The 115,343-nt window shown below is 42.9% G+C and carries 91 protein-coding genes, 1 tRNA gene and 3 rRNA genes (2 of these 95 cut by a window edge); 37 read left to right on the top strand and 58 right to left on the bottom strand.

The features are described 5' to 3' along the window. The 4 genes from QSH61_RS19590 to QSH61_RS19575 form a co-directional block, all read right to left on the bottom strand. Window positions 1–1,465: the 5' portion of an efflux RND transporter periplasmic adaptor subunit gene (locus QSH61_RS19590; RefSeq protein WP_206471892.1), read on the bottom strand. Its footprint begins 263 nt before the window's first position; only the first 1,465 of its 1,728 coding nucleotides appear in the window; it begins with the start codon at window positions 1,463–1,465; its stop codon lies off the left edge, out of view. Then, window positions 1,458–2,780: a TolC family protein gene (locus tag QSH61_RS19585; protein WP_206471891.1), complete on the bottom strand. Its 1,323-nt coding sequence runs from the start codon at window positions 2,778–2,780 to the stop codon at window positions 1,458–1,460. Before QSH61_RS19585 ends, QSH61_RS19590 begins: the two co-directional genes overlap by 8 nt. Further along, window positions 2,780–3,253, bottom strand: a complete 474-nt coding sequence (locus QSH61_RS19580) for a DUF411 domain-containing protein (protein WP_174169360.1) — start codon at window positions 3,251–3,253, stop codon at window positions 2,780–2,782. Before QSH61_RS19580 ends, QSH61_RS19585 begins: the two co-directional genes overlap by 1 nt. A 124-nt stretch (window positions 3,254–3,377) precedes the next feature. After that, on the bottom strand, window positions 3,378–3,761 hold the full coding sequence (locus tag QSH61_RS19575) for a hypothetical protein (RefSeq protein ID WP_248298686.1): 384 nt from the start codon (window positions 3,759–3,761) through the stop codon (window positions 3,378–3,380). A 152-nt stretch (window positions 3,762–3,913) separates the two neighbouring features. On the opposite strand from QSH61_RS19575, the gene QSH61_RS19570 reads away from it, so the two are divergent. Beyond that, the gene (locus tag QSH61_RS19570) at window positions 3,914–4,522 is read left to right on the top strand and encodes a putative outer membrane beta-barrel protein (RefSeq protein ID WP_174169362.1); all 609 of its coding nucleotides are present in this window, start codon (window positions 3,914–3,916) and stop codon (window positions 4,520–4,522) included. Window positions 4,523–4,555: 33 nt separating this feature from the next. Here QSH61_RS19570 and QSH61_RS19565 read toward each other — a convergent pair whose 3' ends face one another. Beyond that, window positions 4,556–5,473, bottom strand: coding sequence for a LysR family transcriptional regulator (locus QSH61_RS19565; protein WP_174169363.1), 918 nt, complete (start codon window positions 5,471–5,473; stop codon window positions 4,556–4,558). A gap of 116 nt (window positions 5,474–5,589) precedes the next feature. Between QSH61_RS19565 and QSH61_RS19560 the strand changes: the two genes are divergently transcribed. Further along, window positions 5,590–6,219, top strand: coding sequence for a LysE family translocator (locus QSH61_RS19560; RefSeq protein WP_010605233.1), 630 nt, complete (start codon window positions 5,590–5,592; stop codon window positions 6,217–6,219). A 68-nt stretch (window positions 6,220–6,287) separates the two neighbouring features. Here the strand turns inward: QSH61_RS19560 and QSH61_RS19555 are convergent, their stop codons facing one another. After that, window positions 6,288–7,322, bottom strand: coding sequence for an MBL fold metallo-hydrolase (locus tag QSH61_RS19555; RefSeq protein WP_206471889.1), 1,035 nt, complete (start codon window positions 7,320–7,322; stop codon window positions 6,288–6,290). Window positions 7,323–7,519: 197 nt separating this feature from the next. On the opposite strand from QSH61_RS19555, the gene QSH61_RS19550 reads away from it, so the two are divergent. Both QSH61_RS19550 and QSH61_RS19545 read left to right on the top strand, forming a co-directional pair. Beyond that, complete coding sequence (locus QSH61_RS19550; protein ID WP_010377743.1) at window positions 7,520–8,131, top strand: TetR/AcrR family transcriptional regulator; 612 nt, start codon at window positions 7,520–7,522, stop codon at window positions 8,129–8,131. Between the two features lie 120 nt (window positions 8,132–8,251). Then, window positions 8,252–8,962, top strand: a complete 711-nt coding sequence (locus tag QSH61_RS19545; protein WP_206471888.1) for a DUF4336 domain-containing protein — start codon at window positions 8,252–8,254, stop codon at window positions 8,960–8,962. A gap of 73 nt (window positions 8,963–9,035) precedes the next feature. Here the strand turns inward: QSH61_RS19545 and QSH61_RS19540 are convergent, their stop codons facing one another. Further along, window positions 9,036–10,592 (bottom strand): AbgT family transporter, encoded by a 1,557-nt coding sequence (locus QSH61_RS19540; protein WP_010605229.1) that lies wholly within the window; start codon window positions 10,590–10,592, stop codon window positions 9,036–9,038. 186 nt (window positions 10,593–10,778) lie between these two features. On the opposite strand from QSH61_RS19540, the gene QSH61_RS19535 reads away from it, so the two are divergent. Next, entirely contained in the window at window positions 10,779–11,642 is an 864-nt protein-coding gene (locus tag QSH61_RS19535) for an HDOD domain-containing protein (RefSeq protein ID WP_206471887.1), read from the top strand. 115 nt (window positions 11,643–11,757) lie between these two features. Next, on the top strand, window positions 11,758–12,990 hold the full coding sequence (locus tag QSH61_RS19530) for an NRAMP family divalent metal transporter (protein WP_010605227.1): 1,233 nt from the start codon (window positions 11,758–11,760) through the stop codon (window positions 12,988–12,990). 384 nt (window positions 12,991–13,374) lie between these two features. On the opposite strand, the gene QSH61_RS19525 is transcribed toward QSH61_RS19530, so the two are convergent. The 6 genes from QSH61_RS19525 to fadI all read right to left on the bottom strand — a co-directional run bounded on the left by QSH61_RS19525 (window position 13,375) and on the right by fadI (window position 20,567). Then, a complete protein-coding gene (locus QSH61_RS19525) occupies window positions 13,375–13,650 on the bottom strand; it encodes a YfcL family protein (protein WP_010377735.1) in 276 nt (91 codons plus the stop codon). Between the two features lie 13 nt (window positions 13,651–13,663). Further along, window positions 13,664–14,785 carry an ATP-NAD kinase family protein gene (locus QSH61_RS19520; protein ID WP_174169369.1) on the bottom strand — a complete coding sequence of 374 codons (1,122 nt, stop codon included), beginning with the start codon at window positions 14,783–14,785 and terminating at the stop codon, window positions 13,664–13,666. Continuing rightward, the gene (locus tag QSH61_RS19515; protein ID WP_045990526.1) at window positions 14,775–15,341 is read right to left on the bottom strand and encodes an elongation factor P hydroxylase; all 567 of its coding nucleotides are present in this window, start codon (window positions 15,339–15,341) and stop codon (window positions 14,775–14,777) included. Before QSH61_RS19515 ends, QSH61_RS19520 begins: the two co-directional genes overlap by 11 nt. Window positions 15,342–15,417: 76 nt before the next feature. Then, window positions 15,418–16,950: a sensor domain-containing diguanylate cyclase gene (locus QSH61_RS19510; protein WP_010605224.1), complete on the bottom strand. Its 1,533-nt coding sequence runs from the start codon at window positions 16,948–16,950 to the stop codon at window positions 15,418–15,420. 204 nt (window positions 16,951–17,154) lie between these two features. Then, complete coding sequence (gene fadJ, locus QSH61_RS19505) at window positions 17,155–19,257, bottom strand: fatty acid oxidation complex subunit alpha FadJ (protein WP_206471886.1); 2,103 nt, start codon at window positions 19,255–19,257, stop codon at window positions 17,155–17,157. Then, entirely contained in the window at window positions 19,257–20,567 is a 1,311-nt protein-coding gene (gene fadI, locus QSH61_RS19500) for an acetyl-CoA C-acyltransferase FadI (protein ID WP_010605222.1), read from the bottom strand. The genes fadJ and fadI overlap by 1 nt, the downstream gene beginning before the upstream one ends. Before the next feature lie 268 nt (window positions 20,568–20,835). On the opposite strand from fadI, the gene QSH61_RS19495 reads away from it, so the two are divergent. From QSH61_RS19495 to QSH61_RS19455, 9 genes are all read left to right on the top strand, one after another. Beyond that, on the top strand, window positions 20,836–21,792 hold the full coding sequence (locus QSH61_RS19495) for an AAA family ATPase (RefSeq protein WP_010377722.1): 957 nt from the start codon (window positions 20,836–20,838) through the stop codon (window positions 21,790–21,792). A gap of 4 nt (window positions 21,793–21,796) precedes the next feature. Beyond that, window positions 21,797–22,750, top strand: a complete 954-nt coding sequence (locus QSH61_RS19490; protein WP_010605221.1) for a DUF58 domain-containing protein — start codon at window positions 21,797–21,799, stop codon at window positions 22,748–22,750. Beyond that, window positions 22,751–23,182, top strand: a complete 432-nt coding sequence (locus QSH61_RS19485) for a DUF4381 domain-containing protein (RefSeq protein ID WP_174169372.1) — start codon at window positions 22,751–22,753, stop codon at window positions 23,180–23,182. Continuing rightward, the gene (locus QSH61_RS19480) at window positions 23,175–24,158 is read left to right on the top strand and encodes a vWA domain-containing protein (RefSeq protein WP_102057908.1); all 984 of its coding nucleotides are present in this window, start codon (window positions 23,175–23,177) and stop codon (window positions 24,156–24,158) included. The genes QSH61_RS19485 and QSH61_RS19480 overlap by 8 nt, the downstream gene beginning before the upstream one ends. A 4-nt stretch (window positions 24,159–24,162) precedes the next feature. After that, window positions 24,163–26,136, top strand: a complete 1,974-nt coding sequence (locus QSH61_RS19475; protein WP_286124202.1) for a vWA domain-containing protein — start codon at window positions 24,163–24,165, stop codon at window positions 26,134–26,136. After that, the gene (locus QSH61_RS19470) at window positions 26,130–27,761 is read left to right on the top strand and encodes a BatD family protein (RefSeq protein ID WP_206471884.1); all 1,632 of its coding nucleotides are present in this window, start codon (window positions 26,130–26,132) and stop codon (window positions 27,759–27,761) included. The genes QSH61_RS19475 and QSH61_RS19470 overlap by 7 nt, the downstream gene beginning before the upstream one ends. A 156-nt stretch (window positions 27,762–27,917) precedes the next feature. Continuing rightward, the gene (locus QSH61_RS19465; RefSeq protein WP_010605216.1) at window positions 27,918–28,433 is read left to right on the top strand and encodes a sigma-70 family RNA polymerase sigma factor; all 516 of its coding nucleotides are present in this window, start codon (window positions 27,918–27,920) and stop codon (window positions 28,431–28,433) included. Further along, on the top strand, window positions 28,433–29,152 hold the full coding sequence (locus QSH61_RS19460; RefSeq protein ID WP_010605215.1) for a DUF3379 family protein: 720 nt from the start codon (window positions 28,433–28,435) through the stop codon (window positions 29,150–29,152). The genes QSH61_RS19465 and QSH61_RS19460 overlap by 1 nt, the downstream gene beginning before the upstream one ends. Before the next feature lie 144 nt (window positions 29,153–29,296). After that, window positions 29,297–30,142 carry a Tim44 domain-containing protein gene (locus QSH61_RS19455; RefSeq protein ID WP_206471883.1) on the top strand — a complete coding sequence of 282 codons (846 nt, stop codon included), beginning with the start codon at window positions 29,297–29,299 and terminating at the stop codon, window positions 30,140–30,142. 26 nt (window positions 30,143–30,168) lie between these two features. Here QSH61_RS19455 and QSH61_RS19450 read toward each other — a convergent pair whose 3' ends face one another. Then, window positions 30,169–30,948 carry a kinase gene (locus QSH61_RS19450; RefSeq protein WP_206471882.1) on the bottom strand — a complete coding sequence of 260 codons (780 nt, stop codon included), beginning with the start codon at window positions 30,946–30,948 and terminating at the stop codon, window positions 30,169–30,171. 172 nt (window positions 30,949–31,120) lie between these two features. Here QSH61_RS19450 and QSH61_RS19445 point away from each other — a divergent pair, with 172 nt between their 5' ends. Then, the gene (locus QSH61_RS19445) at window positions 31,121–31,759 is read left to right on the top strand and encodes a hypothetical protein (RefSeq protein WP_174169377.1); all 639 of its coding nucleotides are present in this window, start codon (window positions 31,121–31,123) and stop codon (window positions 31,757–31,759) included. A 46-nt stretch (window positions 31,760–31,805) separates the two neighbouring features. On the opposite strand, the gene QSH61_RS19440 is transcribed toward QSH61_RS19445, so the two are convergent. The 6 genes from QSH61_RS19440 to QSH61_RS19415 all read right to left on the bottom strand — a co-directional run bounded on the left by QSH61_RS19440 (window position 31,806) and on the right by QSH61_RS19415 (window position 36,847). Next, a complete protein-coding gene (locus QSH61_RS19440) occupies window positions 31,806–33,821 on the bottom strand; it encodes a TonB-dependent receptor plug domain-containing protein (RefSeq protein WP_174169378.1) in 2,016 nt (671 codons plus the stop codon). Window positions 33,822–33,957: 136 nt separating this feature from the next. Next, window positions 33,958–34,218: a CBU_0592 family membrane protein gene (locus tag QSH61_RS19435; RefSeq protein WP_010379248.1), complete on the bottom strand. Its 261-nt coding sequence runs from the start codon at window positions 34,216–34,218 to the stop codon at window positions 33,958–33,960. 171 nt (window positions 34,219–34,389) lie between these two features. Continuing rightward, entirely contained in the window at window positions 34,390–34,641 is a 252-nt protein-coding gene (locus tag QSH61_RS19430; RefSeq protein ID WP_206471881.1) for a hypothetical protein, read from the bottom strand. A 6-nt stretch (window positions 34,642–34,647) separates the two neighbouring features. Then, window positions 34,648–35,058 carry a DUF1761 domain-containing protein gene (locus QSH61_RS19425; protein WP_010605209.1) on the bottom strand — a complete coding sequence of 137 codons (411 nt, stop codon included), beginning with the start codon at window positions 35,056–35,058 and terminating at the stop codon, window positions 34,648–34,650. Window positions 35,059–35,109: 51 nt separating this feature from the next. Beyond that, window positions 35,110–35,625 (bottom strand): response regulator transcription factor, encoded by a 516-nt coding sequence (locus QSH61_RS19420; RefSeq protein WP_010605208.1) that lies wholly within the window; start codon window positions 35,623–35,625, stop codon window positions 35,110–35,112. After that, window positions 35,606–36,847, bottom strand: coding sequence for an ATP-binding protein (locus tag QSH61_RS19415; protein ID WP_174169379.1), 1,242 nt, complete (start codon window positions 36,845–36,847; stop codon window positions 35,606–35,608). The genes QSH61_RS19420 and QSH61_RS19415 overlap by 20 nt, the downstream gene beginning before the upstream one ends. Window positions 36,848–37,027: 180 nt before the next feature. On the opposite strand from QSH61_RS19415, the gene QSH61_RS19410 reads away from it, so the two are divergent. Together QSH61_RS19410 and QSH61_RS19405 are read left to right on the top strand one after the other, a co-directional pair. After that, on the top strand, window positions 37,028–38,098 hold the full coding sequence (locus tag QSH61_RS19410) for a ketoacyl-ACP synthase III (protein WP_010605206.1): 1,071 nt from the start codon (window positions 37,028–37,030) through the stop codon (window positions 38,096–38,098). A 97-nt stretch (window positions 38,099–38,195) separates the two neighbouring features. After that, the gene (locus tag QSH61_RS19405; RefSeq protein ID WP_206471880.1) at window positions 38,196–39,668 is read left to right on the top strand and encodes an aminoacyl-histidine dipeptidase; all 1,473 of its coding nucleotides are present in this window, start codon (window positions 38,196–38,198) and stop codon (window positions 39,666–39,668) included. A gap of 101 nt (window positions 39,669–39,769) precedes the next feature. Here the strand turns inward: QSH61_RS19405 and QSH61_RS19400 are convergent, their stop codons facing one another. Continuing rightward, on the bottom strand, window positions 39,770–41,131 hold the full coding sequence (locus tag QSH61_RS19400) for a leucyl aminopeptidase family protein (RefSeq protein WP_206471879.1): 1,362 nt from the start codon (window positions 41,129–41,131) through the stop codon (window positions 39,770–39,772). A gap of 55 nt (window positions 41,132–41,186) precedes the next feature. Then, complete coding sequence (locus tag QSH61_RS19395; protein WP_102057897.1) at window positions 41,187–41,561, bottom strand: hypothetical protein; 375 nt, start codon at window positions 41,559–41,561, stop codon at window positions 41,187–41,189. Window positions 41,562–42,093: 532 nt separating this feature from the next. On the opposite strand from QSH61_RS19395, the gene QSH61_RS19390 reads away from it, so the two are divergent. Continuing rightward, window positions 42,094–44,685 carry a TonB-dependent receptor plug domain-containing protein gene (locus QSH61_RS19390; protein ID WP_029215790.1) on the top strand — a complete coding sequence of 864 codons (2,592 nt, stop codon included), beginning with the start codon at window positions 42,094–42,096 and terminating at the stop codon, window positions 44,683–44,685. 98 nt (window positions 44,686–44,783) lie between these two features. Next, window positions 44,784–46,250, top strand: a complete 1,467-nt coding sequence (locus QSH61_RS19385) for a tetratricopeptide repeat-containing sulfotransferase family protein (protein ID WP_206471878.1) — start codon at window positions 44,784–44,786, stop codon at window positions 46,248–46,250. Here QSH61_RS19385 and QSH61_RS19380 read toward each other — a convergent pair. Further along, the gene (locus QSH61_RS19380; protein ID WP_174169382.1) at window positions 46,192–47,112 is read right to left on the bottom strand and encodes an alpha/beta fold hydrolase; all 921 of its coding nucleotides are present in this window, start codon (window positions 47,110–47,112) and stop codon (window positions 46,192–46,194) included. The genes QSH61_RS19385 and QSH61_RS19380 overlap by 59 nt on opposite strands. A 176-nt stretch (window positions 47,113–47,288) precedes the next feature. On the opposite strand from QSH61_RS19380, the gene rlmF reads away from it, so the two are divergent. Beyond that, window positions 47,289–48,146 carry a 23S rRNA (adenine(1618)-N(6))-methyltransferase RlmF gene (rlmF, locus tag QSH61_RS19375; protein WP_206471877.1) on the top strand — a complete coding sequence of 286 codons (858 nt, stop codon included), beginning with the start codon at window positions 47,289–47,291 and terminating at the stop codon, window positions 48,144–48,146. A 564-nt stretch (window positions 48,147–48,710) separates the two neighbouring features. Here the strand turns inward: rlmF and rrf are convergent. The 3 genes from rrf to QSH61_RS19360 form a co-directional block, all read right to left on the bottom strand. After that, window positions 48,711–48,824, bottom strand: a 5S ribosomal RNA gene (gene rrf, locus QSH61_RS19370). A 117-nt stretch (window positions 48,825–48,941) separates the two neighbouring features. Further along, window positions 48,942–51,826: ribosomal RNA gene (locus QSH61_RS19365) — 23S ribosomal RNA — on the bottom strand. A 265-nt stretch (window positions 51,827–52,091) separates the two neighbouring features. Further along, window positions 52,092–53,624 (bottom strand): 16S ribosomal RNA (locus QSH61_RS19360). Together the 16S, 23S and 5S rRNA genes form the textbook arrangement of a ribosomal RNA operon. A gap of 599 nt (window positions 53,625–54,223) precedes the next feature. Here QSH61_RS19360 and QSH61_RS19355 point away from each other — a divergent pair. The 3 genes from QSH61_RS19355 (at window position 54,224) to QSH61_RS19345 (ending at window position 57,334) form a co-directional block, all read left to right on the top strand. After that, entirely contained in the window at window positions 54,224–55,642 is a 1,419-nt protein-coding gene (locus QSH61_RS19355) for an alanine/glycine:cation symporter family protein (RefSeq protein ID WP_010607547.1), read from the top strand. Between the two features lie 163 nt (window positions 55,643–55,805). Then, a tRNA-Pro gene (locus QSH61_RS19350) sits at window positions 55,806–55,882 on the top strand. A gap of 684 nt (window positions 55,883–56,566) precedes the next feature. Beyond that, complete coding sequence (locus QSH61_RS19345; protein WP_010607546.1) at window positions 56,567–57,334, top strand: DNA/RNA non-specific endonuclease; 768 nt, start codon at window positions 56,567–56,569, stop codon at window positions 57,332–57,334. 55 nt (window positions 57,335–57,389) lie between these two features. On the opposite strand, the gene QSH61_RS19340 is transcribed toward QSH61_RS19345, so the two are convergent. Continuing rightward, a complete protein-coding gene (locus QSH61_RS19340; RefSeq protein WP_174170738.1) occupies window positions 57,390–58,100 on the bottom strand; it encodes a MauE/DoxX family redox-associated membrane protein in 711 nt (236 codons plus the stop codon). A gap of 358 nt (window positions 58,101–58,458) precedes the next feature. Between QSH61_RS19340 and QSH61_RS19335 the strand changes: the two genes are divergently transcribed. Continuing rightward, the gene (locus QSH61_RS19335; protein ID WP_227387838.1) at window positions 58,459–60,003 is read left to right on the top strand and encodes a methyl-accepting chemotaxis protein; all 1,545 of its coding nucleotides are present in this window, start codon (window positions 58,459–58,461) and stop codon (window positions 60,001–60,003) included. Window positions 60,004–60,133: 130 nt separating this feature from the next. Here the strand turns inward: QSH61_RS19335 and QSH61_RS19330 are convergent, their stop codons facing one another. After that, window positions 60,134–60,526 carry a tellurite resistance TerB family protein gene (locus tag QSH61_RS19330; protein ID WP_010607543.1) on the bottom strand — a complete coding sequence of 131 codons (393 nt, stop codon included), beginning with the start codon at window positions 60,524–60,526 and terminating at the stop codon, window positions 60,134–60,136. Between the two features lie 426 nt (window positions 60,527–60,952). On the opposite strand from QSH61_RS19330, the gene QSH61_RS19325 reads away from it, so the two are divergent. Then, the gene (locus tag QSH61_RS19325) at window positions 60,953–61,360 is read left to right on the top strand and encodes a hypothetical protein (RefSeq protein ID WP_010607541.1); all 408 of its coding nucleotides are present in this window, start codon (window positions 60,953–60,955) and stop codon (window positions 61,358–61,360) included. Window positions 61,361–61,451: 91 nt separating this feature from the next. Beyond that, complete coding sequence (locus QSH61_RS19320) at window positions 61,452–62,369, top strand: M14 family metallopeptidase (RefSeq protein WP_206471095.1); 918 nt, start codon at window positions 61,452–61,454, stop codon at window positions 62,367–62,369. 130 nt (window positions 62,370–62,499) lie between these two features. Here the strand turns inward: QSH61_RS19320 and QSH61_RS19315 are convergent, their stop codons facing one another. After that, complete coding sequence (locus tag QSH61_RS19315) at window positions 62,500–63,087, bottom strand: CBS domain-containing protein (protein ID WP_010607539.1); 588 nt, start codon at window positions 63,085–63,087, stop codon at window positions 62,500–62,502. Between the two features lie 591 nt (window positions 63,088–63,678). Between QSH61_RS19315 and QSH61_RS19310 the strand changes: the two genes are divergently transcribed. Beyond that, window positions 63,679–64,635 (top strand): FHA domain-containing protein, encoded by a 957-nt coding sequence (locus QSH61_RS19310; protein ID WP_010374789.1) that lies wholly within the window; start codon window positions 63,679–63,681, stop codon window positions 64,633–64,635. Between the two features lie 48 nt (window positions 64,636–64,683). Here the strand turns inward: QSH61_RS19310 and QSH61_RS19305 are convergent, their stop codons facing one another. The 8 genes from QSH61_RS19305 to norR form a co-directional block, all read right to left on the bottom strand. After that, a complete protein-coding gene (locus QSH61_RS19305; protein ID WP_206471096.1) occupies window positions 64,684–65,196 on the bottom strand; it encodes an Mpo1 family 2-hydroxy fatty acid dioxygenase in 513 nt (170 codons plus the stop codon). Between the two features lie 90 nt (window positions 65,197–65,286). Continuing rightward, complete coding sequence (locus QSH61_RS19300; RefSeq protein WP_206471097.1) at window positions 65,287–65,655, bottom strand: DUF1294 domain-containing protein; 369 nt, start codon at window positions 65,653–65,655, stop codon at window positions 65,287–65,289. Between the two features lies 1 nt (window position 65,656). After that, entirely contained in the window at window positions 65,657–67,810 is a 2,154-nt protein-coding gene (locus tag QSH61_RS19295) for an exonuclease domain-containing protein (protein WP_206471098.1), read from the bottom strand. Window positions 67,811–67,888: 78 nt separating this feature from the next. Next, complete coding sequence (locus tag QSH61_RS19290) at window positions 67,889–71,200, bottom strand: response regulator (RefSeq protein WP_174170721.1); 3,312 nt, start codon at window positions 71,198–71,200, stop codon at window positions 67,889–67,891. Next, window positions 71,197–72,426 carry an ABC transporter substrate-binding protein gene (locus QSH61_RS19285; RefSeq protein WP_206471099.1) on the bottom strand — a complete coding sequence of 410 codons (1,230 nt, stop codon included), beginning with the start codon at window positions 72,424–72,426 and terminating at the stop codon, window positions 71,197–71,199. Before QSH61_RS19285 ends, QSH61_RS19290 begins: the two co-directional genes overlap by 4 nt. A gap of 152 nt (window positions 72,427–72,578) precedes the next feature. Beyond that, the gene (gene bfr / locus QSH61_RS19280; RefSeq protein ID WP_174170719.1) at window positions 72,579–73,061 is read right to left on the bottom strand and encodes a bacterioferritin; all 483 of its coding nucleotides are present in this window, start codon (window positions 73,059–73,061) and stop codon (window positions 72,579–72,581) included. A 3-nt stretch (window positions 73,062–73,064) separates the two neighbouring features. After that, window positions 73,065–73,535, bottom strand: coding sequence for a bacterioferritin (gene bfr / locus QSH61_RS19275; protein ID WP_010374801.1), 471 nt, complete (start codon window positions 73,533–73,535; stop codon window positions 73,065–73,067). 241 nt (window positions 73,536–73,776) lie between these two features. Further along, window positions 73,777–75,339, bottom strand: coding sequence for a nitric oxide reductase transcriptional regulator NorR (gene norR, locus QSH61_RS19270; RefSeq protein ID WP_206471100.1), 1,563 nt, complete (start codon window positions 75,337–75,339; stop codon window positions 73,777–73,779). A 386-nt stretch (window positions 75,340–75,725) separates the two neighbouring features. Between norR and QSH61_RS19265 the strand changes: the two genes are divergently transcribed. The 4 genes from QSH61_RS19265 to QSH61_RS19250 all read left to right on the top strand — a co-directional run bounded on the left by QSH61_RS19265 (window position 75,726) and on the right by QSH61_RS19250 (window position 79,513). Continuing rightward, window positions 75,726–76,943, top strand: a complete 1,218-nt coding sequence (locus QSH61_RS19265) for an NnrS family protein (RefSeq protein WP_206471101.1) — start codon at window positions 75,726–75,728, stop codon at window positions 76,941–76,943. 25 nt (window positions 76,944–76,968) lie between these two features. Next, complete coding sequence (gene hmpA, locus QSH61_RS19260; protein WP_206471102.1) at window positions 76,969–78,138, top strand: NO-inducible flavohemoprotein; 1,170 nt, start codon at window positions 76,969–76,971, stop codon at window positions 78,136–78,138. A 193-nt stretch (window positions 78,139–78,331) separates the two neighbouring features. Then, complete coding sequence (locus QSH61_RS19255) at window positions 78,332–78,805, top strand: low molecular weight protein-tyrosine-phosphatase (RefSeq protein WP_206471103.1); 474 nt, start codon at window positions 78,332–78,334, stop codon at window positions 78,803–78,805. Between the two features lie 63 nt (window positions 78,806–78,868). Then, the gene (locus tag QSH61_RS19250; RefSeq protein WP_010374811.1) at window positions 78,869–79,513 is read left to right on the top strand and encodes a 2OG-Fe(II) oxygenase; all 645 of its coding nucleotides are present in this window, start codon (window positions 78,869–78,871) and stop codon (window positions 79,511–79,513) included. A gap of 40 nt (window positions 79,514–79,553) precedes the next feature. Here QSH61_RS19250 and QSH61_RS19245 read toward each other — a convergent pair whose 3' ends face one another. From QSH61_RS19245 to QSH61_RS19220, 6 genes are all read right to left on the bottom strand, one after another. After that, a complete protein-coding gene (locus tag QSH61_RS19245; RefSeq protein ID WP_206471104.1) occupies window positions 79,554–80,843 on the bottom strand; it encodes a sensor histidine kinase in 1,290 nt (429 codons plus the stop codon). Window positions 80,844–80,851: 8 nt separating this feature from the next. After that, entirely contained in the window at window positions 80,852–82,192 is a 1,341-nt protein-coding gene (locus QSH61_RS19240) for a sigma-54-dependent transcriptional regulator (protein WP_102058594.1), read from the bottom strand. 114 nt (window positions 82,193–82,306) lie between these two features. Then, complete coding sequence (locus QSH61_RS19235; RefSeq protein WP_206471105.1) at window positions 82,307–83,512, bottom strand: ABC transporter permease; 1,206 nt, start codon at window positions 83,510–83,512, stop codon at window positions 82,307–82,309. A gap of 10 nt (window positions 83,513–83,522) precedes the next feature. Then, the gene (locus QSH61_RS19230; protein ID WP_102058592.1) at window positions 83,523–84,836 is read right to left on the bottom strand and encodes an ABC transporter permease; all 1,314 of its coding nucleotides are present in this window, start codon (window positions 84,834–84,836) and stop codon (window positions 83,523–83,525) included. 3 nt (window positions 84,837–84,839) lie between these two features. Further along, a complete protein-coding gene (locus QSH61_RS19225) occupies window positions 84,840–85,562 on the bottom strand; it encodes an ABC transporter ATP-binding protein (protein ID WP_010607521.1) in 723 nt (240 codons plus the stop codon). 14 nt (window positions 85,563–85,576) lie between these two features. Continuing rightward, window positions 85,577–86,833, bottom strand: a complete 1,257-nt coding sequence (locus QSH61_RS19220) for an efflux RND transporter periplasmic adaptor subunit (RefSeq protein WP_088532372.1) — start codon at window positions 86,831–86,833, stop codon at window positions 85,577–85,579. Between the two features lie 343 nt (window positions 86,834–87,176). Between QSH61_RS19220 and QSH61_RS19215 the strand changes: the two genes are divergently transcribed. Further along, complete coding sequence (locus QSH61_RS19215; RefSeq protein ID WP_206471106.1) at window positions 87,177–90,041, top strand: M16 family metallopeptidase; 2,865 nt, start codon at window positions 87,177–87,179, stop codon at window positions 90,039–90,041. 115 nt (window positions 90,042–90,156) lie between these two features. Here QSH61_RS19215 and QSH61_RS19210 read toward each other — a convergent pair whose 3' ends face one another. The 11 genes from QSH61_RS19210 to QSH61_RS19160 all read right to left on the bottom strand — a co-directional run bounded on the left by QSH61_RS19210 (window position 90,157) and on the right by QSH61_RS19160 (window position 102,507). Beyond that, window positions 90,157–91,554, bottom strand: coding sequence for an ATP-binding protein (locus QSH61_RS19210; protein ID WP_206471107.1), 1,398 nt, complete (start codon window positions 91,552–91,554; stop codon window positions 90,157–90,159). 181 nt (window positions 91,555–91,735) lie between these two features. Next, a complete protein-coding gene (locus QSH61_RS19205; RefSeq protein WP_010607517.1) occupies window positions 91,736–92,314 on the bottom strand; it encodes a thymidine kinase in 579 nt (192 codons plus the stop codon). Window positions 92,315–92,370: 56 nt separating this feature from the next. Next, entirely contained in the window at window positions 92,371–93,096 is a 726-nt protein-coding gene (locus QSH61_RS19200; protein ID WP_227387831.1) for a transporter substrate-binding domain-containing protein, read from the bottom strand. Window positions 93,097–93,200: 104 nt separating this feature from the next. Continuing rightward, complete coding sequence (locus QSH61_RS19195; protein WP_206471109.1) at window positions 93,201–93,662, bottom strand: methylated-DNA--[protein]-cysteine S-methyltransferase; 462 nt, start codon at window positions 93,660–93,662, stop codon at window positions 93,201–93,203. Further along, the gene (locus tag QSH61_RS19190; protein WP_206471180.1) at window positions 93,659–95,017 is read right to left on the bottom strand and encodes an AlkA N-terminal domain-containing protein; all 1,359 of its coding nucleotides are present in this window, start codon (window positions 95,015–95,017) and stop codon (window positions 93,659–93,661) included. The genes QSH61_RS19195 and QSH61_RS19190 overlap by 4 nt, the downstream gene beginning before the upstream one ends. Before the next feature lie 334 nt (window positions 95,018–95,351). Beyond that, on the bottom strand, window positions 95,352–95,963 hold the full coding sequence (locus tag QSH61_RS19185; RefSeq protein ID WP_206471110.1) for a superoxide dismutase: 612 nt from the start codon (window positions 95,961–95,963) through the stop codon (window positions 95,352–95,354). A gap of 14 nt (window positions 95,964–95,977) precedes the next feature. Continuing rightward, complete coding sequence (locus QSH61_RS19180) at window positions 95,978–96,496, bottom strand: DUF2753 family protein (RefSeq protein WP_206471111.1); 519 nt, start codon at window positions 96,494–96,496, stop codon at window positions 95,978–95,980. 107 nt (window positions 96,497–96,603) lie between these two features. Next, a complete protein-coding gene (locus QSH61_RS19175; RefSeq protein ID WP_206471112.1) occupies window positions 96,604–97,488 on the bottom strand; it encodes a cation diffusion facilitator family transporter in 885 nt (294 codons plus the stop codon). 57 nt (window positions 97,489–97,545) lie between these two features. Next, window positions 97,546–100,674: an efflux RND transporter permease subunit gene (locus QSH61_RS19170; RefSeq protein ID WP_206471113.1), complete on the bottom strand. Its 3,129-nt coding sequence runs from the start codon at window positions 100,672–100,674 to the stop codon at window positions 97,546–97,548. A gap of 13 nt (window positions 100,675–100,687) precedes the next feature. After that, window positions 100,688–101,797 carry an efflux RND transporter periplasmic adaptor subunit gene (locus tag QSH61_RS19165; protein WP_206471114.1) on the bottom strand — a complete coding sequence of 370 codons (1,110 nt, stop codon included), beginning with the start codon at window positions 101,795–101,797 and terminating at the stop codon, window positions 100,688–100,690. 383 nt (window positions 101,798–102,180) lie between these two features. Then, window positions 102,181–102,507 (bottom strand): DUF2946 family protein, encoded by a 327-nt coding sequence (locus tag QSH61_RS19160; RefSeq protein ID WP_174170702.1) that lies wholly within the window; start codon window positions 102,505–102,507, stop codon window positions 102,181–102,183. Between the two features lie 272 nt (window positions 102,508–102,779). Between QSH61_RS19160 and bfr (QSH61_RS19155) the strand changes: the two genes are divergently transcribed. Next, window positions 102,780–103,247, top strand: a complete 468-nt coding sequence (bfr, locus tag QSH61_RS19155; protein ID WP_010607507.1) for a bacterioferritin — start codon at window positions 102,780–102,782, stop codon at window positions 103,245–103,247. A 17-nt stretch (window positions 103,248–103,264) separates the two neighbouring features. Next, window positions 103,265–103,729: a bacterioferritin gene (gene bfr, locus QSH61_RS19150; protein WP_010375235.1), complete on the top strand. Its 465-nt coding sequence runs from the start codon at window positions 103,265–103,267 to the stop codon at window positions 103,727–103,729. Window positions 103,730–103,761: 32 nt separating this feature from the next. Here bfr (QSH61_RS19150) and QSH61_RS19145 read toward each other — a convergent pair whose 3' ends face one another. Then, window positions 103,762–103,956 carry a (2Fe-2S)-binding protein gene (locus QSH61_RS19145; RefSeq protein ID WP_010607506.1) on the bottom strand — a complete coding sequence of 65 codons (195 nt, stop codon included), beginning with the start codon at window positions 103,954–103,956 and terminating at the stop codon, window positions 103,762–103,764. 481 nt (window positions 103,957–104,437) lie between these two features. Between QSH61_RS19145 and QSH61_RS19140 the strand changes: the two genes are divergently transcribed. Beyond that, window positions 104,438–108,925, top strand: a complete 4,488-nt coding sequence (locus QSH61_RS19140) for an EAL domain-containing protein (protein WP_206471115.1) — start codon at window positions 104,438–104,440, stop codon at window positions 108,923–108,925. Window positions 108,926–108,953: 28 nt separating this feature from the next. Here the strand turns inward: QSH61_RS19140 and QSH61_RS19135 are convergent, their stop codons facing one another. The 3 genes from QSH61_RS19135 to QSH61_RS19125 all read right to left on the bottom strand — a co-directional run bounded on the left by QSH61_RS19135 (window position 108,954) and on the right by QSH61_RS19125 (window position 113,737). Next, on the bottom strand, window positions 108,954–111,737 hold the full coding sequence (locus tag QSH61_RS19135; protein ID WP_206471116.1) for a hybrid sensor histidine kinase/response regulator: 2,784 nt from the start codon (window positions 111,735–111,737) through the stop codon (window positions 108,954–108,956). A 117-nt stretch (window positions 111,738–111,854) separates the two neighbouring features. Next, a complete protein-coding gene (locus QSH61_RS19130; RefSeq protein ID WP_010375246.1) occupies window positions 111,855–112,745 on the bottom strand; it encodes a cation diffusion facilitator family transporter in 891 nt (296 codons plus the stop codon). 506 nt (window positions 112,746–113,251) lie between these two features. Further along, on the bottom strand, window positions 113,252–113,737 hold the full coding sequence (locus QSH61_RS19125) for a GAF domain-containing protein (protein ID WP_206471117.1): 486 nt from the start codon (window positions 113,735–113,737) through the stop codon (window positions 113,252–113,254). Between the two features lie 74 nt (window positions 113,738–113,811). Between QSH61_RS19125 and QSH61_RS19120 the strand changes: the two genes are divergently transcribed. Next, window positions 113,812–115,343, top strand: the start of a protein-coding gene (locus QSH61_RS19120) for an ATP-binding protein (protein WP_206471118.1). Its footprint extends 3,163 nt past the window's final position; the window shows 1,532 of its 4,695 coding nt (coding positions 1–1,532); it begins with the start codon at window positions 113,812–113,814; its stop codon lies beyond the right edge, outside the window.

Here is a 115,343-nt window from a genome sequence, read left to right as displayed (position 1 = left end):
TTTCGGTCGTACTTCCTTCGGACATAATGTGAATGCCTGTCAGTAATACGCTACCGTCATCCTGTTTCGTGGCTTCAAAATGCAAAGTCTGTCCAGCGTTTAATTCGTCAACATCGACACTTTCAGCCACGGTAAAATCCATCACCATTTCAGGCCATTCCCACTCGGGTACGGGTTGATGATCGATATTCACTACTCGACTTTGGTAGTTCACGCTTTGAATTTCTCCTTCAATCCAAACTGACTTAGCCTCAGCAACTGGCGCCATACGCATAAAATCAGAAGTAATGCTCGATTGAGAATCAATCAGGAATTGGGCTGACGTAACAATCTTGTCTCCTTCGTTAAGGCCTTTGAGGATTTCAATGTTTTCATCACCAATTTGACCCAGTTCAACGGCAACCGATTTAAAGCTACCGGGTGCAACTTCAACGACAACACGATTTTGTTTGGCAGTGCGGATCACAGCTTCACTCGGCACTTGCAATACATCGTCACGAGAATCGGCATGAATGTTCACTTGCGCAAACATATTTGGCTTTAATAGCGCATCACTGTTGTCAAACCTGAGCCTTACTCTAAGTGTCCGTGTTTTTTCATTGAGTGAGGGGTAGACGTAATCGACTTGCCCTCGCCACGTTCTGCCGGGTAAAAAGTCTAACCTCATGGAAACCGCTTGCCCCTGAGCGACCAACATAGCATCACGTTCAAATACATCAGCTTCGACCCAAATTTCGTCAAGTTTGGCGATACTCATGAGCGTTGTGCCTGGTTTTACGTAAAACCCTTCTCGGATCTGGAGTCCATCCAACACCCCAGATTGACGCGCATAAAAGGTAATGCTTTGATGCACTTCACCCGTTTTTTTAAGCGTATTGATAAAGTCATCACTCAGGTGCAATGCCTTGAGCCTTTCATGCGCGGCGTTTATCAGCGCCTGATTATTACGCTTTCTAGCAATAAGGTATTCTTCTTGCGCATTAACCAGTTGCGGCGAGTACAAGGTATACAGTGGTTCACCTTGCTTCACCGGATCTCCTGCTGCTTTCACGTAGAGCTTTTCAACCCAGCCCTCAACTCGAGGATGAATGTGAACTAAGCTATCTTCGTTGTACTGAACATACCCAACCGTACGGATTTGGTGAGACATCGCTTGACGCATGGCCACCGCAGTACGAACGCCCAAGTTGTTTTCAACGTGAGGCGCTATCTCCACAACCCCCTCACCAAATTTTGCATTCGCAGACTCTTCTTCGTGCACAGGTACGAGATCCATTCCCATCGGAGACTTACCTGGCTTATCACGACGATAGTTCGGATCCATAGGTGCAACCCAATAAAGTGGCGCTTTCTCAGCGTTTTGCGCTACCGCAGACTCGTTACTTGAAGAGAGATTTATCCCAACTAGCACGCCTGCCGTTAATGTCGTGACGGCAACCAGCGTCATTTTTAAGTTGTTATTCATGGCTTGCATCCTCTTCAATTTGAGCCAAATAGTAGTTACTGCGTACCACCGCTTTTAACAATGCAATATCAATGGAAAGTGCTGATAACTGCGCATTCAGTTTCGCGATACGCGCCCTCACTACCTCGGAAAAGTCGCCATCATCATTGGTATAAGCGGTCAATGCAGCTTCGGCCTGTTCAGCGCTTTGTGCCACAATTGATTTTGCGTATAGCGATTGCCTTTCTTGCAATCGTTGGATAGTTTGAATTTCTCCATTTAAGTTTGAAAACAGCTGCTTTAGCACCAGCAAGCGGTCGGTTTTACTCGCCTCAACTTGTGCGGTCGCTGCCGCTTTTTGCTGGTCTTGTTTTCCATCTGTGAATAACGGAACGTCGAAAGACACACCAACGCTGAAAAAGTCAGTGCGAGACATCTGATCCGGTGCATCATCCCGATATGCGTAACTCGCATTGACGGAAAACTGTGGTTTATATGCCTGCTCAGCTAACTTTACCCCTTGATTGGCGCGGTATGTATCAACATCGGCGGCAACAACCAACGGGTGATGAGTCAAATGTTGTACTACAGTTTGACTATCAACTGGACGTTGCTGCATCAACTTTGGCGCAATTGAGCGGATCAACGGCAGTGTCACTTCGTTTTGGTCAAGGACACTCAGCGCATTTGAATTAGTGAATGCATCATTTAACAGCCATTGCGAAAGCTTTGCCTTAGCAGTGTTAAGCTGCTGATAAGCCGCGGAACGCTTGTCATCTAATTGCATCACCTCAAGCTGAGCACGGATCACATCTTGCTGGCGTGTAGCACCAAGCGCATTGGAGTAGCTAGCATTGGCAATTTCTACCATTTGGTCAAACAACACACTATCGCGTTCAATCAATTCTAACGTCTTTTTGGCTTGTACAATATCAAGCCACACCTGAGAAACATCGCGGCGCACTTGCGCTTTTCTATCCGCTTGTAAAATCGGTTGCTTTTTAGCGTCAAGTGCCAATTGTTGGCTCTTAATTTCGAGGCTATCTCCTCGCGGCAACATCTGCATCACACCAACTTTAAGCTGGGTCATCCCCTCTTGATTAAACTCCCAACTATCAACAGGCAGATTCATCATACCGATGGACACCTGAGGATCAGGGTAGCTTAGCGCTTCGCGGCTCATAGATTGCATCGCAGAACGCTTGTATTGGCTAGATTTAAGCCAAGGATCGTTGCTGATGGCGGCATCTATCGCTTGCTCTAACGTTGCAATATTGGCCTGTGCTATCTGAGGTAGTATCAGTGTTGCGATAAACAGGGAAACTTTGATTGTCATTAGAATTGTTCCTCATAACTGTCAATTTCAGCAAAAACCTCATAGCTCCCATCTTTTTTGAGTAGCAATACTTGATAAGGCATAAAACGCTCGCCAACTTCCATACCAGGCGATCCAAGTGGCATAGCCGGCACACTCAAGCCGATATTTTGTATGTCTTGAGTTAACGTTTCGTTTTGCAAAAACTGTTTAATGAACTTGGCAGGAACATGCCCTTCAAAAATAAAACCATTTTTAGAAACCCCGGTGTGACAAGATTGAAAATTTTGCTTAATACCAAACTTACTCTTAAGTGAGCCAAGATAATTTAAATCGGTGGCTTTGTGCGCGATACCTTGCGCAGTTAAATGGTTTAACCACAGCTCACAACAGCCGCAGGTTGGGGATTTAAAGACTTCCAATTCTATATTGGATTTACCGTATGCCACGGCACTCATTAGCCATAGCGTCATCACTAAATAAAACTTTTTCATGCTAACCTCGCATGCAATACCAATTACGTTAGTGCAACAGGTATCAATCAATTCGTTGAAAATTACGTCAAAAAAGACGATTAATCGTACAAAACTTTGAAATTAAGGCAGATCAGCCCTGAGGCTAGGCAAGTATTGGGGGTTTATAAAGAGAGCGAGGGTAGTCGCTGAGTTGACCACTTGTGAAACTTAATTTATCGTTTTTCAGTAAAATAGGCGCTATCCACTCTCTTGGCGAAAACGCTGCAAGATTTGTGGAGCACATATGTGTGGGGCAAGTACAGTCGCTGCATTGTGCTGTGTTCTGAGGGTCACAACAATCCATCTCAACCATCGTTTCATGATGATGAGGCTCTGCCGATTGCACGTTACTTTGAAGCATTTGATGACTTGTATTATGACTGGTAGCGCCATGCATTTCACATGCTGCCATAGAGGCAGCCGCGTTTTGACCACTAAGTGTAGCCACCACGAACAATGTGATAAGTAAACGTAAGAATACTTGCAAGGTACTTTTCCAAATCAAATAAGCAAAGTAATAATAAAAATCTAACCAAAGAAATGCAAGTAAATAGACCAACCTCGTTATTATTTTCTTTCATCATTGATATACTTAGGCTCAAATCTAAAAAATTATTCCAACTCAAGGAAATGAACTTTATGAAAGTAGCTTCATTAGTGACTATTTTGGCGTTAGTTGTTTCAAGCAACGTCAGTGCCGCAGATTACGGAGATTTTGGTGTTTCAATATATGGTGGCAAAACGTACAGCAGTGACATCGAAACTTCTCGCCACCAAACATACGAATTAGAAGACGACTCGCATTTTGGGGTGAGCTTAGACAAGTATTTATCAGAAGGCCGTTACGGATTTTACTATGGTAAAACTGAGACCCAACTTACTGCTTACCCACTAAACAAAGTGGAAATGGAATACCTACTATTTCAAAGCGCAGTAGTACATCCTCTCACAGACAACATAGATGTTTATCTGGGTGCACAGCTTGGTGCGACTTTCATTAACCCCAATTTTATCGACTCAGATACTTTCTTCGCGACCGGTTTATACACAGGCCTTGAATATAATATCGGCGCGGGCTTCCACCTAGGTGCCGAAGTGCGTTGGATTGTGAGCCTTCTAAACAATGATTCAGAAGTTACTTGTGATATTGACCCTGCAACTCAAAATACCTGCAGCTGGCACTTTGATGATGAACAGTTGAAACAAGTTCAAGCAAGTGCAACGTTAAGCTATCGCTTTTCACTGTAATTATTACGAGCGGGTTTTAATATACAGTAAAACTCAACAACCCCTGGTAAGTCGCTGTACAATAAAGTCAGCAAAAACACTCACCTTCGCGGGAATATGGCGAGTAGCAGGATATAACATCCAAAGCTCGCCCGAATAATTAGTCTCGAAATCCCATTCAGGTAATACCTGTATCAACTTTCCCGACGCTAACGCATCTTTAGCTACAAACATAGGTAAGCTTGTGATCCCAAGCCCTTGCAGCGCAGCATCTAACCTCACTCGAGTATGATTTGCTTTATAGCGCCCGCTAACGGAGGTTGTGTGTTTTTGTGTGCCTTTTCTGAATCGCCACTTAGCATCGGCATCCGTTTCCCCCAAAGCAATGCAGCTGTGTTGTATTAGTTCTTTAGGGTGAGTAGGAATTGAGTGCGTTGCAAGATATTTTGGTGATGCCGCTACTATATGTTCTATCGTCATTACGCTTCTGCCTATTAAACCCTGCGGTGGTTCGTTAGTAATTTTAAATAGAATGTCTATTTCATCTCGGATCAGGTCCAGTGCGTTGTCGTCCAACACCAAATGAACATCAATGTTTGGAAGTTCGCCTAGAAACGCCATTACACTTGGATGAATTAGTGTATGTGCGACCGCTTTTGGCGCTGCAATTTTAACTGTTCCTTGTGCCGTTTGATGATGGCTTTCACAAAGCGAGATGACGTCTTTGGCGGCTTGTTCCAACTGAGTACAGCGCTCATACACAGCTCGTCCTGTTTCGCTCAATCTTAAGCTGCGGGTGGTACGCTGAAGTAAACACACCCCCAATTGCTGCTCAAGTTGTTTTATGGCACGACTCACTGATGACGGCGAGACACCTAATTGCCGAGCGCTTTCAGAAAAACTTCCAGTGTTGACAACAGAGACAAAAATCGACATTTCTTGCAGTAGCTCAATATGTTTACTGGTCGCCATAGCTCTCCCATTTGTGCGCTCTATGCAAAAGTTATTTCTATTTTTAGATTATTATCTTCTCAGGAGAATGAAAATACAATGTTCTCAATTATTCAATATTATATTGGGAGCTTATTATGGTGCAGTATTGGCCAGAGTTTTTGTCATTAGCCATCATTCATTTTGTTGCAGTGATCTTGCCGGGCCCCGACTTTGTTATTACAGTCAGACAGAGCTTAAAATACGGCAGACTACATGGCGCAATGACAGCCTTGGGGATTGGCGCTGGACTTAGTGTTCATATCTTATATACCTTACTTGGTGTCGGCGCACTGATGCAGGCCTCACCTTGGGTTTTACAAGTAGCTAAATTAATCGGCGCTACGTATCTTATCTACATCGCTATTCATCTGCTCAAAAGTGCAGGAACGATTCAACTGGATACAGAAAATGCCCAAGCTGATGTAAGCTCACAGTCGCTCAAAAAAGCCTTTAGTCTTGGTTTTTTAACTAATGCAACCAACCCAAAAGCAACCCTGTTTTTCTTAGCCGTGGTAACCAATGTCGTCAGCCAAGGAACTCCGTTACATATTCAACTTTTTTACGGCGCTTGGATGTGCAGTGTTAACGCTTTATGGTTTATCTGTGTCAGCTTATTATTCTCAGCTCCATCTTCTCGCGCTTGGTTCTTGAACAAGATGAACTTGGTTGAAAAGGCACTTGCTGTGTTGCTTATGGCCTTTTCATTAAGGCTGTTGATTGCTTAACACAAGAATGCTGAATAAGGGTTTCAGCCTCATGCGTTAGCCCTCATTCAATCACTAAGATATGGATATTAGGGCATCAACGCTTCCCACCAGCTGCTACTTGATAGCGTTTCTGAAAGCGTCAATACTTCACCCACAACAGGTGTTACCAGTGCTACTTGATTTTGCTCAGCTGCGATTTTCACTCTTGCGAGCGGATCAAACCAAGAGTGAAAGGCCAAGTCAAAAGTACCATTATGAATGGGGATCATATGCGTTCCTCGCAAATCTATATGAGCCTGTACGCTTTGCTCTGGCGTCATGTGAATATCAGACCAATCTTTATCATAGGCGCCGGTCTCTACTAAGGTTAGGTCAAACGGACCAAGCCGTTCACCTATTTCCTTAAATCCAGCAAAATAACCAGAGTCTCCACTAAAAAAGATATTTTTGTCTGCTGTGCGAATAGCCCACGCTCCCCAAAGGGTTTTATTTGCATCTCCAAGTCCACGTCCAGAAAAATGCTGAGTAGGTGTAAAGGTGAGTGTTAACTCAGCGGTCTCTTCAAACTGCCACCAGTCAAACTGCTTTATTTTCTCGGCGGGAACTCCCCACTTTTGCAAATCACCTTCTACACCCAAAGGTACATAAAATACCCCCACTCTATCTGCTAATCGCTTTACGCTTTCTTTGTCTAGGTGGTCGTAATGGTTATGTGAAATCAGCACCTTATCAATTTGAGGCAATGATTCAATAGTAATAGGTGGTTGATGAAAACGCTTTGGACCAATAAATGAAAATGGTGATGCTCGTTCAGCAAAAACGGGATCAATCAGAAGATACTGCCCTTGCGCTTTAATAAGTACTGATGAATGTCCCAGTTTGATAACGTGAGTGTGCGTATCAGAAAGTGCCTTTAAATTCTCCTCAGTGAGCACTTTTACTGGCATATCAACCTTCGGCACCGCATTGACTTTTTGCTCGGTAAAAAAGCGCCAAAAAATTTCCAGCGTCTTACCTAGGCTCGTTTTATTCGTTTCATGAGTATTATGAAATTTACCATCACTATATTGAGTTGATGAATACCCACTTTGATTTACCGCAGCATTTAAATTAGAAGCCATAACTCCTCCTACTCCTATCAGCAAGACCACAATCAATCCAAACCATGTTCGCTTTTTCATATAACCACCAAAAGTAAACTACACAGTGTAGTTTACACATCAAGAATAGAAAGTAAACTAAGCAGTGTAATTTATTTTAGTTTTGCTAGAATGTGGAGTATCCATTTGTTGATATTCCCTTGCCTGTAATAGATAAAATGAAACAATCAGAAAGAAAGCGACTGCAAATTCTAGAAGCTGCCCAGCAATTATTTGCTCAGCATGGTGCTCAAAATACCAGTATGGATCTCATCGCAAAGCACGCTGAAGTGTCTAAACGAACGATCTATAATCACTTTGAGACCAAAGAGCTACTACTGTATAACGTACTTGAACACATGATGCTTCAGGTTGACCAAGGTGATATTTATCAATATCGACCCGATGTCTCGATTGCAAAACAACTTCAAGAAATCGCTTTACGAGAAGTCAATCTGCTCACCTCTGAATCATTTATCAAAGTGGCTCGCGTGGCATTTATCGAGTTGTTGCAAGACTCTACATTGGCTGCGCATTTCAATAACAGTAAAGTAGGTTGTATGCGTTATTTAGAAACGTTTTTAGCCGATGCTGTCGCTAACAATGCACTGTATATCGAACATCAGGCATTCGCAGCACAACAGTTTTTATATCAACTCAAGTCTTTTATCTTTTACCCACGGCTTTATGGATTTGATCTCACAAATACGGAGGAAACGGACTTTATTGTAGAGCAAAGCGTTGCGCTTTTTATGGCGAGATATGGGACTGAACAACGCGCCCAAGATTAATGATAAGGTATGCAAATACAAGGATTTAGATAAATTTCATACAATCTTGCATAAGGCTATATTTCAAACAAAAAGCTTCCCTGATATAGTTATCCACGCTAGCAAGAGTAAGGAAATCAGATGAGCGAATTAATTGCAATTGGTAAAAACATTTGGATCCACAACGGCCCCGCGGTACCATTCTTTGGCATGCCGTACACTACCCGAAGCACTATAGTAAAGCTTTCCTCTGGCGCATTATGGGTGCACTCTCCTGGAAAATTAACGGCAGGATTACTCCGTGAATTGACGCAACTTGGGCAAGTCAAATATCTAATTTCTCCAAATAAACTACACCACCTATTTATGGGAGATTGGCAGGAAAAGTTCCCACATGCGATTATGTTTGCTTCTCCAGGTGTCGACAAAAAACGGCCTGATCTTACTTTTCAGCGCCAACTAGGCGACATGGCAGAACCCGAGTGGCAAGGAGATATTGAGCAACTCATTTTTAAAGGCAGCGCGGTGATGGAAGAAGTCGTATTCTTCCACAAAGAGAGCAGTACATTAATTTTGACAGATCTTATCGAGAACTTTCACCCTAATCACTTCTCCGGTTTTAAAAAAGTATTAGCGAAAATCACCGGGATTATTAGCCCTAACGGTAAAACCCCCATAGACTGGCGAACTTCGTTTATGTTTGGGAAGCAGCAAGCCCGAGCCTGTTTTTCAAAAATGGCCGCATGGCAACCCCAATATATTGTTATTGCCCATGGTGAATGCATTACAACAGGCGCTGGGGCATTTTTACATCGCTCATTTTCTTGGCTGGGTATCAATAAAGCCGCGTAAGGCGCAGAACAAATAGCAGTATATAAAAAGCGCTGTCACTTTACTGAACAGCGCTTTTTTACTTAACCTAAAATTACATACCAGCAGGGTATGTATAACTTGCTTGTAGACCTAGCGGAATACCAAGCATCCAATAGATCAATAAGAAGATGCTCCAACCAATCAAAAAGGCAATTGAGTAAGGCAACATCATCGCTATCAAAGTACCTATCCCGGTCGACTTAACGTATTTCTGGCAGTAAACCACAACCAACGGGAAGTAAGGCATAAGCGGCGTGATTATATTTGAGCCGGAATCACCAACACGATAAGCCGCTTGTGTTAAATCTGGTGAAATACCCAATTGCATTAACATCGGAACAAAAATCGGCCCCAACAACGCCCACTTCGCAGAGCTTGACCCTACAAATAGGTTTACAAATGCGGTGAGGAAGATAATACCAACCACGGTAACATAGCTTGGCAGCGCCAATGCCTTTAATATTTGGGCCCCTTCAATAGCAAGCAGTGCGCCCAAATTTGAATGGCTGAAGGCACTGATAAAAAGTGCACAGAAAAACGCCATAACAATATAGTAAGACATGCTATTCATGGCTTTAGTCATGGCATCAATCATGTCTTTTGAAGTTTTGAACGTACCAACAACGAAACCGTATACCGCACCTGGGATCCAAAACAGTAGGAAAATAAGTGGCACAATTGATTGCATTAACGGTGCACTAAAATCAGTTAAAGCACCCGACGGACTGCGTAGTGCTGAATCTTCACCGCTTGATGCATAAACCAATAACGCGATACCTGCTAACATCACCATAGACGCCACCACAAAGCCCTTCTTTTCTTTGCTTGTGATCTCATCAAACGAAGGCAAACTATCAGTATCGCCGTCAATTTCTGTCGCTTTTAGTCTTGGCTCTATGATTTTATCGGTGATATACCAACCTAATAAAATAATGAATAAACTCGATGCTGAAGTGAAAAACCAGTTATTTAGCGGGTTAATCGCGATTTCTGGATCGATGATCTGCGCTGCACTTTGGGTAAAGCTTTGTAGCAACGGATCGATACCAGAAGGAATAAAGTTCGCGCTAAATCCGCCGCTTACACCAGCAAATGCCGCAGCAATACCCGCAAGAGGATGTCTTCCCATCGCATAGAAAATAACACCAGCAAGCGGAATAACTAACACGTATCCAGCGTCTGTCGCCGTGTGGCTTACAATTGCGATAAGAATAATAGAAGGAGTTAGTAGTGCTTGAGGCGTGCGTTTAAGCATGATTTTAAGGCCAGTATTAATATAGCCAGAATGTTCAGCGACACCCACACCTAGCATAGCAACTAGCACCACGCCTAATGGCGCAAATCCCGTGAAGGTTTTTACCATCGTTGCCATAAATCCGGCAAGCGCATTTGGGTCTAATAAATTGTGAACGACAATCGCCTGATTGGTTCTTGGATCAATAGCGCTAAATTCTACGCCTGAAAATAACCAAGATAGCAGCCAAATCAGCAACATTGCTGATAAGAAAATGATTGCAGGATCAGGGAGTTTATTCCCCACCCGCTCAATCCCGTTTAAAAAACGGGTGATCGCAGAGTTTTGCGAGTTCGCTTGTTGTGTTTCGTGCATACCATTGCCCTAAGAAAAAAATTGCTTAACCATAACTTAATATTTACATGTTAAGCAAGAAAACGTGCCTATTGACGAGACACTTTGCCGAATTAGTAGCCGACTTGGTATTTTTTTGTCTCAAGTCAGTGTTCAATAAAGAATTTACGCTATGCTTTTTATATGTCTGAAATTAAGGATTTTTAGATGATAGATCTAGACGACAAAGTGTTAGCTGACGTCAAACATGGTTTCAATTTACCACCTAAACCTGCGCTGATAAGCGAATTGCAAGCAGCACTTGCTACAGCAGATCCAGATCTGAACGACATCGCTTCTATTATCGCTCATGATGTCAGCACCTCAGCCGCGGTGCTAAAAATCATCAACTCGCCCCTATACGGCTTGGCAAGAACGGTCACTGATGTAAAACAGGCTGTCGTCTTTCTAGGTCTAGACTCTATTAGTAAGCTGGTGACCGGCTTTTTGCTCAAACAAACCTTTGACCAACGTAAATGTTGTATCAGTTTGGAGCGGTTTTGGGATAACGCTTCAGACATCGCGGATAGCATCATGGTGATTGGTAATAAACTTAAATCGCGTGTTCCTATCGAAAACTTGCACTTACTAGGCTTATTTCACGACGCAGGGATTGCCGCTATGGCAGTAAATTACCCCGATTATATGGAAACGCTCATTGCCGCTAACAAAGATTATGACAAGCTGTTAGTCGAACACGAAGAAGAAAAGTACGAGACCAATCACGCTATTATCGGCTACTTCCTCGCGGCTTCCTGGAACTTGCCACAAAGTATTTGTCAGATGATTTTATGCCATCATGACCCCGAGTTTTTGGGGAACTGTAAAGATGAAGAACAGAAATTAGCTTTCTCTGCTCTAAAAATGGCGGAAAATTTTGCACATATCAATAAACGTTTTGTTGCAGCGCCTGATTGGCACTTAATGAAAGCGGATGTATTGAAGGTTTTAAATTTAGATGAAGATGATTATCAGGACATCAAAGAAGACCTAGATGAATACTTCTTAGAGCAGGATGGGGTAAGCAACTAGTTATCTCACACTCAACACCGCCTGTGAAATGCGACTCAACGACACTGTTGCGGCAATTCTTAAAACTTCGTAGACTGGCAGCAAAATTAAAATAAAAAAACTTAAGGAATTTACATTGCCAGCGCTGCTATCTCTTAAAGGCAAATTTGCCATCTTTGGGCCTGGAATATTAATGGCAACTGCTGCTATCGGTGGTTCACATCTCGTTTCATCAACTCAGGCTGGAGCACTATTTGGTAGTCAATTGATCTGGTTAATAGTTGTTGTTAATTTGCTCAAATATCCCTTTTTTAAATATGCAGTCGAGTACACAAGCCACTCTAAGCATAGTGTCGTCGAAGGTTATCACGCACATTACCGCTTCGGATTTAAGGTTTTTGTGCTACTCAATATTTTCGCAGCCATTGTAAATACCGCGGGTGTGCTATTACTTACCGCAAGTCTCTTGAGCTACTCGCTGCCATTTCCAATAAATATTGAATTGTTAAGCTTTATACTTTTGGCTAGTTGCTTGGCAATCTTACTGGTTGGGCACTACAAAATACTCGATGTAACAAGCAAATGGGTGATGATAATTTTGACCATTTCCACGGTTATGGCGCTTGCCATTGCGGCTAATAATGGACCGGCCCATCCAGCCCCCATTGATCCGATATCCCCGTACGACATCGCGTTACTGGGCTTTTTAGTTGCCTTAATGGGTTGGATGCCTGCACCAATCGAGATTTCAGCCATTAATTCCTCTTGGCTAAAGACGAAGATGGCTAAACAATCACTAACAAGTGGCCAGATCCTACTGGATTTCAAGGTGGGATATTTTGTTACGCTGGGTCTTGCGGTCGTGTTTTGTTTACTCGGTATGCTAATGCAATACGGTCAAGATAAGCCTGTGGAACTCGCTGGTGTTGCGTTCTCACAGCAGCTCATTGATATGTATGCCAATACAATCGGCGAATGGGCCAGATGGCTAATTGCTGGCGTCGCATTTTTGTGTATGTTTGGAACAACGATCACAGTGTTAGATGGCTACTCCCGAGTGCTTAGTGAATCACTTCAGCTGTTACGACCGAACACAACGAAAAAGAGTTACACGCTCATTCTATTGCTACAAGCAACGCTTGGTATGGCCGTAGTGCTGTTTTTTAAAGCCGACTTAAAGAGCATGCTAATGTTTGCCATGAGCTCAGCGTTTGTCACTACTCCTATCTTTGCTTGGATGAATTTAGGATTAGTGAAAGGTGAGATCTATCGCAGTCAACCAATGTACACCAAGATTTTGACGGGACTGGGGCTGATTTATTTAGTGGGCTTTGCACTGTTATTCATCTATTGGCGATTTTTGATGTAAAGCCAAGCGAGGCGGAGTAGCAGATGCAAATTACACTTCTAGGGCCTGTTTATCTTTCAAGTTTGTTTTTGCAGCAGCTTGATTGGTGTTTATACAAGGCAGAGCCTGCGTAGCATAGATGCTCTATGTAAGTCTGGCGATAAAGACTTTGTGCTCCTGCAAAGTCACCTTACCCCACATCCTTGTGGGGCAACACAGAAGAAATGCCAATCAAGCGCTGCCCTTTGGGTTCACCTGAGTGCGCTCTGTTCATTGTTGCTCAACTTTTGCCTAGATTACTAGGCGGCAAGTCGAGCGTCGCGATCAAAACACACTCAGAAGAACAAAAATCAAACAGCAAAGGTCAACAGGCCCTAGCATCTGCTACTCTCAGGTGAGGTGCATTTATTTTAGATTTTGCACCTGCTCCCAAATAGAAACCACGTGCGCTTTATCATCGTCATTTAGCTCTCCATTTCGGTATGCTTTTACCAAGCTGCTTTCAACTTTGGCATTTAGCTCATCAATCGAAAGATCTGCTTCCTCTACTTGTGCATAGCCTACCGCTAAGTCAAAGTGACCGCGTAAATAGCCACCAGCAAATAATTCATCATCGCTCGCTCTATCAACAAGCTCATCAAAAAACTGCTGCGCTTTCTCTACATATTCTACTAAAGACATAGTTATTCCTAAATTATTCTTGATGGCCTATGGCGTACATTACATGGTCATTGAAGCCAGTGATCACTTTAATAAATCCAGCTAAGGACTCATCAAGTTGTTCGTCACCGGTATCAGCAATTAAAGGACGACCATTTAAGGCCTTTAATTTCGATTTTGTGGCGATAAGGATAATATTATCTTTGCCGATTTTTTTGATGAGGTTAGGACTTAGCTGCTGATTACCGCGGCCAAAAATATGTCCTTGCCCACCAATTAATGTGATCACTAGCTTTGTTTTGTTATCAGCAAGCGACAACAATTGCTGCGCAGTTTGATCTTGGGCGATCAGCGCTTGGTCCCTTACAACATCAACACCTAGAAGTGTATTATCAAGTCCCATCTCTTCCATCACTGCTGCAACGGTAGAACCAGACCCCATAATGTAGGTTTCATCTTCTTCCATTTCGGCAACCACGTAGGCAGCGATATCGGCTAACACTAATTCATCGCTTTCTTTACCACCGTTTTTCACCGCTTGTACATATCTCAGCTCGGTCGGCACTTGCATTTCACCAAATCGCTTAGCGCGCACAGTCCCTTCACGAAATGCTGCTTCATCAATGTCCATCACATCGGCTTCGCCAATGGAGACAAGCTCTCCGGTAACCAAAAGTTCAACGACTCTACCAGCTGCTTTTGGCGTTATCGCGTATACGCCGCTATGAATTTTGCACCCAGCAGGGATCCCAAGTACAGGACATGAATCACCCACCGCGTGGCAAATGTTGCGGGCAGTACCATCGCCCCCAGCAAACAAAATCAAATCGACACCGTGCTGTTGCATCATTTGCGCTGCGGTCTCGGTATCTTCAGGACGAGTTGCCGTACTTTGAGTTTGATAAATCACTTGGGTGTTAAAACCCAGCTCTTTTGCCGTACGCTCCCCCATCTCACCATTAACAGTGTATATTTCGATATTTTGTTGATGTGAAAGCAGTTGTGTTAAAGCCGTTTTTGCTCGCTGATTAGCGCGAGGCTCTGCACCTAACGCCAAAGCTTGTTGAGCTGTTTCTGCGCCATCGCTACCTTTTAGTGCAACGCTCCCACCAAGCCCAGCTAAAGGATTGATGATAAGTCCAAGCTTAAATTGCATCGTCAAACTCCATGCTTAGCTCTGTCGGGATATCCCAGTTAAATTGCTGCTGGCGTAAAGGCCAAGGTGTATTATAAAAATTGCTTAATGCGTTGAGTAGTTGAGTTGTTCTGGTATTAAATCCGCTTTCTAATAAAGCTAGCACTTGCTGATGCACCCGTTGTTGAAAGCTGAAACGGCAAGTTTGTTCACCGTTGAGGTTATCAACGGAAACATTAAATGAAAAACCAGCTGCGACGCTTAACGCCCACTCAATCGCTTGTGGTTTCACTTCCACTTTTTCAAATTCGAGCTGCTGCGCTTTATCTCGTCCATCGGGACAATACCAATAGCCGTAATCTTCGAGTTGCCGACGCGCTTCACCCGCAACGAGCCAATGTGCAACTTCATGCAAAGCACTGGCATAAAAGCCATGAGCAAAAATAATGCGGTGATGAGGGTATGATTCATTTGCAGGTAGATAGATGGGCTCGTCGTCGCCCACTACCAGCTCCGTGTTGAGCGTGTGCAGGAATAACCCATTAAAAACAGCAATGAGGTCTTCTATTTTATGCATCAACATCCGCCACAAGTCTAAACTGGGCGCAAATTGTAAAGTTTTTAGCGGCTAAAGTAAAAGATCTCGTTTTAGACTATGCCTTTTTGTCCAACGAGCTGCGTGGCGCGATATAAAGCGAAGCACGATCTCGACCTGACTTTTTCGACTCATAGAGGGCTAAATCAGCTTCTTCAAAACATCGTTTGTGATTAAAGCTTTCGCCAATAAGCTCGTATCCCGCGACGCCAATGCTAAATGTCAGTCCAAAACTGGTGAAACGAGTAAATTCATGCACCAGTCGTTGTGCAAAATTAAGCGCGGCATCCGGCCGAGTTTCAGGGCAGATAATCACAAATTCATCACCGCCCCATCGTCCAATATGGTCGCTTGGGCGTGCTTGCTCTCTTAGAAACTGCCCAACTTCCTTCAATGCATTATCACCATCTTGGTGTCCTGCGGTATCATTTAATTGTTTAAAATGATCAACGTCGATTACCAGTAGCGATAGCGCTCGATGATAACGTATGGCCCGCTGCACTTCTTCTTTCAGCAGCGCTTCAATCTTTCTGCGATTCATAACCTGAGTTAAGAAATCCAGTTCAGCTCGGTTCTTCAATTCTTGTTCTTGACGTAAATCTCGGATCACCGCAATAAAAACATCATTTTTAGAGACGGACACCGTGGATAACGCGATATCCACCGGGATTTCCACACCTGATTGATGTCGCCCTACAATTTTAAGGCCATCATGCGTCACTCTGCGCATCGTAGAGGTACCTTGGAACTTTTCTCTGTCCGCGACGTGTTTACCGGTATACCGTTCTGGGATGAGGTCTTCAACCTTCATACCTAGTAGTTCTTGAGGTTGATAACCAAACAAGTCAGTACACGCCTTATTGACTTCTTTAAGCCTACCGTCTTTGTCACAATATAAAATGGCATCAGGAGTAGAATTGAATAACTTTCGTTTCTCGTTGATAAGTTTAACCACAAAAATGAGCGTAAAGATGTTCAAGCAAGCAAACAACAAGACTATTGGTAGTAACAACAATACACCGGTGTTACTCAACTCTTGGGTTTGAGCGAGCTTTACAGATTGATTTTGCTTTGCAAGCTCAAATTTCTCTCCAATTGACTTACGCAAATAATTAAATGCAGCTTCTGCGTCCGTGTCATCTACTCTCACTAAGCGGTCCACCACTTCAGAGCTCAACCTACCTGATGTAAATTTTGACTTAGCAAGCGCAAGCATTTGTGTATATTCATCAAAGGTGTGTTGAATAACGGCTAATGCCTTTGTCTCTTGACTGCTTAGCGCCGTACTTTGCAATTTTAAGATGGTCGCTTTGGTGGCTTCAACATCAGCTAAAGCCTGTTCGTAATAAATCTCGTCTTGACGTAGTACATAATTTTTGAAGTGATGAATAAAGCCGTTATAACCAAAACTACGCTCTAGCTCAGCTAGCAGCTCGGCACGTTTAATTGCAACTTCAGTTTCTGATTGCCATGACTGATGAAATGAGGAAATGGAGTGGTTTAACAAAGTGGACCAATAAAATAGACCACCACTCACCAAAATAGTAAATATAACTAAGCCACTGATCTGCAAAAAAATACGTTTATTCATATACTCTGCTGTCCAAATTCAGCAAATCCTAGAGTGCAGTAAGCAAAAGAAGAAATTAGAGGCCGTCTAGGTGCTGTAGAATCCATGTCGATGGTACAAAAGTTACATACCATTACAGCTACTAAGTCTAGACCAGAGAACGAAAAAAGCCGCATTACAGCGGCTTACAGATAGGATATTTTCAATTAAGATAAATTGGTATCGTTACTCGTAATAAGCTTTGCCTTCTTCAGCCATTGCAAGTAGCGGCTCCGCAGGTGTAAATGCAGGGTTATCAGCAGCGTATGTTGATAACTCTGAGCACACCTTATTGGCACCTTTTTTGTCCATATAACTAAATGGGCCGCCCAAGAATGGTGGGAAACCAATGCCAAAAATAGCACCGATATCACCATCTCTTGCATTACGAATAATACCTTCATCAAGACAGCGAGCAGCCTCATTGAGCATCTGTGCAACGCAGCGGTTCGCAATTTCTTGTTTATTCAATTTAGGAGAAGGCGTGACCCCGAGTAACTCATAAACTGACTCGTCCACTTGCTTGCCTTTTTTACCTTCATAGGTGTAGAAACCACGACCAGATTTGCGACCAAGACGTTTGCTATCTATCATACGTGCAAAAGCATCCGGCGCCTTAAAGCGAGCACCTAATTCTTTTTCTAGGATTGGCGCAATCTTAGAGCCAATGTCTACACCTACTTCATCAAGAAGCGCAAGAGGACCAACGGGGAAACCAAACTCAACCAAGGCTTGATCGATTTTCTCTATCGGCTCACCAGCAAGCAAAAGATTTGCCGCTTCGTTGACATAAGGAGCCAGAATACGGTTTACGTAAAAACCAGCTTTGTCTTTTACTACGATTGGGGTTTTCCCCTGCTTGCGAGCAAACGCCACAGTGCGCGCAATAACCTCATCACTGGTGGTATCGTGCGGAATGATCTCCACCAGCGGCATTTTTTCTACTGGCGAGAAATAATGCAAACCAATTACGTTTTCAGGACGCGTTGCTTTTGCCGCGATTTGGCCGATTGGTAATGATGACGTATTACTTGCAAATATCGTACTCTCACTGCATTCGCGTTCAATATCCGCTACCATCGACTGTTTCAGGTCTAAGTCTTCAAATACAGCTTCAATCACCATGTCTGTGTGTTTAAAACCAGAGTAATCTGTTGTCCCCGTGATCATATTCAAAGTTGACTGCATCTCTGCCTTTGAAATAATACGGCGCTTTTGGCGTTGCGTTAGGATCTTATAGCTGTAATTTAATGCGTTGCTAATGCCCTGATGCGCAACATCTTTAATACGTACTGGAGTGCCTGCTTTAACCGCACTAACATGGGTAATACCTGCGCCCATTAAGCCACCACCTAGCACTGCAACACGCTTCACAGGAGCAAGATCTTCACCTTGGAAATCCTTTTTCATTTCCGTTGTGGCAAAGAAAATCCCACGTAGCGAGCGCGATACTTCAGACATCACTAAATCAGCAAAACCCTCGGCTTCGGTTTTATAACCTTTAAGCTTGTCCAGCTCTACAGATGCACGTACCGCTTTGATGATAGCGAGCGGCGCTGGATAGTGACCACCCGTTTTCTTCTCAACATTTTCTTGTGCTTTTTTGAAAATGATATTGCGTCCGAACGGGTTAGACTCTAGCAATTGGCTAATTTTGTCTAAATTCGGTTTGCGAGGCTTAGGCTTACCTTTTCTGGCAAGCTTCACCGCTACATCGAGTAAAATACTGTGCGGCACGGAATCGTCAACTAAGCCCGCTTTTTTCGCTTGCTTAGGTCGAACTTGTTTACCAGTTAGCATCCATTCAAGTGCTTTTTGAATACCAACTAATTTCGGTAGACGCTGTGTACCGCCACCACCTGGCAATAGACCAAGCTGTACTTCTGGAAGACCCAGTTTAGTCTTGCTGTCTTCAGTACATACACGGTAATCACAAGCCAGCGCAAACTCCAAGCCGCCACCCAGTGCTACACCGTGGATCGCAGCAACGGTCGAGAATGGTAAATCAGCCAATTTAAAGAAGGTTTTATGACACATTTCCGAAATCGCGAGCGCATCATCACGGGTTTTAGCGCTGTCTAGCATTTTAATGTCTGCACCCGCTATAAAGTTATCGTCTTTACCACTGATAAAAACCATACCCGTTACGTCGTCTTGCTTACTCTTTGCAATGATCTCTAATAATTCATCAGCAAATGTATCACGTAGGGTGTTCATTTTTTCGCCCGGTACGTCGATTGTAACGATGGCGACTTTATGGTCGTTTAATTCATAAGAAAATACTGACATTATGCGCTCTCCAATACGAATGCGGCTCCAAGACCACCTGCAGCACAGGCAGTTGTCAATGCAAGACCACCGCCGCGGCGTTTAAGCTCATGTAAGCTTTGCGTGATCAAGCGTGCACCGGTTGCTGCGAATGGGTGACCATATGCAAGTGAACCACCAAGCACGTTAAACTTATCCATGTCGATTTCGCCAATTGCTTTACTGCGACCAAGTTTTTCTTGCGCGAATTTGTCTGAGCCAAACATTTTCATATTGGACAGCGCTTGCGCTGCGAAAGCTTCATGCATTTCTATCAGGTCAAGATCAGCAAGGGTAATACCCGCTCGGTCAAGTGCTACAGGCGTTGAATGTGCAGGACCCATCAACATATCTTCGTGTACGCCGATTGCAGAGAAGGCGAAACTACGCACATAACCTAAGATATCGTAGCCAAGCGCTTTTGCTTTACTTTCGCTCATCATTAATACTGCCGCTGCACCATCGGTCAGTGGCGTTGCATTTGCTGCAGTTACTGAGCCGTGCTGTCTGTCAAATACAGGCTTTAACTTGGCGTAGCTTTCCAATGAGGAGTTTTCACGGATGTTATTATCTTTATCAATAAAGCTTTTGTATGGCTCAACATGGGCAGCCATCACTTCATTGTTTAATAGGCCTTCCGACCATGCTTTTGCAGCTAAGGTATGTGAACGGTGCGCCATCGCATCTTGATCTGCACGGCTGATCCCGTGAGTCTTAGCCATTTGCTCAGCGGTTTGCCCCATTGATAAGCCAGTTGAATATTCCGCAACTGCCGGTGGCACTGGCAGTAAGTCTTTGAGTCTTAGCTTTGAGAAAATCTGTAAACGCTGCTTAAGCGTACGTGCTTTGTTCAAGTCAACAAGGCTACCTGCAAGCTTTTTGCTCACGCCAATCGGTAACACTGATGAAGAATCCGCACCACCAGCAACACCGACACTCACTTGGCCTGAAATAATGCTCTCTGCAACGTTAGCAATCGCCTGGAAACTGGTTGCGCATGCACGTGATACAGAGTAAGCATCAACAGAAACTGGCATGCCAGTGCCAAGCACAATTTCACGCGCAATGTTTGGTGCTTCCGGCATTTGTACAACTTGGCCGAATACCAGTTGGTCGATTTCTTTACGATCGAAGTTCAAACGCTCAAGCATTTCGTTGACGACGATTTTACCTAAATCTAGGGCTGGAACGTGGTGAAAAGCGGTAGCTTGCTTTGCGAATGGCGTACGCAGGCCGCTCACGATAGCGATTCGGTCGCCTTTTGATGTTTTTAGTATGTTTTGTTCAGACATGAATTTTGCTCTCCCGCTGACAGGTCTGACCTGTTAATTTCCTCCGATTCTAAACAACCAAATCGAAGTTGCCAATAGCAAAGCACGAAATGGCTGCTTTTTAAACCGTGAAAACCAACTTTAGATGCTTTTTCAAGCAATCTCAAAGTATTTGAAATTGTTATTTAAAATTTATGAACTTTTCTAAAATTATGGGTCTAATCAACTTGATTATTCATTCAGCGTCCATATAACTATTTTTATTTTTGTCGGCTTAAAAGGCAGTCTCATGGCAGTAAACGAGTTTTCTCAACTAAAAGAATATTTAGACACCCAAATTTTAGGACAAAGTGCACTGACCGAATCCTTGCTTATCGCGCTTTTAGCAGATGGTCATTTATTGGTTGAAGGCCCCCCAGGTCTAGCTAAGACCCGTGCCGTAAATGCGCTGGCTAAAGGCATTGAAGGGAGCTTTCAACGCGTCCAATTTACCCCTGATTTATTGCCTTCTGATGTAACTGGTACAGATATCTATCGCCAACAAACCAATGAATTTGTATTTGAGAAAGGCCCGCTTTTTCATCATTTGATTTTGGCTGACGAAATCAACCGAGCGCCAGCCAAAGTGCAATCAGCGCTACTAGAAGCAATGGCCGAACGCCAAATAACCGTTGGCAAAACAACGTATCCGTTACCTGAGCTATTTATGGTAATGGCAACGCAAAACCCGCTTGAACAAGAAGGTACATACCCGCTACCGGAAGCGCAGCTTGACCGCTTTTTACTCCATCTGAATATCGATTATCCGGATGCAGAAACCGAGGTAGATATTTTGCGCCTCACTCGTGGCGAGGCGTTGGAGGAGTACCAAGCGACCTTCACACCTATTAGTCAAGCAACCCTATTTGAGGCCCGTAAAACCGTACTAAGCATGCACCTTGCTGAGCCTCTGGAGCAATATCTTGTACAATTAATTATTGCGACCAGACAGCCACAACGCTTTGATGCAACGCTTGCAAGCTGGATTGATTATGGTGCGAGCCCTCGAGCTACAATTGCGCTTGATAAATGTTCTCGTGCTCATGCTTGGCTACAAGGCAGAGACTTTGTCACACCAGAAGATATTCAAGCTGTGGTGCATAACGTGCTACGCCACCGTATCGTGCTGAGTTATGAAGCACAGGCCGATGGGATCACCAAAGATCAGGTGATCAGTAAGATTTTAGAATTGGTTGCTGTTCCATAATACTATGAACGACATCAAGCAGTTTAACTCGGCCAGCTGGTTTAATGAAAGCCACAGTAATGGTGTCGAACTCAGCCTGAAAGAGCTACTTTTTTATAAGTCCAAAGCGCATTTACTTTCGCTTAAACCGAGAGGAAAAGTGAAAAGTGCTCAATCAGGTCAATACCTTGCACCGCATAAAGGTCGAGGTATGGAGTTCGCTGAAGTCAGACAATACCAATATGGTGATGATATTCGTGCGATTGACTGGCGAGTTACCGCGCGTACCGGTGAAGCACACACGAAACTCTTTCAAGAAGAGAAAGAGCGCCCCGTTTTTGTATTTTGTGACTTTTCCTCAAGCATGCTATTTGGTTCAAAGCTGTTACTTAAGTCGGTGCTTGCGGCGCACTTAGGCATTTTGGTGTCTTGGGCTGCATGCCAACGCGGCGACCGTGTTGGTGGTGTGGTATTTAATGACAGCAATCACCACGAGCTAAAACCGATTGCTCGCGACCGTGGAGTGCTTGCGCTAGCTCATCAGTTTTGTGCCCTACACGAACAAGCATTAATTCAAAAAGAGACTCACCCCTCGGGGGATCGTTTCAATGAGAATTTAAAACGACTTGTGCATCTAGCCAAACCTGGCAGCCTGATTTATCTCATTTCGGACTTTACGGAGTTGAATGATGAAAGCTTTAAATTGCTAGAGCGAGCCACTCGCCATAACGAAGTCATTGGTTGTATGGTAAGCGATCCTTTTGAGCATCATCTGCCTGAATACAGTCAAGCAATTGAGGTCTCTGCTGGTGAACAAAACTGGACATTGCCCTTGATGGACAAGCAATTTAGAGACAAATTCTCGCAAAATGCGTCTGACTTTTTCAATCGAAGATTAGCGCTACTTAAGCGCTCTGGTATGTCGTTACAAAAGTACGACGCGTCATTACCAATCGAATTACAAATCATGAGGGGTTAAATGCAAGTCAATCCACTCGACCAGCTTAATGATGTGGTCATCCCTCAAAGCGTAAGCTGGTGGCCACTTTCTTATCCAATGTGGGGAGCCATTTGTGTTCTACTCACAATATTTGCGGCTACGTGTTGGCTATTATATCGTCGCCAGCAATTTTTAAAGGCAAAAAAGGAAGCCATAAAACTGAGTCATTCGCAGGATAATGCCCAAGCATTACACACCATACTCAAACGTTTAGTAAAACATTATTACGGTGATACCGCTGCGAGTAGATCGGGCCAAGCATGGTTAACGCTGCAAGCAAGACTTACGCGCGTTGAACTCACTCAGCAAGAGCTCGACTCGTTATATGCTCCGACTCAAGACCCCGCACTCAGCGATAAACTATGTCGTGCGATTAATACCTTCAAAGTGAAGGAGCGTCTCGATGTTTGAGTTTAGTTGGCCCCTTGCCTTTTTATTGTTACCTCTGCCTTGGCTAATTGCGAAGTTTAAACCGAGTATCGCGCAGACCAACATTAATATTCGTATGCCAAGTGCCGCAAAGTTACAACTCGCGAGCACAAATCAACTCAATAAGCGCGCAAAAGTAAGCCTAGTGGAAACACTCGTCTGGCTACTACTGGTAACCGCAGCGGCAAACCCGACTTGGCTTGACGACCCAATCGTTGTGCCAAACGAGGGACGCGATATTATGCTTGCCGTTGACTTATCGGCTTCAATGACAGAGCAAGATATGGAATACCAAGGTCGCTTAGTGGACAGATTGTCTGTCGTCAAAGCCGTTGTTAGCGACTTTATCGAAGCGCGCCAAGGAGATCGTCTGGGACTTATTCTTTTTGGTGACACCGCATTTTTGCAAACACCACTCACCCGAGATTTAGCGACGGTTAGTCAAATGCTTAGTGAGGCACAAATTGGTTTAGTTGGACGCGCCACAGCAATTGGCGATGCTATTGGTTTGTCGGTAAAACGTTTTGGCGAACGTGAACAAAGTAACAAAATCTTGATTTTGCTGACCGATGGTCAAAACACCGCGGGCAACCTTCAACCAGAAGAAGCACTGATCTTAGCCCGAGAAGAAGGCATAAAGATTTATACTGTTGGCGTTGGCTCTGATGGCAGACGCGGTTTTGGTTTATTTGGTTTTAACTCTATGGCTGGTAGTAGTATCGACGAGAAAACGTTGCAACATATCGCCAAAGAAACTGGTGGGCAATATTTTCGTGCAAAAGACGTGGAAGGCCTACAACAGATCTACGCTATGCTCGATGAGCTAGAGCCAATAAGTGATGAAACACAGACTTTCCGTCCTAAGATTTCACTGTTTTATATTCCTCTCCTCGCGATACTCGGCTTGCTTTTTGTGGCTCAGCTAAGTCTCGTATTAAGAACAAAATTAAGAGGGTAAATATATGGAATTTGAATTTATTCGCCCACATCTGCTTTGGTTACTTGTTCCTTGGGTGATATACAGTGCACTGCAATGGTCTAAAAAGTCCAATCAAAAATCAGCGCAACTTATCGCACCGCACCTGATGAAGGTGGTGATGGGATCCAGTGGTCAAAAACACCAAAAACAAAGTAACTCTTGGCTTAGTATTGTGTTCTTTTTGTTGGCCATTATTGCGGTTGCGGGACCAAGTATTGAAAAACAAGAAGTACCAGTATTTAAAACTCAAGCACCTAGAGTGTTAGTGCTCGATATGTCTTATTCTATGTACTCAACCGATCTCGCGCCAAACCGCTTAACACAAGCGAGATTTAAAACTTTAGACATGCTCAAACTCTTTAAAGAGGGCGAAACGGGTTTAGTTGCTTATGCAGGTGATGCTTTTACTGTGTCGCCACTCACAACGGACGTCACCACTCTTGAGAACTTGATCCCGAGCCTTCGTCCAGAGATCATGCCCTCAAAAGGCTCTAACGTATATGCAGGTATCGAAGAAGCCGTTAGCTTGTTAACAGGTGCAAGTGCAACCTATGGTGACATTATTTTGGTAACCGATGGACTTGAACAAGAAGACGCAGAAGATGTACAAAAGCTTCTTTCTGACAGCCCATTTAAGTTAAGTATCTATGCCTTAGGTACGGCGCAAGGCGCACCAATCAAATTACCTGAAGGCGGCTTTTTAAAAGACCAATATGGTCAGATAGTCGTACCAAAGTTATTCCCGACTCGACTTGAAAAACTCGCTAGAGTTAAGGGTGGAAAATTTGCCAGCTATACTGCTGACAGCAGTGACATAGAGACATTTAAGCCAAATTTGGGTGCAAATACATCGGTGCTTAAACGCGACCAAGAAAGTGCTAAGTGGCGAGTAGATGCGGGAATATATCTGTTGATTGTACTTATTCCACTCGCACTGCTATTGGTTCGAAATCACGCAGTTATGCTCAGTGCTTTGGTTGTTTTTGCGATGTTGCCGCAGCAAAAAGCGCTGGCGAATGAATGGACACAGTGGTTTAAAAATAGCGACCAAAACGCGCTGCAGGCCTACCAAAATGAAGCGTTTGATGAGGCCGCGCTTGCCGATAATCCGGTACTAAAAGGCGCAGCCCTTTATAAAGCCGGAGATTACGAAGGAGCAGTAAAAACACTCGAGCAAACAAGCTCAGCAGAAGGCCAATACAATTTGGGCAATGCGCTAGCACGGCTTGGTAAGTTAGACGACGCGATTTCTGCTTACGAAAAAGCCTTATCCTTAGATCCTGAGTTTACGCAAGCGAAGGATAATAAAGCGCTAGTCGAAGCGTTAAAGGACCAGCAAGAGCAGCAAAATCAGCAGGACCAACAAAGTCAGCAAGACCAACAAAGTCAGCAAGACCAACAAAGTCAGCAAGACCAACAAAGTCAGCAAGACCAACAAAGTCAGCAAGACCAACAAAGTCAGCAAGACCAACAAAGTCAGCAAGACCAACAAAGTCAGCAAGACCAACAAGGTCAGCAGGACCAACAAGGTCAGCAGGACCAACAAGGTCAGCAAGACCAACAAGGTCAGCAAGACCAACAAGGTCAGCAAGACCAACAGAATTCACAAGCAGGAAGTGAGTCAGAACAAAACAACAACGAGCCAGAGCTAGATGCTGCCCGCCAAGACCAGCAAGCAGCCGAGGAACAAACTCAAGAGCAAAAACAACAGCAAGCGCAAGCCGCACCTACGCCCGATCCCGAGCAACCACCGCAGGATGAAGAAAAGGCACAGGCTGCAATGATGCAAGATAGTCGGCCACTTACCCCTGAAGAAATAGAGAAAGCGCAACAGCTTAATCAACTGCTTAGAAAAGTACCCGATGATCCGGCCATATTATTGAGAAATAAAATGCAACTAGAAGCACAACAACGCAAACAAAGACGTCTACCAAGAGGAGCTGAAAAATCATGGTAAAACGCATTCTATTTTTTCTGTCTTTGTTGATATTAAGCCACGCCTCGTTGGCATTGGAAAATCTCACAGCCAGCGTAGACAAAAACCCAGTGCTCGCAGGTGAATATTTCACGTTGTCGATTATCGCTGAGGGCAAAGTCAAAGGCACTATTCCTGATGTTTCTGTGCTTAGTAACGACTTTATCACCAGCCCGGTGAATACCAGCTCTAGAACCAGTATCATTAATGGTAGTGTTTCAAGCTCCACTACCTGGCAAATGCAGCTCGTTGCTCGCACTCCGGGTACTTACACCATTCCTTCGTTAGAGGTAGATGGTGAAACGACCCAGCCGATCGAAATCAAAGTTGTTGCTCGTGATGATGAGCAGCAAAGTGAAGATATATTCGTAAAAACCGAACTCAAGACAAAAAATCTCTATGTTCAACAGGCTGCGCTTTATACCGTTAAGCTCTATGTAGGAAAGGAACTACTAGATGGCCAACTGAGTGCCCCAATCTCAGATGGTGCTAACTTCACACAATTGGGCAAAGCTAATGAAGAATACGAAGTTATTGACGGCCGACGCTACATGGTGCTCACCCGAGAATACATGATCCAACCGCAAAAGAGTGGCAATTTCACTATTGAACCACCTATCTTCAACGGCCAGATCAGAGATGGCTATCGTAGAATGGCGACTTCTGCGGTTGGCAATACCATTGACTTTTCAGTATCTCCAATTCCAGCTAACGCTGCTGATAACTGGCTGCCCAGTGAGTATTTGAATTTTTCTGAAGAATGGCAGCCCAAAGATACCGAGTTTATGGTTGGGACGCCCATCACGCGAACACTAACACTCACAGCAGTAGGTGTTACTAAAGAGCAGCTCCCTGACATTCAGCTTGAAGACGTTAATGGGTTTAGAATTTATCCAGACGCGTCAGAGCGTAAGCAAATTACCCGAGATGGAAAAGTCATCTCACAGTTAACCATTTCTTTTGCTTACCTACCGCAACTCGCCGGTGATTTTACTCTGCCCGAAGTAAAACTACCTTGGTTTAACACCATCACTAAACGTGAAGAGTTTGCGACATTACCAAGTAAGTCTGTCAGCGTGATTCTCGATCCAAACCAGCCTACTTTACCACAGACAGCTCCAATCCAGCAGCCGCTTTCAAGCCCAAGCGTAAACCCATCACCAGCTACGCAAACCAACGTGGTCACAGAACAAATTATCCCGCTGTGGATGTGGGGACTCGCCGCTTTCGGATACGCATTATGGCTAATAACATTACTAATATGGCGTCTAAGAACAAAACCGACCACAAGCCCCATAGTAAATACGGTCACTGATGAAAATTCAGCACCTTTTATTTCGTTTGAAAAAGCGGTTAAGCAAGATAACCCAGCGGGCTTTTATCAAGCGCTACTGCGCTACACCAAACAACAAAATATCACCATGGCACAATGGCTAGCACTTCAACCCAGCTCATTGCGAGCACAAGTACAAACGCTGCAAAGCTCGTTGTATGGAGGCAATAGAGAAAAAGTAGACTTGTCTCAACTATATGGTGAAATTAAAACCAGTGTTAAAAGCACTGTTCACACAAATAAAAGCCAAAGTTTAGGTAATCTATACCAATAAGCGCCTCAGGGCGCTTTTTTATTGCAAGACGAGTTAGATTTGTTAGTAAATAATTAACAGATCAATTATGCTTGGTGTGAGATACACTCCCAGAATCAACTAAAATAAAATGAGTTTTTGTTGAAATAAACCTGCAAAAAGATAGGTCTCATAGATATGGCCAGTAAACAACATCACTACGAGTCGCTGGTTCGGATGTACCACAAAGAGCTATATAAGTTCGCTTATTGGTTGTCTGGCGATCCGACAATAGCAGAAGACTTAGTACAAGAAACTTTTTTGCGGGCTTGGCGCGCACTCGATTCATTACAAGATGAGAATGCAGCAAAGCCTTGGTTATTAACTATTTTAAGACGAGAGAATGCACGTCGTTTTGAGCGTAAGCAATTTGACTATGCGGAGGTTGAACAAGATACGCTGGTCGACGATACCAGTTCGGCTTTAGATGATGCAATGGAGCAAACCGTTGTGCAACGACAAATAGCCAACTTAGCACCAGAATATCGTGAACCACTGCTTCTGCAAGTGGTGATGGGATGTTCTGGGGATGAAATCGCCGATATACTTGAGCTGAATAAAAACACGGTGATGACAAGATTATACCGTGCTCGAAACCAGCTGAAAGACGCTTTAACGACTGAATATGAACCAATAAAGGGGGCATCAAACTAATGGATGAACTCGAATTTCGACGCCGCCTCGTTGCTGATCCTCATGATGAAGAGGTCAAAAAACAGGCCGAACAGCAACCTGAGTTGCAAGTGCTGGTTGAAGAAATGCAAGCTTTCGACGATTTCTTGGGTAAATCACTCGATATTGATGTGCCAGAGGGGTTGGCTGACAAGATAATTGCAAAACAAAAGGAGCTTGAAACGGAAGAACAAAAAGTGGTGAAAGCGTCTTGGTTTAGACGCGCTACCGCACCATTTGCGATTGCCGCCAGTGTATTTTTTGCCGCCGTGGTCTTTTACTTTGGCGGTTTTGGACACCCTGTCGATACCGGTGAACATGCGCTTGCTCATGTGTATTACGAAGAAAATGCACTGCAGAAGCAAGAAACAGTGTCACTGCAAACCGTGAATGAGAAACTCGCGATGTTTGGGGGTAAGTTCGACAACTTGCCGGGTAAAGTGGTTTACGCGACATTTTGTAATTTTAAAGGTCAAAAAAGCCTTCACTTGGTTATGCAATCCGAATTTGGTCCACTCACGGTTTTTGTCGTGCCAGCAGGTCAACAAAGTACGATTGACGGCAAAGATAGTTTTGGTGATAGCCGCTTTGAGGGCTTAATTGCCCATGATGGTAAAGCCAACACTATACTGGTGGCAAACCGAGGTGCGCCAATTGAAACCTTCCAATCAGAAGTGACAAGCTCACTACGCTGGTTATAATGCTACCGCCCCACTCTTTGGGGCGGTGTCTCAATATCCTTACTAAACCTCTCAAAATACAAATTTAATTGAGGTACATACCTATTTAAATAGCCATGTTAGTTCTTTACAATGGCGACAGTTATTTTGGTATATAGGAACTTTATGAAACATTTCATTGTGTTACTTTCCCTTGTTTCTTTTTTATTTACAGCCAGTTTTAATGCTGAAGCGAGAAAGAAGTTTGGTAGTAAGAGCTCAGGCAAAACCCAGCAAACGCAAACGACTCAGCAAAAGCAACAAACTGATACACAAGCATTAAATGCAAAATCTACAGCAAAGCCTAAATCGAGTAAAAAAGGCATTATGGCTGGTGTACTCGGCGGATTACTAGCCGGTGGTCTAATTGCCGCGATGCTTGGCGATGATTTTGAAGGATTCCAATTCCTTGAGATGATTCTGCTTGCCGCTGCTGCCTTTTTAATTTTCAAATTGGTTAAGGGCATGCTTGCAAGAAAACAGCAGCCAACTTATGCCGGCGCGCCACCTATGGATGGCTACAACAATACTCCACCACAGCAATTTCAAAGCCAAGGACCAATTGGCGGTGGTTTTGGCGCAAGTAACGTGCCTATGAATTTGCCGAGAGATTTTGACATCAATGGCTTTTTACAAGGCGCAAGACAGCATTATCAAACCATCCAAACCGCTTGGAATAACAACGACTTTTCGACGGTTTCTGAATACTTGAGCCCAGAGTTGGTTGAAGAGTTCAAGCGTGAACGAGAGCAACAAGGTGACGTTAACACTGAGGTGATGTTTGTTGACGCTGAGTTAGTTCGTGCTGATACACGTCCTGACGTTTGGGAAGTAAGCATTAAGTTTACTGGAAAATATCGTGATCTCGGCGACATGCAAGAGGAACCTATCCACGAAATATGGCACTTAGAGCGTAAAACGACGGGAGATGCACCTTGGCTAATCGTTGGTGTTGAAGAGCTAGCAGCATAACTCATCAACTTTAACAAAAATTACACTCAGCTTGTGTATTCGCCAAGCTGAGTGTTTATTTGCAGCACTTCTCTATTCTCACCCAAACACACTTCAATATCCGCTATTCTTGGCAAGCTTCGCATTCCCCATGCCGATAGGCGTTGAAATGGCTGAATAAATTGTCTAACTTGCTCATCACTCATCCCTTTTCCGTTCGATGCTTTGAGCACATGCTCTTGTTGCAGCCGCCACTGATATACTCTGTCGAAGCTCATTCCATTTAAATAAATGAGACTATCTAATTGTGAAAAAATAGCTTGATACTCTTCACATAAAATTTGATTCACTTTTAAGCGAAACGAACCGTCTTTATCAAACTCTTGCTCAAATTGATTAACGGGAGATGCTAACTCATCGCTAGGCTGCTCCTCCAATCCCATACACCATCCCTCGATAATAAGTACCTGTAAACCCGCATCAACTTTTCGCCATGTTGATTTTGGCAACTTCCTATCTATTGATTTATCGAATACTGGTAAAATTAATGCTGCGCCGCGTTTAAACCTGCTTATAACATCTTGTAATAGTTGCAGATCGTGTGTACCAGGCAAGCCTCTTTGTTGAAACAGCGGATGAAACTTTGAAGCAAGCACTGCCCGCTCTTCTGGGTCTAAATAAAAATCATCAAGAGACACACACTTACAGGTAATGCCAACTCCCCTAAGTTGTTTACAAAGAGAATAGCTGAGTGTTGATTTACCAGAGCCCTGAACGCCAGAAATTCCTACTAGTAGAGGGTATGAGAAGCCTCCAGTTGAAAACATCTTGCCTATTCTATTCTTTAACTTATAAGCCAAAGCCATTTCGATCACCACTTTATAAAACCAAAAAATCAAGATACCAAATATTTACCATTAAGAAATAAAAAGATATCTTTTGTATGTAATATAAAAACAATAAGGAAAACGTATAAAAGCAATAATCTATTCAATTTTAATGTGTGTTTCATGCCTCTCAAATGCCATAGAGTATGAACCGGTTAACTGCAGAAGTGAGCAAACAGGTACTAAAAACTTTTATGAAGGTGAAGCTTCGTGCGTAGGTGAATATGCCTATAGCACATGTCCCTCTGGAATTGGAAGTTGTCATGTTGTGGATGATAACTTTGTTACAATTCGCAAGTATATACCATTACAAACTTCAAATAGCGCTCAGCTACAAGAATTAGTAGAACAGTGGGTTACCGGAGTTACTGGGGCACGCTTACGAGAAACTCACTTAGTATCTTGTACAGCACATAATGTTCCTTTTTCTCATTCGGAAGCAGTTTATGAAACTGTGTGTGACTATAAACCGTCGGTCGAAATTTGGCATAGTGCAATAGCTGGTAGTGCTAATAAACATGTGTATATCGTTGCCAGAGATAAAGATGGTTCGATTGGTTCTCAGGAGCTTTGGGTTAATGGCGTAAAACAGAGTGGTTCATCCACTGAGCTTGTTGGACAAGATGGAGACTCTTTCGTTGTAATGGCTAAAGTTCGTGATAACGATGGTTATTCATCCTCAACATCGCGAAATATCATCCTCAGATGGAATGGCTACCCTTGTAAAGGAAAATGTCCTGATCCTTTCTAAAAAAACAATTAAACCACCATTAGTTCATAAATGGTGGTTTTAATTATCATCTAAATCCAAAGCGATATTCAAACAGAATCATGATATTTCTGCCCTGTTGTGGCACATGACCATCAATCAATCTTGGATCAAATACAGTGTATTTTTTATCAAAAAGATTTTCAGCTTTCAGTTGAATTTTAGTATTGTTATCCAAATTAAAAGAAACGGTACCGCCAATGAGGTAGTAACTTGACTGCTTGAAATCATCTACAGTTGACTCTGGGGGTGCAAGTATCAATGTTGTGTCTCGCCAAATTGCATTTAAAGTAACTTCTACCGCCTCTCTTTTATGAGTAAAGGCAAGTGCAGCAAACTTTTTAAAACTGCCGTTTAATGGCTCGTCAAATAAATGGGTGTATGCACCTTGTATCCATGTTGAGTCACTCAAATTAAAATTAGCATTAACTTCAATACCCTGCATACTCGTCTCAAAGACATTATCAAATGTAAACTCAGCTTGCTCATCATCAATGGATACAAGATTAATAAAATCTTCTAGTTCATTGTTAAACAGTACCGCGTCAAATTGTTTGGACTCGTCTTGATAATGCCAGACCAGCTCTGTCGTTTTTACATATTCTGAAGTTAAGTTCGAATTACCTGATGTAACGTCATCGTTTGAGTTAAGCTCATTACTGACTGGTGTACGAAAAGACTCTCCATATTGTAGCTTAAAAGTGTTTGCTTCATCGTAGCCGTAAACGAATGCAAGCCTTGGCGATAAATTATCGTCTATGTCTTTCACTTCGTCATATCGTGCTCCTGCAAACATACTAAGTTGCTCGCTAAATCGATACTTAGCTTGAACATAACCCGCATAAGAATCAAAATCCTGACGTAGCGAATAAAATGGCGCGTAGTCAGATATTGTCTGCACTCCACCCAAATAGGTATGGTTATAAATAATGATGTCACCAGCAGTTTGGTCATAGTAAGTAGTTCTTACACCTGCTTTACTTTGCTCTTCCTTTGACAACTCAATGCCGAAATTCCATTGTAAATGGTCATTTTGTTTATAACCACCATCTAGGTTATAAGTTAAGTCTCTAGATTGCCAAGCTGGGCCAACTAAAAAGTCACCTCCTTGCGTGATACCTATTTCTGCTGCTGTAACGATGAGCCCTGCACTTTCAATGTTATGCTCAATAAAGCTCAGTTTATGGGTTAACTCGAGTAACTCAGTAATTTGCCACTGATACTCAAATGTTGCCGCATAGTTCTCGCTTTTGTGTTCGTTTTCAGGGGAATAACGGGAAAGATTTAAAAACTCGTCAAGTTGAGTGCGGTTAAACCTTACTTGCCATGTTAACGCTTGATGATTGCCGCCAAACACAGCAAAAAGTGATTCTAACGGGTCTTTTACGGCACCTCCAAAATAGCTATCACCAGTGCGTTTATTAAATGCAATATTAGCGTAGACCTGTGTTTCGTTAGACACTTGCTTTGAAATATTGATCGCCGCTTGAGCGCTGCCATGCTCACCATAGCCAACAGAAAGCTGATTACTATGTTTTTTGGTAATAATATTCATTACACCAAGAAAGGCATTGCTACCATAAAGTGCGGAGCCTGGGCCTCGAATAAATTCAACTTTATTGATAATTTCAATGGGAATGTACGGGGTGTAGACCGACGCTTTACCGAATGAAGACTCATTCAGCCTTTGCCCGTCAATCATCACTAACACATGTCCAGTATCCAGATACACACCACGGGTATGCTCTTTTGGCACGGCTCCAACCCAATCGCCTCGAGTAGATTGAAAGCCAGGTACAAAATTCATTAAATCATAAACATTGTCGACACCTAGGCTATTGATTTGTTCTGAATTAAAGACAGTAATACTAGAGGGAACCGATGCTCTAGTCTCATCGGTTTTGGTTGCGATAGAGACGTTTACATTCAACAGCTCTTCAAACGACAGCTGATAAAGGTCGGCGTCCATAGCTTCTGGTTCAGCGACTACCGCAAAAGGAATTAATAATGGAGTGACTTTAATTAACGCGCTTAAGTTTTTCATATTATACGAGCTCTATGTTCCCACACTTCACTCGTAGTGTTAGATTACTCTAACCTACGTAGCAGCATATGATTAACTTAATAATACTTGCTCCTAGCCACTACGCAAGTTTTTGATTAGCCTTTTCTTTTAGACCCTAAGCAGATGCCAACTTTCTCGCTTTGAAATATTTAAATAAACCAATTAAAGACGCTGCGATCCAAAATAACTCTATCACAAAGCTTGCAAGGTTAAAGTTATAACAAAGGCTAATCAGTAGTAGGATCGCACCACTTAAATTCATCAAGTTATACGTTAAACTATCGGGAGATGCCTTTTCCAGTTGTAGCATAAAGAATGCACCAACGACCAAGAAAGTGCCTGTCATACCGATGATATCGAACATTAAATCGATCATGTTTTTTCCATTTAGCAAGACCCAATAGGCTGGCCCAGTTCCATGGGAAGGGTCATTTTCATTCATTGAAACAGCAAAGCCAAACGGCGAAATAGTAACAAACTGGGAAATTCAAGACAGGACATTTGTCTGATAACAAAAAAAGGTGAGCAATAAGAATTGGAGTAATAACTACTTGAAGGTGACCTTGCCACCAATTATTTTCAGTGCTGGCGCACCTCTCACTAGTGTATCCCGGGCAAACTCTTGCTCACAATTGGGGCAGTTTACTTGGTTGGTGGTAAAGTCCTGGGTGATCCGTTCTTTAAAACATTTAACGAGGCTGCCCTTGCCTCCCTTACGATACTTAAATAGCTGCTGGCGGCATCCAGAACAATAAATATCGACGGTTCTAACAGGGCCTTTTTTATTGGGTTTTGCCATACCGAGTTAGCTCATGATCCTAAGTACAAATGCAATGAGCGTAAACTGTAACACATGATAGCCACCGTTGACTAAAAACAGTTTCATCGGGCGCTGCTCAAATATATAGCTTATTCCTAATGAACAGGCGACGAAAAAAACCCCCACACCAAGCCCAACTCCGGTAGCCGCTAACAAAGAGAGCGATAGATCAAGCATCACAGCCATAAACACAGCGGACAACAAAGATAACAGAAATGCGACGCCAAAAGTCATCTTGGGATCGCTCGTTTGTAAGTCAAGCTCTGTTAACCCACACCCCTCCATCCATGTTTTTTGGAACAGCATAGGCGAATACCAAATACCACCTAACATAAAGGAAGACAAAGCGGCGAGAATAATTGCCCAAAGGTTCAATGCTTCAAATGAGAATATCATCGACTAACTCAGCATATTTCATTTTATTTAATAATGAGTATAAGTGAAAACCTACTTATAAACAGGTTTCTTTTGTAATTTCCTCTGCAGCGTTCTTCGGTGCATATTAAGTTGCCGTGCAGTTTCAGAAATATTACCTTCGTTTGCCTTTAGAACTTGCTGAATATGTTCCCACTCAAGTCGCTCTGGAGACATGACTTCTTCTACGATTTCTTGAGTTTTCTCTCCCAATAGCGTTTGTACTATCAAACTGGTACTTGCTGGCTTAGTTAGGTAGTCATCAGCACCCAATTTTATCGCCTCAACTGCAGTTGCAATGCTAGCATAACCCGTTAATAATACAATGCGAGCGCTTGGATTGAGCTGCTTGATTTGTGTTATGAAGTTTATTGAGTTGGCCTCACCCAGCTTCATATCCAACAATATGTAGTCGAAAGCTTCTCGTTTACAAGCCACCTGCATATCTTCAATTAAAGTGACGTGTTCAACACCAAAGTCTTGTTTTTCCAAGCGCCTCATCAATGTTTGTGCGTAAGGCACGTCATCTTCAACAAGCAGTAACTTCATCACTCACCCTTGGTAGTTTAATCGTACATTTTGTCCCATCGGTAACGTCGCTTTCAATAAGCAGATGTCCACCAAGCCGTTCAATTGTCGCATGACTAAGCAGTACCGCCATGCCAAGCCCAGATTCACTATTCACTACATTGTGCCCCAGCTGCGCTAGCCTTTCTTCTGCTATTCCCTCACCTTTATCAAGAATGGTGATCACATGCTCAGTCGGCTCGGAGGTAAATATCACCTCTATGTCCGTCTGTTTTGCTTGTTCATTTGCTCGCACACCGTTACTAATAAGGTTCAAAATCGAAGGCATCAACATAGGATCATCGCACAGCCCCCCCTGAACATTAGTAATATCGAATCGAAAATGCTGCCGTGGAAATTGTAAATTCGTTAATTCTTTTAACTGCTCTGCAAGATGCTCTGCAGTTATCATTTGTTTAGACGCTGACTTTAAATACTCAGTGAATTCTCTAAAGACATTAAGCTGCTCCTTACATTTCCCAAGAGGTTCCGACATTTCTTGAACACATGGATCTTTTGGATACGACTCCTCCAGCTCTTCGTGTAATAGCGCCAAATGTGCGATTGGCGTGGCGAGTTGATGGGTTGCTTGTGCGGCCGCACTACCTAATGCGATTAATTGCTCTTGCTGTAGCTGCTGCTCTCGTAACATGGCAATTGCCCGCTCTTTTTTTCGATTTTGCTTTACCAATATGCTCACCACGGTAACAACGACTATAATAGTGAAAGTAAAGTTAACTAACATCCCGAGCAAGTGAGTGCTCATGTCCATATGGTGGACATGTTCATGAGACATTTTTATATAAAGATAAAGATAAGCCCCAATCGCCCCAGCCGACACCATCAACATGTTGATAGTTGGAATAGTTACTGCTGCAATAACCGTTGGCAATACCAGCAAGGACACAAACGCATTGGTCGCTCCACCCGTCAGGTCCAACAAAATAGTAAGAAACAAAATGTCCGCCAACAATTGCATTGTCATACCAATAGACGCGGCTTCTTTTGTGTTACGGTAGGCGTAAATACTTAATAGCTGAAATACCGACTCCGCTGCCACCACTCCAACCACTGCAACAAAATCAAATTGTTTACCAAAAACTAGAGCTGCGATAGCGAGCATCACTATTTGAATGATGATTGCCACAGATCGCAACAACAACAGTTGACCCAATGCAGAGCTGGGAGAAAACGCAATTTTCATGAAAATATAAGAAGCTAAGCTAAGATAAAAGAATTATACCTAATCTAGCGAAAATAGGTGTGATCGAACTCAGTTATATCGCCGTTTTACAAGCCACAGCTTCGCTTTTATGGCAATACTGTGAAGGATTTGGTATAAATAAAAAATTGGCCAACTGGTCGGATTAGAATAAGAGACACTATGGTTTATGCAAAAATCACGGGCTGGGGTAAGTGCATTCCACCAGCGAGCATCAGTAATGATGAAATTAGCACCATCGTTGATACCAATGATGAATGGATAAGTACAAGAACAGGTATAAAATCCAGACGCGTTAGTCATGTTAGCACTGCCGAACTTGCAACGGTTGCAAGCCAACACGCTTTGGCATGTGCAGGACTTGAAGGTAAAGACATCGATCTTGTTCTACTTGCAACCTGCACCCCGTCAACTATGGTGGCAAATACAGCTTCTTTAGTACAAAAGAATATTGGAGCCGTGGGTGCTGCAGCATGTGATACCAATGCGGCCTGTTCGGGCTTTTTGTATGCATTACAAAATGCCACCGCACAGATCCAAGCCGGTATGATTAAAAGAGCAGTCATTGTTGCAGCTGAGCGTATGACTTGGTATGTAAACTGGGCAAAGCGCGACAGCGCGGTATTATTTGGCGACGGTGCTGGTGCAGTCGTGCTTGAAGCAAGTGAGGAACCAACCGGCCTATTAGGCACCAAAACTGGCTGTGATAGCACTGACAGAAGTATATTACACATTCCAAACTATGGTACCGATATGGACCGCTGTGCAGGCACCGGACCTTCTGACCTCTCTTTTGAGGGACGTGAAATCTTCAAGCGTGCTGTAAAAGGTATGAGTGAAGCATGTGATGATGTACTCAACCAAGCACAGCTATCACTAGAAGACATTGATGTACTTATCCCGCACCAGGCAAATCTTCGTATCATTCAAGCGATCCAAAATCGTTTGGAAATTTCAGATGATAAAGTCATGGTCAATATCGACAAGTACGGTAATACCTCAGCTGCAACAATTGCAATTGCACTTTGTGAAGCTGTCGAAAGTGGTCTTATTAAGCCACACGCTAATATTATGTCGGCGGCATTTGGCGCTGGATTAACCTGGGCTGCGAGCTATTTAAAATGGGGAGAAAGAACGACCCCAATTGCGATGTCGGATGCACGTTTACCTGATTGCGATAAAACAGGTCTTGAGTTGATTGCACCAGCAGTGGCCGCGAGTCAAGCTCAATAACTAACCTACTCTCCCGAATTAAGGTTAATTGCTCGATCTTGCCCTTGGGTGGGTGGTAATATTGCAATATTATTATCGCTCATCCAAGGAGTTTATTGTGCTCAAAGCGCATACCGAGATCAGTCAATTAGAACCACAAGCAATTTGGAAGTTTTTTGACCAAATTTGTGCCATTCCCCACCCTTCAAAACACGAAGAAGCGCTAGCAAGCTTTATTGTTGACTGGGCTAAAAGCAAAAATTTAGACGTACGTCGTGATAACACTGGTAATGTGTTCATCAAAAAAGCTGCAACAAGTGGCATGGAAAATCGTAAGCCTGTTGTACTACAAGCACACATTGATATGGTGCCACAAAAGAATGACGATACAGCACACGACTTCGTTACCGATCCAATCAAACCATATGTTGATAATGATTGGGTAACTGCAACTGGCACTACATTAGGTGCAGACAATGGTATCGGCATGGCATCATGTTTGGCCGTATTAGACGCTGACGATATCAAACACGGTCCACTTGAGGTGTTACTCACCGTTGATGAAGAAGCAGGCATGAGCGGCGCGTTTGGTTTGCAACCTGGCTGGTTAGAAGGAGAAATTCTGCTCAACACCGATTCAGAGCAAGAAGGCGAAATCTATATGGGTTGCGCAGGTGGTGTAGATGCATCCTTAACTCTACAACTCGTGCGAGAAGCGTTACCTAAACACCATCAAATCTTTGAGCTGTCTCTAAAAGGCTTACGCGGCGGACACTCTGGCGTCGACATTCACACTGGTCGTGCAAACGCTAATAAATTGCTCGCAAGATTCTTAAAACACCATATTGCAGACTTTGATCTAAGACTTATCGAGATCAGAGGCGGCTCCCTACGCAATGCAATTCCGCGCGAAGCATACGCTGTCATTAGTTTTGATGAAACGCAAATAAGCGAGTTCCAGGCGCTGATTGAAGCTTATGAAACCATCATTAAGCAAGAATTATGTGCCATAGAAACCGGGATCACATTTGCGCTCAGCACCTCAAAAAGTACCACGTTGCCAATGAGCCAAGCTTCTGAAAGCAAAGTATTAGCGCTTCTCAATGCTTGCCCTAATGGTGTTGTACGCATGAGCGACGACATTCCAGGTGTTGTTGAAACCTCACTTAATATGGGTGTAATTTCTACTACAGATAACAGTTTAGAAGTCCTATGTTTGATCCGTTCATTAATTGATTCTGGTCGCAGTGATGTCGAGGGTATGTTGCGTTCACTGGCTGAGCTGACACAAGCAGACATTGAATTTAGTGGTGCTTACCCAGGCTGGAAACCTGATCCAAGCTCAGAAGTATTAGCTATTTTCCGTGATATGTATGAATCAATCTACGGTGAAAAGCCACATATTATGGTTATTCATGCTGGTCTTGAATGTGGTTTGTTCAAAGAACCTTACCCGAACATGGATATGATTTCTTTTGGTCCAACCATCAAATTTCCACACTCTCCCGAGGAAAAAGTAGAAATTTCAAGCGTTGGCCTATATTGGCAGCAAATGAAAGGGATCTTAGAAAACATTCCTGAAAAGCAGTAAAACTAATCTAAAATTAATTATACCAATTCGGTTATTAGACAAACAAAAAGCCCAGCTTACGTAGCTGGGTTTTTCATAGATTTCAGGCTCTGTGATTGTGATTAGCTGAACTTTTTCTCAAGATAACTAAACATGGTTCTAAGACCCAATGCTTCACCACCAACAGGTCTACCCGGTAACGCTCTCACGTTCCAAGCCATCACATCAAAATGTAGCCAAGGTGTCGTGGCTGGCTCAACAAATTCTTTTAGATACAGTGCAGCTGTTATTGAACCACCAAACGGCGTCGAACCACAGTTAGCAATATCGGCGATATCGCTCTTGAACAGCGCCTTATACTGATCAAACAAAGGCAGTTGCCAAATAGGATCCGAATTACCCAGACCAATTTCCATTAGCTCAGAAGCAATCGCTTGATCTGTAGAATAAAAACCAGGCAGTTCAGTGCCAAGTGCAACGCGACACGCACCAGTCAAGGTTGCAAAATCTATCAATAGCTCAGGCGCTTCTGTTTGCGCTTCTGCCAATGCGTCACATAAAACCAAGCGTCCTTCGGCATCGGTATTGTCAATTTCAACCGTAATACCTTTACGTGTTTTGATCACATCACCCGGCCTAAAGGCATTGCGAGAAACCGCATTTTCTACCGCTGGGATAAGTACGCGTAATCTTACAGGCAGTTTTGCCGCCATAATCATATTGGCCAACGCGATAACATGAGCCGCTCCGCCCATGTCTTTTTTCATATTACGCATTCCAGACGCAGGTTTTAAGTCCAGACCACCAGAGTCAAAACATACGCCTTTACCAACTAACGTAAGTTTTGCGTGGTTTTCATTACCCCAACGTAAGTCAAGCAAACGCGGAGCATTGTCACTCGCACGGCCCACCATGTGGATTGTTGGGTAGTTTTGCTCTAATAACTCATCACCAATGATTTGTTCAAATGATGCGCCATATTGCTCGGCAAGTTCTTCCATTACTTCAGCCATGTGCTGAGGCATCATATCGGCAGCCGGTGTGTTTACTAGATCTCTTGCAAGATTAATAGACTCGACAGCCGCTTTTACTTTGGCATATATATCAGCATCTTCGATAGCAAGCTTTGCGACAATCGCTGGCAATTCTTTATAAGCAGAAAATTGATACGCCCCCAGTAAAAACGCAATAGCGTGGCTCTCAACTTGCTCAGAAGCGATATCAATAAAATAAGTACCTTTTGGTAACTGCTTTGCAAGATCGCCCAATAGCCAAAAATCATCGTCTTCAGCAATAACAATAACTCGCTCTACTTCTCCAGAATCAGCATTCGGAATAAGAATATTTTTTTGCGATTGAAGTTGTGCGGTTTTTACGAAAAGCTGTGTCGTACTTGACTGCTGCGCTTGCCATGACGCTAATTCTGCAGCAGAGAAGATAGAAATGGGTGTACCCTTCGCAGAGTGAACGAGTAGGTTGTTCATGTAGGCCTCAAATTTATTATGTTCGTACTTAGATTACCAAGGCTAAAAAGAAAATTCACTGTTCCTCGGTTTTTGTTGGCTTTTTTTTCAAGTTGAATGAGCTAGGCAAAACATCCACGCCCACTAATTGACCGACCTTTACGATTATCGGAATGGTAATGGGGGCAAAAGGTAAAACGGCAAACACACCCAATCCTAATCCTTTGAGAATATCCACAAGTTGGGCGTTTGCTGTTTTTAGCTCAGCCTTATGCGCTCGCCCCAAAGTATATCGCTTGTATATCTCAAGCATTTCTTTCGTTTCTTGTTTCTCTTGTTCTAGTGCGCATTTGAGCGCAATCATTGCTCTGCGCAATCTTATTTGCTGTCTGCGTTTACTGATCCGAGCAACGCGCATCGGTGCTTTATGGACAACTTTGATCAGTTTCATTAATAAACTCAAAGATAGTGTTGTCCAGAGTCTATCAAAATTTTTAGCACTTTAGCTATTAGCCATTGGTACAAATTAGCTATTCTAACGAGTAAAGTTATACGTAAAGTGTGCAAAACAACGAACTAGAACAAAATCAACCTCAATTACCACACAAAACTGTACAATAATCACTCACACAAAGACTAGCACCTAGCATTGCTCAATTAATCTACAAAAACTGAATAATGAAATTTCCGTAATCTCGCTAAACTTTGTAACAACAAATTATAAGCAACTGGGTGTTTCTCTTCAAAACTAGTTAAACCGTCCAAAAGTTCATCTTCAACAATAACTTATCATTCAACCTTTGCAATTCTTCTTAGCCTAAACAAAAAGTTATTAAGAAAGTTGCAGTTTCAGAAATCACTGCTAATTTTAAAAAAGCGCTTGCCAACACATAGCAAATTAAATTATATGTGTATTAAAGGTAAAAATATTATAAATGGCCTTTTTTATTGGTATGACAACAACAATCAACTGGGGAAACAGGATGAAACTAAAAAGTAACACGGTGCGCCGTGCAATTCGCTTCGCGCTCGCTTCAGCAGCAACAACCTCACTTCTTACTACCACCGCAATGGCTGAAGAAGCCAACCAAGCAAAAGCAGATGAAAAAATTGAAAAAATCGCGGTAGTTGGCTCCCGGGCTGCTCCTCGCTCTGTAGGCGAGTCACCAGTACCAATTGACATCATCGGTGCTGAAGATATGTCGAAAGCTGCGGGCTCTGACATGCTGGAATTACTGAAAGGATCTGTACCATCTTTGAACGTACATGCAAACCCAATCAGTGATGCAGCGACTCTAGTAAGGCCAGCTAACTTACGCGGATTGCCTGCGGACAGTACGCTGATTTTGTTAAATGGTAAGCGTCGCCACCGTTCATCGGTTATTGCTTTTTTAGGTGGCGGTATTAACGACGGTGCTCAAGGTCCTGATATTTCAGTGATCCCTAGTATCGCGCTCAAACAGGTGGAGGTACTTCGCGACGGTGCTGCCGCGCAGTACGGTTCAGATGCAATCGCGGGTGTAATGAACTTTGTACTTAAAGACGCTAGCGAAGGGGGCTCGTTCTCTATTCGTCAAGGTGAATACTACGAAGGTGACGGCGACACGACGGTTATCGAAGGTAACGTAGGTTTGCCATTTACAGATGATGGTTTTGCTAACTTAAGCTTTCAGTACAAAGAAGCGGATGCGACTAGCCGCAGTGTTCAGCGTCCTGATGCAGCAGCTTACATTGGTGCCGGAGTTGAAGGAGTTGGTGACCCAGCGCAGATCTGGGGTGCGCCAGAAATTAAAGATGATATAAGTATCTTCGGTAATGTTGGCGTAGATGTCACTGACAATGCTCGATTCTATATGTTTGGCAACTACTCCGAGCGAGACGTTAAAGGCGGATTCTATTATCGAAATCCACAAACCCGTCCTGGTGTATACTCTAACGACGGTGGTGAAACGCTGTTAGTGGGAGACTTAGATGGTGTAGGTGTGGGTATCGAATGTCCGGTAGTTAACTTGACGGATAAAAATGTAGCGAACATCCCAGCGTATCAATTAATTGCTGCTGATACCGAGTTAGGTAGAAACTGTTTTGCCTTTAATGAAATTTTACCTGGAGGTTTCACGCCGAACTTTGGTGGTAACATCACTGATACCTCTCTAACTATCGGCGTTGAAGGTGAGTTTAAAGACGGCTTTTTGGAGGGGGGTTACTGGGACTTAAGTGGCTCGGTTGGTCGTAACGAATCACGTTACTTCATCACTAACACGGTAAACGCTTCACTTGGCGCAGATACGCCTATGGACTTCAGCCCAGGTAAATACATCCAACTGGAAAAGAATTTTAACTTTGACGTGTCAAAAGGCTATGACTTTGACCTAGCTTACGATGTAAACGTTGCAGCAGGTCTTGAGTGGCATGAAGAAACATTTGAAGTACTTTCAGGTGATGAAGCATCATTTATTGCAGGGCCACTGACTGAGCAAGGCTTTGGGATAGGTTCAAATGGTTTCCCAGGCTTCAAACCTTCTGCAGCAGGGGAATACACTCGTCGTAACTATGCTGCTTATGTGGATATCGAGACCCCATTTACTGAAGAGTTTATGATGGGATGGGCGCTTCGTTACGAAGATTACGATTCATTTGGTTCGACTACAAACTTTAAGATCACAGGTCAATATCATGTTACCGAAGACTTCTCGGTTCGTGGTTCAATCAGTACCGGTTTCCGCGCGCCAACGGTAGGTCAAGCTAACGTGTCTAACGTGCAGACAAACTTAAGCAGTGGTGTATTGGTAGATTCAGCACTATTACCACCAACAAACCCTGTTTCAGAGCAGCTTGGTGGTACTGAATTGACTCCTGAAGAGTCAGAAAGTTACACACTAGGTGCGGTATATCGCTCTGGCGACTTATTTATTACGTTAGATTACTACAACATTGAAGTAACTGACCGTCTAAGCCAGTCTGAAAAAATCGTTTTAAGTGATGCTGACAAAGCAGCCCTTAAAGCGGCGGGTGTTCCTAACGTTGATAACTTAGCGCAGGTGAGCTTCTTCACTAACGACTTCGATACCACGACTCAAGGTATCGACTTAGTTGGTAACTATTCTATGGATATGCTGGGTGGTTATGCAACATTCAGTGCCGCATACAACTGGAATGAAACCGAAGTAGACCGCTTCTCTGCTATCACAGGTGACTTCAAGGTATCTCGTTTAGAAAACGACTTACCGAAGCACAGAGGCACATTAACTTGGGCTCAGCAATGGGATAACTTCTCAGGTTTTGTTCGTATGAACTACTTTGGCGAATACCAAGGCGTTCACGTCGATTATGATGCAACAGCAAAAACAGCGGACGCGACAATCACATTTGATGCAGAGCTTACCTACTTTGCAACAGATTCGATCAGTCTATCTGTTGGTGCAAATAATATCTTTGACCAAGATGCTGAAGAACTAGACTTCTTTGACGCTACAGGTATCCCAAATAACAACTGGGGTGGCAAATACTATGAAACTTCACCATACGGTATTAATGGTGGTTTCTACTATGTGAAAGCAACCTATACGTTCTAACTTTTACTGTAACCCAGAAACAAAGGCGAACTAGCATTAGCTATTTCGCCTTTTTATTTTTATCCTATATAACAAAGCAGTTAATTTTGAATACAAACATGTTGTTATTAAAGCGAGCCAACGAATTATTAGCCGAAAACAAGCTTAGAGAAGCTGAGTTTATGTACAAGTCTGTACTAAAACAGTCACCTAACAACGGTCCAGCTCTATTTGGTCTAGGCCGCATTTGCATGCGTTTAGAGCAGTATGATAACGCAATCTACTATTTAAAAAGAGCCTGCGAACATTTACCAAAAATGCTTGAGCCGCTCTTCGCATTGGCCGATGCATTTTTAGCCGTAGGTTCACCGGTTGACGCAAAAACCGTACTTGAATACACCTTAAGCGTGGCAAAACATAATGCCCAAGCCCATTACCAACTCGGTCAATTTTATCTGGACTATGGCTTTATTGAACAAGCCAAAAATGTCTTTAAAGCGGGGTTAGATTGTCCTCATAGTACAGTGACTGCCTTTATGCTGTACGAACTGGTACAAATGTCCTCAGCCAAAGAATTACCTACATATTTAGCGATTTTAGAAAAATTGGAAAATGAGTTTGAAGCACCGAGACTAAAAACCGTGGTCCACTATGCTCTTGCTAAGTGTCATGAACAATTAGGTAACTTTAATGCAGCCCAAGATAACTATGCTTTAGCGAATGATACACAGCTGCTGATGAGCGAGTTTCGTACTGTAGACATGCTGCCATTTTTTGAATCAATCAAAAAGTATTGTGGCAAAGCGTTTTTTGATAAACCTAGTGATAAGGTTAAGACAACATTTACCCCTGTTTTTATTGTTGGTTTGCCAAGAACTGGCTCGACTCTCCTAGAACAAATGCTAGTGCAACATTCACATGTTGGTACACTAGGCGAGAATACCGTGATCAGCGATAAAATTGTCCCTTACCTCAGTAAACGCAACAATTCAGAGTTCCCAGGTTGTTTAGACCAACTAAGTAACTCTATGTTAGATCATTGCCGCATACTCTATGTCGACGAGATAAAGCGACATCGAGTGCCGGAAGAAGTGGTGATCAATAAACTTCCAGCTAATTTTCAAAATCTGGGCTTAATCCACAAGCTCTTCCCTGAGGCGCGAATTATTCATTTAACTCGCAACCTCAATGCAACAGCCTGGTCGGTCTACAGTAATCATTTCGCCGAAAGCGAGCCCTACTTTTGCTCTTTAAGTGAATTTGCCTTGTATGCGCAAGCGCAAAGCGACTTGATGTCACATTTTAACCAATTTATGAAAAGAGATATTTTTACGCTCAGTTACGAACAACTTATTGCAGAGCCTGAAAAGTCCCTCAAACAATGCTTGAGCTTTTTATATCAAAAATACGAACCTGAATGCTTGGAGTTTCACAAATCTAAAAAGCCGGTGCATACCCTAAGTAAGGCGCAGGTCAGAAAGCCAATCAGTACGCAGCCACTGGAAAAGTGGCAGCGCTATGAAGCATTTATTGAGAAGATGATTGCTCAACCACAAAGCGATCAAACCACGCCAGCAAATCTTTAAACTGATCATCACGTGCATGTTTATGGGTTAACATGTCTATGTGCCCATAATTGTGCCGATGGCCGTGCTTTTTTCCATAAATTCTGAGTTCTTGTATCCCCTTTCCAGATTCACGAATAAACGCTTGAATATCGACAGGTTGTGCCAGTGCTTTATCTTTAACGCCAGCAATGTGCAAGATTGGAGGCAACGTCATGTCTTGTAATACCGCGGCATAATTAAAACCGTCATCGGAGTCAACCCATGGGTGCTTCTGTGCCCAGTCAGCGCTTTGTGCATGTGACTTTAAAGACTCATCATCACTTCCCCAACCAAGTCTCTTCGCAGGTAAGTACCCATGCTTTTTCGAATAATAGTGCGCAACGTTAAACCATATCAGGTTTGCTTTAAGTAATTTGCTCGGGTGATTGTTATGTAAACTACGCTTAGAGCCAAAATAAACACATGCTTTAACATGCGGAATTTCTTCAGGAAAGCGTGCAAAAACACTATTCATCAATACTCCTCCCCAAGAATGCGCAATCCAATATTGTGCTCTAGATCCGGTATATCGTTCGATAAAATTCAGCATTTCAGGGATTTCGTGCAAGATTGATTCAGTTTGACCATAATCCGCTTCAGCGTCGATTTTAGGTATGCTCTCTCCTCGCCCACGAAGATCACCAACAAAACAGCGATAGCCGTGTTCAGCTAAAAAAGGCGCTAGCCCTTTATTACTTTCAGTATAAAAAATTTTGCCATTTTCAACTGCACCATGCATAAAAAACACAGCGGGGCCGCTACTATCCGGTTTTGCTATATATCTGAGGTGGAGTTTATGTCCATCTGCTATATCTACTAATAGTGATTTTTGCTCTATCATTTCTTTGTTTTTATTCTTTTAACACTAACCTCATCGTACCAGTTGACTGATTGATAAGTAAACTCTTAAACGAAGCAAATAAAAGGGTTGATATGCCTCTAAGATAAAGCCAGTATTCAAGACTTAAGCGTTCGATTAAAAGTGTTATAATCCTTTTTATTTATTCGAAGAATCCTGTGCACCCAAGAAACAAGCATAATTCAGGCTATGATCTAGACAAGCTTATAGCGATTGAACCCGCTTTAAAGAATTTTACTTACAACCGAGCTGATGGCATAAAAAGCATCGACTTCACTAATCCAGATGCCGTAAAACTGTTAAATAAAGCATTGCTTAAATCAGACTACGATATACAAGTTTGGGATATCCCCGCACAATTTTTATGCCCGCCGGTTCCAGGCAGAGCAGACTATATCCATGCGTTGAAAGATCTGTTAGATGAAAGTAACTTGCCAGATAAGGTGCAAGGCGTAGATATTGGCACTGGTGCCAATTTGATCTATCCCATCTTGGGATCAAGAGAATATAACTGGCGCTTTGTGGCCTCTGACATCAATCCTCTTGCTGTGAAGTGTGCCAAAACCATCGCAGAACTAAATAAGTTGCCGGTAAAAGTGATGCAACAAAAGCAGCCTAATCACTTTTTTAAAACAATAATAAAAGCAAACCAGTTTTATCATTTTTCAATGTGTAACCCGCCCTTCCATTCCAGTGAAGCAGATGCAAACAAGGGCACGCAAAGAAAGTGGAAAAACCTTAACCGAGCACCACAAGCCTCGCTAAATTTTGGCGGCCAAGCTCAAGAGTTATGGTGTGAAGGTGGAGAAAAGCGTTTTATACTGGATATGATCTCTGAGAGTGTCACTTTCAAAGAGCAAGTTTATTGGTTTACTTCCCTTATCTCTAATAAAGACAACGTCAAACCACTTAAACAGCAACTTAAACAGTTCGCTGCAGAGCAAGTAAAAGTGATCGAGATGGAGCAAGGTAATAAGACAAGCCGTTTTATCGCCTGGAGTTTTTTCACACGCTAGCAATGTATATGGTGGGCTCGAGCTCACCTCGCGTGACTCTCTATACCCCACCGTTGCATTACTGCAACGGGTTTTGAGGTACATTTTTTGCTGGAACTTCATTGCAAGCCATCGGTGGGTGAACCGCCTCTTAGCATGTTGCACTGTGCTGATATTGTGGTGGGAGCGAGTTTACCTCGCGAGATTTTCTATACCCCAAACAGCAAAAAACCCGTCGCATCTCTGCAACGGGTTTTGATGTACATGGATGTTCGAATGTCGATGAAGTTCATGGATGAACGCTTTTCATCAACCTCTTATTTGGCCCTGGCTCGCTACGAAGTAGGATGTTCTCATTTTTTAAATAGAGAGTCACATGGGTAATCCACACTATCATTGACCGGGGCCGACCCTTCGGCTGTTTTGTTTCACTTCTGAGTTTGGGTGACGAGAAACCGAAGCACCGCTTCGCAGTTCGAGGAAGTGAGCGCAAGGACGCGCGAAGGGGAGATGCTACATGGAAGTACTTTACCCCAAATAGCAAAAAAACCCGTCGCATTGCTGCAACGGGTTTCTCTTATTTGGCCCTGGCGATGTTCTACTTTCACATGGGTAATCCACACTATCATCGACGCTGTTTTGTTTCACTTCTGAGTTCGGCATGGGGTCAGGTGGGTCCAAAACGCTATAGTCACCAGGAAATTCTGTTCATCAATGAAGTCTCCTTCATCAATGTAAATCTGGAAAAAGCTATTAAATTCTTTTGTCTACTTTAGTCTATTAACTTCTGTCGCTTATAAACCACTTTGGCGTTGTATGGTTAAGCCTCACGGGTAATTAGTACGAGTTAGCTTAATGCCTCACAGCACTTCCACATCTCGCCTATCAACGTTGTAGTCTTCAACGGCCCTTCAGTTGACTCTAAGTCAAAGTGAGAACTCATCTCGAGGCCTGCTTCCCGCTTAGATGCTTTCAGCGGTTATCAGTTCCGAACGTAGCTACCGGGCAATGCAATTGGCATCACAACCCGAACACCAGCGGTTCGTCCACTCCGGTCCTCTCGTACTAGGAGCAGCCCCTCTCAATTCTCAAACGCCCACGGCAGATAGGGACCGAACTGTCTCACGACGTTCTAAACCCAGCTCGCGTACCACTTTAAATGGCGAACAGCCATACCCTTGGGACCGACTTCAGCCCCAGGATGTGATGAGCCGACATCGAGGTGCCAAACACCGCCGTCGATATGAACTCTTGGGCGGTATCAGCCTGTTATCCCCGGAGTACCTTTTATCCGTTGAGCGATGGCCCTTCCATTCAGAACCACCGGATCACTATGACCTACTTTCGTACCTGCTCGACGTGTCTGTCTCGCAGTTAAGCTTGCTTCTACCATTACACTAACCGTACGATGTCCGACCGTACTTAGCAAACCTTCGTGCTCCTCCGTTACTCTTTGGGAGGAGACCGCCCCAGTCAAACTACCCACCAGGCACTGTCCTCAACCCCGATTCAGGGGCCTAAGTTAGAACATCAACACTACAAGGGTGGTATTTCAAGGTCGGCTCCACAGAAACTAGCGTTCCTGCTTCAAAGCCTCCCACCTATCCTACACATGTAGGGTCAATGTTCAGTGCCAAGCTGTAGTAAAGGTTCACGGGGTCTTTCCGTCTAGCCGCGGGTACACAGCATCTTCACTGCGATTTCAATTTCACTGAGTCTCGGGTGGAGACAGCGTGGCCATGGTTACACCATTCGTGCAGGTCGGAACTTACCCGACAAGGAATTTCGCTACCTTAGGACCGTTATAGTTACGGCCGCCGTTTACCGGGGCTTCGATCAAGAGCTTCGCCTAAGCTAACCCCATCAATTAACCTTCCGGCACCGGGCAGGTGTCACACCGTATACGTCATCTTACGATTTTGCACAGTGCTGTGTTTTTAATAAACAGTCCCAGCCACCTGGTCACTGCGGCTCTCGTTTGCTTACAGAGCAAGTCCTTCACAAACAAGAGCGTACCTTCTCCCGAAGTTACGGTACAATTTTGCCTAGTTCCTTCACCCGAGTTCTCTCAAGCGCCTTAGTATTCTCTACCTGACCACCTGTGTCGGTTTAGGGTACGATTCAGTATGAACTGAAGCTTAGAGGCTTTTCCTGGAAGTAGGGCATCAACAACTTCACCACCTTAGTGGCTCGTCTCGACTCTCAGCCTTAGCAACCCGGATTTTCCTAAGTCACCAGCCTACAGCCTTTCACATGGACAACCAACGCCATGCTTGCCTAGCCTGCTCCGTCCCCCCATCGCATTCATACCGAGTACGGGAATATTAACCCGTTTCCCATCGACTACGCTCTTCAGCCTCGCCTTAGGGGTCGACTCACCCTACCCTGATTAACATGGGATAGGAACCCTTGGTCTTCCGGCGGAGGAGTTTTTCACTCCTCTTGTCGTTACTCATGTCAGCATTCGCACTTCTGATATGTCCAGCATGCCTCCCGGCACACCTTCAGCCACTTACAGAACGCTCCCCTACCCCGCATACTTACGTACGCAGCCGTAGCTTCGGTGGTATGTTTAGCCCCGTTACATCTTCCGCGCAGGCCGACTCGACTAGTGAGCTATTACGCTTTCTTTAAAGGGTGGCTGCTTCTAAGCCAACCTCCTAGCTGTTTTAGCCTTCCCACATCGTTTCCCACTTAACATACACTTTGGGACCTTAGCTGACGGTCTGGGTTGTTTCCCTCTCCACGACGGACGTTAGCACCCGCCGTGTGTCTCCCGGATATTACTTTACGGTATTCGGAGTTTGCAAAGGGTTGGTAAGTCGGGATGACCCCCTAGCCTTAACAGTGCTCTACCCCCGTAAGTATTCGTCCGAGGCTCTACCTAAATAGATTTCGGGGAGAACCAGCTATCTCCCGGTTTGATTAGCCTTTCACTCCTAGCCACAGGTCATCCCCTAACTTTTCAACGTTAGTGGGTTCGGTCCTCCAGTTGATGTTACTCAACCTTCAACCTGCCCATGGCTAGATCACCGGGTTTCGGGTCTATACCCTGCAACTTAAGCGCCCAGTTAAGACTCGCTTTCGCTACGGCTCCCCTAAATGGTTAACCTCGCTACAGAATATAAGTCGCTGACCCATTATACAAAAGGTACGCAGTCACCCAACAAGTAGGCTCCTACTGCTTGTACGTACACGGTTTCAGGTTCTATTTCACTCCCCTCACAGGGGTTCTTTTCGCCTTTCCCTCACGGTACTGGTTCACTATCGGTCAGTTGGGAGTATTTAGCCTTGGAGGATGGTCCCCCCATGTTCAGTCAAAGTTTCACGTGCTCCGACCTACTCGATTTCACTTTAGATAAGTTTTTGTGTACGGGACTATCACCCTGTTTCGTCATGCTTTCCAGCATCTTCCACTAACTACACTAAAGCTTAAGGGCTACTCCGATTTCGCTCGCCGCTACTTTCGGAATCTCGGTTGATTTCTTTTCCTACGGGTACTTAGATGTTTCAGTTCTCCGCGTTCGCCTCGTTAACCTATGTATTCAGTTAACGATACCTGCAAGCAGGTGGGTTTCCCCATTCGGAAATCCTAGTCTCAAGCGCCTCTTACTGGCTTGACTAGGCTTATCGCAAGTTAGTACGTCCTTCATCGCCTCCAACTGCCAAGGCATCCACCGTGTACGCTTAGTCACTTAACCATACAACCCAAAATAGTTTTAAGTTGTACTGCTAAAGACAGTTTAACTTCGCCAGAAGTTAATATTGAATACTAAAGTAGACGCTAATTAATCATCAAATGATTAATCGGCATTTTCTTTCGAAAACTCGATAAATAACTTTCGTTATCTATCAGAATTTAATTTTTCAGCTTTTCCAAATTTTTAAAGAGCAATATCACTTAGCCATCAGGCCAAGCAACAATCATCTGTGTGGACACTTCGAACAAATAAGTTCTAAATCGTATAAGGAGGTGATCCAGCCCCAGGTTCCCCTAGGGCTACCTTGTTACGACTTCACCCCAGTCATGAATCACTCCGTGGTGAACGTCCCCCCTAAGGTTAGACTATCCACTTCTGGAGCAACCCACTCCCATGGTGTGACGGGCGGTGTGTACAAGGCCCGGGAACGTATTCACCGCAACATTCTGATTTGCGATTACTAGCGATTCCGACTTCATGGAGTCGAGTTGCAGACTCCAATCCGGACTACGACAGGCTTTAAGGGATTCGCTCACTATCGCTAGCTCGCTGCTCTCTGTACCTGCCATTGTAGCACGTGTGTAGCCCTACACGTAAGGGCCATGATGACTTGACGTCGTCCCCACCTTCCTCCGGTTTATCACCGGCAGTCTCCTTAGAGTTCCCGACCGAATCGCTGGCAACTAAGGATAGGGGTTGCGCTCGTTGCGGGACTTAACCCAACATCTCACAACACGAGCTGACGACAGCCATGCAGCACCTGTATCAGAGTTCCCGAAGGCACCAAACCATCTCTGGTAAGTTCTCTGTATGTCAAGTGTAGGTAAGGTTCTTCGCGTTGCATCGAATTAAACCACATGCTCCACCGCTTGTGCGGGCCCCCGTCAATTCATTTGAGTTTTAACCTTGCGGCCGTACTCCCCAGGCGGTCTACTTAATGCGTTAGCTTTGGAAAAGTTGTCCGAAGACCCCAGCTCCTAGTAGACATCGTTTACGGCGTGGACTACCAGGGTATCTAATCCTGTTTGCTCCCCACGCTTTCGTACATGAGCGTCAGTGTTGACCCAGGTGGCTGCCTTCGCCATCGGTATTCCTTCAGATCTCTACGCATTTCACCGCTACACCTGAAATTCTACCACCCTCTATCACACTCTAGTTTGCCAGTTCGAAATGCAGTTCCCAGGTTAAGCCCGGGGCTTTCACATCTCGCTTAACAAACCGCCTGCGTACGCTTTACGCCCAGTAATTCCGATTAACGCTCGCACCCTCCGTATTACCGCGGCTGCTGGCACGGAGTTAGCCGGTGCTTCTTCTGTCAGTAACGTCACAGCTAGCAGGTATTAACTACTAACCTTTCCTCCTGACTGAAAGTGCTTTACAACCCGAAGGCCTTCTTCACACACGCGGCATGGCTGCATCAGGCTTGCGCCCATTGTGCAATATTCCCCACTGCTGCCTCCCGTAGGAGTCTGGACCGTGTCTCAGTTCCAGTGTGGCTGATCATCCTCTCAAACCAGCTAGGGATCGTCGCCTTGGTGAGCCTTTACCTCACCAACTAGCTAATCCCACTTGGGCCAATCTAAAGGCGAGAGCCGAAGCCCTCTTTGGTCCGTAGACATCATGCGGTATTAGCCATCGTTTCCAATGGTTGTCCCCCACCTCAAGGCATGTTCCCAAGCATTACTCACCCGTCCGCCGCTCGTCATCTTCTAGCAAGCTAGAAATGTTACCGCTCGACTTGCATGTGTTAGGCCTGCCGCCAGCGTTCAATCTGAGCCATGATCAAACTCTTCAATTAAAAGTTTTTTTGAAGCCTAAGCTTCGTGCTCATTGAATTCTGATTGTTTGTTTCTACTTTTCAAAAAAGTAAAATCAAAACGAATTGACTATATAGTCACTCAGTTACAATTGAGACTCTAAATTTGTTTGCGTCATCTAGCGAACTAGAATCTGCTGTTAGAACTCAATCTGTACGAGTGCCCACACAGATGATTGCTTCATATTTTTAAAGAACGTTTCGAAACATTTCGTTGTTTCGAGGGATGTGCATTCTAAGCACTCCCAATTTTTTGTCAACACTTAATCACTTCGATTATCGATTTAAGTTTCTTTTCGAATCCTCAAAACCTAAGTTTTACTTGACTCCCAACTCGTTAGCCTGTTGCTTTTCAGCGTAGCGCCCCGTGTCAGTGGGGTCGCATTATAGGGCGATCCGATTTTAGTGCAACCCTTTTTTTCGGTTTTTTCTATTTATTTTTCAAATGCTTTTTAGCCCACCGAATCCTAACAACTTATCCACATTTTCTGTGGATAACCCATAGGAATTTCGGCTTTTGCTTTTCTTTGTGGTAGATTACCGCCCCATTATTTACTCGTTCTTAGAAAAAGGCTAAATACATGGCTGATATCTTAAACTCGATAAGTGGTCTTTTATGGGGCCATCTACTTATCTACCTCTTAATAGCTGCAGGTGTATTCTTCACAATTAGGCTTGGCTTTATTCAATTCACTCAATTCCCATATATGGTGAAGGTAATGATGCAAAGCCGCGAAGGTGCTGAAGATGGTATCTCCTCTTTTCAAGCATTCTGTACTTCACTCGCCGCACGGGTTGGTACCGGTAATATGGCAGGTGTTGGTGTCGCGCTCTATTTGGGCGGTCCTGGTGCTATATTATGGATGTGGCTCATTGCCTTGATTGGTATGGCGACCAGTTTTGCTGAAAGTTGCTTAGCGCAGCTATATAAGACAAAAGATGATGACGGAAACTTCCGTGGTGGCCCAGCTTATTATATGGAGCTAGGTTTAAAACGTAAGTGGATGGGGGTGTTATTCTCACTTTGCCTTATCCTTGCATTTGGTTTCGTCTTTAATGCGGTGCAAGCCAACTCTATTGCTGCAGCATTTAACGTTGCCTTTGATGTACCTAAATATGTGATGGGTATTGCGTTAGTAGCAGCTTCAGGGATTATCATCTTCGGTGGTTTAAAAACTATTGCACGCTTTGCCGAACTCGTCGTGCCTTTTATGGCCGTTGCTTATCTTATACTTGCACTTTACGTCTGTGCTGTGAACTTTGCGCAGCTTCCAGACATATTTATGTTAATAGTAAAAAGTGCAATGGGTATTGAACAAGCGGGTGCTGGTGCTATTGGCTACGCCGTAATGCAAGCGATGCTTCAAGGGATCAAGCGTGGCTTATTTTCAAATGAAGCGGGTATGGGTAGCGCTGCAAACGCTGCAGCAAGTGCAACACCAAATCCAAACCATCCAGCATCACAGGGTTATGTACAAATGCTAGGTGTATTTGTAGATACCATAGTGATCTGTACCGCGACCGCTTCGCTTATTCTTTTATCCGGTCAACTTGAGCCAAACTCAGGTTTAACTGGCATTGAATTAACACAATCTGCATTGGTTCATCATGTAGGAGAATGGGGCGCAATTTTCGTTGCAGTGGCTATTCTATTTTTTGCTTTTACTTCCATTGTTGCCAACTATAGTTATGCAGAAACCAACCTACTGTTTTTAGATCACCATTCAAAGAAAGGCATGATGGTATTTAGAGCTTGTGTATTAGGCATGGTAATGTTTGGTGCGGTAAGCGAACTTGGACTGGTTTGGACACTCGCTGATATTTCAATGGGCTTAATGGCTGTAGTAAACGTGGTTGCACTCTTTATGCTTCGCAAAGTCGTGCTATGGCTTGCCAACGATTATAAAAAGCAGCTTAAAGCTGGCGTAACCCCAGAGTTTGATCCTAGTACCAACCCTGAAGTAGAAAAAACACTACCAAAAGGCATTTGGACTAAATAGACCAATACAGCGCACTAGAGCTTATTTTTAGTGCGCTTTCTTCTTATAAAACTCAGGATTAATGACGAAGAACACAAAAATACGCCCTTGAGTTCATTTAATGTCCAAACAAACCAACCACTTATTGCCTTTCAAAAAAAAATCCGTATAGTAAAGCACAAGTCGGCATATAGCGCAGCTTGGTAGCGCACTGTCATGGGGTGTCAGGGGTCGCAGGTTCAAATCCTGCTATGCCGACCAGTTTTTCTACACTCTATTCAATAAGTTAACTTCATTCATTTCCGTTCGTAAAATACGCTGTATTAGTATCTTAGTAATATAACTTTTCCAATTTTCGTTCGCTATTCCTGTTCAGACTTATGAACTTTGTTTTCTTTGACGTACTAGAAACTCACCTCAATGAGCATCGCTAGCGACTCCTTTCAATGTCAACGCCTTAAAACAATGTAAGAAAAATTCCTCGTCAGAGGCAAAGCCCTCAAAAACGAATGACTCTGATGACTAATTCAGCTTGAATAGATTGATTTGCCGAAATAAGAACACCAAAACATATCGCTGATGTCGGCTATTAAATGCTTTCTCCCGACACAACCTCTCACTTTAAACTTCAAACAGTGTAGTTTCTACTTCCAGTACTCTACGTGACAAGACCAAAAGGCATGCATTACTCAGGCTTGGATTATTTGTGCCTATTCCATTATGTCGGCTCTGCTCCTAGCCTCTATTTTCCAGTTAATTAGTAAAATGAAAATGAGGGATTCTTAACATAATTTATAGCTATAACGCCTTATAAATCGGTTCTTTCACAGTAGTTTTCAACTAACAGCAGTAATCACAAAACACAATATATTTACATTAAGGTAATAATACTGACAAATAACCAACCTAGTATTGCGTGACTTTCAATTAAGCACGGAGATTAAAATGAAATTCGCAATACTCATGCTTGCAGTCAGTGCGACTGCAAATGCAAACACCAACATATGTAGCAACTACGGTTGCCCAACTGGCACACCATCAAGTAATGATATCGTTGAGCGACCTATATATGTGCTTAGCAATAATCGCGCAACAAAGTTTGCGGACTGGGTAGCATACAAAGTCACACCAAGCACAATTGACGGACCAAGCCGTTCTAGAACTTGGAAATCAGACCCTAAAATTGCAAGTAGATACACGCTAGAGCCAAGTGACTACAGCGATGCGTGGGCAACTATCCATACAGATAGAGGTCATCAAGTGCCTTTGGCGTCGTTTTCCAATACATCCAATTGGAGCGATACTAACTATCTCTCGAACATTACCCCACAATCATCAAACCTTAATCAGGGTCCATGGGTTAAATTAGAGAATGCAGTGAGAAGTTTAGTGCGAACGGGCGAAAATGCCTATGTGTTCACGGGTCCCTTGTATGAATATTACTTTGCTACCTTGCCTGGTGCTGATGAATCTCACACTATTCCGTCAGGCTATTTTAAGGTCGTCGTCACAATAGCTGGCTCAAATGTGAAGGCTTCTGCTTTTATCATGGAGCAAACTTCTGGAAGATACCTTGATTACTGCAAAACAGAAGTAACCATTGACGAAGTAGAACAAAGAGCAGGCCTGAATATCCTACCTAGCCTGCCAAGCTATAAAGCCACCGACATTGAGGGTCGAGTCGGCGGTCTTAGCGCACCACTAGGTTGCTAGTTGTGACGGCTACCAGTTGGTAGCCCTTTAGTGCCTAGCAGGTCTTATTCGAACTTTAGGTTAGCTTAAAATAGCTGAGCAACATAAGCCACCCTGCACCAAACATAACCACATTTTCGGTTAATGATATAAAACCTAAAGGCACATCAGTGTCACCACCAACACATGCACATTTGAGCACTCTTTTATCAATATATACGGCCTTAAACACTGAGATTGCGCCTATAAACCCTATGAATATTGCCACTGGTGCATAATAAATGGCTGGCAAAGTTGTTAGCATGCAAACGCCGGCATATAACTCTAAGTAGGGGTAAGCATACGCGTATTTTAGGTGACGCATCGCTAACAAATCGTAAGTGATAAAGGAGTTTGTAAAGCTATGAACATCGCGTATCTTTTGTACCGCGAGTAACAGCATGGAAAACCCAATAAAGGGCATTACCCATTCCACAAGATTATTGACAGGAAATTGTATCGCGAATGTGACCAGCAGAGCGACTAAAAATATCGAAAGTACTGGCCAGTATACGCTTTTCTTTTCCTTATGTGACGGCTTACCTAGATATCGACGCAGCGCCTCATAGCCACCAATACGTTCATCGTTAATAAATATTTGTGGTGTAGTGTCAACGTTATGAGTGGCTTTAAATTCATCCGTCTGTTCCCTTGACTTGAGCACTCTGTCGTCTACATAAAAACCCTCTCGTGAAAGCAAATCCTTAGCTCTGAGACCAAAAGGGCAAATGTGCGATGAGGTATGCATTCGGTAAAGTGTCGCATTTTTCACTGGTGGCTCCCCCTATTTTATTACAAACATAAGTAGAAATTACCGACCGAGTAAATCAGCTAAGAAAAATCTGCCGACATTAGCGCAATTTCAGCTTAATGATTGTAACTAAAGCGAATTCCATACCACCTTTAATTACACTCAATAACATGAAAGCTGGTTGAATTTATTGATGCATCACAATCAAATTAACCTCGAATGAGGTAACCAAAGATAAACCTGATCTTGGTCAGAAAACACGTTATTAAAGCGCAATTCGGGTAAAAAAACCTTCTGACTATAAAGTCTTAGATTTATATTTCGCCTTGTCTTTAGCTACCGAGATAAAAAACAAATGTCAAAAATAATGGGTAGGGAAATAAAGTTAGGCAAGCACAGTGTATTGCTTTCAACAACGGATCTGGACAGTCGAATTACATACGCAAATCAATCTTTTTGTGACATATCAGGCTTTAGCATTGAAGAAATGCTTGGTCAGCCCCACAACTTAGTTCGTAATCAGGATATGCCAAAAGCGGCTTTTAGAAATATGTGGTCTACCATTCAAAATGGCCAATCTTGGATGGGACCTGTTAAAAACTCAACAAAAAATGGGGATTACTATTGGGTAAACGCTTTTGTCACTCCCATTAAAGACGAGCGAGGCAACATAGTTGAATACCAATCTGTAAGAACTTGTCCTTCTCCCGAGGTAATTAAACGCGCAGAAAATGCTTATCGCACTCTTGATAGCCAACAAAAAACGAGTCGCTATGACAGCACTCGCCTCTCATTTATGTTATTGCTTTTCATCGCGATAACTTTGCCTCTAGCATCGCTATTAAACAACCATTGGTTTACGCTGCTACCTTTGACTCTACTATTCATCACAATTGCGTTAACCGCACGTTTTCGCTCTAAATATAAAGCTTTGCTCACACAAGCCAAAACGATTTTTGATAATGATTTAATGTCTGTGGTATACGGTCAATCTCGCGATCGGGTTGCTGATATTACACTAGCATTTGAAATGCAGAAGGCAAAAATTTCTGCGGTGGTGGGCAGAGTAAACGACGTGTCCGTTCGAGTAAGTGAAAATGCAAAACTTACTACACAAAGCGGCCAATTTGTTGCTGAACTACTAAAGCAGCAAACAAGCGAGGCAAAAGAAATGGTCGTTTGCATGGACGAATTTTCACAAACGATTGACGAGCTCTCAGAAAACGTAAACCACGCTGCTGATGCGGCTAATAACTCAGAACAACAGGCTGGGCGTGGTAAAGCCGCAGTAAAGGATGTCATCGACTCGATTCACTACCTTGATGAGCATTTAATGGAAGTGAACAATGCCGTGAACCGCTTAGTCTCCGGTAATGATCGAATTCAAAATATCCTTAGTGTTATCAACTCTATTGCCGATCAAACCAACTTGCTTGCGTTAAATGCCGCAATCGAAGCCGCCCGAGCGGGCGAACATGGGCGAGGATTCTCAGTTGTAGCAGATGAAGTTCGCACACTTGCACAACGCACACAAACTTCCACAGAAGAAATCACGCAATTACTTAAAGAGCTAAATGATATTTCCAGCTCCGCTGTAGAGTCAGTGCAAAAAAGTAATAGCTTATCAAATCAAAGTGTTGATCTTGCAAAAAATAACGGTTCAAGCCTTGATACCATTCAAAACCATGTGATGCATCTAGCCGACTTAAATCGCAGTGTTGCCGCCGCCATTGAACAACAAAGTTGTGTGGTAAAACAGATAAGCATAAACGTTGACAGCGTGACTACGCTCGCAGAGAAAGGCACGGAGCACGGCGAGAAATCTTTTATTTTAAGTCAAGAATTGCTGACTCAAATCGAGCAGCAAACGCGCCTAATACAGCAATTTTCTCAAACATGAGAAATCAAAGTGAAACAGGACTTAATGTATGCGTACATTAAAGCCTAATCAGTAACTACTCTTAAATATCAGTGGACCTAAGCATTTTACTAGACAAATTAGGTCCACTTAGTTCGCAAATAAAACAATGTTATAGTTCCGCCTCAAGAATGGCGAGTGCCTCCTTTTCTGCCTGTTTCACATTGCCATCAGCTTCAATAACACGCACGGCTAGATCTTTCGCAAGTTTACGCATCGGTTCATCAATAATGTTATTCATGCGGTGTTGCACATAAGCTTCAATATCATTATTTTTTATCGCAACAACAGACTTTGACAGGCTGTCTTCAATATAATCGTCTAATGCGATTGCAGAGTTCCAATGTAGGCTTTTTGCCCACTTTCGCACAACATGCTTTTCACTTTCGCTGATGACACCGTCAACACCAATAAACAATAGTGCGATATCAATTAGAGCTTCTTTTTGCATCTGATCGACGCAAACACCAGTATCAAAGTGGTTTAATAGCTGTTCAAATTTCATAATTCTTCCTTAACCCTTTTCTGCAAATTAAGATCACAGATATTTCAAGACGGAACAAAAAACGCTAATGTTTAAACATATGCTAACTTTTTCCATTTGTCATATTAAAAAAGTGCAAGTTCATTTACACCTCATTCCAAAGCTTGTTAAAGGTCAAAAGGACTATCGGGTCCAACTTATTACATTTTATTTTTCACAATATAAGAAGCATCCAAACTCCTTCAACATTACGGTCTGTATCGCTAAAATGGGTTACGTATGCTGGTCACAAGCACCAACACATACGAATAAAGAACCAGCCTCCCCAAAAAGCATCAATCTTAAAGTTTGAATTAGTAAGAAAAGTTCTAGACCTCCACAATTGATTCATTTTGTTGAAATAATTTGCACACTCTCAAAATCAATCAAAGAAAAATAGGAACAACAATGAAAGAGTTAAAATTAGGAATGAACTTATCATTTTTCATTTCCCTTTCTATTATCGCGCTTAGCTTGCTTATCTTAGATACTTTAATAGTGTCTGAAAGAATTAGCATGATTTCGTTTGTCCAATTAACGCTATCTGCGGCAATCATGTTTTATATTGCTACAGGGCTATGGGCAATATTCAGTGGTCAAAGCCGAGTAATCATCTGCAATCAAGGTGTGGTTTATCACAGCTTGTTAGGTCAAAAGCACTATATTCCAGCAGAAGAAGTGGAAAAAATTTCCGTAGAAGGATTACTATGGTTTAGTTACACCAAACTTTATCTTACAACCGGAGAACTAAGGATCTGGTCTTTCAAACCCAATCTTGCGCAACAACATAGCCTTAAACTACTCGGGTACATTTAATTCTATCCTTATTCGCGTGTAGTAAGTCTCATAAAGTTGCTTTCAAAACGAGGCATTGAGTAAGATAACCTAAACTTATAACGAGGTTATTATGCAAAGACAATATGCTATAGGTACGCTCGGCGTACCTTGGACTTCAAAAGAAAAAACATTGTGGTTAGAAAACCAATCGATAAAACGCTCATATTCTGAAGAAGTCGTAACTCAAATAGAAGCGCTCAAGCACACTTTTGACGTCACCGAGTATGGTCAGCTTGACTACCCCAACCAAACTTATTCTCTATATGCATTAACAACAAAAAACTGGCAGCAAAACAAACCGACCATACTGGTTACCGGTGGCGTGCATGGCTACGAAACAAGCGGTGTACATGGTGCTCTTGCTTTTGCCAAATCAGAAGCACAACAATATGAACAGGCTTATAATTTCATTATCTTGCCTTGCTTGAGTCCTTGGGGCTATGAAACGATAAACCGCTGGAACCCAGAAGCCGTTGACCCTAATCGCTCTTTTTATGCGGATAGTCCAGCGCCTGAGTCTCGATCAGCAATAGACTTTGTCAATAAGAAAGCAGCGGATATTCTGTGTCATGTTGATTTACACGAAACCACAGATTCCGACAACTCAGAATTCCGCCCAGCATTGGCAGCAAGAGATGGTAAAGAGAATCATAATTGGAACATTCCTGACGGTTTCTATTTAGTCGGACATACACAAAAACCGGAAGCTAAATTTCAAAAACGTATTATCGAAGAAGTAGCTGCGGTAACACAGATTGCTGATGCAGATGACCATGGGCAGTTAATCGGTGTTGATTTAGAACAGCACGGTGTGATTAATTATGACGGTACTGCGCTAGGTTTATGTATGGGTATGACAAATGCCGCTTTTGTAACAACAACAGAAGTTTACCCTGATGGTCAAAACGCAACACCAGAAAACTGTATCGCGGGTCAAGTGGCAGCAATTAGAGGGGCCATTAAATACCTACAAAACGAAAGCCTATAAGGTTTCAGAAGGTGTGGTTTGTTAAAAACCACACCTAGGAGCTAGGAGAATGAACAGGATCTACCAAGTTGTCATATTGTTAAGCGCTAAACTTTTCCGGTGAAAACAACACGACCTGTTATAATAAAACCTAATTCGCTAAGTCTTCCTTACCGCTAACAACCCCAAAGATTTCTTTGAATGAAGTCGGTTTTTGCAAAATACTCACTGGAATATGCAATGCTCTTGCGATGTCACTAGCTGAGATCATACCTCTGAGCCCTTCCGAACCAACCAATAAAACGTGCTGCAATCCTAAACTTTGTAAGGTTTCAAGCACATCTCCTATTGTACTTTTAGCAACCATTTCATAGGGAACAGCGTAGAGCTCTTCTTTACTCACCATCACATCTTCAACGCACACATCTTCTCTCGACACCTGCTTTCGCTGGGCAACACTTAAGACCTTTCTACCCGTAAGGTCGCGACAGTTTACCACTCCCAAGAAATTATCATCTTCGTCGACAACGAGCTTTGAGCGCACATGGCCATTTTTCATCATGTATAAAGCATGATCAATATCGACGTCTTTTGCTATCACCTGAGGCTGCCTGCGAGTAAAGTCAGTCACCACCTTAATCGCACTACTGTCCATATTTAAAGGTTCTGAATCGAAGTGATCACAAAGCTGAAATACCCCTTCCAACTTAACGGTTTTTAACGCTTTGTATTGGCCCATTTTATACTCCTGCTTCTATAAAGCTCTTCGAAAGTCTGGTTTTTATGTTGCTGTGAACAATCCACAACTAAAAATAAAAAGAACAACCAGTGCAAAGGCAGTAAAAAATTATTTTAGGTAACTGGAAAAGTAAGAGAGATTACGAAAACTCGAGCACATGAGAGCTAACCTCACTCCTCTCTAATTAAAATATGGTTTATACAGTGAATATATTCAAGTCAATGAAGTCTAAAACTCCTGTAATCTCAGTGTAATGCCGTGTAATAGCTAAATTTAAGCAAACGAATTAGACTGAAGATGTTTGCTAGGATTTATCACCCTAATATCAAACAATTGGTTTAGGCATTGGAGTTCCGCGTCAAACTAGAAAAACTGTAATTCCAAATTAGACCAAGCCGGTACGATAAGTACTGGTGAATTCTTCCCTCAACGAGACCCACCTCGTGGGTCTTTATCATTGAGTAGAAGGAAATAAAATTGTATGCTTCACGGCACTTATACATTGATATAGATGAAATTTACGCCTTGCTGAATTGTGATATCTATTTTGTATAAGCATGTAATTTTCATCAAAGTTATACGGAACTAACTATGGCTTATTTAATCGACGAACAGAAACTCGAACGAGTCTATCTTAAAAGCTATCATACGGTAGGCCGCTATAAATATAGTGTAGATACCTTGATAGACAAGCCGGGAGTATCGCGACATCACGCCATTATCGAACTCAATGAAAACAAATGGTTTATCAGAGATGTGAGTACAAACGGCATCTGGATAAACGATAAAAAGCTCGACAAGAACCTGCCGTATCAGCTATTCGAAAATGATAAGATTGATTTTGCAGCACCTGGTCAAAACTCGTTTGTGGCGGCGAACTTGCAAACCGAGTGTCAATATCTAGTTTCTCAGTCAAACAACCAAAAAGTAGTAGAAGTAACGAATCAACTTCTACTTCCTAGTGAAGATGACCCTAAACACATTATTTACTATGATAAATTGCTCAACTATTGGTTTTTAGAAGATCTCAATACTTCAGATCGACAAGCCTTAATAGATGGCAGTATTGTATCGCTGATGAACGACCAATGGATGTTTTTTTCTGCCACGACAATCGCGGTAACTAAGCACCTTGAATGCCAAAAAGCTGCCAAGCCAATGGCGCTAGAGTTCAATGTAAGTCAAGACGAAGAAGATACCCAATTAACACTAAGTGTTGACGATAAACACCTAGATTTAGGCGTCAGAAGTCATCACTACTTACTGTTGCTGCTTGCCAGAACTCGGATCCAAGATAAAGATGCAGGCCTTGAATCGGATGTTCAAGGTTGGGTTTACCGCGATGACTTAGCAAAAGCACTCGGTGTACAAACAAACCATATGAACATTATGGTTCACCGCGCACGCAAGCAATTTGTCGATTCAGGTGGTGAAGATTACCCAGAAGCGACCTTTTTATTAGAAACTCGCTGTGGCCGAGTAAGGTTGAATTGCCAAGATATCACGATAATAAAAGGCTCTAAATTAGAAACTCGCATGACAACTTAAGCGATATTGTTAGTTGGGCAGAAATAGCATTTCGGCCCAACTATTTTCCTATGCTTTATACTCTCCAGCATTATTCACTATTTTGTTTTCGAGCTCTTTACATAGCCCCAATACGAATAAAAGCTCCACAAGTACAAACAGTGGTCCAATTGCTAAACCAATCAAATCATCGACAAACGCAGGCTTTTTTCCCTCAAAATAATGCCCTATAAACTGTAACACCCAACCTACAAAGAAAACACCAGCCCAAAACAATACCGTCATTATTCCTGCATTAACGATGAGCGGATTCAACGCTTGAACAAGAAAATAAAAAGCCAGTATGATGGCGCTCATCATGAGCCCAAAAATGGGGGATAGCATCAGGTAATAGCCACATAAAACTACCCCTATCAGCGCGGCCAGGGTGATGGTCACTCCTGATACACTGAATAGCGGGATAAAAGTCATACCCACAACAGCAATGACAATTAACGGGATCCCAAAAAAGTGAGTCAGAATGTTTCTTTTGCTGCGATGATACATGGCATACTGACTTAATAACGTCTCTAGTTTGTTCATTATTGTTCTCTCATTGATACCAATTATCCTACTGATAATTAGTCAATAAAGAAAATTTATCAATAAAAAATTCTACTAACGTATTAGGGCCTATATAAATAACCAAATAAACAGCATACCGAATACAATGGTCTGCATTATGAGCACCATCAACAGCTTAAAATTAAAGCTAGGTTTGATGGTTTTATGCCTGAGCATATACATTGCCACTGGTGTGACAATATTGAGCCCAAGTAACCCACACAGTAGTAAATTACGTTCAGGAATGCGCGATTGAGCAAGTGTTGAAGCGCGCTTATCCCACCAAAAAAGTGCAAATATAAATAAATTAATAACCAACAACACCGCTGCAGAAATAACCGCTTGCCAAGGTAGCTTAGATACGCAAAGCGCCCCTAACCACACGCCTGCGCCCCAAAATAGGCCCATCTGCTGATGCATTAAACGAACCGCTGACATGCTACTTTTCCTGTCTTATGGTGTTGATTTCAATGAAAATTTCAGCTGTAGCATAAGCATCATCCATCGCCCGGTGATGATTAACCAAAGGTACATTCATCGCTTGGCAAAATGCCCCTAGCGCATATGAGCGCAGGCCCGGCACAAACTTTCGGCCTAACTGCACAGTACATAACTTCGCACGAGTAAACTCTCGGCCGACTCGAGCAAACTCCTGCCGAATAAAGCCATAATCAAAGTTCACATTATGCGCGACAAAAATAGCACCTTGGCTAAACAGCTCAACTTGCTCCAAAATTTCAAAAAAACTTGGAGCATCACTCACCATTGCCTGAGTGATCCCTGTCAGTTCAGTGATTTTTTGTGGGATACGACGCATCGGATTAACAAGTGATTGCCATTTAGCAACGACCTCGCCGTTAACGACTTTTACCATGGCTACCTCGGTAATGCGATCAAACTCTTTGTTGCCACCGGTGGTTTCAATATCGACAACGACATAAGGTTGCTCTTTGCAAATATGCCATTCAACGGTTTGCAGTCGCGTGGGAATATTACATTGCAAGAGTTTAGAAATGTTAACTAGCTGACTTCGGCTAAGACTATCACCTGGAGCCTTGATTTCTTCAAACCTTAAGCCTGCTTTTTCGTCGACTATCATCAGATCGGGAAAACCAGATTTCATCAGATGAAAATCACTACACATTAGCCTTAAAACAGATTTGACATCCTCAATTGCCAAGTAAGACAATAATATTTTTATTGAGTCGAGCATCTTATCATGCCAATTAAACAACCGATTGGCTTCTCCGTAATGTTCGCTCATCTGGCGTAGAAGCCAGTTCACCCATGCAGAAGTATCTGTAAAACTCGCTAAGCGACATTCAATCTCCTCCTCAAATTCGTTGTAAAAGCGATTTTCTTTTAACGCCAGCGGAGTTCTAGAAAACCCATTAGCAACGATACTTTTTGGGTGATAAAACAGTTCTTGCCAAAAGGTCAATCCAAATAAGGCCAGCCAAATTTCATTTTCAACATGATAGGCCTCAATGTCATGACGTTTATAATAAGCAATGACGCCAGCCTCTGTTTGTCCCTTAAAAGCCTCATCAATTTGAATTGCAGGTTGACTTTTTCTTAGCATATCCGTAAGTACAGAAGTGCGTTTTTGGTTAAATTTACGCTGATAAAAGTCTTCCGCAAAGATCATCAATGTTTCATCGCTTTCCCCCTGCAAAATGCGCTCTAATTGCTCTCGCACCAGCTCAACTTCACCTTGCTTATAATTATGTCGTATCAACATCTCACAAGCTTGAGGGTGCTCAGTCATACCTAGTAAGGTTTTAAAATGGGAAAATTCAGGACCTAACTTTCTGGCAAGCGTTAACAGGTACTTTGCATGTACAGTCACTGCATATTGCCCATCAACCTTAGGCAATTGTTGCGCTGCGGCCTGTTTAGCACGCCACACTAATTCATCTTCAGGGGCATTTTTGAGCTCACTGAGTGCATTTGCATAATAAAACGCGCTCACGGCTTCTGCTTTTTGCTCAAAATGTGCATGGTAAGCGGCGTCAGCGCTCCTGGTATTCATTACACCAAGATCTCGCATCGAAAATTGCGCTAAGCTAAAGCCTATCTTGCCAAAGTACAAAAATAGAAAGTAGTCGATATCGGCTTGAAATGAGAGCGTGAGATACTGGGATAGGTATTCTTGTGTATTTAGATGTTCAACGCAGACAGATTGATTGATATACGCTACCCAGAGCGATTTTTTTGCCGATTTATTTGGCAGTGTAGTTAAATTCTCTCGCTCGGCAAGTTCAATTAAACATGGTTTAGTTAAGCAATGCAGCAGCGCTTGAAAGTCGTCTTGTTGTACCTGACGAAGTAATCCCTTTGCTTTTAATGAAAACGCGACTTCACAAATATTATTGATCTCTTCGTAGCGCAGTGAATTGATATCCAGAAAAGGAGTTTTGCGGGAAATAAACCGCACTAACAAACACAATTCATCTTCAGGCAAGCGGTGTAGCTCAGCCAGCAGCTCACGCTGAGCACTACTTAATAGCGGTTGACATACTTTAAGTAAATAATCGCTAAGCTCACTAAAGTGGCTTAAGTAATATTTGGCGGGTAATTCTTTTCTCAACACAAATTCAGATAACTGTTTTTATATACAGTAAAGATTATCATAGATAGGAAATATTGCCAATTTGCTTCAGTTACCCCCTTAAGTCGTTTCTTCTGTATCGTCTGTGGAAGCATATTCGCTTTTGTATAGCCAATATTGTAGTTTCTCGCTCAATGGCTCTTCCGAAATGGGCTTCGTGAGGTAATCGTTCATGCCTGCATTTAAACACTTCTCTCTATCACCGGACATTGCATTGGCTGTCATGGCTAATATTTTTACTCCCTGATAACTCTCACCTGCGGCTCCGTCTCGGATTAACTCGGTCGTCCGATAGCCATCCATTTCAGGCATCTGACAATCCATTAAGATTAGCTCAAATTGACATTCATCTTGATGTGACTTGAGCAGTTCAATGGCAAGCAGTCCGTTTTCGGCAACTTCAATATGGGTTATCCCCAATTTTTTGAGCATACTTAATGCGACAACTTGGTTCACCTTATTATCCTCAACCAGTAGAATACGACAAGGTTTTGGCCACGTAAATTCGGTTTCGTTCGCCTTTCTTACCAGTTTCAGATAGTGACTCGTAACCAGTGGTTTCGCATTCGCCAGCGCCTTGCCATCTTCAGCTAAAATGGTTAACGCATCAAAAAGGTCTTTGGTTGTCACGGGCTTTGGAAAATAGCCTGAATAGCCACGCTCCGCGTAAAACTGGCCATCCCCCTTAGTACCCATTTGCGTCATCATGATAAGTTTTATCGCTTTGAATCGCTTATCATTTTTTAGTGCAGCGCCGAGCTGCTCACCCGACATGCCTCTAAGCGTCATATCCAGTAAGGCGATATCAAACACATTTTTATCACGTTGGTATTCAGCTTCACACAGCGAGAGTGCTTGTATTCCAGAGCTGGCTTTATACACATCCGCCCCCCAGTGCCTCAATTGAGATTCCAAACTCGTCAAGGCTGAGAGGTTATCGTCAACTAGGAGTATTTTTATCCCTTGTAAATCAATTTTTGCAGCTTCGAATTGAGTATTATCGCCATGGATCAAAGTCACGAAAAATTCAAATTGGCTACCATGTCCAAACCGACTACTAACGGCGATATCGCCATCCATTAATTCACAGAGTTGTCTGACAATGGCAAGCCCCAGTCCAGTCCCTCCATACTTTCTAGTCGTAGAGGCATCAACTTGAGAGAATTTAGCAAAAAGCCTATCTGCTTTGTCCTCTGGTATCCCTATGCCGGTATCTTCAACTGAGCAATGAAATCTCAGTTTATTGCCTACCTCACTGAACCAAGCTCGGATGATGATCTCGCCTTGCTCGGTAAACTTGATTGCATTACTAATTAGGTTGGTGATTATTTGTCGAATACGGCTCGGGTCCCCCTGCACCAATGGCTTTTCAAGTTGGGTTACATCTAGAATAAGTTCAAGTCCCTTTTTCTGTGCTTGCAACGCAACGGATTCAATCAATTCGCCAAGTAATGCCCTAACATCGAAATCTAGTGACTCAAGTTCAAGCTTACCCGCCTCAATTTTAGAAAAATCTAAAATATCGTTGATGAGATTTAATAACGACTTGGCACTCCCCATTGCTAGACTCACTTTATGTAGTTGAGTTTGAGTAAGGTGCTCATCTTCTAGCAGACTTAACATGCCTATTACACCATTCATTGGCGTGCGGATCTCATGGCTCATTGACGCCAAAAACTCGCTTTTAGCTTGCGCGCCCTGCTCCGCCGCTTGCTTCGCTTGTTCTAGCTCTTTTTTCGCTTCAACCGCAGCGGTAATATCCTGTTGGATGCCAACGAATGCCGTTAATTGATTTTGTTCGTTGAACACCGGAGAGATCTGTAAACTATTCCAAAATGCCTTTCCAGATTTGGTGTAATTGATCAATTCAACTTTGACGAATTCGTGAGCTATTATTGCTTCCCTGATTTCCTCTAACGCTTGCTGCTGGGTATGTTCACCTTGCAAAAAGCGACAATTTTTACCCAGTACTTCATCACCATATTCGGTGATTTGTTGAAATGTTTTATTCGCAAATACGATTGGCAATTCAGGCTTAGTCGCGTCAACAATCGTTATGCCGACATTTGCGCACTCTATTGCTTGAGCGAGTAAATCATTTTGTTCCTTGGCCTTTTTCAGCGCTTCTTGATGAAGCTTTTGATCGGTAATATCCGAAAGTGAGCCAACTATCCGCTTCGCTTGTCCATCTTTAAGTGCCGCAGCACCTTTTAGCCAAAAATAGCGATAGCTGTTTTGCCTCGTTTTTATTCTACACTCGACACCAAAAGGCTCTTCTTCCGTCATATGAAACTTAATTGAGTTTTCTAAATTGGGGAGATCTGCAGGGTGGACTCGGTCAAATAAACTAGAAATATGCGCAGAGAATAAAGCTTGTGTCTCTTGCGAAAAGCCTAGTAAAGATTTAAATCTATCTGAATAAAACACCGCATTCCGCTCAAGATCCCAGTCCCAAAGGCCATCATCGCTACCAAATATTGCAAGTTTAAATCGCTCTTCACTGCGTTTGAGTGTTGTCCTCGATTCTTCTAGTTTTTTGAATGGATTTAACAGAAGTTGCTTACCAAACAAATAGAGCAAGCCAAATGATAGGAATAGCCCAAAGGCAATAGCACCAATAAGATCCCACACAAATATTTTCACTTCGTCAGTGACCTGACTTTTCTCTACACGATAGTCTAATACTAAATCGGTGGAGCCAACATCGAGACTGCTTACACTAAAGTAAGTTTCAACTTTTTGGGTGTTAGAAAAATTAATCCACCTGCCTTTTAAACCAATGCTATGAAAAGATGTGGATGATGAGGAGCTAAGCAGACTCTCTAAACTCGTCGAAAATTCGCCAATAAGTGCTCCCTCAGCAAAGCCGTTATAGTAAATCGGTACTGCTATTGTGAAATAGTGCAGATTGCCAACCTGAGTGAGATCTATCGCACTGACCAACTCTGCATTGATCACTTTATCGAGCCACTTTGGTTTTTGGTCTAACACTTCATGAGAATCAAAGTTTGCGTAAACAACATCGCCCAATACATTGATCACCATTAACTTTTCTTCTCTACCTATAATTTGAAAACTGCGCATAAAGTCTCGTAACTTAGCAGCGGAGAGCCCTGTACCCATCGCACCATTTACGATAATAGGATGTAGAGAAAGATCAGAGAGGATCTGCTTACGGCTCTCAAGATACTGAGTTAAGTTGTTAACTGCGAGTTGAGCTTGGGTTTCATTCGTTTCTCTCACTAAGTCTTCGACAATGACATTTGATCTCAGCCCAACAAAAAGTGCACTGAGCAGAAGTGAAACAATAGCCGTTAACCCTAAAAAGGTGTAAAAAGCGCGATTACTCGTTAAGGTGAATTTAGTTTTCAATGCGACCCCGGGTAACTATAAACTAGTTTAATACTGCCATTAGACTGGTATTGCCCCATACACAAGTCTTGCACGGTTAGCGCTTCATGGGCTGAATCATTTTTATCACTCCAGACACTAAAAGGCCGTTGATACGTTTTTATGAGGCCGCTGATCGGCGATTGCAAATCCTCAAATGCGCTTTTTAATAAGACTCTGTTGGTCGCGACTGAATCTGTCAGTTTTATCTGCTCCGCTGCTGCAATAAGAAGCTTGGCAATGTCATAGCCATGGATAAATCCGGGAGCTGCTTGAACAAATCCATGCGTTGCAAACCGGGTTGGGAAAAGCTGTTTTGCACGATTAAATACTCGTACCGAAAACATACTTAATGGTTTATTCTCAAAAGAAAAACAGCTTTGTAGGACCGCCAATGAGACGTCAGCAGATAACTTATCCCCAACCACTTTAAAAAAGTTACCCGCAGTTACCCCCCAATGACTAATAATGGGCAGGCGCTGCGCCTCGTCAATACTCGCCATGGCTTTTACGAACTCTGCGCCCTCAATCGCATTGCCAACAAAAATGATACATTGCGGCTCACTTTCAATAATATTATGGATCATGATCCGAGCCTCATTTTCTTGTGTCGCCCAGTTAAACCAAGATACAGGCAGCGCGTTGTTAGGCTTGGCTGTTTTATATTCCGCTAGCAATGTGTCGTAATTAGAGCGCCCCCATGCGGTATCCTCAAGGAGTAAATGAGGTGCAACACAACCTTGTTGCTTTGCATAATTGATGAGTACTTTACCCGCTTTGGTGTCATCCACAGAAAGCCTAAAAATCCAATTATCCTTACTCGGGTATCTTGTAATTGGCCCACCAGCGGCCCAAGGAACCAACAGCAGCGCTTCACTCTCATTGATAAATTTACGAAATTTAATATAAGGAGGAGAATGAACACCACCAAGCACGAGTAAGGCATTCGGGTCTTTTAAAAATTGCTTAAAGTGAAGCAAACTACGATTACTATTACCACGATGGTCTTTGGCCACCAATTCAACCTTATAACCTTGGATTTGATTATCTACTTCATCTAATGCGGTTAGAAATCCCATTTTTATCGCTTCGGCTGACTCATTTAAATTAGAATAATCAGCGTCATGATAAATACGAAACACTTGCTTGGAGTTTGCGGCGAGACAAACCGAGCTCAGGAGGCAGAAAAACAGTAATAATATTCTCATCGTATTACTAATCACCCAACACATAACTAAACTTTAGTTCAAATCATTGTGATTGCTTAATTTTATAGCGAATACCTTGCTCGTTATAAATCACCAAGACAATGCATGGCAGACAAAGAAACCGCACCCAAAGGTAGGTGCGGTGGTTGGGATCATTCAGGGCCATTAGCAAGTTGGCTCTGAATGTAGTTTGGTAAACCAATTAGTTTGATTAAATTGATATGCTGTTCAAGCCAATAAATGTGATCCATTTCGGTGTCATCTAACAGGGTTTCGAGCATTTCACGAGTAACATAATCTTGCGCTTGCTCACACACTGCTATCACCTTTTTCAAATGATCTTTTACCAGAATTTCCGCAGCCAAATCATTTTCTAGCATTTCTTTCACGTCAGTACCGACGTGGATCGGCGCACGAGAAGCGGTATCTGGCGTGCCTTCCAAAAACAAAATGCGCTCCGTGATCCGCTTAGCGTGATCGAGCTCTTCTTCGTATTCGTGAGATAACTTATGGTGTAGCTTCTCCAGTCCCCAATCTTCATACATTTTGGCATGCGCCAAATATTGATCCATCGAAGAAAGCTCAAGCGTAAGTTGCTTATTGAGTAAGTCGATAACGGTAGAATTGCCTTGCATAACTTACCCCTCAATCTGCGATTGCAGATAGTTTTCAATGCCGGTATTTTTGATTAAGAAATGCTGCGTTTCGAGCCAATCCACATAGCCCTCTTCATATTCAAGAATATCTTCTAGTAGCTCTCGACTAACATAATCCTGTTCGTGTTCACACAGCGCAATTGCATCGCGCAATGTCGGAAGCTGATCGAGTTGAAATGCTAAGTCGCACGCCATCATTTCTTCGGTGTGCTCACCTATTCGTAGCTTTTCTAAATGCTGGAGGTTTGGTAACCCTTCAAGGAATAATATGCGCTCGATAAGATCATCAGCTTGCTTCATATCCTTGATAGATTTTTTATACGCTTTCTCGTTTAGCTCTTCAAGCCCCCAATTTTTGTACATTCTTGCGTGTAGAAAGAACTGGTTTATTGATGTTAACTCTAGTGTAAGCACTTGATTTAGCGCTGTTATGACTTGCTTATTACCCTGCATAGGGCCCCCTAATAATGTCTAGTGACGCCCTATAACCCTAGTTCAATATTTATTCTTCGCAAGATTAAATAAAAATAACAGTTTTCTTAATATACCCTTTTAAAATAAACAACTTATAAGAGTATTAATAACAATTTTCATTACATTTAGGGTTTCATTTTTTGAACGGCTTGTATTTAATCAGAACTCAGAATAAAAAACTTGCTAAGTTATTGAGATTTATAAAAGCAGCTCCGGCTGCTTAACTCATCTGCTTTTTAACATCTAACCCTAAACGCTTTGCTAGTCGAACCAAATTTGCTCTATCCATTTCCAGCTCTCTCGCAGCTGCCGACCAATTAAACCCATGACGTTCCATCGCGTTAACGATCATGTCTTTTTGTAGTAGCTCGACGGCGAATTTCATGGCGACAGGAGGTGTTTTCTCTTGCGTGGTAATGCACTCAGCCTGCTGAATTTGTTGATGGTGTTTTGGCGCGATGTCTATGTCATGGATCTCAATGATATTAGCCTGCCACTGTTGATGCTTAGCTTTTAACGCTGCACGACTGACACAATGTTCAAGCTCTCTGACATTACCCGGCCAATCGTAATGCATTAACCGACTGAGTGCTTGCCTATCCATCACCACTTGTTTTGCGTTGAGCGTGCCTCTTAGCTGCTCTAAAAAGAACCCAACCAGCAGCGGGATGTCATCTAGCCTTTCGATCAGTGGAGGAACAAATAAAGGATACACACTCAAGCGATGATAAAGATCAGCCCTAAATTTTCCGCGTCTCACCTCTTCTTTTAAATCACGATTAGTGGCAGCAACCACTCTAACATCAACAATATGAATGTGGTCAGCACCTACCGCTTGCACCTCACCGCTTTGCAGCACACGTAATAGTTTGCTCTGTAAAGTCAAACTCAGTTCGCCAACTTCATCCAAAAACAGCGTGCCGCCGTCCGCGGCTGCAAACTTGCCTAACCGGTCTTTATCGGCCCCTGTAAACGCCCCTTTTTTGTGACCAAAGAGTTCACTTTCTGCTATCGAGTCAGGAAGCGCCGCACAGTTAATTTGTATAAACGGTTTGTCATTTCGTTGGGAATTAAAATGTACGTGTTTTGCTACCAACTCTTTACCCGTTCCCGTATCACCTTGAATAAGCACATTAAATTCAGAACCAGCAACCAGTTCAATTTCTGATTTAAGCGAATGCATCACCGCACTCTCTCCTACTAAAATTTGCTTTTTAACGGACTTTTGAGATTGGGTAAGTGTAGATGCACGTGCTTGCTCATAGAGGCGCTCAGCCTCAAACATACGTAATGCACTACTTGAGACAATTGCTTGTAGGGTTTTCATATAAACCTCAGACAAGTGCTCAAAGCTATCCGGTTTAAGACAATCAAACGTCACCAATAAGATGCTACTTTGCAGCGCGACCTTAAATCCCATGCAGGCATGCACTGGTAAGCGACTTTCTTCGGCGAGCAACAGACCATCGTAAGGGTCAGGTAAGTCGCTATTGGCAGGAAAACTAACTAGTTCGTCAGACTCGAAAATGGACATCAATCTAGGTTGCTCTGTAAGCAAAAATTGCCGCCCAACAGCGTCCGCACTCAACCCATTGCAGGCTAGGATAGTTAATGCATGCTGATCGCCATAAAGAATGGCGATGGCATCAGCGGTAACAGATTGACTCAATGCTGAAAGCAAGGACTTAGCGTATTGCTTAACCTCGCGACCCTCTTGCGCCAACGAAAGTCGTGATAACGACATACTAAGCTCAAGCAATTTGGAGAGCGCTAACGAATTCATGTCAAAAAGACTCAATTTATTCAAATAAACACTAATTAAGATAGGTCAATTTGACTCAAACATCAATAATAGAATACTAATACAATGATTTATATAGCATTTTAAAGTTGGCGTGACACCTGCAATGTGCAGTCTATATATCAACATTCGCAGAGTTAACGATGAGCCGTGCATACCAACTTTTAAGATATAGCAACATCGCCATTTTCACTTCACTCGCAGCGTTTATGCTGTCACTGCAAGTGAGTTTTTTTAGCGTTGAAAGCTTCAGCCTCTTCTCACAAATTGCAGCACATATTAGTACTATAGTATTGGCCGCCTTGATTAAGCTTGCCTACGTCATCCGCCTTGTCTGTCTATACCACCTAGGTTTGGAGGTTAAGTAAATGAGCTTAATCCAGCTAGAAGAGCCCAGTTCAAAAACAGTGTGTTGGTATTTACCATCTACTTGGCCCGTGTTGATGCTCGGCTTTAGAGCGCTATTTTTACTCGCGGGCTTATTCGCTGTCGTGAGTATTTCTGTGTGGGCTTTATTGCTCAATGGCAATGTTGTTTGGCGTAATGATTACCCAGCGACCTATTGGCACGCCCACGAGATGCTATTTGGCTTTGGCGGTGCTGTCGTCGCCGGATTTTTGCTAACCGCTGCAAAAAATTGGACACAAAGACAGACATTACATGGTGGCGCACTGCTGTCACTCTGTATTATTTGGTGTGCCGCTAGGCTGAGCTTTTTTGTGGCAAATTCATCAATCATCATCACCTTGCTACTACAACTGAGTTTTTGGCTCATTGTACTAATCAATTTAACGACCGTAATTGTTGATGCAAAATCCAGAAACAATCGTGTTTTTATTTTTGCTGTAAGTATGTTGTGTGGCTGCAACATCGTATTTTTGATTTTACTTCACAACCAACACTTCTTATTGCTAAGCGCTACAAGCCAAGCAACGCTAATTGCTTACATGTTATTGATTGGTGTAGTGGGTGGCCGCGTTATTCCGTTTTTTATTGCCCGCGGATTGCAGCAAGCACAAAAGCCACATACTCCAAGGTTAGACAGGGCGATCTTTTACCTCGCCATCATCTGCGTTTTCACCTATATCCTGCAGTTTACGATGCAAAATACTCACTATTTAAGTGCTGCACTTCTGCTCCTTGGGCTACTGCATTCGATAAGAGCAATTTATTGGTTTAACGGTAAATTATTTAACGTACCACTGCTTTGGTCACTGTACCTGTCATATTGTGCAATCGCAGTGGGTTTAATACTTAGCGCATACAACAACACCTTTGCACCAGAGCATTTGCGCAGCCATCTTCACTTAGTGGCAATTAATGGCATGGGATTAATGATCTTAGCCATGATGACTCGCGTTACCTTGGGCCACACAGGCCGGCTATTACAGGTAGGCACGACAACTGCACTGGCATTTATCTGTATCGCGGTATCAGGTCTTATCCGCGCATTCCTTATTCATTTTATAAACCCGCACAATGCATGGCTGTTAAGTGCCGTGGCTTGGGTTTTTGGTTTTATGCTTTTTTCCATTACCTTCGCGCCCATGCTGATACAAAAACGCGTCGATGGGCGAATAGGTTAACTCTACTCTCAAACAGGAGATATTAATGCTTACCCAAAATACGATTGAGTTGGTAAAACAAAGTGCACCGCTATTGGCTCAGGTCGGTCCCGAGATCACCGCCAAGTTTTATCATAGCATGTTCAATCAACACCCAGAGTTAAAAGGGGTATTCAACCAATCCCATCAGGCTTCGGGAAAACAGCCGTTGGCACTATTTGCAGCATTAGCGGCCTATGCCAATTACATTGATCAACCAGAAGTGCTCAGTGACGCCATTTTACGTATCAACCATAAGCACGTTAGCCTTGGGATTTTACCTGAGCAATACGCTATTGTTGGCCGGCATTTAATTGCAACGCTCAAAGCCGAGTTCAGCGAGCAATTCACAGACGAAATAGAGCAAGCTTGGCTTAATGCCTACCAGTTTTTAGCCGATTTATTTATCACCGCAGAGCATGGCCTGTACCAAACCGCGCTTGAGCAGCAAGGTGGGTGGCAAGGAACGCGTGAATTTACAATTGAAAAGGTGATAAGCAATACTGAAAATATTAAAAGCTTTTATCTCAAGCCTGTCGACGGTAAAGCCTTGCCTCATTACCAAGCTGGACAATTTGTTTCTGTCTTTGTACCAAAAGAAGTGGTAGGGTTTCAGCAGATCCGCCAATACTCTTTGTCTGCTGCGCCCAATGGTTCGTACCTTAGGATCTCTACTAAACACGACGGTGCCGTATCGCAATATCTTCATACACTTAAGGCGGGCGACACCCTCAAGCTCACTCCACCAGCTGGAGACTTTGTCAGACAACACACAGCCAGTCCAAAGGTATACATTAGCGCTGGGGTTGGAATAACCCCTATGCTTTGCATGCTTGGCGTTCATAGCCAACATTCACCTGAAGTCGAAGCACATTTTTTACACGCGAATAAAACTCACAGTGACTTAGGTTTCAACCAAGAAATCAATGAGCTTGGTAGCAATATCCGAAATTTTAATGTGGTTACTTGGTTGGAGTCAGAAGCCGACGATACGCATTCCGGACTGATGGATATCAACGCAATCAAAGATACTTTGCCGCTAACAGACGGAGAGTTCTACCTATGCGGCCCGGTTGCCTTTATGCGCTTTATCAAAACCCAACTGATGAATGCCGGTGTACAAACCGAGCAAATATTCTATGAGGTATTTGGTCCTCACGAAAACCTTCCAAACTAACGAGTTAAATTTGGCGTCCTAAGAAAGTTGGTATTAGCTGACGCCTTATATTTTGCTCTAAAAAAATCGCTAGACTGGGTGAATGAATACTACTGGTATTAGCCGGAATCTTATATTTTGCTCTGAATTAAAAAATCGGTAGACTTGGAGAATAAATACTATTGGTATAAAAGCGTACTTGAAGGACAACAATATGAGCGCAATTTCTAGTATCTTAGTCGTCTGCATGGGTAATATCTGCCGCTCTCCAACTATGGAGGCGGTATTAAAGCACAAACTCGCAGCAACAGAGTTAACAATCTGTATCGATTCCGCTGGCACCATTGGCTATCATCAAGGTAACCCTCCAGATCCACGCAGTGTCGCAGCAGGCAGCGCAAGAGGGTATGACTTTTCAGACATATCAGCGCAGCAAGTAAAACCCAGCGATTTTGAAGATTACGACTTACTTTTGTGCGCAGACAACGCTAATTACCGCGATCTACTCTCTAATTGTCCTACCGGCTTGGCGCATAAAGTTCAGCTGTTTTTAGCGTTTGGTGACATGAGTGAGCATGAAGTGCCTGATCCTTATTATGGTGGTGAACAAGGTTTTGAACATGTGCTTGATTTAATCGAAGCCGCCAGCGAAAACATCATTAACAAAATTCGCTTATCGACAAGGTAAAATTAACTCGCTGGATCGGTACCAAACAAAGGGGTAAAAAGACCTTTTTTAGAGGCACCGCTATTGTTAGATTTAGACTTAGAATTTCCGTTCGAGAAATTAGCTCAGGACTTACAAACCACAGGCATTAGTATTTTGCCAAATTTCGTCAGTCCCGACATTTTATCCAAGTTGGAATTGAGAATAGCAGAGCTCAGCAGTGATGATTTTAAGCAAGCTGGAATTGGTCGTTTAGCCTCTCACGAGCAAAATAAGAAAATTCGCAGAGATAAAATTCACTGGCTAGATAGCAGCAATGAGTTGGAATCTGTTTGGCTCAACTACATGGGCGAGCTAAAAGCCTATTTAAACAGACGGCTGTTTATGGGACTCTTTAGTTATGAAAGCCACTTTGCCATTTATCCTCCAGGGGCGTTTTACAAAAAGCATTTGGACGCCTTTAAGGGAAAGACCAACCGAATTTTGACCACGGTATTGTACTTAAATCAGTCTTGGGCACCAGACAATGGCGGCGAACTAGTTGTTTACAATCCCGATAATCACGACGAGATACTCACAACGGTGCTGCCAAGTTATGGCACGCTAGTTACCTTTTTAAGTGATGAATTCCCTCATGAAGTACTGGTTGCCAACGAAAAGCGCTATTCAATTGCAGGGTGGTTTAGGGTTAACGCCAGCATTAATCATTCGATTGATCCACCAAAATAATTGATGAGCTCAGCCTTAATATTATTATCCTGAGTTAAACTCAGGGTAATTTGTTCGGTAACCTAATTTCGACGCACAAACCTTTACCTTCGCGATTATAGAGGCTGATTTTACCGTTGTGTGCTTCAACAATTTCTCTGCACAGCGCTAAACCAAGCCCAGTTCCTGACGCTTTGGTAGAATAAAATGGAATTAAGGCGTTGGCCATCACAGTGTCACTCATGCCTTCGCCTCTATCGAGCACCCATATATAAACCTCGTCGTTACGCTGCTCAGATTGAACGCGGATTTCCTCTATCTTTGAGCCAGACTCGGTCGCATTCTTTATCAAATTAATGAGTAACTGTTCTAACTGTGTCGTGTCTGCCTGTAATTGCATTTGATTAAGCTGATATTGGAATGACCAATGGCTTTGCAGTCGCGCACACAAAACCTGCAAATTCACAGGTTCAATGTTTGGCAGAGGAAGTTTGGCGAACTTACCATAACCCTGAACAAACTCGCTAAGGTGCACAATGCGCTCTTCTATCGTCGCAAATACTCGACTTAGCCTAGGTTCATCCACGCGTTCAGCCAAGATCTGTCCGCTGTGCAGCATAGATGAAATAGGCCCTAACGAGTTGTTTAACTCATGACTAATGATGCGGATCACTTTCTTCCAAACTTGCACTTCTTGGCGGCTCAACTCTCGAGTGAATTGCTTAAAAATATATAATTTGTGAAAGTGGTTGTTGAGTAATAACTCACCGTTGGCGAGATGCCACATTTGCGACTCTCCAATGCTACTTTGTATTGAGAACAAGCCATCAAGTTGGTTGCTTGCTGCTTGCTGAAGTTCATCGGGGACTTCGGATAACAATTTACTAAAACGCTCACCCTCAAGGCGGTGCTCACAGTTAAAAAACGTTTTTGCACTATTGTTAGCAAATACCACCACATCTTGTGAGTCGACAAGGACAAGTACCTGAGGTGACGACTCAAGCACTTTATCTAGCATCAACTCACGCTGATAAATCCATTGTTTTTCATCTCTTAACTGTTTTGCCGTTTCATTGAATAATTGACACAACCTACCGAGCTCATTGTTAGCGCTATAGGTGATTGACGTAGAAAATTCGCCATCCTTAAAGTTCATCAGGCCGACTTCTAACGCCTCCCACCCCGCTTTGTTTTCACGCATTAATAGTCTATGTAGCACTAGTGCTACACTGACGGAGCCCAGTACTATTACAATGAAACCGCTGTGGTCATCGAGAAAGAACCATAAAGGAATCAGGCCAATAATAATACTGATGGCAATGATCAATGCATGTTGCTGCGAGGTCGTCATTATTGTCCTTAATATTCAATGCCAAACTTTTGCAAGCGACGATAAAGCGCTTGTCTACTCATGTTAAAATGTCGCGCCACTTTCGCAATCACACCAAGATGAGTCTTGAGCGCCTGCTCCAATTCTTCTTTACTGGGTTCTCGTATGGTATGCGAGGCGCTAACTTGTGCTGTATTTGCCTGCACATCAAGACCAAAATCCTTGGCACTGAGCTCACCATCTGGATTCAATACTGCCGCCCGTTTACAGGCATTTTCAAGCTCTCGTACGTTTCCAGGCCAAGGGTGTTCACATAATGCTTGCTGGGCATCCGAAGTAAGCCCCCTTGCAGGTAAAAAATGCGCGACCAAAGGTATAATATCATCCACTCGCTGTGACAACGCGGGTAAGTTTAGCTCAATGACATTTAAGCGATAATATAGATCCTCACGGAATTTCCCCCCTCGAATATCCGCTAGCAGATCCGCGTTCGTTGCTGAGATGACACGAACCGAGACTTTTTTTGTCTCGACTGAACCCAACCTCTCAAACTCGCCACTTTGCAAAACACGTAGCAATTTTGTTTGCCCTGGAAGAGGTAAATTACCAATCTCATCCAAAAATAACGTGCCTTTATCAGCAGCTTCAAAGCGACCAATACGCTGCTTATTCGCACCGGTATAAGCACCACTCTCAGCACCAAATAACTCAGCTTCGATTAAGTCACTTGGGAGCGCGCCTGCATTCACTTTGACAAACGGTTGATTTTTTAGTGGTGAGTTCGCTTGAATGATCTCCGCGATTTTTTCTTTACCGCTACCATTTGGACCGGTTATTAACACTGATACATCAGATTTGGCGACTTGCAGCGCCATATCTATGACTCGCTGCATGGCCACCGATTTATACACAAACCCGCATAAATCCGCGCCTTGATTAAACTGTTGGCGTTCTTGTTCAGCCCGTTCAAAGTTTGCAACTTGCTTATGTGCCTCACCAAGCGCGACGAGATTTGCAATTGTGGTGAGTAACTTTTGGTCGTCCCACGGCTTGGCTAGATAGTCTGCCGCTCCAGCTTTTACCAACTCAACCGCCATGGTGAGCTCAGTCCAAGCCGTTAATAAGATAATAGGGAGTTTTGCATTTAGTGCTTTTAATTGGTGAAAAAGCGCAGCCCCCTCCTCTCCTGAGGTGGTGTCTGCACTAAAGTTCATATCTTGGATAACTAGTGCAATTTGCTGAAACGATACCACTTTAATTGCTTCTAACGGTGAGCACGCGGTAACCACTTGATAATCATGCAGCTCTAGTAACAATGACAGTGCATCAAGCACCGCAGGGTTATCATCCACAATTAAGATTTTATCCATATGATTTTATTCTTGTTATTACATATTGCCACTTACCTATACTAGCACAACTAATACAAGGTAAGTTAAAGTAATACCAACTAGGTTGCTCACACAACCTAGTTGGTATAAGGGTTATACACTTCTTGTTGCGATACTCGGTGAAATGTTCGCCGCCTTTTTAGCAGGAAAAATAACTGACGCGATACAGAGCACGATAAGCCCCAGCGCCGTTATCAAAATATAGCTTACTTCTAGCGGCGGCACTGAATACAAAGACATTAGCTTTTGTCCTAGGAAAACCGTAGCCACAGTGCCAAGTACTAAGCCAATTGCACAAACAATGAGGTTTTCTACCACAAAGTAACGAACAATTGCAGACTTACGCGCCCCCAAAGCTCTGCGAGTACCAATCTGTTTAGTGCGTTTACTAATATTAAACTGAGTAAGACCAAATATTCCCAGCGCCGTCACGACGACTAATGCTGTGATTAGCACTAGCAACATTCTTAGCATCAATATGTCTTTAGAGTTGTACCTTTCCTTTACTTCATCAAGTCCTTTCATATTGGTGATCACTCTATTTGGATTTTCTTGAAGCAGCACCGACTCTATTTTTTTCATTACTTCGCCACGCAAACTCGGATCTGTGCGAACTAAGAAATCTTGAAATCCATTCGCATTTACCATGGGAAAAATAATTAAGCGATCAGCATTTCTAAAACGCGGCCAAGCATTAGTCATACGCTCAACAATCCCCACGACTTTTAACGGGCCGCCACCATAATAAATCGTTTCGCCCAATCCTCTACCCTCACCAAATATCTCGTCCGTAAACGCCTTACTGGCAATAACAACATCTGGTTGCTTAGCGTATTCACTTGAGATCAGGACATCACCAGATGTGAAATCACGGCCTTCTATCAATTTTACGCCCAAGGTGCGGATCACTTGTTCATTGGCGTATAAATGCCCCGAGTTTGTATGTTTACCATCGTCTTCTGAGGTTAAGCTGAATCCCGAATTGCTACCTCCTCCTGAAAGCGGAACCGAACTCACTCCCACGGCTTCTATAACACCTGGGATACTTTTTAGTATTCTCTCATCAACGATAAGCTGTTGGTTTGCATCATCTACCTTGTCGTCAAACGACATGACACTGAAGGTGATTATCGACTCTTCTGGGTAGCCAGTTGGCTTGTTGAGATAGCTGACGCGCTCACTAATAATGGACAGCGAATTGCTGACAATTGCCAACGTCAAGGCAAGTTGTAGGATGGCAAGTACGGCACCAACTTTAGAGCGCAATAACGCATTGATAATTGGTTTTAATTCCAACATGGGACTCTCCTTATTGCACTTTTAGATAAGTAGCAGGTGATGTTTTACACACTATCCAAGCTGGGTAAAGCCCTGCAAGAATACAAGTCACAATAGCGATGCTCGGCGCTGCTAACAGCATAGAGACATCCATCGTTGCAAGACTTTCGTATACATGGCTAGTTCTGCGGATCCCCCATAAGCCAAGCTGAGCAAAAACTATCCCTATCACTCCCCCCATAAAACCAAGCAACGCCACTTCGACCAAGTGTTGGTAAAACACTTGCGTTTTACTTGCACCAAGCGCTCTTCTTACGCCAACATCAGGGGCACGTTTAAGAAATTTCGCTAGTAACAATCCGAGAATATTGGCTAAGCAAACGGCAAGGAACATAAAACTTAAACCAATCATGACTTTGTTATCTTCACTAACCACATTATTGTACTCAAGCCATTCAGTGACATTTCGAAGTGAAAACTCTCGTGTTTTACGGTTAAATCTTCCCAAATCTTGTTGGGTTTGGATGTAATTATCCAGTTGTGTTGCTAACGCTTGTTGTTCTTTTTCGTTCTCTAATTCAACCCAAAACTGAGTCCAAAGCATTTCTGAATTCATTTTGTCCGTGAAGTTGTTAATCTCTTCCCTCTTCCAGCCATTCGTATTACCCCAAGTGTCAATCTCATAAGCTGCAGCATGACTGAAGGGAATGAAGATGCGCTCGGCATCAGCAAACGCGCCATTGTTTAAGTCATACATTTTGACGTTTGGCTGCCACTCCTTAGTTACCCCTACTACTTGATATCTTCGCTGCGCCAAATAAATACTTTCTCCAACCACATCACTGCGGCCAAATAACTTTTGTGCGATAGTTTCATCAATTACAACCACTGGTGCAGCATTGTCGGCTTGGCTTTGGCTCCACACTCCACCATACAAAAAACTCAACTCAAACATGGCAAAAAACTCTCGGGTGATTAGCCGTGTCGTTTGCAGCATGGGCCTCACTTCGGGGTTGCTTACATGAACCGCAAAACCGGATTTAAACATCGCGACTTTTTTGTCGACGTTTAGCGTTTGATACAGGTTTTTCGCATCTAAAAATGTCAACTGAAAGGGAATATCATCAGCTGAATGATAGGTTTGCCCCTCATCCATCACTTGTAGCTGTACAGCATAGAGTTTGCCACTTTTGCTTGGAATTGGATCGGCGGACATCATGTGATACACGGATAAACTCACCATAGTGACGCCAATACCAATGGCGATAGCCAGCGTCATTAGACTAGTCGCAAGCGGCGTGGCTTTTAGGCTACGCCAAGCTAAATCAAGGTAATGCGCAAACATAACTTAAGCTCCCACCTGAGATTTCAACGCTTGTGAAGCCGCACCTTTACCTTGATACAAAGTAAAATCCGCAACCTGTCCATCTACAATTTGGATGTTTCTTGGTGTACGCCTTGCGAGCTCCGGGTCGTGGGTAACCATTACTATCGTTGCGCCGTCACGGTTAATTTGTTCTAGTAACTCCATCACCTGACGCGCCATTAAACTATCTAAATTCCCCGTTGGTTCATCGGCGAGTAAAAAGCGTGGCTCACCAGCAAGCGCTCTTGCAATCGCCACACGCTGCTGCTGTCCACCGGACAACTGTTGTGGCAAATGTTTTGCACGGCCAGCAAGGCCAACTTGCTCTAGACAGTTTTCAATTCTGCGCTTGCGCTCAGCCGCCTTGATACCACGATAACGTAGTGGCACTTCAACATTTTCGTACAAGTTTAAATCTGGGATAAGGTTAAAACCTTGAAAAATAAAGCCGATTTTTTGGTTTCGCAGATCAGCTCTTTGGTTGTCATTAAGCTTACCAACATCAATTCCATCTAGCATATATTGACCACTAGAGTACCCTTCTAGCATCCCAGCAATATTTAAGAAGGTTGTTTTACCTGAGCCTGAAGGGCCTGTTACCGCGATAAACTCTCCTTCATTTACTTGCAGGTTAAAATCTCTGAGTGCGTGTGTTTGCACCATATCAGTTTGGTATACTTTGCCGATATTATTCATAATTAACATTATTATTTTCCTTCTTATCTTAATAAGATGCTGGGCGCACGTTCGAATGCGTCGTAACTACTGATGATGATTTGATCGCCTTGCTTTAAGCCATTAAGCACTTCAACTTCACTGATGCTTGAGGTACCGGTAGTGATCTCAATTCGCTCAGCGATATCACCACTTAGTTTGTAAGCGATGTGCCCACCTTCACTCATAAAAGCACCACGTTTAACCATTAAGGTGTTTTCTTTGTGTTCTAGTAAAATTCGAGCAGACAAACGTTGATTTTGTCTAATGCCATCAATGTTTTCGTCCGAAAAACGTACTCGAGTGGTGACTTCACGGTTATTTACTTCTGGAGAAATCGCAGATAACACGCCAGAAATATTTTGGTTGCCAATCCTGAGCTCGACGGCCATCCCGAGCCCAAGCTCTGCCGCATAACTTTCAGGTACTTGAAGCTCGGCTTCATAAGCACTTAAGTCAACGAGTTTCATCAACCCCTGATTGGCATTAACCAGCGCATTTTGATCGACTAATAAATTACCGACTATGCCTGAAACCGGCGCAATCACATCTAAGCTTGCAACTTGACGTTTTAATTCTTCAACGATTAAACGTTGCCGCTCAAGCTGATTCTCAACAGATTTAAGTTCAAAGGCCAAGGTATCTTTGCCTAGCGCAACTTCTTGCTCTGCATGATTGAAGTTTAATTTTGCCCGCGCTAGGTCGTCTTGCGCTTCTTCTAAATCAATTTGGCTGATGAGGTTCTTTTGGATAGACAACTGAGCACGTCGGTCTTCTCTATCTGCCGCTAATAGTTCGACGCGAGCGAGATCTAAGGAGCGATTTAACGCCAAGTTTTGACGTCTAACATCTAATTTTTTCCCTTCAAGCTCACCACTCAGTCTTTGCAGCTCCGCTTCTTCTTGTTGGAGCTGGTTGGTTAAAGTTGGACTTTTAACCGTGGCTAGTACTTCACCTTGAGTCACGCTATCACCCGCTTTGACCTGTAAAGAGACATAACCCTGCTCCGGACTATAAATTTGTGGTGCATTTGCAGCAACGACAAAACCTGTGGCGGCAATATCGCGGGTAAACTCACCGAAAGTCACGGCTGCAATTTGCACTCTATCTTTGGCCACGGAGCTACTAGCATTTGGCCCACCAAACACGACCTGTGCGGTAAGTGCTGCAATAATTACAACACCCGCTATTACAAGACCAAGCTTCTTTTTGGATTTACTAGTTTGGAGCACTTCATCTTGTCCGCTTGTGTCTTTAATCATAATGATTCTCCTCGAATTAACGAGTCAAATACCGCCACGACCGTTGCTACAGCCAACATCATCAAGGGTGAAATTAAAAAAGCAGTACTTAACCACATAACGTATCTTCTTTATTAGTTTGTATGCCGTAAAAGAGGCTAACTTTGTGCCAAAACTTAAGTTGTTGATTATATTTATTTATTTCATTTTAGAAGAGGATGGAATGTGTCCGCGGACGGAAAAAGTGTCCGCAGCGGACACAATCAGAAATCTGAAACCGTTACGAGGGAATATTCCCTTATTTATGGACAATAGTTTCGCAACTGTTTAAATTAACAGGAAATTATAATTATAAGGTAAGTTAATGAACGTTAAGCCACTTGCTCTTGCTATCACGGCAAGTTTGTTCACTCTTTCAGGATGTTCTACTTCTAATCTCCAAAAACAAGATATTACAGTTCAGCCAGCAACCGATGTCCCTGATCATGCCAACTCGTCTTTTCACGTGGATTTTGAGAAGTTCACTTTAGATAACGGCTTAGATGTTGTTTTTCATATTGATAAATCCGATCCCGTCGTTGCCGTCACCCTTGCTGCACATGTTGGCTCTGCACGTGAAAAGGTAGGCAAAACTGGATTTGCTCACTTATTCGAGCATTTATTATTTTTAGAGTCTGAAAATTTAGGTAAAGGTGGGCTAGACAAGCTAAGTGCTCGAGTGGGAGGCTCTGGTGCAAACGGCTCAACTAACCGAGATATCACGAATTACATGCAAACGGTACCCAATGATGCACTGGAAAAGATGATTTGGGCTGAGGCCGATAAACTGGGCTATTTCATCAACACCGTAACAATCCCCGTTCTTCAACAAGAAAAAGAAGTAGTAAAGAACGAAAAGCGTCAGCGCGTCACTAACCAACCTTACGGTCATGTATTTGATGTAATTACAAAAAATTTGTATCCAGTCGATCACCCATACAACTGGCTGCCATTAGGCTCCCTTGAAGACCTAGCTAGCGCTACGGTCGAAGACGTCAAAGACTTCTATAAACGGTGGTATGGACCGAATAATGTTACGTTAGTTATTTCTGGAGACTTTGATAGTAACCAGGCAAAAGCTTGGGTCGAAAAATATTTTAACGATATTCCAAGAGGACCGGAAGTTTCACCCCAACCGAAGCAACCCATCGTGTTGACGAGCAGCAAAAAACGCTATCATGAAGATAGTTTTGCGCAAGTTCCTCAGTTAACACAAGCTTGGCCTTCTATGCCGCGTTTTCACCGAGATAGCTATGCGATGGATGTGCTAATTAAGCTATTAACTGATGGCAACCAAGCGCCTGTAACCAATGAGCTCGTTGAGAAGCAGAAATTAAGCTCTGGTTTAATGCTACTTGATATCCGCTCTGAATTAGCTGGCGAGTTACTCATGATGATAACCGCTTACGACGGTGTCGATTTAGATCAAGTTGAGCAAGCGATTGAAATTGGGCTAAAGCGCTTCGAAACAGAAGCATTTTCACAAGACGATCTTCATCGTGTAAAAGTGGGTATAGAAACTGAGTATTATCGGAATCTATCAAGTGTTGTAAATAAAGGCGTCGCGCTTGCCGATTACAATTTGCTGCTAAATGATCCTGGATACATTAATAAAGAAATTGACTTGATGCGTGCAGTCAGCGCAGACGATATCTGGCGTGTTTATAACACATACCTAAAGAATAAGCCTTTTGTTTCAACTAGTTTTGTACCTAAAGGTAGTAAAAAACTCGCTGTTGACACCGCCCAAAAGGCAGTGATTAAAGAAGAGCAGATCAACCTTGAAGACATCAGCGAACTCGATACAGCCAAGCCACTCCAGATTAGCAAAACACCATCTAGCTTTGATCGTTCCATTGAACCCGAGTTTGGAAAAACTCCGGTAATACCAACGCCAGATGTAAAAACAGCTCAGTTAAAAAATGGACTAGAGGTTTTTTCGTTATACAGTGACGAAGTGCCATTGGTTGAAATAAAACTTACTATTGATGGTTCATTGTTACTCGAGTCGCCAGATAAAAATGGTACCGCTAACTTAGTTGCAAATATGCTGACCCGGGGGACAGCGACAAAATCAGCTGAAGAGTTAAACAATGAGATTAGACAGCTAGGCTCAACTATCACAGTAACAGCAGAGCGCGAGCAAATAGTGCTAAAAGCAAGTACTCTGGCACGTAATTATGAAGCCACATTGGCATTAATTGGTGAAATACTGACTCAACCGAGGTGGGATTTAACTGAATTTGAACTTGCTAAACAAACGGTTACCGGACAACTACAACAATCATCAGCAGATCCCGAAGCCATCGCCCAAAAAGAGCTATACAAGCTTACATATCCAAGACATCACCCGTTGGCAAATAATACACTGGGCACAGAAGAAAGTATCTCGAAGATAACAATTGATGACCTAAAAACCTACCATCAAAAAAATATAGCCCCACAATTGGCAAAATTATATGTAGCCGGTGCTGTCAAACATGCAGATATTCAAAAGTCTCTTGAGCAGCTAATTGACCACTGGCCCGCATCAAAAGCAACACTTCCTCTTTTACCTGAGCCAAATGCACTTAATTCTGCAGCAATATATTTTTATGATATTCCGCAGGCAAAGCAATCGACACTACTAATTGCTCATCCGTCACTTAAAGCAAATCACACTGACTACTTTAACGCAACAGCGATGAATTACATCCTTGGCGGTGGTGGGTTTTCTTCTCGCCTTGTTCAGGATCTAAGAGCAGACAAAGGTTATACCTATCATATACGTTCAAAATTTGACGCTACACCAGTCTCTTCAATGTTTGAAATAAAATCTAACGTGCGAAGCAATGTCACTTTGGAGTCTCTGGAGTTAGTAAAACAAATCGTCGAAGAGTACGGGAACACGTATACTTTAGCCGATTTAACAACGACAAAAAATTACTATTTAAAAAGTAATGCCAGACGCTTTGAAACCTTAACAGCAAAAGTTAAAGTACTTGAGCAAATTGGGTCTCTGAATTTGGCAAACAACTTTATGCAGCAGCGCAACGAACAAATCGAAAGCCTGGGAGTTGATGACATAAAGGGACTTGCCAAGCAGTATATTCATCCGAATAAACTAATATATATCGTGGTTGGAGATGCAAAAACGCAAGCTAATCGCCTAACGGCGCTAGGACTTGGCGAAGTGATAAGACTCAATTAACTTTGGTAAAATAACAAAGTAATAAAGCATGATAAGTGTGAGCGTAGAGGAAGCGCTGATAGCACTTATCATGCTAACTTTAGCATCGAAGGTAAAGTAGAGAGTACACTAGCAATCAGATTAAGGGTAAAGTGATGGCTGCTTTGGTACCTTTACCAATCACTGACGTTAAAGATAGTTCACCACCGTGAGATTTAATGATATTAGATGCAATCGTTAACCCAAGTCCTACGTGTTTTTCTGAGGCTTTAGTGGTATAAAACGGATCAAATACTTTATGCACCAACTTATCCGCAATCCCTTCACCACAATCGAAGATATCGATAGAGAGCGTTTTACTCTCAACTTTCGTGGTGATTTTAATGGCCTTGCGCATTCTACCGGTACTTTCTAAGGCGTTCTTTATGAGGCAATAAATACCGTGTTCTAGAAGTGCAGGGGCACAGTGCAATTCAAACCGTTCTCCTTTTTCAAATTCAATCAGGCTCAAGTTTGTACCATCCAACTCCAAATTAATCATCACAGAGTCCATAATTTGAGAATAGAATTCTACTTGCTGAAACTGGGTTTGATTGCTTTCAAAAAACACACTCAGCTCTTTAACAATCAATTGAATTCTGTCGAGTCCCGAGTGCATTTCTGCCATCACATCATCACTTTCACTCAAGGCCCAGTTTAGTTGATACTCTTTTTCCAATTCACCCAGCGATTTTGCACATTCAGGAGAGAGTTGCGAATTATTTGCCAAAAATTGCCAAGCTCGATACAACTTAACCAACGAACTTTGTACAAACTCTAAGTTACTTTTTAAGTACGCAAGCGGATTATTAATTTCATGGGCGACACCTGCAGCAAACTGCCCTACCGATGCGAGCTTTTCTGATTGGATCAAGGCTTGCTGCTGCTCAGCAATACGGTTATATGCCTCTCTTAAGGCATCATTTGACGATTCAAGTTCATGAGTGCGCTGCTTGACCTTTTCTTCCAATCCTTCGTTAAGTTTGGTTAGTTCATCGGTCAACAACTCAAGTCGATTTAAATCTCGGTAAGAGCGTAGCGAGCTGGTTAACATAGTGAAAAGGCGAGATTTTGTGAGGTCAGTTTTATTTTTATAGTCATTAATATCATAGCGTAGCATGACTTCATGTTCCGGCACACTGCCGGGCTGGCCAGTGCGCAGTACTATTCTTACGTTATGATAGCCAAGTTCTTCACGTATGTATTGCGCACATTCTAAGCCCGCTTCTTCACTTTCCATGATGACGTCGAGTAAAATTAATGCAACGTCATCTCGATTGCTTAAGATATCAATCGCTTCTTTTTTGCTATAGGCATGAAGCAACTCGAGCGGTTTTAATTCAAACCGATAAGCCGTTAACACAAGTTTAGTCACATCATGCACTTCAGGTTCATCATCGACAATCAACACCACCCAAGGAGATGCAGACTCGTCTAGGTTTTGTTCATCAGGCTCTGAAACGTTTAAGAATGATAATGGCTGCTGCTGACTCATTAAAATTACACCCTTACTCCTATTTCTTAAGGATGGTACAAATCCACAGGTTTACCAAATTATTCGAACCAGAAAATAGTATAAATTTAGCGTTATGGTAGGAAAAAATACTGAGTGACGATAGAACGGGATCTGTACTGTTAAGAAGCCACTCTTCACAGTACATCAGGTTTAAATATACTTATGCGTTTAGCGCATCCTTATAGTGTTTTCTACAAAGAGAAACATATCTATCGTTACCACCAATCACAACTTGATCGCCATCCGCAATGGCCTTGCCATGCTCATCGGTGCGAAGCACTCGGTTTGCTTTACGACCACAGTGACAGATGGTTTTTAGCTCAATCAATTTATCTGCCCACGCCAGTAAATATTGTGAGCCCTCAAACAGCTCACCACGAAAGTCAGTTCTCAGACCATAGCATAATACCGGGATCCGCAACTCATCGACGATATCCGTCAGCTCTGCGACTTGAGCTTTTGTTAGAAACTGGCACTCATCTACCAATACGCAGTCAATTTTACTCTCGGTGTGGGCAGACATCAGCAGTGCTTTCACATCTGTTTGGCTTTCAAAAACTTGCGCCTCAGCTTCTAAGCCGATACGCGACGCTACTTTGCCCACACCAGCACGGTTATCAATTGCAGCAGTGATAATAAATGGGCGCATGCCTCGCTCTCGGTAGTTAAATGCCGACTGCAATAAAGTTGTAGATTTACCGGCATTCATTGCCGAATAGTAAAAATAAAGCTGGGCCATAATAGATATTTCGAAATAAAAATTCGCGCTAGTTTACTGGCTAACGATTAAAAGATCTATTGCTTATCCATTTGGCTGGGTTGTGAACGCAAATACTCACTATATAAGGTGTCGAGGTTAATAAGCTGACTTGCACGCCACACTTTCCAGCTTAATTCAGGGTGCTGCTGATAAAACTGCTCAGAAAATGCCATAAAACCAAACGACGTTTCTATCGGTGGAAAAACCGCTTCCAAGTGGTTAAAGGGAGGCGATAATGTGATTGGCATATTACCGATTTGGCAAAGGCCAATGGTCGCATCTAGTAATTCATTTTCAACCAGTGCAATAGCATGCTCCAACGAGTCGGTTTCGAATATGGAAAAATGCTTGGGCATACTTTCTCGAATAGCATACCCACGAGGTACTGCGAGTTCTATTTCTTTGCTCAGATTTAATGTTGCTTTGTTAGTTTTGCTTTTGAGTAAACAAGTGCTGATCCGATTAATTGCATATTGCTGTGCAATAGTGCCATCGGGATTCTTTGGATACGCCATTTGCTCTTCTCTGGATGCTCGGTGACTTGCCACCACAGCATCAACTTTGCCATTTTCCAGCTCATGCAAGCAACGGCTCCATGGCTTTCGAGTGTAAGTGAAGTTCACCTCTTTTACGTGCTCGTCAAGCTGTTGCACTATCTGGATCGTGACGCCTGGATTTGCCGATGGCACAGTTTGCCCTGCACCATGGATAAAGGGTGGAGCATGTTTATCTTCATAACAAAAGCGAACCTCTGTTGCCATACAGGCCCACGAAGTAAAAACGCAAAAAACAATAAATAGCAGTCTCAACATTCACTCCAAACATATAGTCAATCGAAATAACAACGATTAACCACTAGTATACTCTATTTTTTGAAGCTCACTCCCTCATGTTGTAACAACCACTCTTTCGCTTCAAGTCCGCCAGCATATCCTGTTAGTTTGCCATTTGCACCAATAATGCGATGACAAGGCACGATGATACTAATTGGATTTTTGCCGTTAGCAGCGCCAACTGCACGGACAGCATTTTTATTACCTAAGCGCTCAGCTATCCAACCATAGCTATGCGTTTCACCAAATGGTACTTGTGCCAACACCTGCCAGACTTGCTTTTGAAAGTGCGTACCATCCACATCAAGTACCACATCAAAGCGTTGGCGTTTGCCAGCAAAGTATTCTGTTAACTGTTTTTTTGCCATTTCTGTATGCTGATTTTCCCCTTGCTCATAACGCGTCTTTGGAAAAAAACCAACATATCGTAAACCATTATTGGATGCTTGTATTATCCACTCTCCAGTGGGCGAGGCTAATGTAGTTTCAATCATAATTGTTGCCATAGTTGAAAAGTTAAATAAGAACGAAAAGGAGCACACTTTTCGATATCTATTGTTTTTAAGGATTTTTCCATTGCCTTTTTGACACCCAAATCACCACCCAAGTATATGTCTGGGTGACTCAATCCGCGCATTTTTGCATAGTCGACAGTCCAAGGACCTATACCTTTAATATTTAACCAGTTATCAAGTTCAACATGTTCCGAACCAACATATTGCTCAGCGAAAGCTTTAATAGCCGCTTTTCTCCGCTCAGGCATTTTGAAAAAGGCGAGATCACTATCAAATACGGCCTTAGGCTTAGGGAAGTAACGCATGCCATCTTCAGCTACCTCACCAAGTGTTTCAACCAATAAAGCAAGTAAGTTTCTCGCCGCTTGAACACTGATTTGTTGACCTAAAATAGCTCTCATTCCCGCTTCAAACTCACTCCAGATCCCAGGTAATCTGAGTCCCTCTTGTAGCGGCAAATCAGGTGCGGCTTCATGAAGGTGAGACTCAATAAAACAGGTATCCGCATCCAAATCTAACACCCGCCTGATCTGTGCAATCATCGGAACTAACAAGGATAAATCGCTGAGCGCGATAGCCACTTTAAAGCGATGTTTTTCAGGCTCGATAGTCGCGGTGAAACGCCCTGTTTCACCTTGTATCATCACGGTTCGCCCATAACTATATTCTGTTAACCACTCGATACCTGGCACAATTCTCATCGCCAAAAACTGCTGCATTTTATCCCAGTTGTATGGTGGTCGATAGGATAAGTAAATCGCAATGGCTGAGCCACTACCTGCGTCTTTTCTGAGTTGACTTGGTGATAACTGATACAGTTTTTGGAATGCATCATTAAAGCGTCGCAATGAATTAAACCCGGCGGCAAACGCGACTTGCGTGACAGGAAGGTCACTTTGCTGTAATAGCTGCTTAGCTAAGTCACATTGCTTATAAAGTGCATATTGTTTGGGGCTGGTGCCAAAATAGTGATTGAATACTTTATTTAAATAACGGACCGAAATGCCTAACCTATCGGCTAAGTCTTCTGTCGAATGACGTATCAAGGCCCCCTCGTCGATTAACTTTTTGGCTCTGACTGCGGTTGTTTCCGTGCCAAGCCATGCATAACTACCCGGTGCGCTGTCAGGGCGGCAGCGAATACAAGGTCTAAAGCCAGCTTGCGCTGCATTGTGGGCAAATTGAAAATACTCAACATTTTTTTCTTTTGCAGCAGGTGCTGGACATATTGGCCGACAATAAATGCCGGTGCTCTTGACCGCAACAAAAAACAACCCATCAAATCTAGCATCGCGACTATTTCTAGCTTGAGAACAAACTTCTGGTGTATACATGACTTTCGCTCGTACTTCGTTTTCACTCAGTCTAATAGCTATCACTATAGCAAACTAGCCATTTTTGGTACTCAACCATATTTGGAGTATTCATGAAAAAAGCCCACTAGGGGCTTTCTAACCTGAGCTTCGGATAACTAATGCCTTTCTAGCAGCCAGTTTTAGCGCTAACTGCGTTGAATTCACTTCCAATAGCCCGCTATTAATGCGTAAATTCGCCTTGTTATCCCTAAAACTCTCTGGCTAGACAGAAAGTCATTCAAGATAAATTTTAAAACTATATGTTAGCTCAATACTTACCCAAACCTCAGGTTAAATAACTGAGGAAAAAGTACTAACCTATTGCTTGATTATATCTGCGCTCGACTTCAGACCAATTAATGACGTTGTAAAAAGCGGCGATGTATTCTGGTCGACGATTCTGATATTTGAGGTAATAGGCATGTTCCCACACATCTAAACCCAATATTGGGGTGTGCTGCTCCATGTAGGGACTATCTTGGTTAAGACTACTCGTCACCGCTAACTTGCCATTTTCATCTACAACTAACCATGCCCAGCCACTGCCAAATCGGCTGACAGCAGCGTTTGTAAATTCAGTTTTAAAGCTATCAAAACCGCCGAATTCACTTTCTATCGCTTGTTTTAACGGCCCATCACACAAAGGCGCATAATTCGGAGTCATAATTTGCCAGAACAAACTATGGTTATTGTGCCCGCCTACATGTTCTTGCACTGCTTTTTGTAAGGTTTCAGGTAACGTTTTAATGTTTCTCAGCAACGTTTCGGTGTCTTTACCCGCGAACTCCGTCCCCTCTAACGCTGCGTTTGCTTTATTTATATATGTCTGATGATGCAAAGTATGATGGATCTCCATCGTTTTCGCGTCGATATGTGGTTCCAGTGCATCATATGCGTACGGTAATTCAGGTAAGGTATAAGCCATTCGACCTCCAAATGTTAATGTAAAACGCGAGCATGCTGGTGCGTTACCAGCATCGCGTCGTTAATTTGATGAATAAGCTCAGGTAAATGAGGATAGCGTGTTGCAAAATGGATCAACTCTTGTCGAGTTTTATGCAAATGATGTAAGACGATAGGCGCAAGTTCGTTGTTATATTCGAGGTAGGTTGCATGTATCTTCAGATGGATTGAGATAAGTTGCTGGCACGCTCTATTTGGTTGGTCAAGCGCAATAAAGGTATCAGCTAGATTATGCGCGGATACTACGACGGCTGGTAAACTGTGCTCTATGGCACTCATCACAACGCTGTCCTTTTGGCATAATAAAAACTCATCTAAAATACCTGTCGCGAGTGTCAATGCAACCTGATATTCATCACGGGCACGCAGAAATATTTGCGCTTGATATGCTTGATTACCAGAGAGTATTTTAGCTTGCCAAGGTGACAACACTGAAGATAACGCGCAAGCTCCGCTTGCTAAGCGATTTGCACTAAGGTCCATGCGATTTTTCATATTTTACCCTTATACCGAACTAGCTTGCTTGTGCAAGCAAACCAGTATGAGCTATTGGAGCACTATATGATCACACAAACATTAATGCAAACTATTTTCATTTGTATTTATTTAATTTCTACACACTGATGTGTTACCAAAGAGTCCTCGGTTAATTCAAGTGTGGTATGCGACAATCCAAACCGCGACTGTAAACTCTCTTTTAACCGCGCTAGCGTGCTTTGGTCGCTCAAGGACGTAATGACAACTTGCGCCTCTAAAATATATTCATGCTCATTGAGCTGCCAAACATGAATATGGCTTACTGTCTTAACATTCTCTTGAGTCTCAAGGTATTCCTTAACCTCTTGAATATTCACATTATCTGGCGTCGCCTGCATGAGAATTCTAATACTACTTTTACTCAATTCAACACCATGGTAAATCACGTACGCGGAGATCAATACAGTGGCGATAAGATCCACCACATACCATTGATATAAGATGATTAATGTTCCAGCCACGATCACCGCAACGGAAGCCACAGCATCAGAAACATTGTGAATAAATGCCGCACGAATATTTAGGCTGGTCTTTGCACCTGCAGAATAAGTAATAAGTGCTGTGATAACATCGATAACTAACGCCAAGGCCGCGAGCCACACCACTATCCAGCCATCAATTGGCTCTGGATTTAAAAATCGAGAAATCGCCTCGAATAACAGATAAACCCCAACAACGATGAGTGTCGCACTATTAATTAACGCCCCAATTATTTCAGCACGTTGATAGCCATAAGTGAGTTCAAGTGAGGCCGGCTTTCTTGCAACTTTTTGCGCGACTAACGCGATAATAAGCGCACCGGCGTCACTTAAATTATGTAGCGCATCAGCAACCAAAGAGAGACTACCAGAAAGAATGCCACCAACGACCTGCGCGACACTCAGTAGAATATTAACAAATACGGCCCAACCGAGCTTATTTCCATGATGGTGATGATGTGCGTGAGACATACTAAATCCTATTTATTGATCCGAAGAAGGGGCCACTTTCAATGGCCCCCACGGGCATTACGAATTTTTAATTTGCTTTGAGAATAGTGGATAAAGTGCTGGCAATACAAACAAAGTCAGCAAGGTTGACGTTAATAATCCACCAACAATTACACTGGCAAGCGGCCTTTGAATTTCAGCGCCCACTCCTGTCGATAGCAGCATGGGAATAAGTCCCAGCGCTGAGGTTATCGCAGTCATAAGCACGGGTCTAAGCCTTGAAACTGCTCCCTCAAAGACACCCGAATGAAGCAATTCTCCCGCAGCCAATCGCTGGTTTATGCTCTCAACCATGACCACACCATTGAGTACCGCGACACCGAATAAGGTGATAAACCCAACCGAGCTTGGGACCGAGAGATATTGTCCTGAGATATATAAAGAAAATACCCCACCAATGACCGCAAGCGGCACATTCACTAAAATAAGCGCAGCCTGAGCCATTGAACCAAATGCAAAGTAAAGCAAGAGTGCTATTAGCGCCAAAGATAACGGCACCACGATTGCCAAGCGTTTTTGTGCTCGTTGCTGGTTTTCAAATTGACCACCGATTTCAACACCATAACCTGTTGGTAAGTCAACTTTACTATCAATAGCCGCGCGAATATCACTTACTACACTGCCCATATCACGACCTTGCACATTAGCTTGGATCACCACTCGACGTTGAACGTCATCTCGCCTTACTTGCGGTGGACCAGATTGATATTCAACATTCGCAACATCAGCCAACCGGATCCACGCACCTGAACTTGATTGTAAACGTATTTCTTCAATGGTCTGTTTGCTTTGACGGTACTTAGGTGCCAAGCGGACGTAAATATCATAGCGCTCATTACCGTTGATAACCTGCCCCGCTTTACTGCCGCCAATGCCATCTTGCACTAAAGCCATAACGTCCCCGACAGCTAAACCGTAGCGCGATAAGGCTTGACGTTTTGGGGTGATGATCAGCTGTGACTCACCAGCTATTTGCTCAAGTTGTACGCCCTCTGTTCCTTCAACTTGCGCCACGGCAGCCTCAATTTCCTTGCCTTTTTTTGCAAGCACAGCTAAGTCTGGGCCAAACAACTTAATCGCCAACTGCGCTTTAACACCTGAGAGTAATTCATCGACACGCGTCGCAATAGGCTGTGAAAAATTAAACAGTAAGCCGGGATAAGCCGATAGTTTTTGTTCCATCAAAGCTTGTAATTCGTAGCGATTATTTGCGCTTTGCCACTGTGCTACTGGCGCAAGGCCAATATAGATTTCAATGTTATTTACCGGTTCAGGATCGCCACCTATCTCCGCTCGACCAATTCTGCTTAGTGCGTAGTTTACTTCAGGAAAAGTGAGCAGCATTTTTTCCAGCTCAGGCGCAACATTAAGCGCGGTTTCAAGACTGGCGGAAGGCGCTAGCGTTACCCTTAGGTTGATGGTGCCTTCTTCAAGCTCTGGGACAAACTCGGTACCAATTTTAGTGAACGTAAAACCGGCCGCCGCCATCAATAATATGACGATTGCCATCAACAACTTTTGCCTATGCAACACTCGATTTAACGTCCAGCGGTAACCTTTTTCTAGCGCGACGAGAATTATACTCTCTCGCGCTTTAACGCCATGTTTAAATAAGTAGGTCGCAAGCGCTGGGACAATGATAAGGGCAACAAATATCGCCGCAACAACAGCCAAAATAATACTGATTGCCATGGGTTGAAATAACTTAGCTTCAACTCCTTCAAAACTAAATAACGGGGTGAATACCACTAAGATAATACTGGCAGCAAAAAAGATTGGCCTTGCCACTTCCTTTCCTGCGAGCTCAACAATGAGTCCTACAGAAAAGTCATCACTTTCCTTTTGCTTTGTTAGGTGCTTAAAGATGTTTTCTACCATCACCACTGAGCCGTCAACTAACATCCCTATCGCGACTGCGATACCGCCTAGCGACATTAAGTTGGCCGAGACGCCAAGCCACGCCATAACCACAAGTGCAATGGCAATTGAAATAGGAATTGAAATGAGCACCAGAAAAGTTGCTCTCAGGTTCATTAAAAACAGCGCGAGCACCACAACGATAAAAATAAATGCCAGTGCCAAGGCTTCAACGACAGTTTGTACTGCTTTGCTGATCAAATCAGACTGATCGTAAAACGGCTCAAACCTTACCCCTTCGGGTAGCGCTTTATTAATAAGTTCCACGCGGTTGTTAATGCTATCAATGGTTGCTTTGGTGTTTGCTCCCATTCGCTTTAGCACTATGCCTGTTACGACTTCACCGAGCTGTTCCACTCCACCAGAGGCGCTTTTTCTAGACATCGTGACAGCGCCTTGACGGATTTCTCCACCAATCGATACAGTAGCAACCTGAGCCACAGTCACGACCGTGCCATCAATGGTTTTGACGGGCACGTTGGCAATCTCCTGGATCCCCTTCTCCCCACTTTGAAACCAGCCAGTTCCGCGGATCACCAACTGCTCTTGACCGCGCTCTAAATACCAGCCGCCGACATTTTGGTTATTACGCTCGATGGCACTCACCACATCTTGCTGAGTGAGCGCATAAGCCAATAGCTTATTTGGGTCGATATTGACTTGATATTGACGCACATCGCCGCCAAAAGCCAATACATCAGTTACCCCGTCAATGGGCATAATTAACAGCTTAACCACCCAGTCATTGAGACTACGTAAGGCCATTGCATCATATTCAGAGTTCGGCTCGCTCATCAGCATATATTGAAATACTTGACCAAGCCCTGAGGTATTTGGCCCCATTTCCGGCGTACCCACACCACTTGGGATCAACTCCTTTGCAGCTTGGAGGCGCTCAAATACCAACTGTCTGGCAAAATAGATATCGGTGCCTTCCTTAAATACTACCGTAACGCCAGATAGACCAGTTTTAGAAATTGAACGCACTTGCTGCACATCAGGCAAGGCATACATCACAGCCTCAATGGGATAGGTGATTAACTGCTCAACTTCTTCCGCTGCCAGTCCCGGCGCCTCAGTATTCACCGCAACCTGCACATTCGTTACATCGGGAAACGCATCTAAGTTGAGTTTTGGAATAGTCACGCTAGCAGTTGCCGTGATAACGAGTAAAAAAAGAATAATTAGAAGCCGATTGTTTACAGACCAATCGATAATTCGATTAAACATGATGAGGCTCCCTTTAATGGTTATGCGGATCGAAGCCTGATTTGGCTTGTTCTGAGGCAATAAAGAACGCTCCTGTTACGGCCACGCGCTCACCCACAGCCAAACCGATAACTTCAACTTGAGCGCCAAAGTCTTCACCTAAAGTCACTTCTTTGGGATGGAACTCGCCGGGCGCTTCTTCGATGTACACCACCCAATCACCGTCAGGACCGCGACTTAACGCGTCTGCAGGTAACGCAATGGTTGGCTCTTTTGACGGTATGATAAAGTTGACGTTAACAAACATCCCTGCGTGTAGCTTGTCGTCACTATTTTCAACCAATAGGCGGATCTGTCTGGTTCGAGTAATGGGGTCGATTGTATGCGCTTCTTGGATAACTCGAGCCGCATATTGCTGATCTTCTATGCCAATCAATGCTTTAGAGTTAACCGCTAACGAAAGTTGAGAGTTCGGTTGTAAACGGGCTTCCACCCATAGCTCGCTTTCATCAGTGATTGCCATTAAAGTTGTGCCAGAAGTAACATGCTGGCCCTGAGTAAAGGCATCTTGAGTCACCACCCCCTCGCGCTCAGCAACGAGCGTATATTGGCCAAGTTCACTGGCGGGCTTAGTGGCTATTTCTTTGATCTCCTTTTCTGTTACTCCAAGTGCCAACAACTTTGAATAAGCCGAACTAAAATCGGCACTTGCTTGAACGCGTTCACGCTCACTGATGGTTTCTTTGCTTAAGCGTTTAACTCTATCCCACTCTGTTGAAGCGACCAAATACTGCGCTTGGGCCTGCGCCATTGCCTCTGAGAATAAGGTGATAAGTGGGTCGTTAACATTAACCATAGAGCCAAGTGTAGTGTGTCGCTTTAACACGATTGAATCGGCTCTTGGCGATACTAAATAGCTGGTATAACCATTGGCTTTTACTTCTCCAGGTGCAAAATAAAAGCGCTCATGGCTTTCCAACTTGACTTCTTTGGTCTGAATTCCGGCAAAACGCATTTGTTGCTGCGTTAGTACGATGGCATTTTCTTCCTCTTCATGTTCTTCATGACCATCGCCAGCATATGCTAGCGAGCTAAAAAGCGCGTTCACCGCGAAATAGATGGAGAAAATTTTAAAGTTTGTCATTCGATACTCTTTTACTCAAGAACGTAAGTTGACGTTCAAAACCGTTAGCTTGTGTAGCGAATTGCACCAAGCATTGCTTTTACAGTGCCAATTCGTAAACAAGAATGCGCTTCTCAAGCAGACGTGATTTATCTGTAATCAACGTCATCAGCTAAGAAGGAGTAATACCAATCAGGGTTAAAGTAGCTCATTTACTTAATACAATTGGTATAAACGGAGTGGGCAATATCACTGAAAGCAAAACACATAAGCAAAGAAAACAGGTCTAGTTGTTTGCTCACTAACACGAATTTGCGCTAAGTTGGGTTTATCAATTTACGCATTAACCTAAACATAGGTTAGTGAAGTTAAATTGAGTTCACGCCTTCAATGATAACCGCGACTTAAGCGATCGGTGGACGATGTGCTTGCTCTACAAAAGCACGCACTTTAGTATCTGATTGAGGATAAATTTCGCTATTTGGTCGCATTTCAAAGGGGATAAAAGATTTTAAAATCACTAAATTCAAATGCGTCCCACTGCAATGGCCACAGTGGTGGCAATCTTTTGTGTGATGGTCGCTGGAGTCTGCTTGCGCATCTTCAGCATGGTCGTGAGTATGTTGGAGGTGAGACACTTCGATTTGATGGAAGCTAGATTCAGACGCGAACACACTCACAGCTTGCACCGAAAGTAAGAGCATCACAAAAATCAAAACTAGCTTATTCAAATCTACATTTCTCTTTAAAACAAAAGATCGTTGTCAATTTACCACCTGCACTTGTTCTGTCAATAGTAGCGCTAAGCTTTAAGTCTTATTTTTTGCTGTCATTACTGATCCTACTCAAAATGAAATAACAATAATTTGCATTGTTAGGCCAAAACATCAACTTAAATGCGAATTATAATCAATATATAACACCATGTTTTATAAAGATTTTTCATTGACACATCACATAAATCCGTTAGACTAGCTGCATATTCACAGTTTGAGGTAACAGCATGCAAGGTAAACAAAAAGTCATCGACGCATTCAATAAGCTATTAGCCAATGAGCTTGCAGCTATCGATCAATATTTCATCCATTCACGTATGTACGAAGATTGGGGGTTGAGCAAACTATACCAACGCCTTGAGCACGAACGTGAAGAAGAAACCACGCATGCAGATTGGTTGATCAAACGCATTCTTTTCTTGGAAGGGGTACCTAACATGACAAAACGTCGTGATCTACTCATCGGCCAAGACGTTAAGTCCATGATGGAAAACGACCTAAAACTAGAGCTTGAAGTTGTCGAATGCGTTAAAGAAGCAATCAAAATCTGTGAAGAAGAGCAAGATTACCAATCTCGAGAAACGCTTGAAAAGCTGTTGTTTGATACAGAAGAAGATCATGTTTACTGGCTAGAGCAGCAAATTCGCCTGATTGATCTTATCGGTGCTCCGAATTATATCCAATCTCAGCTTTAATATTAAGGACTCGACAAATGAAAGGTGATAGAGAAGTAATCGTAGCGCTTAATAAAGTTTTGGCCAATGAGTTGGTAGGTATCAACCAATACTTTTTGCACGCACGTATGTTTAAAGACTTCGGTTTTAGCCAGTTAGACAAAGCGGATTATAAAGTCTCAATACAAAAAATGAAAAACGCTGACCGCCTTATCGAGCGAATTTTGTTCTTGGAAGGCCTTCCTAACTTACAAGATTTAGGTCGTTTAAAAATTGGTGAAAACAGCGCTGAGATGATTGATTGCAATATGGCATTTGAGCAAGCGTCTTTGGTCGACCTCCAAGCAGCAATTAAATTGTGTGAAGAAAAGCAAGATTACATCAGCCGTGAAGCGTTAGATAAAATCCAAAACGAGCAAGAAGAGCAAATTGACTGGCTTGAAACTCAGCAACATCTAATTAAGGTGATGGGAATAGAAAACTACTTACAGTCTCAACTATAAGTATTTAATTGAGGTTGCGTGATAATGTACTGTTACGCAACCTGATCAGTGACATCAACAATCGCAATCAGCTTTTCATTTAGAATTTTCTTCGCACAGTTACAGCACTTTCCACACTGCTTACCAACAGATAATGTCTGGCTAAGATCACGCATTGAACGAGCACCATCGTCTATCGTCTCTGCAATCTTTTTATCTGTAACACCATGGCAAATGCACACGTACATAAATGAAAACCAATCTCAAACTCATTAACTGAAAACAAGTCTAATCTAAACGATAACAATTATCAACACATACCTTAGCTATAAATGCGAATTATTTTTCTTTGTAAGCTGCAGCAAAGACTTCGTTATTCACACTTCGTAAAACGTCGTACTCAAGCCGACGTTTATTTCTATAAAATTAAGAAAAATCCAGTAAAACTGCTACGCTTAACTTAACCAGATGAGTGTCACTTTAAACATGAGAGTTTGGGTGCACTTTCACCCAAGAAGATTGTTTTGTTTGCTACAAATGACAAACCTTAAACATGTATAAATTGTTAAATATATTGCATAAAAACCAAGGTTTAAGTTGATTTCAATCTAGCATTTCCGCTAGACTTCGCGTCACCGCTAACAGTTTTATTAGCGCGGATCAGCTTAGTTTGATTTGGTAACATGTTGTTAAAGGACTAAATGAGATTGGATAGAGAAAGGTCTTTTAATGAAGCAAGCGCTATTGTGTTTTTTTATATTATTATCTTTGTGTTGCATAGTCGCGCCTAGCCACGCCCATAACTTCGGTCAATATACTTCTCGTTTCTCTGTTGAGGAAGGGTTAAGTCAATCAGCAATCACCGCCATCACACAAGATAAACATGGCTTTATTTGGATCGGTACTCTTCAAGGCTTAAACCGCTATGACGGCAATCAAATCGTTAGTATTGCAGCCTCTCAGGGTCTTGATGAGCAAGAAATAGTTGGGTTATTCAATATCTCGAATGACGAGTTACTGATCTCTACTGGTATCAGCGGTGCGTTTTTACTGAATGTTGATGACTACACAGTTCAACAAATCTACGACGGTAAACGTCAAGACAACAACGCAGCTCCAAAACCCATCGCTACAGCCATTGCTCATCGAGAAAATATCATCTTCTCCATTGAAAGTGACCTCTACACATTAGATCGCGATACGTTAAAGTCAGAATTACTCACTCACTTCGCACCAAGTAGCTACATTCGCGCCATAAACGTTATCGGTAATTTTGTGATTATTGGTACAACGGAAGGTCTATTCACCTATTCTCTTGCGACCGGCAATGTAGAGCAAATAAATTACACAGATTCAAAGTCAGAACTCAGTCATGATGTTAAATTACTCAAACGTGACCCATCGTTGGGGTTACTCGTTGGTACTGTAGAAGGCTTATTTGTAATTCCAGTCAGTAATCAAACACTTGTTGCTTCAAAAAGCTATGAGCTCGTTCCTGAGAAAAATATTTGGGGACATCAAATCACTCCCTATGGCGAGTTTATTGCTACCGAACATGGATTGTTGCTTATTGATAGAAGAAAAAAAACCAGTTCAAAGGTGCTTTCCTTAACCGAAGGGCAATATCGTCTCACCAACCCCAGTATCACTAACCTTTACGCAGATAGAAACAATAACCTATGGATGGGCACGTATAATGATGGTGCATATTTATGGCCTTCAAGCTCGCTGCGCTTTACAACATTTATAAACACCCAAGACAGATTTGCCAATAACAATATCTGGTCGATTCACCCTACCAACAATAACACGGTACTCCTTGGTACGGATAACGGCATTAATGAGTTTGATTTGAGCACCCAGCAATTGAAATCCAGTTACCTGCAAAATAGAGACCCAAAAGCGCTGTACGGAGCAGATGCTGTATTCTCTATTTTTAATTCTTCATATTTCGACAAAAATACATTTCTTATACAAACAACTCAAGAGACCGCACTATTTAACACCGACACCAAACAGCTAAACCCAATTACGCTTGAAAATGGTGACAAACTTGAACCATATAGCTGGGGTATCGCTAAGTACTCAGAAAGTAAGTTTCCATTTATCAATAGCAACGGGTTTTATGAATATGATGCTGCCACTAGTACAGTGCGGGCATTAGAAGGACTGTCAAAGCAGCTGGCAGCGGCACAGAGCTTTTTGATCCTACCGCCTTTGGATACGACTAACGATGAATATTGGATAAGTACGGACATCAGTTTGGTCAAATATAATGAGTCAACAGATACCCTAACAACAATTTACAACAAATCGGATAAGCACTTGGTCTCCGCCGTTAATAGTTGGGTAGTAGATAGAGCTGGAACACTATGGTTGGCAACCTCAACCGAAGGTCTAGTCGGGATCAATAAAGATACTTACGCCGAAGAATACAAGCTAACCACTGAACAAGGTTTGATGAGTAATGCTATCTACAATCTCCAGTTAGATAGAGATGGAATGATTTGGGCCAGCAGTCAACGCGGCATGTTTAAATTTGATCCAATAAATAAAGTATTGGAAACCTTTGGAACGAATCAAGGCCTGCCGACGCTTGAGTTTAACGGAGGGGCAGCAGCAGCACTTGAATCTGGCAAGCTGATGTTCGGTACAGTCAACGGCTCTATCACTTTCGATCCGGAACAGTTTTCAGATGGCGCGGTTAAGCGCCGCCCACTACTGGTCACTCAAATGGATATTTTAAGCAGGGATCAAACCTACTTAGCACCTGATGCAATTTTGCAAGCATTTGATTTTAAGTTTGATGACATGGGCATTGAGCTACAGTTTTCTGATTTTGACTTCAATGCCAATCATCATATTCAATACCAAGCTTCTTTGCATGGTCCAAGTGCACTTATGTTTTCAAGCTTAAAACGAAACAAAGTATTTCTAAATCAATTACTCCCTGGTGATTATCAGTTAATCGTTGCACCGCGTTCGCTTGACGGTGATGACCTGAGCAACGCACTCAACTTGCGCTTTCATGTTGCTCACTCTCCATGGCGCTCGCCTGTTGCATTAATCTTATACAGTCTAAGTGCATTCGCGCTAATATCGCTCGTCGTTATTAAGCACAAACAGAAACAACGTCAGCTTGAAACTGCACTTAAAGCCGTTACGCATGCAGGAAGGCAAACGAAGCTGGCGTTAAAATCAACCAAAAGCGGCGTTTGGTCAGCAGATGTCGTTGCACGCCAAATCACACAGCAGCGCGCCGAAGCGCTTGGCTTTGAGAGTGATACTATGACGTTGCAAGAACACTATAACGCCATTCATCCGGATGATAGAGAAGTTGTCGAGCGTGCTTGGAAGAAATTTATTTCTAACCCGACCAAAGAGCAGCTTTCTCTATCTTATCGACTGCGCTGCACTGACAATAATTGGCACTGGTTTCACGACTTTGGCCAAGTCGCAGAGTTTGACGCACAAGGCAAAGCCACTGAACTACACGGTATTTATACCAATGTAACCACGCAAAAAGCGAACCAGATGCGCGCAAATATGCTGGGTGAGGCCTTCAGCCAAGTGAACGATTGGATTGTGATCTTAGACCCTAACTTACAGCCCATTTCGGTCAATAGTAGCTTCTGTAGAGCATTTCAACTACAGGAAAACGAAGCGTTAAACGACTTAACGACTGAGCGTTTTGTTAATGCCATCGGGCAAAAGAAGTTCCACGGTTTAATTGCAAATTTAAAATCTCTTGGACCAAATCAATATCTAAGACAGGAAGTTCAAGTTACAGACGGCTGGGATAAAGTGCATCCAGTTCAACTAAGCATTAGCGCGGTTTCCAAGGACAATGTGAATCTCCAATACTTCGTGGTCGTTGTTACCGATTTGACTGAGCAGAAAAAAGCCGAGAATGAACTTAGATATCTCGCCAATTTCGACGCTTTGACGGAGCTGCCGAATCGCAGCTTAATGCTACAGCACATTGAATTTGCGCTGTTTAACGCAAACAACACACAGCAAAGCTGTGCCCTACTCTTTATTGACTTAGATAAATTTAAACCAATTAATGATGCCTATGGACATCATATTGGCGATAAACTACTGGTCGCGATAACTAAGCGGATCAAAGAGCAAATTAACAATAATTGTATCTTAGCAAGGCAGAGTGGCGATGAGTTTCTTGTGCTAATTAAGTCCTTCCCTAGCATCGAATATGTGAGCGAGGTAGTCTCCCGCTTAGTGAAGCACATACCCGAACGTATCGAAATTGATGGGATCACCATGAGTGTATCTGCCAGTATTGGCGTTGCAGTTTACCCGTTTGATGCACCGGACTCAGAATCCTTAATCCGTAACGCGGATATCGCCATGATCCATGCAAAGCAATCGGGAAGAAATGCATTCAAGTTCTTTACTGAGACAATGAATGAAGAGATCAGTAAAAAGCTTCGGTTAGAAACCGCAATGAAAACGGCAGTTAAAGACGGTGAGTTTTTCAATCACTATCAGCCTATCATCAATACCACAACGGGTCAGCTTGCAGGCGTTGAGTTACTCATGCGTTGGCGCAATAATGACATGCTAATTCCTCCATGCGATTTTATTCCAATCGCTGAAGAAAGCGGCTTGATCGAAACCTTGACTGAGCAAGCGCTTATCAGAGCCTTAATAGAATTGCGTCCATTGTTTACACAAGAACCAGACTTTTATTTATCTCTTAATTTAAGCGCGGTACATATTTTACGCTCAGATATCGCACACCAGTTCACTGAGATTTTAAAAGCGCATGGTCTTACTAATCGTTGCTTAAGACTTGAAATCACCGAGTCAATTTTTATGTCTGATATGGTTAAGGCACGAGCAACTATCAACGAAATGAAGCGGGCTGATTTTATATTGCTACTCGACGACTTCGGCACTGGCTTTTCTTCACTCACGTATCTGAATGAGTTCCCTCTTGATATTATAAAGATTGACCAAGGGTTTGTACGCAATATGAGCGCAAAACCCGCGAATAAATCTATCATTAGAACCATTTATTTATTGGCGCAAAGCTTAAACATGAAGTGTATTGCAGAAGGTGTCGAGACAGAATCTCAGCTTAATTATCTAAGAGACGTAGGCTGTGAATATATGCAAGGCTACCACTTCGCAAAGCCTATGGCGATTGACGATTTGCTCGCATTTTACGAACAGCATGAACGCTCACGAGCTTGATCGCGGGTTGGGTGGGCTAGCCTAAGCGTTAGCCCTTATCTTGCGTTTCACTATCAGGCAGTTCTGAGCGCTGCCATTCACTAAGCTTTTGATAAAGTTCGTTAATATCAATGGGTTTAGCAATAAAATCATCCATGCCTGCCTGGATACATTTTTGTTTATCTTCTTCGTAGGCGTTCGCTGTTATCGCAATAATATGTGGATTGCCGTATATATTTGGCTCGTTTCTGATCGCTTTGGTACAAGCAAAGCCGTCCATATTCGGCATTTGGCAATCCATTAAAACCAAGGCATAGTTTTTCGCCTTCATTGCAACTAAAGCTTCGACTCCGTCGTCCACTTTATCTAACAAGCAGTGCGTTTTCTCTAGCAACTTACCAACAACCACTTGGTTAATTTTATTGTCTTCTACCAATAGAACATCGAGGCCATTAAAATCAGGAGCCCCTACTTCTTGTTGCTCTCTCTTAACCCCCTGCCCTTTTGAAGCTGGAATATCTACATAGAATTTACTACCGAGCCCAAGTTCACTGTGAATGCTTATCTCGCCATGCATCGCTTCGACTAGTTTTTTAGAAATAGCTAAGCCAAGTCCGGTACCACCAAACTTTCTTGTGGTTGAAAGGTCTGCCTGAGTAAACTCATGGAACAACGTTTCCTGTTGCGCTTTTGAAATGCCAATTCCAGTGTCAGCAACAGTGAACTTTAACATCCCACTCTCATAATGGACGGAAAGTGTTATGTGGCCTTTGTTGGTAAACTTTCCAGCATTGCTGAGTAAATTATTTACCACTTGTGACACGCGTAGTTCATCTAACTCAAGGTATGTAGGGAGTTCAGCCCCCTTCTCGTACTTAAACTCAACACCATATCTGACGTTAGAAATTTTGAAAATGCTGACCAGACTGTCGAGCATTTCTTGTAAATTCACTGCCCGGCGTTCTATTTTCAAAGCCCCCGCCTCAATTTTAGAATAATCCAAAATATCATTGAGGATAAGCATCAGGTTCTTTGCCGACTGCCGTATAATTGTTATTTGGTCTGCCATCTCATTGCTAAGACTTTGCTCTCTGATCAAGCTATCCGACATACCGATAATTCCATTTAACGGCGTTCTAATTTCATGACTCATATTGGCGAGGAACCGGCTCTTGGAATGATTAGCAGCGTTAGCGGCTTCTACGGCTTTGGTTAGCTCTTCCGTTTTCTCAGCAACTTGTTGCTCTAACTCACGATTGAAGTCGGTAAGCTTGCGGTTAAGTCTTTCGTTTTCTAGGCTGGCTTGGTTTTGTTTTGTAAAACTCAGTGTTAGCTTAAAAGCCAGCTGATTGAACTGTTGCTGCAACTCAATTATTTCTAAAAAGCTGCTATCTGCATTCGCCGAATTTTCGATTAAAGTTGAAGGTTCGTAAGCACGAATATCATGACTGAGCGCCACAATTGGACGCACCAACAATCGCGTGAGCTGACGGACAAAAATAGAGCTCAATACAATAATCGCAAGCGCAAGTCCCAATGCATCTGACCAAGCTTCAGCAGCAACTAAGTTAAGATATTTACGGTCAAGCATAGTGATAACTGACCATTCATATTGTTTAGATACCGCAGTTTGTTTAAATAAGATCTGCTCAGTCGAGTCTTCAAAAGTTGAGGATTCCTTATCAAATAGGGCTTGCAACACCACATCACTTGGCATATCTAGGGTTTTAAATTCGGTCTTTAACGAGCTATAGACAACCCTTTTGTGTTTATCCAACACAATCAAATTGGCATCTTCAGCAAGAATTTTTGGAATAAAGCGTTCAAATGAACCAAATATTAAAGACCCTTCCACAATCCCCCTAAACTCTTCAGCGATAAAGATTGGTGCTGAAATTGCGACAATAGGCGCTTCATCAAAACCACGTCCTTGAAATATGCCTGAAACAAATCCTTCTGGGTATTCGGGAGCTTTAATAAAGTAGTCTCTATCTGACACATTGGCGTTTGTTCCCTTCATCGTCTCAGCAAAATGCTGCGGATAAAGGTGAGTAACATTAGCATCTTTGTCCGCAACAATCGCGGTTCTAAAATTAGCATGAGTTTTTAGCAACCGCTCAATAACATAATCAGCATCAATCCCTAAGGATACATCCGTTGCGGATATCACCATCGCGCGACGGTATGCATCAAGGTAGTCATCAATTTGAGCGACTATAGAACCGGAGGCTTCTTCAAGCTGTGTTTTTATCTCTGCTTCAATTCTTTTATAGTAATTGTTTGTCAGCACGACGGTTGTCATTAATACAACTAAAACGATAACAAGGTTGACGGTAGAATTCAGAATTTGATTGAGCGGCATCCCTTGCCATTTGCTGCGAGTAAAGAAAAAGCTCAGCAAGTCGACCACAGCGAGGCAAATACCAGCGTTGATTAGGTACTTAGCAAGTGCAGTGAATATAACGAGTAACGGCAGTTCGAGGGCAAAATAGCCAAAAATAAATAATGCAGGTAACCCCAACAAAATCCAATAAACGATACCCCGAACAAAAAATGGCTTGGCGAAACGGACGCAGACAAAGTGAAGCCACAACACTTCGAAGAAAAAAACCACAGAAGGCCAAGCATGCTCCCATCGATACCAAATAAAACCGGCACCTATAATCACAGCGATGATGGCATAGCGCCATCCGCATAGCAGCAGGATAAATAATACAAACAGCTGGCCAAAAAGGAATTCAGAACTATCCAAAAACCAAATTGGCAACAGATTGGCCAGCCCGCCAAGTACACCTAAGACTAAAGTTATGATGAGCGCTTGCTTTTGATTCAAATGTTACATCACCGGTTTTTGATATTGCCTATGTATAACAATAAAAAATATTTTAAAACCTGCCAAGGTAGTGCAACAAATAACTAAAAAATATATCACACATTGGGTTTATTTTCCCTAATGATGAGGGCAGTCATGGCTCTCTATTTGTAGCACACTACTCAGCACATTAAAGGACTTTTTCAACGCTTCTTCCACTTCCACGCGACACGCTGAATCATGAGATTCGATAGTACAGTGATGCTTTAATACCACATGTGCACCAACGACAACCGCCCCATCAATTTTGCTAACCGTAATATTATGGGCGCTTTCAACATGCTCCGTAGACACAATCGTTCTCTCAACTTCTTGAACCGTAGGTAAAACTTCTGGGGGTGTAGCAAGTCCTTTAAGACAAGCAATTATCACCTTAATTCCTGTGAACAATACAAAGACAGAAATCAGCATGCTCGAGAGAATATCAACCACCTCCCAGCCTGTGAGGTGTATAATCACACCTGCGATAAATGTCGATATGGTGGACAGTAAATCAAAAAATGAGTGCAAGAAAACAGCATAGACGTTAATACTGTCTTTACGGCCTTTGTACAGCACCCAAGCGGAGGCCCCATGAAACAAAAACCCAATTGCAGCAATCATAGACATTAAATAGCTATTCACCTCTAGGTCATGACCGCCCGCATGATGAGACAATCGCTCACTCCCTTCGAGCAAGATAATTACCGCAATTGAAAGGTAGAGAATGCCATTGATAAGTCCACCGGTATATTCAGCACGCTTGTAACCATCGTTATATGTTTTAGCAAGATAAACTGCCACACTTGACGCTATCAACGCGATAAATAAAGAACTATTGTGCACAAACAAGTGTCCAGCATCAGCTAACACAGCGAGAGAATTAGCGTAATAAGCACCAATAACTTGAATGATCATAAAAGAGCAAGTGATTGCAAGCGCAATCAATAATCTTCGGCGAGAAGCTTGATGCGTAGTGATATCTGTCATGAAATGAGTCGTGTACCTAATTTAATATAAGATGCTACGTACAACCACAGCATAAGATGGAGCCACTTGACTAAATGCACCTCACCTTATCTTTTTATACCGTGTAGGAAAAAGCTGTGATTCAAAAATACAGAAATAAATCTAGAAATATACGTAGTTAACCTGAGCTTAGGATAATTAATGCCTTTCTAGCAGCCAACTTTAGCGCTAACTACGTTGAATTCACTTCCAATAGCCAGCTATTGGTGCGCAAATTCGCCTAGTTATCATCAAAACTCTCTGGCTAGATAAGGTAGTAATTTAATGTTACTTTAGAAACAATGAGTTACCTCATTCCTCATCTAAACCTCAGGTTAGTTATCGTTTAAACATTGCCCTAAATGGCAATGATATACAGTCTCAATTGTAACGTTTCCACGAGCTAAATGCACTAACATTTGCGGCTGTAACGGCCGACTTTATAGAAAATTTTGACACCCATCGCTTTTACTTGCGGTAAAGTACAATTAGATTTTTTCCAACTGAGTCACAACGTCGGTTGCGATTTGCTTTAATATTTCACAATCAGCTTCACTCAACTCTCGGGGTTCTATATCGATAACACATACGGTCCCAACGCGAAAACCGCTGGACAATATGATAGGAGCACCAGCATAAAATCGAATATGAGGGGCATTTAACACCAAAGGGTTATCCATAAAGCGAGGATCTTCGAGCGTATCATGAACCACAAATACCGTGTCTTCTAATATTGCATGACCACAAAATGAAACATCGCGAGACGTTTGCTCAGCATCCAATCCAAAGCGAGATTTAAACCATTGCCTGTTCTTGTCAACAAGACTCACCAATGCAATTGGAGCATCAAAAACATGGGCAGTAAATTGAGTAATTCGGTCCAATTCAAGTGTTGGTTTTGTATCGAGTATCGCAAGCTCCCTAAGCGCATGTAACCTAGCAGGTTCGTTTTTAGGTACCTCAGGGATTTTCATAATCTACTTACTTAATTAGACAGTGTTTATATTTCTACTATAGTTTGTTTTGTGAGATAACGCAGGTGGCAAATGTGAGCAAGTATTTTAAAATAATCTCCCTAACTCTTTTTTCCCTAGTCTGCTTAAGTGGTTTTTACCTTGAAATTAACGAGTTTAATAAAAATCGTGTAGTTCACCAGAGTCTGACTTTATACTACAACAACCTTTCCGCCCTAGATAAAGCGATTGAAGTGATCTTTAGTCTGCAACGTGAACGCGGCATGTCTACGGGGTTTAAGTCCGAAGAAGAACACGACGCGCGACTACTTGCATATTATCAGGAAACGGACGAAAAAATAATAAGACTCACTGCTGAAAAACTCACGAGCATTAATAACTTCGATCAGTTTCAATTGACCATAAAAGACGATATACAAACACTGAGAAAGCTCAATAGACAGGCAAATATCAACCACGAGCAACTATTTCTTCGCTACACAATTTTGATTAATCACTTAATCGATACAGTCCGAACCATACAAACTGAGCAGTCCTTCATCCATAATTTTGGTAGCAATGAGAATAGAACTCAGTACCAGAATATTCACACACTTATCAGAGCAATTGAGTTAGGGGGCAGACTCAGAGCTAAGATCAGCCGATACCTAACGGCAGATGAAGAGCCCACTAGATTAAGTGCAATGAGAAGCGCGCTACAATACTACGCCACTCATGTCACACTGATGGACAGCCTCAAAGATAATCAAAATACCGTACAGCTATACAATGCCGCTACGGCGTCTAGAGAGTATGACTATGTCACCTCAGCCCTAAACCGCTTTAGCCGTGGAGCTGAAATCAACTTACCACACTATGTGTGGTGGGATAACAGTACTGCCTATTTGAACTTGCTCGCTAGTGGCAGCCTGAATTTACTTGAATATATGAAGGACTCTGCTGCCGCATCTATGCAAAATTCACAAGAGCGAGCTCAAACCTCACTCATTATCTCTTTGATCATTGCGCTGCTTTATATCATTTTAATTTGCCTATTGATTAGAGCGTTTACCGAATTAAAAATATATAAAACGGCACCGCTTAGAACGCAAACTGCACAGCTCATTGTGATATTTTCGTCAGTACTTGCCGTGCTATTTGTGGAACATTTTGCAAGCCAAAAGCAGCTATTATATCTCTCTGAAGTGCAAACTCTTAGGCAGCTAAACAACCACTCATTGGAGCGTATCAACCACCTTAAAACGCTATGGTATAAGCCACATATAGAAAGCCTTAGATATGCTAGTATTAGCACCAATGCCGATCTCGCTAAACCATCTCAGTTGCAAACGCTAGCCGTGAATAATCTTAATAACACTCCGTATGTAGACAAAAGCCAGATCGCGTCGTTTTATTCTCAATATCAAGAAAGTCTGCACCGAGGAGGGGTAGTTACACAAATCATAAAAGGTAATGATGGTCACCGTATATTGATTATGACGGGTCTTGGGCTATCCGATAAGGGGCTGACGGACACACTGTATTGGTACGAAGCTCAACTAGATGTGTTACTTGGCAGCCTAGAACTCAGCCTTGATACTCGCCTAGAAAACGCATCGGGTTACTA

Origin of the sequence: Pseudoalteromonas sp. JC3 (assembly GCF_030291895.1) — a bacterium.
Taxonomy (GTDB): Bacteria; Pseudomonadota; Gammaproteobacteria; order Enterobacterales; family Alteromonadaceae; genus Pseudoalteromonas.
This window is presented reverse-complemented; position numbering and strand designations above follow the sequence as displayed.

Bases quoted from the DNA above. Each gene is read 5' to 3' on its own strand.
- bfr (WP_010375235.1), top strand. From the start codon at position 103,265: ATGAAAGGTGATAGAGAAGTAATCGTAGCGCTTAATAAAGTTTTGGCC.
- QSH61_RS19355 (WP_010607547.1), top strand. From the start codon at position 54,224: ATGGCTGATATCTTAAACTCGATAAGTGGTCTTTTATGGGGCCATCTA.
- norR (WP_206471100.1), bottom strand. From the start codon at position 75,339: ATGAATTCGTTAGCGCTCTCCAAATTGCTTGAGCTTAGTATGTCGTTA.
- QSH61_RS19220 (WP_088532372.1), bottom strand. From the start codon at position 86,833: ATGATTAAAGACACAAGCGGACAAGATGAAGTGCTCCAAACTAGTAAA.
- QSH61_RS19455 (WP_206471883.1), top strand. From the start codon at position 29,297: ATGAAACATTTCATTGTGTTACTTTCCCTTGTTTCTTTTTTATTTACA.
- QSH61_RS19300 (WP_206471097.1), bottom strand. From the start codon at position 65,655: ATGTCAGCGGTTCGTTTAATGCATCAGCAGATGGGCCTATTTTGGGGC.
- QSH61_RS19410 (WP_010605206.1), top strand. From the start codon at position 37,028: ATGGTTTATGCAAAAATCACGGGCTGGGGTAAGTGCATTCCACCAGCG.
- QSH61_RS19555 (WP_206471889.1), bottom strand. From the start codon at position 7,322: ATGGCTTCTAATTTAAATGCTGCGGTAAATCAAAGTGGGTATTCATCA.
- QSH61_RS19470 (WP_206471884.1), top strand. From the start codon at position 26,130: ATGGTAAAACGCATTCTATTTTTTCTGTCTTTGTTGATATTAAGCCAC.
- QSH61_RS19330 (WP_010607543.1), bottom strand. From the start codon at position 60,526: ATGAAATTTGAACAGCTATTAAACCACTTTGATACTGGTGTTTGCGTC.
- QSH61_RS19225 (WP_010607521.1), bottom strand. From the start codon at position 85,562: ATGTTAATTATGAATAATATCGGCAAAGTATACCAAACTGATATGGTG.
- QSH61_RS19430 (WP_206471881.1), bottom strand. From the start codon at position 34,641: ATGGCAAAACCCAATAAAAAAGGCCCTGTTAGAACCGTCGATATTTAT.
- QSH61_RS19320 (WP_206471095.1), top strand. From the start codon at position 61,452: ATGCAAAGACAATATGCTATAGGTACGCTCGGCGTACCTTGGACTTCA.
- QSH61_RS19310 (WP_010374789.1), top strand. From the start codon at position 63,679: ATGGCTTATTTAATCGACGAACAGAAACTCGAACGAGTCTATCTTAAA.
- QSH61_RS19440 (WP_174169378.1), bottom strand. From the start codon at position 33,821: ATGAAAAACTTAAGCGCGTTAATTAAAGTCACTCCATTATTAATTCCT.
- QSH61_RS19130 (WP_010375246.1), bottom strand. From the start codon at position 112,745: ATGACAGATATCACTACGCATCAAGCTTCTCGCCGAAGATTATTGATT.
- QSH61_RS19230 (WP_102058592.1), bottom strand. From the start codon at position 84,836: ATGTTTGCGCATTACCTTGATTTAGCTTGGCGTAGCCTAAAAGCCACG.
- QSH61_RS19560 (WP_010605233.1), top strand. From the start codon at position 5,590: ATGGTGCAGTATTGGCCAGAGTTTTTGTCATTAGCCATCATTCATTTT.
- QSH61_RS19565 (WP_174169363.1), bottom strand. From the start codon at position 5,473: ATGGCGACCAGTAAACATATTGAGCTACTGCAAGAAATGTCGATTTTT.
- QSH61_RS19245 (WP_206471104.1), bottom strand. From the start codon at position 80,843: ATGACGACCTCGCAGCAACATGCATTGATCATTGCCATCAGTATTATT.
- QSH61_RS19415 (WP_174169379.1), bottom strand. From the start codon at position 36,847: ATGAAAATTGCGTTTTCTCCCAGCTCTGCATTGGGTCAACTGTTGTTG.
- QSH61_RS19450 (WP_206471882.1), bottom strand. From the start codon at position 30,948: ATGTTTTCAACTGGAGGCTTCTCATACCCTCTACTAGTAGGAATTTCT.
- QSH61_RS19585 (WP_206471891.1), bottom strand. From the start codon at position 2,780: ATGACAATCAAAGTTTCCCTGTTTATCGCAACACTGATACTACCTCAG.
- QSH61_RS19145 (WP_010607506.1), bottom strand. From the start codon at position 103,956: ATGTACGTGTGCATTTGCCATGGTGTTACAGATAAAAAGATTGCAGAG.
- QSH61_RS19335 (WP_227387838.1), top strand. From the start codon at position 58,459: ATGTCAAAAATAATGGGTAGGGAAATAAAGTTAGGCAAGCACAGTGTA.
- QSH61_RS19425 (WP_010605209.1), bottom strand. From the start codon at position 35,058: ATGATATTCTCATTTGAAGCATTGAACCTTTGGGCAATTATTCTCGCC.
- QSH61_RS19390 (WP_029215790.1), top strand. From the start codon at position 42,094: ATGAAACTAAAAAGTAACACGGTGCGCCGTGCAATTCGCTTCGCGCTC.
- QSH61_RS19465 (WP_010605216.1), top strand. From the start codon at position 27,918: ATGGCCAGTAAACAACATCACTACGAGTCGCTGGTTCGGATGTACCAC.
- QSH61_RS19445 (WP_174169377.1), top strand. From the start codon at position 31,121: ATGTGTGTTTCATGCCTCTCAAATGCCATAGAGTATGAACCGGTTAAC.
- QSH61_RS19285 (WP_206471099.1), bottom strand. From the start codon at position 72,426: ATGAGAATATTATTACTGTTTTTCTGCCTCCTGAGCTCGGTTTGTCTC.
- bfr (WP_010374801.1), bottom strand. From the start codon at position 73,535: ATGCAGGGTAATAAGCAAGTCATAACAGCGCTAAATCAAGTGCTTACA.
- QSH61_RS19340 (WP_174170738.1), bottom strand. From the start codon at position 58,100: ATGCATACCTCATCGCACATTTGCCCTTTTGGTCTCAGAGCTAAGGAT.
- QSH61_RS19305 (WP_206471096.1), bottom strand. From the start codon at position 65,196: ATGAACAAACTAGAGACGTTATTAAGTCAGTATGCCATGTATCATCGC.
- QSH61_RS19190 (WP_206471180.1), bottom strand. From the start codon at position 95,017: ATGTATACACCAGAAGTTTGTTCTCAAGCTAGAAATAGTCGCGATGCT.
- QSH61_RS19255 (WP_206471103.1), top strand. From the start codon at position 78,332: ATGAGCGCAATTTCTAGTATCTTAGTCGTCTGCATGGGTAATATCTGC.
- QSH61_RS19515 (WP_045990526.1), bottom strand. From the start codon at position 15,341: ATGCATAAAATAGAAGACCTCATTGCTGTTTTTAATGGGTTATTCCTG.
- QSH61_RS19215 (WP_206471106.1), top strand. From the start codon at position 87,177: ATGAACGTTAAGCCACTTGCTCTTGCTATCACGGCAAGTTTGTTCACT.
- QSH61_RS19195 (WP_206471109.1), bottom strand. From the start codon at position 93,662: ATGATTGAAACTACATTAGCCTCGCCCACTGGAGAGTGGATAATACAA.
- QSH61_RS19385 (WP_206471878.1), top strand. From the start codon at position 44,784: ATGTTGTTATTAAAGCGAGCCAACGAATTATTAGCCGAAAACAAGCTT.
- QSH61_RS19400 (WP_206471879.1), bottom strand. From the start codon at position 41,131: ATGAACAACCTACTCGTTCACTCTGCGAAGGGTACACCCATTTCTATC.
- QSH61_RS19170 (WP_206471113.1), bottom strand. From the start codon at position 100,674: ATGTTTAATCGAATTATCGATTGGTCTGTAAACAATCGGCTTCTAATT.
- bfr (WP_010607507.1), top strand. From the start codon at position 102,780: ATGCAAGGTAAACAAAAAGTCATCGACGCATTCAATAAGCTATTAGCC.
- QSH61_RS19550 (WP_010377743.1), top strand. From the start codon at position 7,520: ATGAAACAATCAGAAAGAAAGCGACTGCAAATTCTAGAAGCTGCCCAG.
- QSH61_RS19345 (WP_010607546.1), top strand. From the start codon at position 56,567: ATGAAATTCGCAATACTCATGCTTGCAGTCAGTGCGACTGCAAATGCA.
- QSH61_RS19235 (WP_206471105.1), bottom strand. From the start codon at position 83,512: ATGTTGGAATTAAAACCAATTATCAATGCGTTATTGCGCTCTAAAGTT.
- QSH61_RS19480 (WP_102057908.1), top strand. From the start codon at position 23,175: ATGTTTGAGTTTAGTTGGCCCCTTGCCTTTTTATTGTTACCTCTGCCT.
- QSH61_RS19205 (WP_010607517.1), bottom strand. From the start codon at position 92,314: ATGGCCCAGCTTTATTTTTACTATTCGGCAATGAATGCCGGTAAATCT.
- bfr (WP_174170719.1), bottom strand. From the start codon at position 73,061: ATGCAAGGCAATTCTACCGTTATCGACTTACTCAATAAGCAACTTACG.
- QSH61_RS19580 (WP_174169360.1), bottom strand. From the start codon at position 3,253: ATGAAAAAGTTTTATTTAGTGATGACGCTATGGCTAATGAGTGCCGTG.
- QSH61_RS19460 (WP_010605215.1), top strand. From the start codon at position 28,433: ATGGATGAACTCGAATTTCGACGCCGCCTCGTTGCTGATCCTCATGAT.
- QSH61_RS19435 (WP_010379248.1), bottom strand. From the start codon at position 34,218: ATGATCGATTTAATGTTCGATATCATCGGTATGACAGGCACTTTCTTG.
- QSH61_RS19520 (WP_174169369.1), bottom strand. From the start codon at position 14,785: ATGCAATTTAAGCTTGGACTTATCATCAATCCTTTAGCTGGGCTTGGT.
- hmpA (WP_206471102.1), top strand. From the start codon at position 76,969: ATGCTTACCCAAAATACGATTGAGTTGGTAAAACAAAGTGCACCGCTA.
- QSH61_RS19525 (WP_010377735.1), bottom strand. From the start codon at position 13,650: ATGTCTTTAGTAGAATATGTAGAGAAAGCGCAGCAGTTTTTTGATGAG.
- QSH61_RS19210 (WP_206471107.1), bottom strand. From the start codon at position 91,554: ATGAGTCAGCAGCAGCCATTATCATTCTTAAACGTTTCAGAGCCTGAT.
- QSH61_RS19140 (WP_206471115.1), top strand. From the start codon at position 104,438: ATGAAGCAAGCGCTATTGTGTTTTTTTATATTATTATCTTTGTGTTGC.
- QSH61_RS19200 (WP_227387831.1), bottom strand. From the start codon at position 93,096: ATGGCAACAGAGGTTCGCTTTTGTTATGAAGATAAACATGCTCCACCC.
- QSH61_RS19570 (WP_174169362.1), top strand. From the start codon at position 3,914: ATGAAAGTAGCTTCATTAGTGACTATTTTGGCGTTAGTTGTTTCAAGC.
- QSH61_RS19490 (WP_010605221.1), top strand. From the start codon at position 21,797: ATGAACGACATCAAGCAGTTTAACTCGGCCAGCTGGTTTAATGAAAGC.
- QSH61_RS19420 (WP_010605208.1), bottom strand. From the start codon at position 35,625: ATGAAGTTACTGCTTGTTGAAGATGACGTGCCTTACGCACAAACATTG.
- QSH61_RS19125 (WP_206471117.1), bottom strand. From the start codon at position 113,737: ATGAAAATCCCTGAGGTACCTAAAAACGAACCTGCTAGGTTACATGCG.
- QSH61_RS19240 (WP_102058594.1), bottom strand. From the start codon at position 82,192: ATGGATAAAATCTTAATTGTGGATGATAACCCTGCGGTGCTTGATGCA.
- fadI (WP_010605222.1), bottom strand. From the start codon at position 20,567: ATGTCTGAACAAAACATACTAAAAACATCAAAAGGCGACCGAATCGCT.
- QSH61_RS19395 (WP_102057897.1), bottom strand. From the start codon at position 41,561: ATGAAACTGATCAAAGTTGTCCATAAAGCACCGATGCGCGTTGCTCGG.
- QSH61_RS19175 (WP_206471112.1), bottom strand. From the start codon at position 97,488: ATGTCTCACGCACATCATCACCATCATGGAAATAAGCTCGGTTGGGCC.
- QSH61_RS19540 (WP_010605229.1), bottom strand. From the start codon at position 10,592: ATGCACGAAACACAACAAGCGAACTCGCAAAACTCTGCGATCACCCGT.
- QSH61_RS19545 (WP_206471888.1), top strand. From the start codon at position 8,252: ATGAGCGAATTAATTGCAATTGGTAAAAACATTTGGATCCACAACGGC.
- QSH61_RS19380 (WP_174169382.1), bottom strand. From the start codon at position 47,112: ATGATAGAGCAAAAATCACTATTAGTAGATATAGCAGATGGACATAAA.
- QSH61_RS19265 (WP_206471101.1), top strand. From the start codon at position 75,726: ATGAGCTTAATCCAGCTAGAAGAGCCCAGTTCAAAAACAGTGTGTTGG.
- QSH61_RS19495 (WP_010377722.1), top strand. From the start codon at position 20,836: ATGGCAGTAAACGAGTTTTCTCAACTAAAAGAATATTTAGACACCCAA.
- fadJ (WP_206471886.1), bottom strand. From the start codon at position 19,257: ATGTCAGTATTTTCTTATGAATTAAACGACCATAAAGTCGCCATCGTT.
- QSH61_RS19180 (WP_206471111.1), bottom strand. From the start codon at position 96,496: ATGAAAAATCGCATGGACCTTAGTGCAAATCGCTTAGCAAGCGGAGCT.
- QSH61_RS19315 (WP_010607539.1), bottom strand. From the start codon at position 63,087: ATGGGCCAATACAAAGCGTTAAAAACCGTTAAGTTGGAAGGGGTATTT.
- QSH61_RS19535 (WP_206471887.1), top strand. From the start codon at position 10,779: ATGATAGATCTAGACGACAAAGTGTTAGCTGACGTCAAACATGGTTTC.
- QSH61_RS19325 (WP_010607541.1), top strand. From the start codon at position 60,953: ATGAAAGAGTTAAAATTAGGAATGAACTTATCATTTTTCATTTCCCTT.
- QSH61_RS19485 (WP_174169372.1), top strand. From the start codon at position 22,751: ATGCAAGTCAATCCACTCGACCAGCTTAATGATGTGGTCATCCCTCAA.
- QSH61_RS19165 (WP_206471114.1), bottom strand. From the start codon at position 101,797: ATGACAAACTTTAAAATTTTCTCCATCTATTTCGCGGTGAACGCGCTT.
- QSH61_RS19475 (WP_286124202.1), top strand. From the start codon at position 24,163: ATGGAATTTGAATTTATTCGCCCACATCTGCTTTGGTTACTTGTTCCT.
- QSH61_RS19185 (WP_206471110.1), bottom strand. From the start codon at position 95,963: ATGGCTTATACCTTACCTGAATTACCGTACGCATATGATGCACTGGAA.
- QSH61_RS19510 (WP_010605224.1), bottom strand. From the start codon at position 16,950: ATGAATAAACGTATTTTTTTGCAGATCAGTGGCTTAGTTATATTTACT.